Annotated in this window: 114 protein-coding genes, 3 tRNA genes and 2 pseudogenes (1 of these 119 only partly in view); 35 read left to right on the top strand and 84 right to left on the bottom strand. The window is 64.4% G+C overall.

What is annotated here, in order from left to right; translation table 11 throughout:
- A protein-coding gene (locus CP958_RS03410) for a tetratricopeptide repeat protein (protein ID WP_096700597.1) crosses the window boundary here: on the bottom strand, positions 1-476 show its start. The gene continues 1,258 nt to the left of window position 1, outside the view; 476 of the gene's 1,734 nt are visible here — the first part of the coding sequence; its start codon is at positions 474-476; its stop codon lies off the left edge, out of view.
- A 150-nt stretch (positions 477-626) separates the two neighbouring features.
- Between CP958_RS03410 and CP958_RS03405 the strand changes: the two genes are divergently transcribed.
- The 7 genes from CP958_RS03405 to CP958_RS03375 all read left to right on the top strand — a co-directional run bounded on the left by CP958_RS03405 (position 627) and on the right by CP958_RS03375 (position 8,275).
- The gene (locus CP958_RS03405) at positions 627-1,313 is read left to right on the top strand and encodes a TolC family protein (protein WP_242442721.1); all 687 of its coding nucleotides are present in this window, start codon (positions 627-629) and stop codon (positions 1,311-1,313) included.
- 289 nt (positions 1,314-1,602) lie between these two features.
- Positions 1,603-2,949 (top strand): TniQ family protein, encoded by a 1,347-nt coding sequence (locus CP958_RS03400; protein WP_096700596.1) that lies wholly within the window; start codon positions 1,603-1,605, stop codon positions 2,947-2,949.
- Between the two features lie 13 nt (positions 2,950-2,962).
- The gene (locus tag CP958_RS03395) at positions 2,963-3,622 is read left to right on the top strand and encodes a TnsA endonuclease N-terminal domain-containing protein (protein WP_242442720.1); all 660 of its coding nucleotides are present in this window, start codon (positions 2,963-2,965) and stop codon (positions 3,620-3,622) included.
- Entirely contained in the window at positions 3,619-4,857 is a 1,239-nt protein-coding gene (locus CP958_RS03390) for a DDE-type integrase/transposase/recombinase (RefSeq protein ID WP_096700594.1), read from the top strand. Before CP958_RS03395 ends, CP958_RS03390 begins: the two co-directional genes overlap by 4 nt.
- Positions 4,858-4,892: 35 nt before the next feature.
- Positions 4,893-5,564: a Mu transposase C-terminal domain-containing protein gene (locus tag CP958_RS03385; RefSeq protein WP_096700593.1), complete on the top strand. Its 672-nt coding sequence runs from the start codon at positions 4,893-4,895 to the stop codon at positions 5,562-5,564.
- Positions 5,558-6,460 carry a TniB family NTP-binding protein gene (locus CP958_RS03380; RefSeq protein WP_096700592.1) on the top strand — a complete coding sequence of 301 codons (903 nt, stop codon included), beginning with the start codon at positions 5,558-5,560 and terminating at the stop codon, positions 6,458-6,460. The genes CP958_RS03385 and CP958_RS03380 overlap by 7 nt, the downstream gene beginning before the upstream one ends.
- A gap of 126 nt (positions 6,461-6,586) precedes the next feature.
- On the top strand, positions 6,587-8,275 hold the full coding sequence (locus CP958_RS03375; RefSeq protein ID WP_141400400.1) for a DNA cytosine methyltransferase: 1,689 nt from the start codon (positions 6,587-6,589) through the stop codon (positions 8,273-8,275).
- 208 nt (positions 8,276-8,483) lie between these two features.
- Here the strand turns inward: CP958_RS03375 and CP958_RS03370 are convergent, their stop codons facing one another.
- From CP958_RS03370 to CP958_RS03355, 4 genes are all read right to left on the bottom strand, one after another.
- Complete coding sequence (locus tag CP958_RS03370) at positions 8,484-10,139, bottom strand: DEAD/DEAH box helicase family protein (protein WP_141400402.1); 1,656 nt, start codon at positions 10,137-10,139, stop codon at positions 8,484-8,486.
- A gap of 191 nt (positions 10,140-10,330) precedes the next feature.
- Entirely contained in the window at positions 10,331-10,606 is a 276-nt protein-coding gene (locus CP958_RS03365) for a helix-turn-helix domain-containing protein (RefSeq protein WP_096700589.1), read from the bottom strand.
- Between the two features lie 511 nt (positions 10,607-11,117).
- Positions 11,118-11,642 carry a hypothetical protein gene (locus tag CP958_RS26615; RefSeq protein WP_242442719.1) on the bottom strand — a complete coding sequence of 175 codons (525 nt, stop codon included), beginning with the start codon at positions 11,640-11,642 and terminating at the stop codon, positions 11,118-11,120.
- A gap of 967 nt (positions 11,643-12,609) precedes the next feature.
- Positions 12,610-13,284 carry an HNH endonuclease signature motif containing protein gene (locus CP958_RS03355; protein ID WP_141400399.1) on the bottom strand — a complete coding sequence of 225 codons (675 nt, stop codon included), beginning with the start codon at positions 13,282-13,284 and terminating at the stop codon, positions 12,610-12,612.
- A gap of 421 nt (positions 13,285-13,705) precedes the next feature.
- Between CP958_RS03355 and CP958_RS03350 the strand changes: the two genes are divergently transcribed.
- Positions 13,706-14,605, top strand: a complete 900-nt coding sequence (locus tag CP958_RS03350) for a TolC family protein (protein WP_242442718.1) — start codon at positions 13,706-13,708, stop codon at positions 14,603-14,605.
- A 54-nt stretch (positions 14,606-14,659) separates the two neighbouring features.
- Here CP958_RS03350 and CP958_RS03345 read toward each other — a convergent pair whose 3' ends face one another.
- Complete coding sequence (locus tag CP958_RS03345; protein WP_096700587.1) at positions 14,660-17,116, bottom strand: glycogen/starch/alpha-glucan phosphorylase; 2,457 nt, start codon at positions 17,114-17,116, stop codon at positions 14,660-14,662.
- 334 nt (positions 17,117-17,450) lie between these two features.
- Between CP958_RS03345 and CP958_RS03340 the strand changes: the two genes are divergently transcribed.
- Positions 17,451-17,687 (top strand): DUF2798 domain-containing protein, encoded by a 237-nt coding sequence (locus CP958_RS03340; RefSeq protein ID WP_096700625.1) that lies wholly within the window; start codon positions 17,451-17,453, stop codon positions 17,685-17,687.
- Positions 17,688-17,712: 25 nt separating this feature from the next.
- Here the strand turns inward: CP958_RS03340 and malQ are convergent, their stop codons facing one another.
- From malQ to glgB, 5 genes are all read right to left on the bottom strand, one after another.
- On the bottom strand, positions 17,713-19,905 hold the full coding sequence (malQ, locus tag CP958_RS03335; RefSeq protein WP_096700586.1) for a 4-alpha-glucanotransferase: 2,193 nt from the start codon (positions 19,903-19,905) through the stop codon (positions 17,713-17,715).
- On the bottom strand, positions 19,902-22,097 hold the full coding sequence (glgX, locus tag CP958_RS03330; RefSeq protein ID WP_096700585.1) for a glycogen debranching protein GlgX: 2,196 nt from the start codon (positions 22,095-22,097) through the stop codon (positions 19,902-19,904). The genes malQ and glgX overlap by 4 nt, the downstream gene beginning before the upstream one ends.
- Positions 22,098-22,406, bottom strand: a complete 309-nt coding sequence (locus tag CP958_RS03325) for a type II toxin-antitoxin system RelE/ParE family toxin (protein WP_170958820.1) — start codon at positions 22,404-22,406, stop codon at positions 22,098-22,100.
- Positions 22,390-22,677, bottom strand: coding sequence for a type II toxin-antitoxin system Phd/YefM family antitoxin (locus tag CP958_RS03320; RefSeq protein ID WP_096700583.1), 288 nt, complete (start codon positions 22,675-22,677; stop codon positions 22,390-22,392). Before CP958_RS03320 ends, CP958_RS03325 begins: the two co-directional genes overlap by 17 nt.
- A gap of 67 nt (positions 22,678-22,744) precedes the next feature.
- Positions 22,745-24,937: a 1,4-alpha-glucan branching protein GlgB gene (glgB, locus tag CP958_RS03315; protein WP_096700582.1), complete on the bottom strand. Its 2,193-nt coding sequence runs from the start codon at positions 24,935-24,937 to the stop codon at positions 22,745-22,747.
- A 232-nt stretch (positions 24,938-25,169) separates the two neighbouring features.
- Here glgB and CP958_RS03310 point away from each other — a divergent pair, with 232 nt between their 5' ends.
- Both CP958_RS03310 and CP958_RS03305 read left to right on the top strand, forming a co-directional pair.
- Positions 25,170-25,394 carry a hypothetical protein gene (locus CP958_RS03310; RefSeq protein WP_096700581.1) on the top strand — a complete coding sequence of 75 codons (225 nt, stop codon included), beginning with the start codon at positions 25,170-25,172 and terminating at the stop codon, positions 25,392-25,394.
- Between the two features lie 148 nt (positions 25,395-25,542).
- Entirely contained in the window at positions 25,543-26,055 is a 513-nt protein-coding gene (locus tag CP958_RS03305; protein ID WP_096700580.1) for a hypothetical protein, read from the top strand.
- A gap of 250 nt (positions 26,056-26,305) precedes the next feature.
- On the opposite strand, the gene CP958_RS03300 is transcribed toward CP958_RS03305, so the two are convergent.
- The 6 genes from CP958_RS03300 to CP958_RS03275 all read right to left on the bottom strand — a co-directional run bounded on the left by CP958_RS03300 (position 26,306) and on the right by CP958_RS03275 (position 32,621).
- Positions 26,306-27,982: a methyl-accepting chemotaxis protein gene (locus CP958_RS03300; protein ID WP_170958819.1), complete on the bottom strand. Its 1,677-nt coding sequence runs from the start codon at positions 27,980-27,982 to the stop codon at positions 26,306-26,308.
- A gap of 413 nt (positions 27,983-28,395) precedes the next feature.
- Positions 28,396-28,860: a hypothetical protein gene (locus CP958_RS03295; protein WP_096700579.1), complete on the bottom strand. Its 465-nt coding sequence runs from the start codon at positions 28,858-28,860 to the stop codon at positions 28,396-28,398.
- Complete coding sequence (locus CP958_RS03290; protein ID WP_096700578.1) at positions 28,824-29,480, bottom strand: protein-methionine-sulfoxide reductase heme-binding subunit MsrQ; 657 nt, start codon at positions 29,478-29,480, stop codon at positions 28,824-28,826. Before CP958_RS03290 ends, CP958_RS03295 begins: the two co-directional genes overlap by 37 nt.
- Positions 29,480-30,406 (bottom strand): protein-methionine-sulfoxide reductase catalytic subunit MsrP, encoded by a 927-nt coding sequence (gene msrP, locus CP958_RS03285; protein ID WP_096700577.1) that lies wholly within the window; start codon positions 30,404-30,406, stop codon positions 29,480-29,482. The genes CP958_RS03290 and msrP overlap by 1 nt, the downstream gene beginning before the upstream one ends.
- Before the next feature lie 65 nt (positions 30,407-30,471).
- On the bottom strand, positions 30,472-31,548 hold the full coding sequence (locus CP958_RS03280) for a M48 family metallopeptidase (protein ID WP_096700576.1): 1,077 nt from the start codon (positions 31,546-31,548) through the stop codon (positions 30,472-30,474).
- Positions 31,545-32,621 carry a YjgN family protein gene (locus CP958_RS03275; protein ID WP_096700623.1) on the bottom strand — a complete coding sequence of 359 codons (1,077 nt, stop codon included), beginning with the start codon at positions 32,619-32,621 and terminating at the stop codon, positions 31,545-31,547. Before CP958_RS03275 ends, CP958_RS03280 begins: the two co-directional genes overlap by 4 nt.
- A gap of 173 nt (positions 32,622-32,794) precedes the next feature.
- Here CP958_RS03275 and CP958_RS03270 point away from each other — a divergent pair, with 173 nt between their 5' ends.
- A complete protein-coding gene (locus CP958_RS03270) occupies positions 32,795-33,769 on the top strand; it encodes an MDR family oxidoreductase (RefSeq protein ID WP_197706342.1) in 975 nt (324 codons plus the stop codon).
- On the opposite strand, the gene CP958_RS03265 is transcribed toward CP958_RS03270, so the two are convergent.
- From CP958_RS03265 to nosZ, 13 genes are all read right to left on the bottom strand, one after another.
- Positions 33,759-34,619, bottom strand: a complete 861-nt coding sequence (locus tag CP958_RS03265; protein ID WP_096700574.1) for a bile acid:sodium symporter family protein — start codon at positions 34,617-34,619, stop codon at positions 33,759-33,761. The genes CP958_RS03270 and CP958_RS03265 overlap by 11 nt on opposite strands.
- The gene (gene menA, locus CP958_RS03260) at positions 34,616-35,563 is read right to left on the bottom strand and encodes a 1,4-dihydroxy-2-naphthoate octaprenyltransferase (protein WP_096700573.1); all 948 of its coding nucleotides are present in this window, start codon (positions 35,561-35,563) and stop codon (positions 34,616-34,618) included. The genes CP958_RS03265 and menA overlap by 4 nt, the downstream gene beginning before the upstream one ends.
- Positions 35,560-36,291, bottom strand: coding sequence for a bifunctional demethylmenaquinone methyltransferase/2-methoxy-6-polyprenyl-1,4-benzoquinol methylase UbiE (gene ubiE, locus CP958_RS03255; RefSeq protein ID WP_096700572.1), 732 nt, complete (start codon positions 36,289-36,291; stop codon positions 35,560-35,562). Before ubiE ends, menA begins: the two co-directional genes overlap by 4 nt.
- Positions 36,288-37,115, bottom strand: a complete 828-nt coding sequence (locus CP958_RS03250) for an ABC transporter permease subunit (RefSeq protein WP_096700571.1) — start codon at positions 37,113-37,115, stop codon at positions 36,288-36,290. The genes ubiE and CP958_RS03250 overlap by 4 nt, the downstream gene beginning before the upstream one ends.
- Positions 37,115-37,624 (bottom strand): hypothetical protein, encoded by a 510-nt coding sequence (locus CP958_RS03245; RefSeq protein ID WP_096700570.1) that lies wholly within the window; start codon positions 37,622-37,624, stop codon positions 37,115-37,117. Before CP958_RS03245 ends, CP958_RS03250 begins: the two co-directional genes overlap by 1 nt.
- Positions 37,625-37,635: 11 nt before the next feature.
- Complete coding sequence (locus CP958_RS03240) at positions 37,636-38,481, bottom strand: ABC transporter ATP-binding protein (protein ID WP_096700569.1); 846 nt, start codon at positions 38,479-38,481, stop codon at positions 37,636-37,638.
- A 62-nt stretch (positions 38,482-38,543) separates the two neighbouring features.
- The gene (locus CP958_RS03235) at positions 38,544-39,506 is read right to left on the bottom strand and encodes a NapH/MauN family ferredoxin-type protein (RefSeq protein ID WP_096700568.1); all 963 of its coding nucleotides are present in this window, start codon (positions 39,504-39,506) and stop codon (positions 38,544-38,546) included.
- Positions 39,506-40,273: a 4Fe-4S dicluster domain-containing protein gene (locus tag CP958_RS03230; RefSeq protein WP_242442717.1), complete on the bottom strand. Its 768-nt coding sequence runs from the start codon at positions 40,271-40,273 to the stop codon at positions 39,506-39,508. Before CP958_RS03230 ends, CP958_RS03235 begins: the two co-directional genes overlap by 1 nt.
- Positions 40,263-41,735 carry a nitrous oxide reductase family maturation protein NosD gene (gene nosD, locus CP958_RS03225; protein WP_096700566.1) on the bottom strand — a complete coding sequence of 491 codons (1,473 nt, stop codon included), beginning with the start codon at positions 41,733-41,735 and terminating at the stop codon, positions 40,263-40,265. The genes CP958_RS03230 and nosD overlap by 11 nt, the downstream gene beginning before the upstream one ends.
- 37 nt (positions 41,736-41,772) lie before the next feature.
- The gene (locus CP958_RS03220; protein WP_096700565.1) at positions 41,773-42,441 is read right to left on the bottom strand and encodes a hypothetical protein; all 669 of its coding nucleotides are present in this window, start codon (positions 42,439-42,441) and stop codon (positions 41,773-41,775) included.
- Between the two features lie 95 nt (positions 42,442-42,536).
- Complete coding sequence (locus CP958_RS03215) at positions 42,537-43,292, bottom strand: c-type cytochrome (protein ID WP_096700564.1); 756 nt, start codon at positions 43,290-43,292, stop codon at positions 42,537-42,539.
- Positions 43,293-43,351: 59 nt separating this feature from the next.
- Complete coding sequence (locus CP958_RS03210) at positions 43,352-43,969, bottom strand: c-type cytochrome (RefSeq protein WP_096700563.1); 618 nt, start codon at positions 43,967-43,969, stop codon at positions 43,352-43,354.
- A gap of 260 nt (positions 43,970-44,229) precedes the next feature.
- Positions 44,230-46,440 carry a Sec-dependent nitrous-oxide reductase gene (gene nosZ / locus CP958_RS03205; RefSeq protein ID WP_242442716.1) on the bottom strand — a complete coding sequence of 737 codons (2,211 nt, stop codon included), beginning with the start codon at positions 46,438-46,440 and terminating at the stop codon, positions 44,230-44,232.
- A 323-nt stretch (positions 46,441-46,763) separates the two neighbouring features.
- On the opposite strand from nosZ, the gene CP958_RS03200 reads away from it, so the two are divergent.
- Together CP958_RS03200 and CP958_RS03195 are read left to right on the top strand one after the other, a co-directional pair.
- Complete coding sequence (locus CP958_RS03200; protein WP_242442715.1) at positions 46,764-47,324, top strand: SCO family protein; 561 nt, start codon at positions 46,764-46,766, stop codon at positions 47,322-47,324.
- Between the two features lie 2 nt (positions 47,325-47,326).
- A complete protein-coding gene (locus tag CP958_RS03195) occupies positions 47,327-47,902 on the top strand; it encodes a TlpA disulfide reductase family protein (RefSeq protein WP_096700560.1) in 576 nt (191 codons plus the stop codon).
- 53 nt (positions 47,903-47,955) lie between these two features.
- Here the strand turns inward: CP958_RS03195 and CP958_RS03190 are convergent, their stop codons facing one another.
- From CP958_RS03190 to CP958_RS03180, 3 genes are all read right to left on the bottom strand, one after another.
- Entirely contained in the window at positions 47,956-48,468 is a 513-nt protein-coding gene (locus tag CP958_RS03190; protein ID WP_096700559.1) for a copper chaperone PCu(A)C, read from the bottom strand.
- A 98-nt stretch (positions 48,469-48,566) separates the two neighbouring features.
- The gene (locus CP958_RS03185; protein WP_096700558.1) at positions 48,567-49,058 is read right to left on the bottom strand and encodes a hypothetical protein; all 492 of its coding nucleotides are present in this window, start codon (positions 49,056-49,058) and stop codon (positions 48,567-48,569) included.
- A 33-nt stretch (positions 49,059-49,091) separates the two neighbouring features.
- Positions 49,092-49,517 (bottom strand): hemerythrin family protein, encoded by a 426-nt coding sequence (locus CP958_RS03180; protein WP_096700557.1) that lies wholly within the window; start codon positions 49,515-49,517, stop codon positions 49,092-49,094.
- A gap of 158 nt (positions 49,518-49,675) precedes the next feature.
- On the opposite strand from CP958_RS03180, the gene CP958_RS03175 reads away from it, so the two are divergent.
- The 4 genes from CP958_RS03175 (at position 49,676) to CP958_RS03160 (ending at position 54,288) form a co-directional block, all read left to right on the top strand.
- Positions 49,676-50,062, top strand: coding sequence for a hypothetical protein (locus tag CP958_RS03175; RefSeq protein ID WP_096700556.1), 387 nt, complete (start codon positions 49,676-49,678; stop codon positions 50,060-50,062).
- A gap of 84 nt (positions 50,063-50,146) precedes the next feature.
- Positions 50,147-51,301 (top strand): EAL domain-containing protein, encoded by a 1,155-nt coding sequence (locus tag CP958_RS03170; protein ID WP_096700555.1) that lies wholly within the window; start codon positions 50,147-50,149, stop codon positions 51,299-51,301.
- Positions 51,298-52,212, top strand: a complete 915-nt coding sequence (locus tag CP958_RS03165) for a diguanylate cyclase (protein WP_096700554.1) — start codon at positions 51,298-51,300, stop codon at positions 52,210-52,212. Before CP958_RS03170 ends, CP958_RS03165 begins: the two co-directional genes overlap by 4 nt.
- A 105-nt stretch (positions 52,213-52,317) precedes the next feature.
- Entirely contained in the window at positions 52,318-54,288 is a 1,971-nt protein-coding gene (locus tag CP958_RS03160) for a PAS-domain containing protein (RefSeq protein WP_096700553.1), read from the top strand.
- Here the strand turns inward: CP958_RS03160 and CP958_RS03155 are convergent.
- Both CP958_RS03155 and CP958_RS03150 read right to left on the bottom strand, forming a co-directional pair.
- The gene (locus CP958_RS03155; protein ID WP_096700552.1) at positions 54,285-56,306 is read right to left on the bottom strand and encodes a YgiQ family radical SAM protein; all 2,022 of its coding nucleotides are present in this window, start codon (positions 56,304-56,306) and stop codon (positions 54,285-54,287) included. The two genes, CP958_RS03160 and CP958_RS03155, sit on opposite strands and share 4 nt — an antisense overlap.
- Before the next feature lie 11 nt (positions 56,307-56,317).
- The gene (locus tag CP958_RS03150; RefSeq protein WP_096700551.1) at positions 56,318-57,352 is read right to left on the bottom strand and encodes a cache domain-containing protein; all 1,035 of its coding nucleotides are present in this window, start codon (positions 57,350-57,352) and stop codon (positions 56,318-56,320) included.
- A gap of 139 nt (positions 57,353-57,491) precedes the next feature.
- Here CP958_RS03150 and CP958_RS03145 point away from each other — a divergent pair, with 139 nt between their 5' ends.
- Genes CP958_RS03145 through CP958_RS03135 form a run of 3 tightly spaced genes read left to right on the top strand, consistent with a single transcriptional unit; the run spans position 57,492 to position 61,908 of the window.
- Complete coding sequence (locus tag CP958_RS03145) at positions 57,492-60,068, top strand: MMPL family transporter (RefSeq protein ID WP_096700550.1); 2,577 nt, start codon at positions 57,492-57,494, stop codon at positions 60,066-60,068.
- Positions 60,065-60,931 (top strand): hopanoid biosynthesis-associated protein HpnK, encoded by an 867-nt coding sequence (hpnK, locus tag CP958_RS03140; protein WP_096700549.1) that lies wholly within the window; start codon positions 60,065-60,067, stop codon positions 60,929-60,931. The genes CP958_RS03145 and hpnK overlap by 4 nt, the downstream gene beginning before the upstream one ends.
- Positions 60,928-61,908 (top strand): lysylphosphatidylglycerol synthase domain-containing protein, encoded by a 981-nt coding sequence (locus CP958_RS03135; RefSeq protein ID WP_096700548.1) that lies wholly within the window; start codon positions 60,928-60,930, stop codon positions 61,906-61,908. Before hpnK ends, CP958_RS03135 begins: the two co-directional genes overlap by 4 nt.
- Positions 61,909-61,927: 19 nt before the next feature.
- Here the strand turns inward: CP958_RS03135 and CP958_RS03130 are convergent, their stop codons facing one another.
- On the bottom strand, positions 61,928-64,087 hold the full coding sequence (locus CP958_RS03130; protein WP_096700622.1) for a methyl-accepting chemotaxis protein: 2,160 nt from the start codon (positions 64,085-64,087) through the stop codon (positions 61,928-61,930).
- A gap of 212 nt (positions 64,088-64,299) precedes the next feature.
- Here CP958_RS03130 and CP958_RS03125 point away from each other — a divergent pair, with 212 nt between their 5' ends.
- The 4 genes from CP958_RS03125 (at position 64,300) to CP958_RS03110 (ending at position 68,841) form a co-directional block, all read left to right on the top strand.
- A complete protein-coding gene (locus CP958_RS03125; RefSeq protein WP_096700547.1) occupies positions 64,300-65,292 on the top strand; it encodes an RluA family pseudouridine synthase in 993 nt (330 codons plus the stop codon).
- A gap of 97 nt (positions 65,293-65,389) precedes the next feature.
- On the top strand, positions 65,390-66,085 hold the full coding sequence (locus CP958_RS03120) for an HAD family hydrolase (RefSeq protein WP_096700546.1): 696 nt from the start codon (positions 65,390-65,392) through the stop codon (positions 66,083-66,085).
- Positions 66,082-68,097 (top strand): AsmA family protein, encoded by a 2,016-nt coding sequence (locus CP958_RS03115; RefSeq protein WP_096700545.1) that lies wholly within the window; start codon positions 66,082-66,084, stop codon positions 68,095-68,097. Before CP958_RS03120 ends, CP958_RS03115 begins: the two co-directional genes overlap by 4 nt.
- A gap of 33 nt (positions 68,098-68,130) precedes the next feature.
- Positions 68,131-68,841 carry an ATP12 family protein gene (locus tag CP958_RS03110; protein WP_242442714.1) on the top strand — a complete coding sequence of 237 codons (711 nt, stop codon included), beginning with the start codon at positions 68,131-68,133 and terminating at the stop codon, positions 68,839-68,841.
- On the opposite strand, the gene CP958_RS03105 is transcribed toward CP958_RS03110, so the two are convergent.
- The 31 genes from CP958_RS03105 to CP958_RS02955 form a co-directional block, all read right to left on the bottom strand.
- Entirely contained in the window at positions 68,828-69,760 is a 933-nt protein-coding gene (locus CP958_RS03105) for a methyltransferase domain-containing protein (protein ID WP_170958818.1), read from the bottom strand. The genes CP958_RS03110 and CP958_RS03105 overlap by 14 nt on opposite strands.
- Before the next feature lie 204 nt (positions 69,761-69,964).
- Positions 69,965-70,387, bottom strand: a complete 423-nt coding sequence (rplQ, locus tag CP958_RS03100) for a 50S ribosomal protein L17 (RefSeq protein ID WP_096700543.1) — start codon at positions 70,385-70,387, stop codon at positions 69,965-69,967.
- A gap of 161 nt (positions 70,388-70,548) precedes the next feature.
- Complete coding sequence (locus CP958_RS03095; protein ID WP_068433092.1) at positions 70,549-71,565, bottom strand: DNA-directed RNA polymerase subunit alpha; 1,017 nt, start codon at positions 71,563-71,565, stop codon at positions 70,549-70,551.
- Between the two features lie 100 nt (positions 71,566-71,665).
- On the bottom strand, positions 71,666-72,061 hold the full coding sequence (gene rpsK, locus CP958_RS03090) for a 30S ribosomal protein S11 (RefSeq protein ID WP_002725469.1): 396 nt from the start codon (positions 72,059-72,061) through the stop codon (positions 71,666-71,668).
- A gap of 12 nt (positions 72,062-72,073) precedes the next feature.
- Entirely contained in the window at positions 72,074-72,451 is a 378-nt protein-coding gene (gene rpsM / locus CP958_RS03085) for a 30S ribosomal protein S13 (protein ID WP_096700542.1), read from the bottom strand.
- Positions 72,452-72,613: 162 nt separating this feature from the next.
- Positions 72,614-73,267 carry an adenylate kinase gene (locus CP958_RS03080; protein WP_096700541.1) on the bottom strand — a complete coding sequence of 218 codons (654 nt, stop codon included), beginning with the start codon at positions 73,265-73,267 and terminating at the stop codon, positions 72,614-72,616.
- 24 nt (positions 73,268-73,291) lie between these two features.
- A complete protein-coding gene (gene secY / locus CP958_RS03075) occupies positions 73,292-74,635 on the bottom strand; it encodes a preprotein translocase subunit SecY (protein ID WP_096700540.1) in 1,344 nt (447 codons plus the stop codon).
- Between the two features lie 158 nt (positions 74,636-74,793).
- The gene (gene rplO / locus CP958_RS03070) at positions 74,794-75,273 is read right to left on the bottom strand and encodes a 50S ribosomal protein L15 (RefSeq protein ID WP_096700539.1); all 480 of its coding nucleotides are present in this window, start codon (positions 75,271-75,273) and stop codon (positions 74,794-74,796) included.
- 57 nt (positions 75,274-75,330) lie between these two features.
- On the bottom strand, positions 75,331-75,534 hold the full coding sequence (gene rpmD, locus CP958_RS03065) for a 50S ribosomal protein L30 (RefSeq protein WP_096700538.1): 204 nt from the start codon (positions 75,532-75,534) through the stop codon (positions 75,331-75,333).
- A 17-nt stretch (positions 75,535-75,551) separates the two neighbouring features.
- Positions 75,552-76,184 carry a 30S ribosomal protein S5 gene (gene rpsE / locus CP958_RS03060; protein ID WP_096700537.1) on the bottom strand — a complete coding sequence of 211 codons (633 nt, stop codon included), beginning with the start codon at positions 76,182-76,184 and terminating at the stop codon, positions 75,552-75,554.
- 12 nt (positions 76,185-76,196) lie between these two features.
- Positions 76,197-76,559, bottom strand: coding sequence for a 50S ribosomal protein L18 (gene rplR / locus CP958_RS03055; protein ID WP_096700536.1), 363 nt, complete (start codon positions 76,557-76,559; stop codon positions 76,197-76,199).
- Between the two features lie 11 nt (positions 76,560-76,570).
- A complete protein-coding gene (gene rplF, locus CP958_RS03050; RefSeq protein WP_096700535.1) occupies positions 76,571-77,104 on the bottom strand; it encodes a 50S ribosomal protein L6 in 534 nt (177 codons plus the stop codon).
- A gap of 14 nt (positions 77,105-77,118) precedes the next feature.
- A complete protein-coding gene (gene rpsH / locus CP958_RS03045; RefSeq protein WP_096700534.1) occupies positions 77,119-77,517 on the bottom strand; it encodes a 30S ribosomal protein S8 in 399 nt (132 codons plus the stop codon).
- Between the two features lie 13 nt (positions 77,518-77,530).
- Positions 77,531-77,836: a 30S ribosomal protein S14 gene (rpsN, locus tag CP958_RS03040; RefSeq protein ID WP_011385491.1), complete on the bottom strand. Its 306-nt coding sequence runs from the start codon at positions 77,834-77,836 to the stop codon at positions 77,531-77,533.
- Between the two features lie 15 nt (positions 77,837-77,851).
- A complete protein-coding gene (gene rplE, locus CP958_RS03035; protein ID WP_096700533.1) occupies positions 77,852-78,391 on the bottom strand; it encodes a 50S ribosomal protein L5 in 540 nt (179 codons plus the stop codon).
- Positions 78,392-78,408: 17 nt separating this feature from the next.
- Positions 78,409-78,729 (bottom strand): 50S ribosomal protein L24, encoded by a 321-nt coding sequence (gene rplX / locus CP958_RS03030; RefSeq protein ID WP_096700532.1) that lies wholly within the window; start codon positions 78,727-78,729, stop codon positions 78,409-78,411.
- 2 nt (positions 78,730-78,731) lie between these two features.
- On the bottom strand, positions 78,732-79,100 hold the full coding sequence (rplN, locus tag CP958_RS03025; protein ID WP_002725445.1) for a 50S ribosomal protein L14: 369 nt from the start codon (positions 79,098-79,100) through the stop codon (positions 78,732-78,734).
- A gap of 32 nt (positions 79,101-79,132) precedes the next feature.
- Positions 79,133-79,372 carry a 30S ribosomal protein S17 gene (gene rpsQ / locus CP958_RS03020; protein ID WP_008615439.1) on the bottom strand — a complete coding sequence of 80 codons (240 nt, stop codon included), beginning with the start codon at positions 79,370-79,372 and terminating at the stop codon, positions 79,133-79,135.
- A gap of 14 nt (positions 79,373-79,386) precedes the next feature.
- A complete protein-coding gene (gene rpmC, locus CP958_RS03015; protein WP_008615442.1) occupies positions 79,387-79,590 on the bottom strand; it encodes a 50S ribosomal protein L29 in 204 nt (67 codons plus the stop codon).
- 2 nt (positions 79,591-79,592) lie between these two features.
- Complete coding sequence (rplP, locus tag CP958_RS03010; RefSeq protein WP_008615450.1) at positions 79,593-80,009, bottom strand: 50S ribosomal protein L16; 417 nt, start codon at positions 80,007-80,009, stop codon at positions 79,593-79,595.
- 18 nt (positions 80,010-80,027) lie between these two features.
- The gene (rpsC, locus tag CP958_RS03005; RefSeq protein WP_096700531.1) at positions 80,028-80,711 is read right to left on the bottom strand and encodes a 30S ribosomal protein S3; all 684 of its coding nucleotides are present in this window, start codon (positions 80,709-80,711) and stop codon (positions 80,028-80,030) included.
- A gap of 4 nt (positions 80,712-80,715) precedes the next feature.
- Positions 80,716-81,102: a 50S ribosomal protein L22 gene (gene rplV, locus CP958_RS03000; RefSeq protein WP_008615452.1), complete on the bottom strand. Its 387-nt coding sequence runs from the start codon at positions 81,100-81,102 to the stop codon at positions 80,716-80,718.
- Positions 81,103-81,105: 3 nt separating this feature from the next.
- On the bottom strand, positions 81,106-81,384 hold the full coding sequence (gene rpsS / locus CP958_RS02995; protein WP_008615453.1) for a 30S ribosomal protein S19: 279 nt from the start codon (positions 81,382-81,384) through the stop codon (positions 81,106-81,108).
- A 13-nt stretch (positions 81,385-81,397) separates the two neighbouring features.
- Positions 81,398-82,225 carry a 50S ribosomal protein L2 gene (gene rplB, locus CP958_RS02990; RefSeq protein ID WP_008615454.1) on the bottom strand — a complete coding sequence of 276 codons (828 nt, stop codon included), beginning with the start codon at positions 82,223-82,225 and terminating at the stop codon, positions 81,398-81,400.
- Between the two features lie 4 nt (positions 82,226-82,229).
- Positions 82,230-82,538, bottom strand: coding sequence for a 50S ribosomal protein L23 (locus tag CP958_RS02985; protein ID WP_096700530.1), 309 nt, complete (start codon positions 82,536-82,538; stop codon positions 82,230-82,232).
- The gene (rplD, locus tag CP958_RS02980; RefSeq protein WP_096700529.1) at positions 82,535-83,155 is read right to left on the bottom strand and encodes a 50S ribosomal protein L4; all 621 of its coding nucleotides are present in this window, start codon (positions 83,153-83,155) and stop codon (positions 82,535-82,537) included. The genes CP958_RS02985 and rplD overlap by 4 nt, the downstream gene beginning before the upstream one ends.
- A gap of 12 nt (positions 83,156-83,167) precedes the next feature.
- A complete protein-coding gene (gene rplC / locus CP958_RS02975; RefSeq protein WP_096700528.1) occupies positions 83,168-83,857 on the bottom strand; it encodes a 50S ribosomal protein L3 in 690 nt (229 codons plus the stop codon).
- Between the two features lie 11 nt (positions 83,858-83,868).
- Positions 83,869-84,177: a 30S ribosomal protein S10 gene (rpsJ, locus tag CP958_RS02970; protein ID WP_002725423.1), complete on the bottom strand. Its 309-nt coding sequence runs from the start codon at positions 84,175-84,177 to the stop codon at positions 83,869-83,871.
- Between the two features lie 287 nt (positions 84,178-84,464).
- A complete protein-coding gene (tuf, locus tag CP958_RS02965) occupies positions 84,465-85,655 on the bottom strand; it encodes an elongation factor Tu (RefSeq protein ID WP_096700527.1) in 1,191 nt (396 codons plus the stop codon).
- Between the two features lie 74 nt (positions 85,656-85,729).
- Positions 85,730-85,803, bottom strand: a tRNA-Gly gene (locus CP958_RS02960).
- A gap of 119 nt (positions 85,804-85,922) precedes the next feature.
- Positions 85,923-86,008 (bottom strand) — tRNA-Tyr (locus CP958_RS02955).
- 114 nt (positions 86,009-86,122) lie between these two features.
- Here CP958_RS02955 and rlmB point away from each other — a divergent pair.
- The 3 genes from rlmB (at position 86,123) to CP958_RS26220 (ending at position 87,908) form a co-directional block, all read left to right on the top strand.
- Positions 86,123-86,920, top strand: coding sequence for a 23S rRNA (guanosine(2251)-2'-O)-methyltransferase RlmB (gene rlmB, locus CP958_RS02950; RefSeq protein ID WP_096700526.1), 798 nt, complete (start codon positions 86,123-86,125; stop codon positions 86,918-86,920).
- A 95-nt stretch (positions 86,921-87,015) separates the two neighbouring features.
- Positions 87,016-87,091 (top strand) — tRNA-Thr (locus CP958_RS02945).
- Positions 87,092-87,743: 652 nt separating this feature from the next.
- On the top strand, positions 87,744-87,908 hold the full coding sequence (locus tag CP958_RS26220; RefSeq protein ID WP_170958817.1) for a hypothetical protein: 165 nt from the start codon (positions 87,744-87,746) through the stop codon (positions 87,906-87,908).
- A 150-nt stretch (positions 87,909-88,058) separates the two neighbouring features.
- Here CP958_RS26220 and CP958_RS02940 read toward each other — a convergent pair whose 3' ends face one another.
- The 12 genes from CP958_RS02940 to CP958_RS02890 all read right to left on the bottom strand — a co-directional run bounded on the left by CP958_RS02940 (position 88,059) and on the right by CP958_RS02890 (position 101,030).
- Positions 88,059-88,346, bottom strand: a complete 288-nt coding sequence (locus CP958_RS02940) for a hypothetical protein (RefSeq protein WP_141400398.1) — start codon at positions 88,344-88,346, stop codon at positions 88,059-88,061.
- A complete protein-coding gene (locus CP958_RS02935; protein ID WP_096700524.1) occupies positions 88,343-89,503 on the bottom strand; it encodes a phage portal protein in 1,161 nt (386 codons plus the stop codon). The genes CP958_RS02940 and CP958_RS02935 overlap by 4 nt, the downstream gene beginning before the upstream one ends.
- Positions 89,500-90,030, bottom strand: coding sequence for an HK97 family phage prohead protease (locus tag CP958_RS02930; protein WP_096700523.1), 531 nt, complete (start codon positions 90,028-90,030; stop codon positions 89,500-89,502). Before CP958_RS02930 ends, CP958_RS02935 begins: the two co-directional genes overlap by 4 nt.
- Positions 90,030-91,283: a phage major capsid protein gene (locus CP958_RS02925; protein ID WP_096700522.1), complete on the bottom strand. Its 1,254-nt coding sequence runs from the start codon at positions 91,281-91,283 to the stop codon at positions 90,030-90,032. Before CP958_RS02925 ends, CP958_RS02930 begins: the two co-directional genes overlap by 1 nt.
- Before the next feature lie 94 nt (positions 91,284-91,377).
- Positions 91,378-92,973: a terminase TerL endonuclease subunit gene (locus CP958_RS02920; RefSeq protein ID WP_096700521.1), complete on the bottom strand. Its 1,596-nt coding sequence runs from the start codon at positions 92,971-92,973 to the stop codon at positions 91,378-91,380.
- On the bottom strand, positions 92,912-93,169 hold the full coding sequence (locus CP958_RS26805) for a hypothetical protein (protein ID WP_242442713.1): 258 nt from the start codon (positions 93,167-93,169) through the stop codon (positions 92,912-92,914). The genes CP958_RS02920 and CP958_RS26805 overlap by 62 nt, the downstream gene beginning before the upstream one ends.
- A 279-nt stretch (positions 93,170-93,448) precedes the next feature.
- Positions 93,449-95,389, bottom strand: coding sequence for a bifunctional DNA primase/polymerase (locus CP958_RS02910; RefSeq protein ID WP_170958816.1), 1,941 nt, complete (start codon positions 95,387-95,389; stop codon positions 93,449-93,451).
- Between the two features lie 272 nt (positions 95,390-95,661).
- Positions 95,662-95,850: a hypothetical protein gene (locus CP958_RS25715; RefSeq protein ID WP_141400397.1), complete on the bottom strand. Its 189-nt coding sequence runs from the start codon at positions 95,848-95,850 to the stop codon at positions 95,662-95,664.
- Between the two features lie 228 nt (positions 95,851-96,078).
- Positions 96,079-97,317: a site-specific integrase gene (locus tag CP958_RS02905; protein WP_170958815.1), complete on the bottom strand. Its 1,239-nt coding sequence runs from the start codon at positions 97,315-97,317 to the stop codon at positions 96,079-96,081.
- Positions 97,318-97,616: 299 nt separating this feature from the next.
- A complete protein-coding gene (locus CP958_RS02900) occupies positions 97,617-98,546 on the bottom strand; it encodes a VacJ family lipoprotein (RefSeq protein WP_096700517.1) in 930 nt (309 codons plus the stop codon).
- 96 nt (positions 98,547-98,642) lie between these two features.
- Positions 98,643-100,211, bottom strand: coding sequence for an ATP-binding protein (locus CP958_RS02895; protein WP_096700516.1), 1,569 nt, complete (start codon positions 100,209-100,211; stop codon positions 98,643-98,645).
- A gap of 57 nt (positions 100,212-100,268) precedes the next feature.
- Entirely contained in the window at positions 100,269-101,030 is a 762-nt protein-coding gene (locus tag CP958_RS02890; protein ID WP_096700515.1) for an enoyl-CoA hydratase-related protein, read from the bottom strand.
- Positions 101,031-101,308: 278 nt separating this feature from the next.
- Here CP958_RS02890 and CP958_RS02885 point away from each other — a divergent pair, with 278 nt between their 5' ends.
- The 5 genes and pseudogenes from CP958_RS02885 (at position 101,309) to CP958_RS27465 (ending at position 104,629) form a co-directional block, all read left to right on the top strand.
- Entirely contained in the window at positions 101,309-101,914 is a 606-nt protein-coding gene (locus tag CP958_RS02885; RefSeq protein ID WP_096700514.1) for a YceI family protein, read from the top strand.
- Between the two features lie 11 nt (positions 101,915-101,925).
- Positions 101,926-102,477, top strand: coding sequence for a cytochrome b (locus CP958_RS02880; protein WP_096700513.1), 552 nt, complete (start codon positions 101,926-101,928; stop codon positions 102,475-102,477).
- Positions 102,474-103,037 carry a YceI family protein gene (locus CP958_RS02875; RefSeq protein ID WP_242442712.1) on the top strand — a complete coding sequence of 188 codons (564 nt, stop codon included), beginning with the start codon at positions 102,474-102,476 and terminating at the stop codon, positions 103,035-103,037. The genes CP958_RS02880 and CP958_RS02875 overlap by 4 nt, the downstream gene beginning before the upstream one ends.
- 98 nt (positions 103,038-103,135) lie before the next feature.
- Complete coding sequence (locus CP958_RS26215) at positions 103,136-103,297, top strand: hypothetical protein (RefSeq protein WP_170958814.1); 162 nt, start codon at positions 103,136-103,138, stop codon at positions 103,295-103,297.
- 235 nt (positions 103,298-103,532) lie between these two features.
- Positions 103,533-104,629, top strand: a pseudogene (locus CP958_RS27465) (chemotaxis response regulator protein-glutamate methylesterase).
- Positions 104,630-104,632: 3 nt separating this feature from the next.
- Here CP958_RS27465 and CP958_RS02865 read toward each other — a convergent pair.
- From CP958_RS02865 to CP958_RS02850, 4 genes and pseudogenes are all read right to left on the bottom strand, one after another.
- Positions 104,633-106,528 carry a response regulator gene (locus CP958_RS02865; RefSeq protein WP_096700511.1) on the bottom strand — a complete coding sequence of 632 codons (1,896 nt, stop codon included), beginning with the start codon at positions 106,526-106,528 and terminating at the stop codon, positions 104,633-104,635.
- The gene (locus tag CP958_RS02860; RefSeq protein WP_096700510.1) at positions 106,525-106,959 is read right to left on the bottom strand and encodes a response regulator; all 435 of its coding nucleotides are present in this window, start codon (positions 106,957-106,959) and stop codon (positions 106,525-106,527) included. The genes CP958_RS02865 and CP958_RS02860 overlap by 4 nt, the downstream gene beginning before the upstream one ends.
- Positions 106,960-107,034: 75 nt before the next feature.
- Positions 107,035-108,405: a PAS domain-containing sensor histidine kinase gene (locus CP958_RS02855; RefSeq protein WP_242442709.1), complete on the bottom strand. Its 1,371-nt coding sequence runs from the start codon at positions 108,403-108,405 to the stop codon at positions 107,035-107,037.
- Positions 108,406-108,562: 157 nt separating this feature from the next.
- A pseudogene (locus CP958_RS02850) lies at positions 108,563-109,326 on the bottom strand (IS5 family transposase).
- Positions 109,327-109,389: 63 nt separating this feature from the next.
- Here CP958_RS02850 and CP958_RS02845 point away from each other — a divergent pair.
- Entirely contained in the window at positions 109,390-110,229 is an 840-nt protein-coding gene (locus CP958_RS02845; protein ID WP_096700508.1) for a helix-turn-helix transcriptional regulator, read from the top strand.
- 1,314 nt (positions 110,230-111,543) lie between these two features.
- Positions 111,544-112,338 (top strand): phage terminase large subunit, encoded by a 795-nt coding sequence (gene terL, locus CP958_RS02835; protein WP_170958812.1) that lies wholly within the window; start codon positions 111,544-111,546, stop codon positions 112,336-112,338.
- Positions 112,339-112,407: 69 nt separating this feature from the next.
- On the opposite strand, the gene CP958_RS26720 is transcribed toward terL, so the two are convergent.
- Positions 112,408-112,659: hypothetical protein (locus tag CP958_RS26720; protein ID WP_206780789.1), on the bottom strand; the 252-nt coding region annotated here is incomplete at its 5' end.

The raw sequence follows: 112,659 nt of genomic DNA, 5'->3' as shown, positions 1-112,659 counted from the left end.
GGATCGGTCGCGGCCGCCGTGGCGGCGCGATAGACGCCGAGAGCGTCCTCGTATTGCTTGCACGCCATCATCGCCCCGGCCAGGGCGTTCAGGGGGCGGGGGTCGCGCGGCATCAGGCCGCAGGCCCGGCGAAGCGCATCCAGCCCCGCCTGGGGCTGCCCGGGCGCCAGGGACAGCACCTCGCCCAGATACATCCAGGCCAAACCCAGATTGGGGTTGAGCTGGACCGCCCGCTCCAGGCTGGCCCGTGCCTCCGCCACCCTTTGGGTCCGGGCCACCACCAGGCCGAGGGCGGCATGGGCCTCGGCCAGACCCGGCGCCAGTTCCACCGCCCGCTCGGCGGCGGCGGCGGCACCGTCCAGGGCGCCCAGGCGCACCCGCGTCACCGCAAGGCGCGACAGGACTTCCGGATCACCGGGCAGCCGCTCGGCCAGATAAGCAAGAAATCGCTCGTCTTCCATATCCAAGCCAGCCATTTCATCCACCCGAAATTAGAACCTGGGGGCACTTAACCTGATTCACAAAATAGATAATTCAGTGTATATCAGAGCCGTACATTGGGGGCTAGCCGCGTGCAGACGTCGGAAAACACTACCATTAAGCTTTCGAAGCTCAAGCATTGGGCTATGGTCACCACCATCCTAGCCGGCTGCTGGACGCCGGCCATGGCCGGAACCCTGGAGGAGGAGATGCGCGACCTGGTCGCCAACCATCCCCAGATCCAGGCCAAGATGAAGGGGGTGAACTCCGCCGACGAAGGCATCCGCGGCGCCCGCGCCGGATACCTGCCGACCGTCAAGCTCACCGGCGACCAGGGCCACGAATACATCGACAGCCCCGACCGGCGCGGTATCCAGGGCAAGGCCTTCCTGGACAAGCGCAATACCAGCGGCTTGACCGTCACCCAAAAGATCTTCGACGGCTTCGCCACCGATTCCGCCGTGGACTCGGCCAAGACCAGCCGCCGCATTTCCGAATCCGACCTGCGCGGCACCCGGCAGGCGGCCCTGCTGGAAGGCGCCGTCGCCTATCTCGACGTCATGCGCAACACCAAGCTGGTGGCCCTGTCGCGGGAGAACGAACGCAAGCTCGCCGAGCAGCAGAACCTGGAGGATGAGCGCGTCCAGAAGGGTTCGGGCATCGCCTCGGACGTGCTGGCGGCCAAGCAGCGCCTGCAGGTGGCCAAGGAGCGCCGCGTCAAGTACGAGGGCGATTTCCACGCCTCGGTCGCCAAGTACACCCAGGTGTTCGGCCACGCGCCCGACGTGGTTGTCGGTTCTGCCTTTAAGCGGGACTCCATAGGCTTTATTTGAGATAGCCCTAGCTTTATGTGGGGCGGATTCGTATGCCGTTTCCTGTGGAAACATCCGTCGAATCATATGGTTGTTGCTGCACGGGTGTCCTGGATTGCGGCTCCTCCAGGGTGCGGTGACGAATCACGAATGCACACGGACTTTCCGGATTCGTCTCGTCTATAGGCTGCTCCCTTCGATCACGGGAAACGCAAGCCTCTGCGCAGCCCGATGAGTCCTCTGCCCTGCGCCTGGTGGCGGTCGGCAGTGCTATGATCCTCGGCCTCCACTTCGGTTGGAGGCTGGGCCGATGCGCGACGATGACCGCTGGCCAGGGCACCCCAGGCTGTTGCCCGACGAGTCTGTATCTTCATGGTTCACCCGAACCGCCGCTGCCAATGGCCTGCGGCCGAGCGAGCTTTACCGCATCGTCCAGCCCGGCGGAGACCGTAATCCCCGTGATCTCGACCGCCACGCCGACGACTGTTTGCTGGACCTGTTGGCGGGGAAGACGGGGCTGACGGTCGAGGACCTGAAGCACGCCACCTTCCGCCGCTGGTCCGGACGCCTGTTCGAGTACGACGACGGTCTCTGCAAGTTGGCCTGGTTACCGCCGGCCGGGCGCGAGGGTGGGCGGCGCTGCTTCGGCCAGCAGATTTGCCCCATGTGTCTGCGGGGCGATGCGCAGCCCTATCTGCGCCTTAACTGGCGGCTCTCCTTCTTCACCATCTGTCCGATCCATGGACGCCTACTGCTGGACCGCTGTCCGATCTGTGCCGAGCCGTTCAGTATCCTGCGCCAGGATGGGCGGGGCACTATCTGCTGCCCGGGCTGTGGCGCCGACCTCCGCGATTTCAGTGGGGATGAACCTGCACTCGACACCGTCCCCGTGCAGCGCGATCTGCTGGAGCTGATCCGGGAAGGGTGGCGAGGCCTCGGCGAATACGGGCCGGTCTATTCCTTCGCGGTGTTCGAGATGCTGGCCCAGCTGCTCCGTCTGCTGGCCGGCGGCAAGAACGCCCATGCCTTGAGGCTCTGGTTGGCCGAAAGTGCCCCAGGACTGGCGGTTCGGCCGGAAAGTCTCCCTCGGTCTCGGGATGGCGCCCTGCTGACCCCGCGCGCCCGGGGTGTGCTGGTCGCCTTGGCCTATTGGCTGCTGGCCGACTGGCCGCATCGCTTCGTCGAGGCTGCCAAGGCGGTGGGTATGACCAGCACCGATCTGCGCAAGCGTCCGGTGGGCGAGTATCCCTTCGCCTATGCTCACGCGGTGGACTGGCACCTGAAGGAGCCGCACAAGGGTGACGCTACGGAAGAGATCATGGTGGCAGCCCAGGTGCTTCACGACCATGGCCAGGCGGCCAGCCATCGGAACCTGGTGGCCCTGTGCGGAACCAAACTCGGCTCCATGGGCGCTGTGGCCGAGCCCGTGGCCTCCGGTCTGCCCTGGGGTAAGGGGCGTTACTGGAAGTTGGATGGCGTCTCGCCCGAGGTGAAGGCGGCCGCCCGCCGGGCCGCGCACCGTGCCGGCGAGGATGTCGGGCCATGGCTGGATGCCCTGCTTCGCCGGAAACTTGGGCTTGGTGCCATCAAAACACCTTTTGATGGTCATGATCCCGACACAATCACGCCCGACGGTAATGTTGATTGTAAAGAGTGATGGGGGACACTCGATGCCCGTGCGCAAGATCGGCCTTTGCTATCGCAGTGTCAGTGGACGGGTGCCCATGGGACAGGGGCGGCCCGGCGTCCAGGTGGAATCAACCCTGGAGCGGGACTTCGCCTTGCTCTGCCGCTTCGATCCGTCCGTCGCCGGCATCGAGGAACAGCCGGTGCGGATTGAGTACGACGATGCCGATGGCCGTGCCCGCTCCTACGTGCCCGACTTCCTGGTGACTTATCGTAGCGGTCGGCCGGTACCGCGTCTGGTCGAGATCAAATACTCCACCGATCCCATGCTGACCTCCGGACAGTTGGACGGCCGGTTCGCCGCTGCCCGCACCTATGCCCGCCGCCAGGGCTGGCGCTTCCAGGTGATGAGCGAGTTGGAAATCCGCACGCCCCGGCTGGAGAACGCCACCTTCCTGCTGCCGTTCCGAGGCCGCCCCGTTGCGGCCGGTCTGCGTGAGGCTTTGCGCTCGGTCCTGCGGAAAGGTGGCCCGAAAAATGTCGCGTCGCTCGCCGACGAGATGGCCGAGGCGCTGGGCTTGAGCCGGCCGGAGGTGTTGCCCGGCATCTGGACCTTGGTGGCGGAGTTCCAGGTGGCGGCCGACCTGGACTGCCCCCTGACCATGAATACCTTCGTTACACCGGCAAAGGAGAAGCGGCCATGAGCAATGGATTCAGCTTTCAGCCCGGCGCCTCAGTTCTCTGGCGTGGCAAGCGCTGCACCGTCGTCGAGGCGGTGACGGCATCCTCGGTGCTGCTCGACGTCGGGGGCGGGCAGGACAAGGAAGTGGTGCCTGTCTCCAAGTTGCGATCGCTCAAGGATGTGGAGTCCGCTCAGGCGGATCGCAGCTTGGACGCATTGGCTGCCGAAGACCTGGCCGAGGCCAAACGGCGTTTCGCCATCATCAAGCCGCTGGTGCGCTGCGAGCGGCGGAGCGAAGAGGATGTCCAGCGCGTCGCCGAACAGCATGACGTTCCTCGATCCACGCTGTATCGCTGGATCAAGCGGTACGAGGGGCGGAGGCGCATGACTGACCTTGCTCCCTCGCGCCGTGGCCGCAAGATGCCCAAGCGCCTGTCGCCCGAGGTCGAGGCGATCATCGCCAGCGTCATTGATGAGAAATATCTCTCCAAGCAGAAGGCCAGCGGCGAAGAGGTCATCCTGGAGGTCCATCGCCATTGCCGTGCCGCCAGTCTATCGAAGCCCTGCGCAGAGACGGTTCGTGCCAGGCTACGGGCCATCGACCCGAAGGAAAAGGTGCTGAGGCGCGAGGGTAAGAAGGCCGCCCACGACAAGTTCGGGGCGGTGAAGGGCAACTTCCCCGGGGCGGATGCGCCGCTGGCCGTGGTGCAGATCGACCACACCTTGCTCGACATCTTGGTGCTCGACGAGGAGATGCGCCTACCCATCGGCCGTCCGTGGCTGACCCTGGCTATCGATGTCTTCAGCCGCATGGTGGTGGGCTATCACCTCTCGCTCGACAATCCCGGCTCCTTCGCCGTCGGCCTCTGCCTGTGCCATGGGATGTTGGACAAGGCGGCGGAACTGGAGCGGCTTGGCGTTAAGGGCGAATGGCCGGTCTGGGGTAAGCCCCGCATGATCCATTCCGACAACGGCAAGGACTTCCGTAGCTACCTGATCCAGGACACCCTGGACGAGCACGATATCCGCTACGAATTCCGCCCGCCGAAGACGCCACATTACGGCGGTCACATCGAGCGCCTGGCCGGGACTCTGGCGCGGAAGGTTCACGCCCTTCCTGGGGCGACCTTCTCCAATCCCAAGCAGCGCGGCGAGTACAAATCCGAGGCCCAGGCGCGGATGACGCTGCGGGAACTGCGGTCCTGGCTGCTCAACCTCATCGTCGGCGTCTACCACAACAAGGCACACAGGGGATAGGCTGCCCACCCCTGGCCCGGTGGAACGACGGGATCATGGGCAACGACCGGTTTCGGGGTATCGGTCTGCCCGAGCCTATCGCCAACCCTCGGCGGTTGCGCCTGGATTTTCTGCCTTTCAGAACCAGGACAGTTCAGTCGGAAGGTATCGTCTGGGACAAGATCTGGTACCGCGATCCGCTGCTATCCCAGTGGGTCAAGACCGACGAAGGCCGTCGGCGGCGGAAGTTCAAGGTCCGCCGTGACCCTACCGACATCTCCAAACTCTACTTCCTCGATCCGATGCTCAATGATTACGTCGAGATTCCCTACCGCGACACCGGCCGGCCATCGATCTCCCTGTGGGATTACCGGGCGGTTGAGGCATGGCTGCACCGCCAGGGCAAGGCCGCCGAGAACGAGCAGGCGATTTTCGACGCCTACGAGGACATGCACCGCATCACCGCCGAGGCAACCCGCCAGACCAAGCGCGTGCGTCGTGAGCAGGCCAAGAAGCGAGAACTCGGCAAGCATCGAGCCGAACTGACCCTGGACCCGCCGCGCCCACCAGCGGAATCGCAGGCGAAGCCCAAGGCCATGCGACGTCGCGACGGCCATCTGGCCCTGGTGGTCAACAACCAGGAAGCCGATCCGCCGAAGCCCAGGCCGACATCCAACGACTTCGATTTTGATGATGCCGAGATCAAGAGGGGGGTAGAAGAATGGTGACGCCCGATCTGTTCGCGCTGAATCCGGCGCCCATGCTGCCGCTGGATTTCCCTCAGGATGAGCTTGAGGGCCGCATCCGCCGCATTCGCAGCCCGCGCTATGTCGCGTACGAGGCGGGCGAAGCAATCCTCGGCATCGTCTTCGCCTGGCTGTACGACCACCCCAAGGTGGTTCGGCCGCCGTGCAGCCTGATCTATAGCGACACCAACAACGGCAAGACCGCCCTGGCGCAGAAGTTCGTCCGCGACCACAGCCCGGCGGAAGATAGCCCCGATTTTGGCAAGCGCCCGGTGGTCTATGCCCATGCCCCGCCCTATGCCGATATCAGCGGCCTCTACGATGCGATCCTGCGGTCACTGGGCGCCCCCTACCGATCGACGGCCCGGCCCCAGGCCAAATGGGACCAACTGCTCCAACTGCTGACCGCCGTCGGCACCCGGGTGCTGATCCTCGACGAGGTGAGCAACTTCCTGATCGGCAAGGTCGATCAGCGCTCCATGGTGCTGAACAGCCTGAAGAGCCTCAGCAACGAGCTGAAGATCCCTGTGGTGGCCATGGGCACCCAGGATGCGGTTCGGGTCTTCCAGACCGACCAGCAATTGGGCAACCGGTTCGAGCCGATCGGCATCCCGCGCTGGAGCGTCAGCCGGGAGTACGCCCTGTTCGTGGCACGCTACGCCCAGAGCCTGGAACTGCGGCAGGAGAGCGATTTCCGCTCGAAAGAGTTGATCGGCCGCATTCATGCCATGTCGGAGGGGCTGACCGGAGAGACCTGTAAGCTACTCGCGCTCGCCGCTGAAACCGCGATCCATGCCGGTCGAGAGATCATCGATATGGGGACGCTTGATCAGGTGCCGTGGGTGATGCCGAGTGAGAGGAGACGGGCGGCGAGGTGATGCGATAGCCTGATCGACGGGACTAAAATGCCGAAAAGGAGGTGAGACGGCACATCAGATCTTGCCAGACTCGCACTTTTCAGATTCTATGGGCACCAGTAATAGTGATATTGGTGGGTGCTCATTATGCGCAAATTGCGAGCGATCGATCTCTATTCGGGTGTAGGGGGGTGGTCACTTGGCCTGCGCCTCGCTGGCATCGATGTGATCGCCTCCTATGAGTACTGGGGGCCCGCTAACGAGACAAATTTCAAGAACAATTCCCATCAAGCCCAGACGGTCGACATCCGTCGACTTTCATTTGAAGATTTGCCGACGGACATCGACGTTGTCGTGGGCAGCCCGCCATGCACGCAATTCTCTTTCAGCAATCGCGGCGGTGGCGGAGACATTGCGGACGGTCTTGAGGACATCAAGCGGTTCCTGGCCATCGTCGATCATCTTAAGCCGCGCGTCTGGGCAATGGAGAATGTACCGCGCGTAGCGAAGATCATCGAGGCAGAGCTAGAAGAGGGCGGGAAGCTCGATGCATTCCGCCATCTGGGTTGTGTCACGCATATCGTCGATATGGCGGAATATGGGCTGCCACAGCGCCGTCGCCGGTGCATCGCCGGCAACTTCGACATCGATCTGCTCGAAGACTATCGCGCGGCGGCCCAGCCCCGGACTCTCGGCGAGATCGTTGCGGCGCTCTCCTCGGACCCAATCGTAGACCCTCTCTTCGGCCTCTCGATCCCGCGTTCGGACCTCACAGATCATGTCGCAGAGGATGCGCTGAGCGAGGAGGAAGTCAGGATAAACTGCGCCAACAAGACGACGCACACCGTGTACAACGCAATGCCTTTCCCGGACCCGCTCGATCGCTCTGTACGCACGATCACCGCCACATGCACTCGAGTCTCTCGTGAGAGCATCGTCATTCAAGCCGCAGAACCCGAAGGCGCCTTCCGACGGCTTACGCTTCGCGAGCGCGCAAGCCTACAGGGCTTCCCCGTGACATTTCAATTTTATGGGGCGAACTATGGTCAGAAGCTGCGGATGATCGGCAACGCCGTACCGCCAGCCTTTTCCTATCTGATGGGACACGTCCTCCAGGGGCATTGCTCTCGCGCCGTGCCAAGCCTTTCAATGGCGGCTCAAGGCCTCACGCGACCCAAACCTTTGCCTCTCGAAACGCCGCCCGATCGAGTTGGCGCAAGCTATCCAGCGAGTAGAACCTTCAAATTCGCGATCCCAAGCCTGCAGCTTAAAAGCGGTGTCCGCTTCGAGATATGCAATGACACCTCCAGGCCCGTTGTCGAGTGGCGGCTGGCCTTTTTCTTCGGTACCTCAAAAGCGATCAAGAGCTTGCGTCTCGATGCAGCCTTAGCGAAGTGTCTCTCGGCGCAAATGCCGGAGGCACTGGCTATCGCCGTCGAGCCCATCCTCTCCAAGGCGTGCTCCTTTATTGCCAAAGCCGATATCGCCAATATGCAAGCGCTCTGGGCGCACCGAGGTCCTGGCGGCACGCGCGCCTTCATGCTGCTTGATATGCTGGACGAAGTTGGGACCGCCCTCGTCGAGGCGATTAGTGCTCACCAGGGTCAGGCCTGCAAGCTGATTGATTTCGCACTTGTGGCGGAGTACGGAGACGCGACCAGTGGCCTTCCTGGCGTCGCCAAACTGCACCGCAATGCGGCTCTCATTCTGTCCGGTCTATTGCTCGGTTCGGTGGTGAACCCATTGTTGGCGGATCGGGGTCGGGCAGCGGTGCGTACCAAGAGGGACGCCTGTGCGCTGCGGCCGGGTGAGCTTGCATTCTCGTCGTCTATATAGGCGCTATGGCAGATAGGTTAATAACGGAGCAACGCAGCGCCCACATGGCGTGCATTTGGTAGTCGGACACGTGGAAGGGGGGGGCGTGCAAGCCCTCTGATACTTGCCGGTCTCCTCATTGGATCTCTATCCAATGAGGAGCTTAAAAGGCATAAAGTTGAAGTATCGGTACTTGTCCTGACCGGGGCTGCCAGTTGACAATAGGTGTCTATTCCGATTCGCTGAGATACTTCCTTAGGCGCGCCCAACTCTCTTCAGGAAGCTGACTTATAACATTGATAAGTTTTTGGTCTCCGCTTGCCATGACAACCTTCCTGACGCTCTCCGCCATAGCTTCTCCTGCTTGGACGTCTTCTTCTTCGATGTCCATGCCACGGACAATTGCGCCCGTTCTTAGTGCCTCATCCAGGCTCAGGCTAAAATCAGACCCAAATACAGTGCCGCAGTGCTGGCAAGCGGTTGCGCTTAGTTGATTAAGTCCGCTGCACGACGGGCATGGCTTGAACTTAGGGGGCGCTTTGGGGAATTCAAATCCGCAGACATCACAAAATTTTGCTCCGAGCGGCGCTTCGGTTGTGCACGATGGACATTTTTTTGTTTTCGGCTTCTCGTCGTCCTTAAGAGCATGGGGAGGCATCTCCTCTTCCACGCGCCGGGCGAATGTCTCCAATGTATCGAATGAGGGCATAACCACATAAGCCCTGGTATCGTCGTTTGGCCCGTTGGTTCTGACAACTCGCCCAATAGCCTGCCGGAAAGCAAGTTCCGTAAGTGCACTAGGAAGATATATTAAAACGCGCAGCCTATGTATATCTACGCCCTCAGAAATCATGGCGACAGAGACAATCCATTTTTTGTCCGTATGACGAAAGCTGTCTATTCTATTATCAGCGTTAGGCAATTGACTATGAACAAGTGTCGGCGTCTCCCCTTCCATTAACTCAATAAGCTTAACCATGTAGTTGGCCATTTCAATGGAAGGGGCAATAACCAATCCACCCGCGTTGGGCATGCGGTGCCGAAGATCGGCCAACTTAGCGCTGGCCCACTCGACCATTGTTCCCTGGTAGCCATCGAGTCTTGGAGTCGTTTTATCCGCTTCGTATTGAGGGGCGCAGGCCAGCTTGTAGAAATCAAGGGCTCTCTGGAGTCCTGGAATTCGCTTCAAATTTGGAGTGAGCTCCGCAGGATGCTTACTTGATACGAATATCTTTTCACCATCATCAAGATCTACCGTAAACTTTCCTTCGTGGCGGTGAAATGTTGCTGGGCGACAGTACCCAAAATCTACCGCTTCTCCATAAGAGAGCGTGTAAATCCCTCCTTCGGGGTGGTCGATAGCTCCTAGATCGTCATATGCCAACCAGACCGATTTCTTCGAATCGGACCGGATCGGCGTACCTGTCAGGACAAGGACATATTTTGCGTCTGCGAAGGCCGAGTCGGCGCTATTGCCCCAAGCGGCGGAAACAGCCGCGTGATGATGCTCGTCGCAGATCAATAAAGTCCGGTGTGACCGGCAGACAGCCTGGAATGCATCCTGAAGATTTTGAACGGCAGCCCATGTAACGCCAACGTCATACTCAATTTCAATTTCGCTGCCAGCAACTTTTCCCATAAAGCGGGATGTTATGTCGAAAAAATCTTTCGTCCACTGCTTAACTACCTCAACGCGAGGTGCAATAACTATAACGCGATCGATGAGGTTTTTATCAATTAGCGTCTTTGCAATAGAGCATGCTAGCTTTGTCTTTCCAGCACCTGGCGCTGCATTAATGAGGAAATGCTTATCGTCTCCCTGATCAACGAGCCATTTCAAGGCCTTTTCTTGAGCCTTTTCTTGCCATGGGCGTAATTTTACCATCTTGTCGCCTTTCCGGAGATTGCATCTAGGACAAAGCGCCTGCCCATTTAGTAATGTCGTTGTGCCATTGCGTGAAAATGGGATGACGTGGTCTGCATGGTAGCTCTTTTCCAGTCTTTCATTGCAGATTGCACATCGGCCACCACTTATCAGGGCCAATATGAGCCGCTGCCTTAACGTAAATAGTCGCCTCACTTTTCTACCCAATATTCCGTTATTTTAATCTCTCGTATTGGTAGATTGGCGGGTGGCTGCAATACAGCGTACTTATTTACTCTGACCATTGCCGTGGCATATGGAATTGTGCGCGATTTGATAACCCAGCCTGCCTGCCGTAATTCGTAGACAACTTCGGGAAGGTTGGACACGCCGAACAAAATCAGCGCCTCCAAACGTGTCGTTGGCAGACCAGAAAGCAGGTGTTCCTTAGCTGCCTGAATCATCCCGGTGGTGTTCGCCTTTGCCATTCTTCACCTAGAAGGTTGTCAAGATATCGATATATTTGCGCAAGGCTGTCTGGTGTAAAATTATCAATGCTACGGATGCAGCGATTCTCAAAAAAATATATAGCCCATCCACCGTCTCTCATTGCGATATCAACCGGGAGAGATCGTAACGATCTACTCTCGCGTGGAGAATCTGCAATTTCATCATCGACAACATCAATTGAGTAGGCTGCTAAAATATGGTGGGCTAGACGAATCAGATCGCCGGATGATACCTCTGCGCCGACGCATCTCCTCAGTTCTGCATAGATTTCTTTGAGTCGCGCGTGCTTTTGCATCCCCTCCACCAATGGGGGTATAATGCAACGTGTTGTGGAATGTTGCAAGTGCAGCTCTTGGCCAATAGCGCTTCTGACATTGCGCCATCTCCGCATTAAGTGTGGTGTGGGGCGGGCGTAAAATTGCGGTGACGAACTAATAGTGGGCAGGGCAGTCAGGCTTCTGAGCGACCGAACTGCACCCGCAGCACACGTTAAAGCTTGTCGAAGACAGACCCAATCCTCGGCGCAAAGAGACGCTCATATGTCTTCAAAAGGTAGGTGTCCGTCATCCCCGCAACATAGTCGCAGATATCGCGCAGCGGGTCAGAACTACGCTCATATTTGGCAAAAATATCTGACGGAAGAAAGCTCTTTGGGTCGGACCTCAAAACCTCAAACACCGAGATCACCATCATCTGTCCTTTGAATTCCAGATGCTGAACGCTCGGAGATAGTATGACTTCGTCACGAACGAAGTCCTTCACAGCTTCAACGAATTGTGCGACCGGCTTAGGGAGGTAAGCGCGAAAGCGCAGGCGCGGTTCCTCAAATTCTGGAAGTTCCATAATTGCTACGCTGGGGATAACAAAATTCAGAATACGGTTGATCTGGTGCTTTCGCTCGGCACCATCAGCAAAAATGCGCCCGATAAGACCTTCGTAGACGTCGTTTCCATATTTGCCAGCGTAGTTCGAATTGAGATAGTCGAGCAGACCTTCGCACTTCTTGGGAGTCACGTGCCGGCGGAACCCAGCTTCGTCTACCAACCGCAATGCCAGTGCATCTCTCCATGTCATGGATGCCGAAACTTATGTCATCGGCAAGGTCCATAATGCTGCACGCAAAGGACTTGTGCCGCGCCTTAGCGTGCTTCTCCGGTTGCGGGTCACTAGCTTGAAAGAGAGACCTATCCCCTTCAGAAAGCGGCTTAAGCAACCAGGAAACAACGTCCGCCTCGCTATCCATGTAGCATTTGGGCGGCTTGGACGCCTTGCGATCAAGCAGCGGGGTGCCACTAGTATCGGCAAGCATTCTCGGAACGATTCTTGGATTTGCAGCGGCACTATAGGCCACTGGGTATTTCAGTACACCAAGCAACGCCTCGCGGGAAAGGTCCGCACCATCGGCGCCTGAGAATTTTTCTAGTCTTGAGAGAATGCGAAGAGTTTGCCCGTTCCCCTCGAAGCCACCGTTCTCCCGCATGCAGTAATTCAGCGCAACCTCCCCACCGTGACCGAACGGCGGATGGCCAAGATCGTGCGTACAGGCGACGGCCTGTATCATACTTCGGTCTGGAATATAACCAATCGCATCGTGATTAGGGAAACTGTGGAGCAACTGGGCACCAAGACCCGCTGCAATTTGGGCAACCCTCAAGGGAGTGTGTCAGCCTCGTGCGATAGAAGTCGCTGTCACCTAGATTGAGGATCTGGGTCTTGCCTTGTAGCCGCCTGAACGAAGCGGAGTGGATCACACGCCCGTAATCGACATCGCCTGGTGTACGAGCATCCTGGGGGTTTTTTTGCCAGCCGGATCGCCGCTCAAGCCAAACCATTATTATGCCCCCTATACATCTGTGGCCATCATATCATGGAAGGCCGTCTGGGTCCGAAGCGTGAGGATTTTCCCATATCCGCTCTCGTGAAATCGTTGGCAGGCTCGGATGTCAGTTAGAGGCGCAATTTGCCTCCCAGATCGAGGCGATTATTCATATTCTTGGAGGTTTGAATAGGAGCGGTGCCCTTTACTCCTGTTGAGCTTCGCAAGGCCAGTTCTATCGATGCACTCCTGAAGGTACTTGATCAACTCATCGGCCCGCTCGACAGACAGATTTTTCCAATGAGCCCGGAACCGTCTCTCCAAGTTCTTTCGAAACCTAGCGGGGTTAAAGCTGCGGGCCTGGAATGGGTCCTTGCCCGCAAATTCGATGTATCGTCTGATCAGGTAGTCGATGTAGCGGAGCAGTTTCTGGTCCGCGCCGATAGTACCTGGCGCTGGAGCGATCGTCACTTTCTTGGTCGAGGTTCGAATGTTCACGGTTTTGGCGCCGTTGACGATAACGTCGCCCGATACCTGTTCCACGGAGAGGTTCCGGACGTACACCTGCAGGAGCCTTTTGGCGATGGCTGCGTCGCCCGCCTGTACATCGCGCCCAAAGCTGCGTTCATGGGTCCGTTTCATCTCGCGCAGCTTTTCGGTTGAGTGTTTCTCTGGCTGAGCGTCGACCTCCTTATGATGGTCTCCACAGAGAAGGATCAGGTTGTCATAGGCGTTCCGGTCCTTGTCTGTCTGTGTTGGATCAAATCTGGGGCCGCCTGGGCTTCGCGCATTGATGTGGCAGACCTCCACCATGACGGTTCCCGTCGTGCGATCAATCACCTGGCGACCGCATGAGGGGTACGTGCAGAATTCACCAGATTGGGCGAATAGACGTTTGATTGTCGCTTGGGTTGGGTGAGCCACTGTTCCTCCTGCCAGGACCGCAGCGATGCCGATTGACAACAGCTACGCAGAATACGTTAGCTGTTGACCAAAAATGATCAACTACTGATTGCCGCTCTGGCGCGCGCTGCTCCATTCTGGGCGGCTTAAGCCGTAACGGGACGCAAGGGAGGCCCGCCAAGGCGCGTTCACGCAAACGGGCTGCGGAGAATGGGTGATATCGGGCAACAATCGATCCTGCCTAAAGCTGGATTTTTCGGATCGGTCCCATTTATGAATACCGCGCAATCCCGGCTATAGGCTCAAATCACGGCCCGCGACCTTGTCACCGTCCCACCTATGTCCGAATCCGACAGTGGTGGCGCTGTCCGATCCGCCCCTCCCCCTGGACCTGATCCCCGAGACCATCGACCAGTCGCTGGACGTCGCGGAAAAGGACAACCCGATCCTGGAATCGGCGACCAACACCATCGACCTGACCAGCGACAAGCGTAACCTGGCCGAGGCCGGCTACTGGCCGACCCTCGATCTGGTCGGCAAGGCCGATTACGAGCACGGCAAGAACGCCACCGTCGGCGTGCGCCGCGACTGGTCGCTGATGCTGGTGGCCAGTTGGGAACTGTTCTCCGGCTTCAAGACCGACGCCACCGTCGCCCAGGCGTCGTGGGACCACGGGGCCAGCAAGGACAACCGCTTCCACACCAGCCGCAAGATCGCCGAGCAGGCCCGCACCGCCTGGCACAAGCTGCAGACCGCCCGCCAGCGCCTTGATCTTCTGGAAAACGCCGCCGTCCTGGCCGAAGAGGTCTGGGCCGCCACCATGAAGAAGCGCGAGGCCGGAAAGGCCACCGTTACCGAGGTGCTGGACGAGGAAACCCGCATCAACGAGGCCCGCATCAACTACACCGGCGCCTATTACGATATGTATCAGGCGTCCTACGAGCTGCTGACCGCCATGGGCCGCCTGGAGGTGGACAACCTCAGCCGCGCCAAGCCCGCCAATTCCTTGGACGTCTCGCCGCTCAAATCGGTGGAGTACACCTATCCCAGGAATCAGGCGCCCAGGCTCCAGCCCGCCCGCCCGGTCTCTCCGGTCAAGGCAGCGGCTCCGGCCCCCGCCCCGGCACAGCCCGCGGTCACCCAGCCACCGGCCGCCAGGCCCGACGGGCAGACCGCCGACGCCGCCGTCATGGAGCGGGTGCGCGATCTGGTGGCCTCCCAGCAGCCGGCCGACAATTCCTTCTGGACCATCCGCTGATCGCTCTCGGCGACGGATGAAGCGCGGCCGTCCCGGCCGTGCTTCATCCAAGCCCTACAGCGCGCCCCATATCTCGCGGGCGTACTCGGTCACCGTGCGGTCGGACGAGAACTTGCCCATGCGCGCCACGTTGAGGATGGCCTTGCGCGTCCAGTCCTCCGGGTCGCGGTAGGTCTGGTCCACCCGCTCCTGCGCCGCCATGTAGAGGGGGAAATCCGCCGACAGCAGGTAGTGGTCGCCGCCGCTGGTCAGGATGTCCACCAACTGGTGGAAGCGGTCGGGCTGGTCGGGCGAGAAGAAGCCGCCGGCGATCATGTCCAGGGCCCAGGTCAGGTCGGGATCGGCCTTCACCGCCGCCACCGCGTCATAACCGTCCACCCGGCGCCGCGCCACTTCCTGGGCCGAGAGGCCGAACAGGAACATGTTCTCCTCGCCCACCTCTTCGCAGATTTCCACGTTGGCGCCGTCCCAGGTGCCGATGGTCAGCGCCCCGTTCATGCTCATCTTCATGTTGCCGGTGCCCGACGCCTCGGTGCCGGCGGTGGAGATCTGCTCCGACAGGTCGGCGGCGGGCATCACCAGTTCGGCGGTGGAGACGTTGTAGTTGGGCACGAAGACCAGCTTCAGCTTGCCGCCCACCAGGGGGTCGTTGTTGATCACCTCGGCCACGTCGTTGACCAGCTTGATGATCAGCTTGGCGATGTGGTAGCCGGGCGCCGCCTTGCCGCCGATGAGCACGGTACGCGGCACCGGATGGAGCAGCGGGTTGGAGCGGATGCGGCCGTAGCGGGTGATGACGTGCAGCACGTTGAGGAGCTGCCGCTTGTATTCGTGGATACGCTTGACCTGCACGTCGAACAGGGAATCAACGTCCACCTCGACGCCGAGACGCAGCGACAGCATGGAGGCCAGACGCTCCTTGTTGGCGCGCTTGACGGCGGCGAATTCCCGGCGGAACGCCGGATCGTCGGCCAGGGGTTCCAGCTTGTGCAACTGGTCGAGATCGGTGACCCAGCGGTCGCCGATCTTGGAGGTGATCAGGGCGGACAGGGCGGGATTGGCCGCCAGCAGCCAGCGCCGGGGCGTCACGCCGTTGGTCTTGTTGGTGATCTTGCCGGGCGACAGATGCTCGAAATCCGAGAAGATGGTGCTCTTCATCAGGCCGGTATGGATGGCGGCGACGCCATTGACCTTGTGGCTGCCGATCACCGCCAGATGGCCCATGCGCACCCGGCGCTCCGCCCCCTCGGCGATCAGCGAAACGCGGCGCAGCAGTTCGGAATCGCCGGGATGGCGGTAGCGCACGCCCTGCAGGAATTCGTGGTTGAGGGCGTAGACGATCTCCAGATGACGGGGCAGCACCCGCTCGAACAGATCGGTCGACCAGGTTTCCAGCGCCTCGGGCAGCAGGGTGTGATTGGTGTAGGCGCAGCAGCCGCGCACCAGGTCCCAGGCCTTGGACCATTCGATCTGATGCTCGTCCACCAGCACCCGCATCAGCTCGGCCACCACCAAAGCGGGGTGGGTGTCGTTGAGCTGGATGGCCACCTTCTCGGGCAGCAGGGTCCAGTCGGAATGGCTTTTGCGGAAACGGGCCAGGATGTCCTGGATGGAAGCGGCGACGAAGAAGTATTCCTGCTTGAAGCGCAGCTCCTTGCCCCGGTCGGTCATGTCCGAGGGGTAGAGCACCTTGGACAGGGTCTCGGACTCGTTCTTGTCCCGCACCGCCTCGATGTAATTGCCGGCGTTGAAGTACTTCAGGTCGAACTCGCGGGTCGACTTGGCCGACCACAGGCGCAGATTGTTGACCACCTTGCCGCCATAGCCGGGAACCGGCACGTCGAAGGCCATGGCCATCACTTCCTCGGCATCCACCCATTGCGAGCGGGTATGGCCCAGCACGTCGCGGAAATGGATGACGCGACCGCCGAAGCGGACGGGGAAGATGACGCCCGGCCGGGGGAATTCCCACGGATTGCCGTAGCGCAGCCAGTTCTCCGGGCTTTCCACCTGCCAGCCGTTATCCACGTGCTGGGTGAACATGCCGTAATCGTAGCGGATGCCGTAGCCGAAGCCCGCCACCCCGATGGTCGCCATGGAATCCAGCAGACAGGCGGCGAGACGGCCCAGGCCGCCATTGCCCAGCGCCGCCTCCACCTCCCAGGCGGCCAGTTCGTCGAAATCCTGGCCCAGCTCGGCGATGGCCTGACGTACCGTGTCGTAGAGCCCGAGATTGATCAGGCTGTTGACCAGGGTGCGACCGATCAGGAACTCCATGGACAGGTAATAGACCCGCTTGGAATCCTCGCGGTAATAGCGGTTGAGCGTCGGCATCCAGTGCTCGGTCACCCGGTCGCGCACCGTATGGGCGGCGGCCATGAACCAGTCGCGCGCCGTGGCGTTCACCGGTTCCTTGCCGACCGTATAGAGCAGATGGCTGCCGATGGCCTCCTTGATGCTTTCCACATCGTCGGCCAGCAGCCGCACCACGGGGGGCTTCGCCTTCTTCATACCGCTCTTCCCGCCAGTTCCATCCGTTTCTATTCCTCCATGAAAATCCGGGAAGGGCAAGGCCGGTCATACCGGGGCATAGGTACATCCCCGTGAAATTTATCGAAAGGATGAACAACGCCCGCCGGGCGCGGCGGAAAGGCTGACACAGGGCCTCCGCCGATCACCGCCCCATGGGCCGTTCCGGTTGACTCGGCCGGCACCCGGCTGGCAGCATGCGGGCCGCCGTCGAGCTTCATCGACCGGACCGTAAGCGTTTACGTCAATCAACGCGCAACCCGCCTGGCCGGGTCGCGTTGATGCGCCCGACCAAGCCCTGCCGATGGAGCATTCCATGCGAATCAAGAAACTGCCCAAGCGCTTCGCCGGACTGGTGATGCCGCTGATCCTGTCGCTGCTGATGACCTGCGTCGTATCGGCCATCGCCGTGCTGCAGTCGCGCGGCGTCGACAGCCAGTTCCTGGCCGTCTGGCCCTCCACCTGGGCCATGTCCTGGGTGGTGGCCTTTCCCGTCCTGCTGGGTATCCTGCCCCTGGTTCGGCGGATGGTCTCCGCCGTGGTGGAAACCTGACCGCAGGAACCCGGCCGGGCGGGGCTCACCCCCGCCCGTTGCCCCTCAGCCCCTCGGCGGTATCGCTCATCCGCCGGTCGGCCAGGATGGCGGCGGTGTCGGCCTTGTAGCGCAGCCGCCAGTTGGGGTGCTGGGTGGTGGTGCCGGGCAGGTTCATCTGCAGTTCCTGGCCCAGAACATCCTCCATCTGCACCATCATCAGCCTTGATGCCGAACGGCCGAGATAGGCATGCGCCGCCGCCGCCAAGGCCACCGCCTGGGTATCGGTCAATGCCGGGGAGACCGGGAAGCCGGCGGGCAACAGCCCCTGCCCCGCCAGGGCGGCGGCCATGGCGATGCGATCGGCGGCCCGCGCCGCCCGCTCTTCCGCCGCCTGCCCCTCACGCGGATAGAGGTCGAGCTTTTCCCGGCGGTCGATATCCTTGCCCGCCCACCAGCCGCGCAGGGACGGCAGGTCGTGGGTGGCGGCGATGGCCAGGGCCTGGGCGTCGAAATCCTCCGGCGCGCGGAAGGCGCCGTCGGCCAGCTTCTCGAACACCATCACCCGGTAGGCGAAGATGCCCATGCGGTCCATGCGCTCGCGGAAGCCGTCGGGCACGGTGCCTAAGTCCTCGCCGATCACCAGGCAGCGGTTGCGCTGACTTTCCAGCGCCACCAGCCGGAACAGGTCCTCGGCCGGATAGCGCACATAGGCGCCCTGGTCGGCCGGCTGGCCGGGCGGCACCCAGTAGAGCCGCGCCAAACTCATGGCGTGGTCCAGGCGCAGCGCCCCGGCATGGCGCATATTGGCGGCCATTACCTGGGTGAAGGGGGCGTAGAAATGCTCGCGGAGCGTGACGGGATTGAACGGCACCAGCCCCCAGTCCTGCCCTTTGAGGGCCAGCGGATCGGGCGGCGCCCCCACCGAGACGCCCAGCGCCAGGGAATCCTGCTGCGCCCAGGCCTCGGCCCCGTCGCCGGCGATACCCACCGCCAGATCGCGATAGAGGCCGATGGCGGCCCCCGCCGCCTTGCCCCTGGCCTGCGCCTCGGCCAGTTGCCCATCGGCGATGAACTGGAGCCACTGGAAGAACTCCACCTGCTCCACGTGTTCGAGGACGAAATCCTCCACCGCCGGGGAATCCGGCCGGCGATACTCCTCGGGCCACTGGCGCCAGTAGGCCTTGCCGTCGCGCGCGAACCTGTCGTGCAGCGCCTCGAACACCGCGAAGCGCCGCCCGGCCTCGCCCTGCTCGGCCTGGAAGGCGCGGAACGCCTGACCGCGCGGGTTGTCGTCGCCCATGCAGGTACGGCGGAACCAGCGGTTCAGCACCTCCAGCATGGGCCGGGCCAGACGCATGACATCCGGGTATTCGATCTGCGAATAGCCGCGCAGCCGCGCCAGGGTGGCCTGATAGCCGGGCGAGGCGAACATGCGCTTGGCTTCCAGGCATTCCCTGAATTCGGGGATGGCCTCGATATCGATATAGGCGACGTTGAGGAAGCGCCGCGATGACGGCGAATAGGGGCTGAAGCGCTCGGGATCGGCGGGGAACAGGGCGTGCAGCGGATTGATGCCCACGCAGGCCGCCCCCAACTTGGCGGCGCCTTCGGCCAGATCGGCCAGATTGCCGTAATTGCCCACGCCCCAGTCGCGCTCGGAGCGCAGGGAATAGATCTGGGTGGCGATGCCCCAGGCCCCGGCGCCTCGCTCCACCACCTCGGGCACGAAGGCACGGGGCGGCGTGACGATCAGCGCCATCTCGGCCAGGGGCCCCTTGGGACCCGACAGGATCAGGCGGTGATAGCCGCAGGGCGGCAAAGCGGGCAGGTCCAGCCAGCGGCGATGGATCAGCCGGCCGTCCAACTGGTATTCCTCGCCCCAGCGCAGGTCGCCGGGACGGAAAGAGCCGGAATGGCGGATACCCAGTTCCTCTTCCAGCACCCAGGAATGCTCGACCTCGTCGGCCTCGGCCGGCAGGGTGACGGCGATGGAGGGCGGCGCCGAATGCTCGTCGGCCATCAGCACCGGCTCCAGCGCGCGGCGCCAGGGGCGGCTTTCCAGATCCTTGAGGCTGGCCCACACCTGCTCGTCACTGTCGGCGGGCAGGCCCATGGCGGCCAGGAAAACGCGCTTGGTCTCGGGCGGCACCACCCGCCACTCGCCGAAGAAATCCCACCAGCCGTCCTCGATTCCCGCCAGGCGCGCCAAACGGTCCAGCGCGTCGCTTCCACTCATTCCTTGTCCCCTTCACTCTCGTCCCGCCGCATGCCGCTTGGGCTGCTAGAATCATCGCGCGGCACGCCGCGCAGGCCGCCCGAACGACGCAGCACCGCGAGCGATCGCTGCCCCAGCGGATAGGTGATGCCCGCCGCCCAATGGGTGCCGGCCTGCCGCCCGGCGGGATCGAAGGTGTCGAGCACCAGTTCCCACGAACGGCCCAGGCTGGGCGGCGGCAGCACATAGGGCACCGCCTCGTGATAGGCGTTGAGCAGCACCAGAAAAGTATCATCCATCTCTTCGCGGCCGGTCAGGTTGTCCACGGCGCAGGATTCACCGCCCAGCACGAAGCCCAGCGAGCGGGCGAAGGGCGTGGTCCAATCGGCGTGGCCCATCTCGCGGCCCTCGGGCGTGATCCACACGATATCCTTGAGCGGCGAATTGGGCAGGCGCTTGCCTTCGAAGAAGCGCGGGCGGCGGAACACCGGGTGGTCCTTGCGCAGGCGGATCAGGGTCTGGACGAAGGCCAGCAGGTCCTCGTCCACTTGCGACCAGTCCATCCAGCCCAGTTCGTTGTCCTGGCAGTAGGCGTTGTTGTTGCCTTTCTGCGAGCGGCCCATCTCGTCGCCGGCCAGCAGCATGGGAACGCCCTGCGACAGCAGCAGGGTGGCCATCAGATTGCGGCTCTGGCGTGCCCTGAGCGCGGTGACCTCGGGATAGGGCGAAGCCCCCTCGTGGCCGCAATTCCAGGCGTAATTGGCGTCGGTGCCGTCCTTGTTACCCTCCAGATTGGCCTCGTTGTGCTTGCGCTCGAAGGTGACCAGATCCTTGAGGGTGAAACCGTCGTGGCAGGTGACGAAGTTGAGGCTGGCCCACGGCCGCCGCCCGCCCCAGCCGAAGATGTCGGAGGAGCCGGTCAGCCGCGAGGCCAGATCGCCGATCACCCCGCCCTCGCCCGTCCAGAAACGGCGCACCGTATCGCGGTAACGGCCGTTCCACTCGGACCAGCCGGGGGGAAAGCGCCCGACCCGATAGCCGTCGCCGCCCAGATCCCAGGGCTCGGCGATCAGCTTCAGCTTGCTCAAGACCGGGTCCTGGCGCACCGCGTCGAGAAAGGCCGAGGAATGGTCGAAGCCACCCTTGCCGCGCACCAGGGCGGCGGCCAGATCGAAACGGAAGCCGTCCACGTGCATTTCCTCGGCCCAGTAGCGAAGCGAATCCATCACCATCTGCAGCACGCGGGGATGGGCGAGGTTGAGCACGTTGCCGCAGCCGGAATAGTTCTCGTACCAGCGCTTGCCGTCGGGCCCCAGACGGTAATAGCTGAGGTTGTCGATGCCGCGAAACGACAGGGTCGGCCCCAGGTGGTTGCCCTCGGCGGTGTGGTTGTAGACCACGTCGAGAATCACCTCGATGCCGGAATCGTGCAGGCGGCCGATCATGGTCTTGAAGTCGCCGTGCGGGCTGGCCGAGTAATAGCGCGGGTCGGCGGCGAAAAAGCCGATGGAATTATAGCCCCAGTAATTGCGCAAGCCCCGGTCGGCCAGATGCTTCTCGTCGATCATGGCGTGGATGGGCAGCAATTGCAGGGTGGTCACGCCCAGGCGCCGCAGATGGTCGATCACCCCCGGCTGGGTCAGGCCCAGGAAGGTACCGCGCATGCCGTTGGTCACGCCGGGATGCTTCATGGTCATGCCGCGCACATGGGCCTCGTAGACGATGGTCTCGGGCCACGGCACGTTCGGGCGGCGGTCATTGCCCCAGGTGAAGGCGGTGTCCAGCACCCGGCACTTGGGCATGAAGCGGGCGTTGTCGCGCTTGTCGGCCACCAAATCCAGCTTGGGCGTGCCGGGCCTGAAACCGAAATGGCTGTCCGACCACTCGAATCCCCCGACATAAGCCTTGGCATAGGGGTCGAGCAGCAGCTTGTGGGCGTTGAAGCGATGCCCCTCGTTGGGGTCGTAGGGGCCGTGGACGCGATAGCCGTAAAGCTGCCCCGGCCGGCAGTCCGGCAGATAGCCGTGCCAGACCTCGTCGGTGTATTCGGGCAACTCGACACGCTCCACCTCGCGCAGGCCGCGCCGGTCGAACAGACACAGCTCCACCTTCACGCCATGGGCCGAGAACAGAGCGAAATTGACCCCGTTGCCGTCCCAGGTCGCCCCCAGGGGATACGGCAGGCCGGGCAGGATACGGCGGCGGGAGGTCATTCAGCCCTCATCGGCCATGGCGTCGCGGGCGCCATGGCGAATGTGGAGGACATGCACCACGCGGCGAGCGTCGGCGATATCGTAGATTATCCGATAGACGTGCGGCCGCCGTCCGTAGAGCAATTGTCGCAAGCTGGCATCCTCCGGCACCGGCGCCCCCCGCCCGGGATAATGGGCCAGGCCGGCGATCTTCGCTTCAAGTCCATTGAACCACTCCGCCGCCGCCGGAAGGTGGCCGGCGGCAATGGCCCGGTACAGATGCCGCAGGTCGCGGATAGCCCGTTCGGCCACCTCAACGCGGAATGTCATGCTCGGCCCGCAATGCGGCGAACACCTCCGCCGCCGGCACCGTCCGCCCGCCCGCCACATCCTCGCGTCCCTGGCGGACCCCTTCCAGGGTGTTGGCCTCGGCGGCGATATCGAGCAGGCGCTGATACGACTCGGCATCCTGCAAGACAGCGGCCGCCCTGCCATTGACGGTCAGAATCAGGGGCCGCCCGGTCTCGCGGATATGATTGAGGAACTCGGCCGAGTGATTGCGGAAGGTCGTCACCGGCTGGATGTCCTTGACGATGTCCATGGCAGCAGTTCCATCGAATGAAGTTACCTTTAAAGGTACGTTATCACCTCAATCAGGTAAAGCGCTCTCACCTCTCCCGCTTGAAGACGCAGGTGGCCAGTGGCGGCAGGCGCAGGCGGATGGACCAGTCGTGACCGTGCCAGGGCACCTCTTCCGCCTGGACGCCGCCGCCATTATGGATGTTGGAGCCGCCGTACCATTCGGAATCGGTGTTGAGCAGTTCGCGGTACCAGCCGGGCTCGGGCACGCCGACCCGGTAGGAGTCCCGCACCATGGGCGTGTAATTGCCGGCCACCACCAGGAAGTCGCTCGGGTCGAAGCCCAAGCGCCGCCAGGTCAGCACCGAGTTGTCGCGGTCGTTGCAGTCGATCCAGGCGAAGCCGGCCTGCTCGTTGTCCAGTTGGTGGAGCGCCGGCTCGGTGCGATAGAGGCGGTTGAGATCACGGATCAGGCGCCGCACGCCGTCGTGCCGCCCGTCGCCCAGCAGATGCCAGTCCAGGCTGGCATCCACGTTCCACTCATTCTCCTGGGCGAATTCGGAGCCCATGAACAGCAGCTTCTTGCCCGGCTGGGTCCACATGAAGCCGTAATAGGCCCTCAGGTTCGCATAGCGCTGCCAGGGATCGCCCGGCATGCGGCCGAAGATGGAGCCCTTGCCGTGCACCACCTCGTCGTGGGACAGCGGCAACACGAAGTTCTCGTGATAGGCATAGAGCTGGGCGAAGGTCAGGCTGTCGTGGTGATAGCGGCGGTGGATGGGGTCCTTGCTGAAGTAGCGGAGCGTGTCGTGCATCCACCCCATGTTCCATTTGTAGCCGAAGCCCAGCCCGCCCAGATGGACGGGGCGCGACACCATGGGCCAGGCGGTTGATTCCTCGGCGATGGTCATGGCGCCGGGATGCTCGGCATAGACCACCTGATTCATGCGGCGCAGGAACTCGATGGCTTCCAGGTTCTCGTTGCCGCCATGGCGGTTGGCAATCCACTCGCCCGGCTCGCGCGAGTAGTTGAGGTACAGCATGGAGGCCACCGCATCCACCCTGAGGCCGTCCACATGGTACTGCTCCAGCCAGTACAGGGCGTTGGCGTAGAGGTAGTTGACCACCTCGGTGCGGCCGTAATTGTAGATCTGGGTGTTCCAGTCCTTGTGCACGCCGAGGCGCGGGTCCTCGTGCTCGTAGAGATGGGTGCCGTCGAAATAGTGCAGGCCGTGGGGGTCGTTGGGAAAATGTCCGGCCACCCAGTCGACGATCACCCCGATGCCCTTCTGATGCAGCCGCTCCACCAGGGTGCGGAACTCGTCGGGCGTACCGTAGCGCGAGGTCGGCGCGAACAGCCCCACCGGCTGATACCCCCACGAGCCGCCGAAGGGATGCTCGTGAACGGGCAGGAACTCCACATGGGTGAAGCCCAGATCGGCGACGTAATCACCCAGTTGGTCGGCCAGTTCCAGGTAGGAGAGCGAGCGGTTCGAATCCTCCGGCACACGCCGCCACGAGCCCAGATGCACCTCGTAGATGCTGACCGGGGCGTGGCGGTCGTTGCGCGTTCCTTGCGCCGCCATCCACTCGCCGTCCCGCCAGTCGCGGCGGCCCAGCTCCCACACCACCGAGGCGGTCTTGGGCGGAACCTCGGCGAAGTGGCCGTAGGGGTCGGCCTTCAGGGGCAGCAGCCGCCCGTCCGAGGCGACGATCTCGTACTTGTAGAGACACCCCTGCCCCAGCCCGGGGATGAAGATCTCCCACACCCCGGCCTGATGGCGCAGGCGCATGGAGTGGCGCCGCCCGTCCCAGCCGTTGAAATCGCCCACCACCGAGACGCGGCTGGCATTGGGCGCCCACACGGCGAAGTCCACGCCGGCCACCCCGTCCACGCTGCCGACCTGGGCCCCCAGCTTCTCGAAGGTGCGCAGATGGGTGCCCTCGGCCAGCAGGTGCACATCCAGATCGCCCAGTACCGGCGGAAAGCGGTAGGGGTCGTCCAACTCCTCGACGCCACCGTCGTAATACTGGAGCCGCAGCCGGTAGGCCGGAGCGCCACTCAGGCGGACCGCGAACAATCCATCGGGATGGACCCGCCGCATGGGGGTTTCACCGCTGGCGGTGAGGACCGAAACGTCCTGGGCATGGGGCTGGAAGGTGCGGATCACCGTCCCGCCCTTGACCCGATGGGGTCCCAGAACGGCAAAGGGATCGCCGTGGCGTCCCTGGGCGATGGCGTCGGCATCGCCGGGCCGGATCAGTCTTGCCGCTTCGGCCATGAAGCCCCTCCTGCCTGTCGAGGCGACAAGTGTCACCGCCTTTGCCCGGAAAGACAAAGGGCGATTTCACGGGGCACGTTTTCCCGGTCCAGTTTTTAAATAGTCTCATTGGAGCTTTCGCAAAGCCCCTAAATCTGGTAGTACTTCCCGTCGAGGGGATCGGCTCGATCAGGGCCGATAAGACAATTCGTACGGCCCGACGGGGCCGTCACCGCAAATCATGGAGCGTGTTATGGGCGTCCTTCCGAAGGTTCTGGGTCTCACCGTGGCCGGCGTGCTGGTCATCGCTCTGTATCTGGCCGTTTCCGTGTTCGGCGCCCTGTCCGGCGCCGTCGCCGATCCCAGCCCGGCCCACAGCCCGCTGGGCTTCTCGGTCTATCTGGGCCTGCTGCTGACCGCCGTCTTCACCAGCCTGGTGATGTATCTGGCCTCGACCGGTGGCGGCTCGCAGAGCTGATCCGGTCCGTCACGGACTTCGAAGCGCCCCGGCCTTGCGGCCGGGGCGTTTTCGTTTGCACCAGACCTTCGTCAGTATCGACAGCACAAGCACCTCTTAGTAGCATCGCCCCATAAAGCAATATGCCTTTGATTGGGGGAGCTGAGAAATGTGGGGACGCTTCCTGGCCGCATTCGGCCTGTTGTTTCTGGTTGGCGCGTGCAGCACCACGGTCGCCCCGCCCCACCGCTACCCCATGGTGGAAATCCCCGATGCCAAAACGGCGGATGTCGCGCTTTACTTCGCCAACTCGTTCCGGGCCATGATCGCCTCGGAGCAGATCAAGCCCTGGGAGCAGCGTAACCGCACCCACACCCTCCTGTCGGCCGACAATGCCAAGGTGGTGATCAAGAGTGAGAACCCGGATGCATTCCGGCGAACCGGCTACCTCAAGCTCTTGATCGAACCAACCCAGGCCGGATCATCCGTCGTGGTCGACAGCCGGGTCAGCTATATCCAAAATCCCGACAGCTCGTTCGAGCATGAAACGGACATCTACACCGCGGCACAGGTTCCCTCGCCGGAAGGCTTCGTCATGGCCTACCAGCAGATTTTCGACATCATCGCCGCCAATTTCAACGCGGTCCGCCGCCGTGCCGCCCAGATGCCGCCGGCCGGGTAAATGGTCCACCCTCCGGCCTTCGAGTGGGAAGGCCCCCACGGGCGAGTGGCCTCTGTCATGCGCCAACGGCCTGACCGCCGCCGGCACCCATACCGCCAATGCCGGCGAAGCCATCAAGACGGCTGGCCCCATCCCGGCCCCCAAGGACAAATCTACCAAAACGAGAACTACTATGCTCGCTTTCGGCTATAACATTAACGCGTGTGCCTTCACGCCCCGGCCTTGCGGCCGGGGCGCTTTCGTTTGGTGATCAGGCGGCCCGCACGTTGGCCAGGAATTCCCGGACCTCGCGTTCCAGGGCGGTGCTTTCGTCCAGCAGGCCGTTGGCCGACTGGAACACCGCCTGGGCCATGCGTCCGGTTTCAGACGCCGCCTGGGCCACGCCCGAGATGTTGCTGGCCACCTCGCGAGTGCCTTCGTTGGCCTGATCCACGTTGCGGGCGATTTCCGCCGTGGCGGCACCCTGCTCCTCGACGGCGCCGGCGATGATGGTCGCCAGTTCGTTGATGCGCGAGATGGTTCCCGAAATGCCGGCGATGGATTCCACCGCCGACTGGGTCTCGGACTGCACCGTGGCGATCTGCTGGGTGATCTCGTCGGTGGCCTTGGCGGTCTGGCCGGCCAGATTCTTGACCTCGTGGGCCACCACGGCGAAGCCCTTGCCCGCCTCGCCGGCCCGCGCGCTTTCGATGGTGGCGTTCAGCGCCAGCAGGTTGGTCTGGCTGGCGATGTCGCTGATCAGGCTGACCACGTGGCCGATGCGCTGGGCGGCTTCCACCAGACCGGAAATCTTGCGGGTCGCCTCGACCGCCTCGAGTTCGGCGGCCTTGGCGATATCCGACGACTGGCGGACCTGGCGGGAGATCTCGTGGATGGAGCTGGACAATTCGGCGCTGGCCGACGCCACCGTCCCCACGTTGGCGGTGGCCTCGTCGGTGGCCGACGAGACGGCGCCGCTCTGGCGCTGGGTCTGTTCGGCATTGGCCGACAAGGTGTCGGCCGAGCCGTGCAACTGCTCCACCGCCGTCTTGACGCGGGACAGGGTGGCCTCGATGGATTCGTCGAAGCGCTGGGTGGCGGTCTCGATGGCGCGCTGGCGGGTTTCGCGCAGGGCCAACTGCCGCTGCTCCTCGGCCTTGTGGGCGGCGGCGTCGATCATGCCGACCCGCCAGCCGTCCAGGGCCTTGGCCAGCGGCCCGAACTCGTCCAGCCGCTCCGCACCGGGCACCGTCAGGGCGGTATCGCCGCCGGCCAGACGGCGCACCGCCTCCACCAGCCCGTTCAGCGGATGGGTGATGCTGCGGCCGATGGTCACCGCGAAGAGCAGCCCGACGATGACGGCGACGCCGCCGATGATGGCCGACAGGGTGCCGAATCCGCTGATCCGGTCCCGCACCTCGGCCGCCCGCTCGTCGGCGGTGGAGCGATAGCCCTGGGACAGGGACCCGCCGATCTTGTCGATGGTGGCGCTGATCTTGGCGGCGCTGACCCGCGACTCCACGTATTCCGGATCTTCGAACGGCGCCTTGCGGGCCTTCAGTTCGCTGATTTTCTCCACCCGGACCTTGTAGGCGGCGATCTGCTCGGCCAGCTCCTTCACCTGGGACTGGCGCTCGGTAACTATGGTGGTGGAGGACAGCAGGCCGTCCACTTCCTTGATCAGGTCGCCGACCAGGGCGTTGGCCCGCTGATAGCGGCTGAGATCGTCGGTGGCGAAGTACACCCACATATTGAAGCGGGCTTCATAGATGTGGCGCTCGATGCTTTCCAGCTTCAGGGCGTTGTCGCTGGCCCGCCGGCTGGTGGTGACGATCTCGGCGATGTCGCGGGCCGAAAGGACGGCGAAGGCGGCCAGCCCGGCGATCAGAACGATCAGGACGGCAAAGCCGGCCAGGAGACGCGTGGCGATACCCAATCTTGTCAGCATGGCTTCCTCTTTGACTCGGCTGACGCAATGGGATGGTCAACGCCGTGAAGGTGGTCGGGACGTTTAAAAGGTGTTTACAAAAATTTTTAACAATATACCGTATGAATTACCGCTACTACCTAGAGTGACAGCAAAGCATTACGCTAAGAAATATATGTCTATTGACGGATAAATTTAGCACCTATATCATAAGCATAATTACGTATTACGGTTTTAATTGAGAGCAAACCTCAATTGATGATGCCTGCTACCACACTTTCACTGTGGTTGAGGAGTCACAAAATATGATTGCGCGTATACGGTTTTGGAATACTCCGAATAATAACAATTAAAACCCGAACAGCCGCCCCCATCCCGGTCCCGGCGGGGGAAAAACCAGCGGAGGGTGTGGAGATACCGGAAACCGGGGGCCTTCAGGGACAGACCTTGTAGTCGTCGGTCACCTGATTGCGGACCACCTTCGACAGCTTGCTGAAGGCGGCGAAGCCCCGCTTCTCGATGGTCTGCAGCAGATCATCGATGTTGTCGCAAAATCCCTCGGTCAGCGAGATGTTGCGGGCATAGGTGACCAGCCGGCCGTCGGCATAGTTGATCTGATACTTCCAATCATCGGGGAATTCGCGCTGCCAGGCCTTTTGCCGGCGGTCAACCGCCGAGCGGAATTTGGCGCCGTTGGCGCCTTCGATTTTCTGCCAGCGGTCGCGGGCGCCGGGCAGCAGCCGCTCGTTGCAGCGATTGGCGGCCTCGCGCAGGAAGATGCCCTGGCGCACCTCCTGCTCCGATTTGATCTCGGCCTGGGAGAAGCACTTCTTGGGCGCGGCGGCCAAGGCAGCAGCGGGGATCAGGACAGCGGCGACGAGGATTGCGGCGCGGAGCATGCGGCGGCCTTGCGGTTGGACGTCGCCCCATTATGCCGCAGCCGTGCCGCCAGCCGCCAGCCAAGAAGCACGGCCAGGATAAAGGCATGGACGGCCGGCTCGGTGACGTCCTTCTTGACCATCATCCAGTGGTGGGTCACCCCCAGCGGCGCGATGACGTAGACCAGCCGGTGCAATGCCCGCCAGCGCCGCCCCCCTAAGCGGCGCACCATGCCGTCGGTGGAGGTAACGGCCAGGGGGATCAGCAGCAGCACGGCCAGCATGCCGAGCGTGATGTAGCGGCGCTTGACGATCTCGCGACCGATGGCCCGCCAGTCGAAGAACTGGTCGAGACCGACATAGGAGCTGAAGTGCAGCACCACATAGGCGAAGGCGAACAGGCCCAGCATGCGCCGCCAGCGGGCCAGAGCGTTCCATCCGCTCAGTTCCCGCATCGGCGTCACCGCCAGGGCGATCAGCAGGAAGCGCAGCGCCCAGTCGCCGAGAAAGCGGTTGCAGGCCTCGATGGGATTAGCCCCCAGCCCGCCGCTCGCCGCCCGGAACGCCAGCAGACCCAGGGGAATCAGGCAAAGGCCGAACAACAGCGGCTTGACCCAGGATCGCCGCAGCAGCTTGTCCATCAGTAGTTCGCCGCCAGATCCATGCCGGCATACAGTGACGCCACCTGATCGGCGTAGCCGTTGAAGGGCAGCGTCTTGCGCCGCAGGAACTCGCCGATGCGCCGCTCGCTGGCCTGGCTCCAGCGCGGATGGTCCACCGCCGGATTGACGTTGGCGTAAAAGCCGTATTCCCGCGGCGCCGCCTTCATCCAGGCGGTTTTCGGCGGAGTCTCGGCAAAACGGATGCGGACGATGGATTTGATGGATTTGAAGCCGTACTTCCACGGCACCACCAGACGGATGGGCGCGCCGTTCTGCGGCAGCAATTCCTCGCCATAGAGGCCCACCGCCAGCAAGGTCAAGGGGTGCATGGCCTCGTCCATGCGCAATCCCTCCACATAGGGCCAGTCGATGACGGCGCGGCGCTGGCCGGGCAGGCGCTCGGGGTCCTGCAGGGTGGTGAACTCCACGTACTTGGCCCGCGAATTGGGCTCGAAGCGCTTCAGCACCTCGGCCAGGGGAATGCCCACCCAGGGAATGACCATGGACCACGCCTCGACGCAGCGCAGGCGGTAGATGCGCTCCTCCAGCTTATGGGGCCTGATCAGATCCTCGTAGCCCAGGGTGCCGGGCCTGGCGCATTCCCCGGCGATGGTGACGCTCCACGGCCTGGTCTTGCCGAAATAGCTGGGGGCCAGTTGGGCGGGATCGGACTTGTCCACCCCCAGTTCATAGAAGTTGTTGTAGGTGGTGACGTCCTTCTGCGGCGTCGGCGGCTCGTCGGTGGAAAACGGCCCCTTGACGGTGGACAGCGCCGCCTCGGCTCCCGTGCCCGACAGCGCCAGGGCGCCCGCCGCCCCCAGCGCCAGAAAGCGGCGGCGGTCCAGCCACAGCGCCTTGTCGGTCACCTCGGACTCGCGCGGGAAGGACCCGGATCTGATCAACATGCTCGTCACTCCACCAGCCTCTTGAAGACGGGTTCGCCGCCCGGCCCCGGGAGGTTACATGGGGATCACGGCTTGGGTTTGGAACAGACCCGCTTCACCGCCTGCCAGTCGGCGTCGGACAGGGCCGGCAGGTGAGGCTCTGGCCGCCGCCGCGCCTCGACCGCCGCCGCACGGCTGCCGGATTCGGGATGGGTGCCCAGCCAGGCCAGGAGCTGGCCCTGCTGTCCCTCCATGATCTCCAGGCGGCGGAAGAACTGGGCGAGCCCCTCCGAGCCGATGCCCGCCGCCTCCAGCAGGCTCAGCGCCCCCATGTCGGCGGCGCTCTCGTCCTCGCGGGAATAGGCGCCGGCCAGGGCGGCCCCCAGGCCGCTGGCCACCAGCCCCGAGGCGTCGCCGGTGATCATGGTGGCGAACACGCCGACGCCCAGCGCGCGGATCATGGCGGCGGTCACATGGCGCTGGCCGATATGGGTGAGTTCGTGGGCCAGCACTCCGGCCAACTCGTCCGGTCCCTCGGCCTTGGCGAGCAGGCCGGAGAACAAGATGATCTCGCCACCCGGCAAGGCCAGGGCGTTGATGTCCTTGGACCGCAGCACGTGGATGCTGACCTGCCGCCGCTCGGCCGGCAGGGGCTCGGCCAGACGGCGGGCCAGGGCGTCCAGCACCCGCAAACCGTCCCTCCCCTCGCAGGCCTTCATCTGGCCTTCCAGCCCGGTGGCGATGGACTGGCCCCACTGGCGTTCCAGCCCGACCGGCACCAGATGGGCCAGCAGCCTGGACCCCGGCGCCAGTCCCAGCATCAGACCGGCCAGCACCCCCGCCCCCAGCAGGCAGGCCAGGACCAGGGCGTGACGCTTGCGCCGGGGCGCCGCCGGTGGTTGCGGCAGCACGTCGCGGATCACGTAGGCATCCTCGATCGCCAGCCGGGCGTCGGGCTCGGAGGCGCAGCGCAGCCTTACACCGCGCTTTTCCGCCCAGGTCCCGTCGGCGATCAGGTCGCCGGTCTTCCATACCGCGATGAGGAAGCCGTCGGCTCCCCGGATTTCCAGGCCGGTGGCCAGAACGCGCACAACCACCTTGCGTACGGCGGCGCTGCGTCCGTCGCTGAACCGTCCGGGGCGGTCGGCGGCGATGCCGTTCAAAATTCCCCGGCTCCGTCCAGCACGGCGATCAGCCCCTCGCCCGTCTTGGGGCCGGTATCGGCCGAGCGGTGCACGGCGGCGAAATCGGGCTCGCCCTCCACCCCGATGATGGCGCAGGCATAGCGGAAGGTGCGCAGGGACGCCCAGGGGCGCAGGGTGCCCAACGAGAACAGCGAGATCACCATATTGCCGGCCACCAGCCGCATCAGCCGCCACGCCCCGGCATCGGCGGCGAAACGGCTGCCCTCGAACCGGATTCCGGCGGCCAGGTTGCGGTAGAAGCCGGCCCGGTACCACGCCCAGGGCAGGACCAGGATGATCACCGCCAGCACGGCCAGGGCCATGGTGAAGAGAAAACCGACCCTGGCCTCGGACAGACCGCTTCCCCGGGCGACCTCCGCCGCCCCCCAGGCGAGGAAGGCGGCGACCAGGGCGAACAGCAGCCCGCTGATCCACACCAGGAGGAACCGGCCGTAAAGGCCCGAGGCGGTGGCGTCGCAGGTGAAGCGCCGGTCCCCGAAGGTGGTGTTGTTGAAGCGGTAGCGGGCCAGCCACATCTCGCCCCACGGCCAGGCCCAGCCCAGACTGAGGGGCACGGCGATCCACACCAGCAGCGAGCGCAGGGCATAGCCCCAGCCCGACCCGGTCTGACCGCCCCTGATACCGCGCCAGCGGGTGCGGCTCATCTGGTAGCGCCGTGCCCGGTACAGTCCCACCGCCACCAGCAGCACGGTAAGCAGATAAAGCACCGACATCACCAGCCCGCCCAGCGGATCGCCGGCGGCGACCAGCACCTGCGCCCAGGCGAGGCCGCCGACGATGGGCAGATAGATGACGAACAGCACCAGCAGAAAGCCGATGAACAGCTCCTTGCCGGTGCCGATATACTCCACCGGATCGGCCCAGGCGGTGGTGCCGCCCCACAACTGGCGGCGCACCCTGGTCTTGCCCCAGAACCGCCACAGCGACAGGGTAACCACCGACAGGACCAGATTGACCAGGGCCAGCCGGATCATGGCTCCCGTGCCGCCGGAATGAACGAAGGGGCGCTGCAGGGGCGCGGAAATGGACATGAAATTCTCCCCGGACCGGAACATCCCAGGGTAACCCGGTCCGGGACGCAAGGAAACCTCGGCCGGCGCCGTTCCCGTTCACGAGGCACGGTGCGGCAGGGCGCGCTGGCTGCTACACTGGCGGACAGTTTCCATCCGCCCAGGAGGCAACCGTGAGCGACTTCCCCGCACTGATGCTTGACGAGACCGACGGCAAGGTGACCGCCTCCATCCGCCGGCTGGCCGATTCCGACCTGCCCGAGGGCGAGGTGCTGGTCAAGGTCGAGTACAGCACGCTCAACTACAAGGACGGCATGATCCTCAACGGGCTGGGCCGTCTGGTGCGCAAGTACCCGCACGTGCCCGGCGTCGATTTCGCCGGCACGGTCGAAACCAGCGCATCGCCCGAATTCAAGCCGGGCGACAAGGTGATCCTGACCGGCTGGCGGGTGGGCGAGACCCATTGGGGCGGCTATGGGGCCAAGGCCCGCGTCAAGGCCGAGTGGCTGGTTCCCCTGCCCGCCGGCCTGTCCACCCGGCAGGCCATGGCGGTGGGCACCGCCGGCTTCACCGCCATGCTGGCGGTGATGGCGCTGGAGGATCACGGCCTGCGCACCACCGACGAGGGCGAGGTGCTGGTCACCGGCGCCGCCGGCGGCCTGGGCAGCGTCGCCGTGCTGCTGCTGTCCCGGCTGGGCTACCGGGTCGCCGCCTCGACCGGCCGCGAAAGCCTGGGCGACTACCTGCGCTCGCTGGGCGCCGCCTCCATCATCGACCGCGCCGAGGTCGGCACCCCGCCGGCCAAGCCGCTGCTTTCCGAGCGTTGGGCGGCGGTGGTGGACAGCGTCGGCGGCGCCACCCTGGCCAATACCGTCGCCAGCCTGCGCATGCGCGGCGCCGTGGCGTCGTGCGGCAATGCCGGCGGCATCGAGTTCACCATGACGGTCCTGCCCTTCCTGCTGCGCGGCGCCAGCATCCTGGGCATCGATTCGGTGATGTGTCCCAAGCCCAAGCGCCTGGTGGCGTGGAAGCGCCTCGCCGAGCTGCTGCCCCTGGACAAGCTGGATTCCCTGACCACCGAGGTGCGTCTGGTGGACCTGCCCGAGATGGGGGCCAAGATCCTGAAGGGCGACGTCAAGGGCCGGGTGGTGGTCGACCCTAACCGCTGACCACCCGCCGCCGCCGCTTGACCGCCCAGATGAAGGCCACGGCGGTGAGGTTCATGACGAAGGCGTAGACGATGCTGGGCACCATCATGGCCGGGTTGCCCAGCAGCGTCACCGCCACGAAGATGCCCAGCGCCCCGTTCTGCAGGCCGTTCTCCATGACGATGGCGATGCGGTCGGCCAGCTCCAGCCGGGCGAAGGCGCCCAGCGTCCAGGCGGCGGTCATGGCGGCCAGATTGAGCGCCAGGGCGGCGGGCACCACATCGCCCACATGGTCGATCAGCGACTGACGCTGGCTGACGAAGGCTCCCACCACGATCAGGGCGAACAGCAGGGTGGCCACCGGCCGGGCGATGCGCCCCAGGCGCTCGGCCGCTTTGGGCCGGAAGCGCTGAATGCCCAGCCCCAGGGCCAGCGGCACCGTATCCACCAGGAAGATGCCCAGGGTCATCTTGCCCACCGGAATCTCGACCGACCGGTCATAGCCCGCAAACAGGGCGAGACCCACATTGACCAGCAACGGCACCGTGACGGTGGCGGCCAGACTGGTGAGCGCGGTAATGGTGGCGGCCAGGGCGATACGTCCGCCGGCATGGTGGGTGAGCAGCGCCGAGGTCACTCCGGCGGGACAGGCGGCCAGCAGGATCATGCCCACGGCGAAGTCGGCCGGCGGCTTCCAGACCAGCACCAGGGCCAGCCCCAGGGCGGGCAGCAGCAGGAGCTTGGCCGCCAGACCTACCGCCATGGCCTTGGGATGGCCGAACACCACCTTGAAATCGCGCCCGTCCATGGTCAAGCCCATGGCGAACATGATGAAGGCCAGCGCCAGCGGCAGGGCAGCCTGGGTGATCACAGCGTCACCCCCAGGGCCAGAAGGAAAGCCAGCAGCAGTTGGAAGCGCGCCGTCGAGGCCAGAATGGCGTTGAAGGCCGGCCCCCGCGCCTGGGTGGCGAAACGCAGGATCAGCCGCAGCGCGACGGGTAGCGCCCCCAGGCAGAGCCAGCCGCCCTTAGGCCCCAGCGGCGAGGCCAGCAGGGCGATGGGCAACAGCAGCAGCGCGCCGTAGATGGCCTTGGACGCCTCGACCCCGGCGCGGATGGCCAGGGTCCGGCGCCCGGCCAGACGGTCGGGCTCCATATCGCGATAATTGTTGGCCAGCAACACCGCCGCCGCCACCGCGCCGATGGCCGCCCCGACGATGATCGACTGACCGGTCAGGGATAGGGTCTGCAGGTAATAGGTCCCGCCCACCGCGCCGATGCCGAAGAAGGCGATGACGAAGGCTTCGCCGGTGGGCGTATAGGCGATGGGCTTGGGGCCGCCGGAATAGGCCCAGCCGGCCACCAGCGAGGCCAGGCCCAGGGCGACGATGGGCCAGCCGCCCAGCCAGACGAGATAGAGGCCCACCAGGGCGGCCAGGGCGAAACAGGACAGCGCGGCGCGCTTGACCCGCTCCGGCGTCGCCCAGCCGAGCGCGGTGATGCGCGGCGGCCCCTGGCGCAGCGGCTGGTCGCCGCCCCTGAGCGCATCGCCCACGTCGTTGTAGAGATTGGTTCCCGCCTGGATGGCCAGGGCGCCGAACAGCGAGGCGGCGAAGGGACGCGGGTCCAGGCTGTGGGCATCGGCCCAGGCCAGGGCGCTGCCGGCCACCACCGGGGCGATGGAAATGGTCAGGGTCTTGGGACGGATGGCCAGAAGCCACAACCGCCAGCCGTCCGGCGGCTGGTCGGCCCGGCTGGAACGCTGCCCATCGATGATCAGCGACGGCGGCTCGGGCTGGCCGGGATCGAGCTTCATGACGCGGGCTTCACACCGGAATGCAGACAGGCGATACCGGCCGACAGGTTGCGCCAATGGATGCGCTCGAAGCCGGCCGTACGCATCAGCCCGGCCATCTCGCGCTGGTCGGGGAAGCGGCGGATGGATTCCACCAGATAGGCATAGGCGGCGGGCTCGCGGGCGATCCAGGCGCCCAGGCGCGGAATCACGTGGAAGGAATAGGCGTCGTAGAACGGCCGGATCAGCGCCCAGGGCTTGGAGAATTCAAGGCAGACGAACCAGCCGCCGGGCTTGAGCACCCGATGGATCTCGGCCAGCGCCGCCTCCGGGCTGGTGGCGTTCCTCAGGCCGAAGGCGATGGTCAGGGTGTCCACCGAATTGGTGTCGAACGGCATGGCCTCGGCCTTGCCCTCCACGAACTCGATGCCCAGCCCCTGGCAACGCGTTTCCCCCACCGCCATCATCTCGGGCGAGGGGTCGCAGACCATCACCCGGCGGTCGCGACCGGCCAGCAGACGGGCCACATCGCCGGTGCCGCCGGCCAGATCGACGATCACCTGCCCGGCCGCCGGACGGGCGGCCTTGACCATCGCCCGCTTCCACAGACGATGGATGCCGAAGCTCATCACGTCGTTCATCAGGTCGTAGCGCGGCGCCACGGCGTTGAACACGGCGCGGATGCGCTGCTCGCGCTCCTCGGGGCTAACCGACTGGAAGCCGAAAGTACCGGACAGCGAAGAGGTCAAGGAAGGTCACCTCGACGGAACAGGAAATAGCCGATCCCGGCGCTGACGGTGCCCAGCGCCACTGGATAAGCAAGTGCGAATGTAAGATAGCCGCTGCGGCCCAGCGCGTCGAGGATCACATAGGAGCTTGGCCCCAGAACCACCATCTGCGGGTCGAACAGCAGGATGGCGGCGGTGCGGAAGCTCTGCAGCGGATTGGCCACGGCGATGCCGACGATCAGTTCCAGTGGCAGACGCTCGCGGATCATCAGGCCCAGCAGAATGAGGTCGAGGAACAGCAGCAGCACCAGCCAGGTGAGGAAGGCGCCGGTCTGGGCCACGTCGGGGGTGCGCGCCAGGGTGGAGATCAGCATGCCGATCCCCAGGAACGCCCAGGCCAGAGCCACCAGCAGGGCGGTATAGAGCACGAACAGGCTCCAATCCACCTCGATGCCGCGCAGGGCGGCATAGACCGCGGCCACCGCCATGGCACCGAAAACCGGCAGGAACACCACCACGAAGCGGCCGACCATCTTGCCCCAGAACCAGGCATAGAGCGGCACCGGCAGGGACAGCATGTATTCGAACACCCCGGCGTCGCGGTCGCCCGCCACCGACCGGACCGTGGTGATCAGGATGAATACCGGCAAAATGGCGACGCACAACTGGATATAGGTCACCAGCAGGCGCGACAGGCCGGTGAAGCCCAGGATGCGCGATTCGGTCAGGCCGAACACGAACAGCAGCACCACGATGCCGCCGAACACGATGGAGTAGAACATGAACCAGCGGGACCGCAGGGATTCCGCGATGTCCAGCCGGGCGGTAAGATAAAGCGCATTCATCAGCCGTCTCGCGTCGTGGTGTCCGAGGGAGTCTCCGAGGGCTCGCAGCGGCTGGTGGAGCCCCGGGCCAGCACCGCGGTCTTCATGGCGGTATAGTCGACGGTGCCGCTCCGCCCCGTATCGAGGGCGCCGTAGCCGTGGGCCATGGGGGTATGCTGGCCGTCGATGTAGAAGGCCTTGCGGCCGTCCAGCCACTGGCCGGTCTCGACGCCGCCCACCCAGAATTCCACGGCCACGTCGTCGGCCCAGCCCTGCTTGGCCATCCACAGCACGGCGTCGCCCAGATCGTCGAACTTGTGCACCTTGTGGTCGGCGCCGCGCACCTGGGCGGCGAAATGGGGGTCGTCGATGATCATGCCGCAATACTCGCAGGTCTCGCGCCCCCACTTGATCTCGGCCGGCCCGGTGGTCGACTGGCCGCAGGCCGAGACGGCGAGGACCATGCCCGGCACCAGGGCCAGGAAGCGGCGGCGGCTGACATCATGAGTCTGGCCGTGATGCTGGCACATGGCATCGGCTCCTATTTCATCTCGATACCGGCCACCAGACCGGCATAGCGGGCGAGAACGCCCAGAAAGCGCAACCGGTCTGGGCCGTTGACCACGCCCCGCCATGCCACGCCGCCGTCTTCGGCGACGAACTGCCAGTCGCCCATGGCGCGCGCGAAGGCGGGCTCGGCCCGGGTCAGGCGCACCAGGCAATCGAGACGCGCCGTCATGTCGACGTCGTCGGCCACCCGGTCGTCCAGCGCCACCTTGCCCTGATCCATCTCCACCACGCGGTTGACCAGCGCCGCCACCTCGTCCAGGCGGTGGCTGGTGATCAGCATGACGGCGTTGTCCTTCCGCTCGTGCAGCAGGTGGAAGAAGATGTGCCGGGCCTCGGGGTCCAGATTGGCGGCGGGCTCGTCCATGATCAGCAGGTCGGAATCGCGGCCCAGCGCGATGCCGATCAGCATCTTCTGCTTCATGCCGCCCGACAGCTTCACGAAGGGCCGCCCGCGCACCATGTCCCAATCCAGGCCCAGCTCACGCACCATGGTGATGATGCGCTCGGGGTCCGAGCCGCAGACGGCGGCCGAGAAGTTGACCAGTTCCCCCACCGGCATCTTGAGCGGCGGCGGAATCTGCGGCACGAAGCCCACATGGGACAACACGGTCTTGCGGTTGCCGCGCGGCGGCACGCCGTTGACGGTGACCGAGCCCTCGTGCAGGTACTCGCCCAGCAGGCAACGGATCAGGGTGGTCTTGCCCGCGCCGTTGGAGCCCACCAGCGCGATCCGCTCGCCCTTGTCGATGGACAGGCTGACGCCGTCCAGCACCCGGTGGCGCTTGAAGGTCTTGGAGACGTTGTCGAAAACGATCATTCCTGCCGCATATCCTCTTTGCCCTCGCCCGCTCCGGCCCAACTCCGGAGCAAGGCATCAACCTACAACAGCTTGCTCAGTCCCTTGATCTCGTATTTCAGAGACCCGGTGGGACAGGCGTCGATGCACAGGCCGCAGCGGGTGCAATCGGCGCCGATGGCGATGTTGACGTCATCGGCATAGGTCTTCTTGGTGCATTCCAGCACATGGGGCACCAGGCAGACCTTGCGGCAGTCCCCCTCGTGCAGGCAGTTCTCCATATTGTAGGTCACCCTGGTGGGCGACACCGCTCCGACGAAGCCGTAGGTCAGGCCGATCGGGCAGATGTAGCGGCACCACATACGGCGGATGAAGATGATCTCGTAGGCCAGCAGACCCAGCACCCAGATCATGGCGAGGCCCGGCCCGTAGATCAGGGCGCGCGACACGATGCCGGTGGGCGAGATGGACTCGAACACCGTATAGCCGCTGACGAAGGCCAGAAGGGCGAAGACCACATAAAGCACGGTCCGCGAGCCGCGATGCAGCGGGTAATCCACCACCATCTTGCGCTTGGCCAGCGCCAGATGGATCTTTTCCGCGATCTCGGCCAGCAGGTGGTAGGGGCAGGTCCACGAGCAGAAGGTACGCCCGCCCAGCAGCCACCACATGAACAGCACCGTGCCGGTGCCGATCACCAGATTGATCAAAATGACCTTGTAGGCCAGCATCACCTGGATGGCCGAGTTCAGGTCGGCGAAGTGAAAGCCGATGACCCGAGACGCGGTCAGCGCCCCTTCCACCAGTTGCACGTCGAAGCGGAACGACAGCACGAAGATCATGTTGACCATGATCAGCGTCGCCCAGCGGATGTTGCGCCACTTGTGGCTGGAGTGCTCGGCGTGGGCGGCCTTGATTTCCTTGGCCCGCTCCGGTCCCTTGACCAGCCGCTTGGCCTCCTGCATGGCCAGGGCCTCGGGAGTGTAGCTGGTGGGCCGCTGGGGCGCGGCGCCCAGCATGATCTTCAGCGAGGTGAGGAGTTTCATCACGCGTCTCCCCACTTGCGCCGGATGTCGACGACGATGGAGGCCGCCTCGGTCGGGCAGATCATCTCGCACATGCCGCAGCCGACGCAGGCCTGATGCACCACGGGAGTGCGGCGCTTGTCGGCGGGGTCATTGCTCACGGGCTCCATGCTGATGGCGTTGGGAACCGGGCATTCGCGGACGCACAGGTCGCAAACCTCCAGGTCGTATTTGTACTCGGCCAGCTTGACCGGCTTCCAGCGGTCGATCTCGGCATAGCGGTGAACGCCCTTGAAGGGAGCCGGTCGGGCCGCCCCCTTGTACCCCTCGCCCTTGCGGGCCAGGCAGGCATTGGGGCGGTCCAGGCGGGCGAGGCCCATGCGGACCTCCTCGCGCTTGCTGATAGTGTGGCTGAGCGCCCCGGTGGGGCAGGCCAGCACGCACTGCACCGCGTCGCACGAGAAATCGCAGGCCTGCTCGCGGGCCGGAATGTAGGGCACGCCCACTCCGAAGCCCTCGTCCAGGTCGCCCAGGCGGATGGCCCTCACCGGGCAAACCTGCACGCACTGGCCGCATTTGATGCAGGCGGCGAGAAACTCGGTCTCGTCGATGGCGCCCGGCGGGCGCAGCCGTGGCGTCCACTTGCGGAGCACGGGAAAGAATCCGAACAGCGACGCCCCGATCACCGCGCCGCCCATGGCGATGGAGCGCATGATCTGACGGCGGGTCTTGTTGTTGGGAAGCGGCGCCGGACCGGCCTTGGGCGGCGCGTTTTGCTCAGTCATCATCCTTGCTCCCGATAGGGCCGCGCTGGGGCTCGAGCGAGCCCCGCCGGCCGGTAGTGGCCCCGCCCGGCCCGCTCACCTTGTCATGGGCGATGGGGGCCTCGCCCGCCGGCTTGGGGCGGTCGGGGTTCTTGCGCAGATCCTCGGTGGCGTCGAGGGTCGATCCGGCCTTGACCTTGGCGTCGGAGGCGACCAGCGGATGCTTGTCCTCCAGCATCAGCACCGGCTCGGAGAACGGCGCCAGACGGTCGAGGAAGTCCAGAACCTCCAGCAGCGGCGTGCCCTTGAAGAAGCGGGTATTGGGCTTGTCCATCCACACCCGGCCGGCGTAGTTGTACAGCCGGTGGGGCTTGTCGCCGATGCCGTCGCCATCGCGGTCGAAGCCCTGGTAATCCTCCCAGCGGTTGGAATCCCAGAGGTTGCGCTTGGCGCTGCCGCCGCCATAGACCGCCACTTCGGTGATGTTGCCGGTGAACAGGTTGCCGGTGAACTCGTTGCCCTTCCAGTCGTTGAGGAAGGCCACGCCCATGTCGTTATAGGCGATGCGATTGGCGCGGATGACATTCTTGGTATCCGGCTCATAGGGCGCCACGTCGATGGAAATACCCTGCGAGCAATAGAGAATGTCGTTGTTCTCGATCACCACGTCGCTGCTTTCCTTCATGGAAATGCAGACGCCGGCCGCCCCGATGGCCTTGGCGATGACGTTGTTCCGCAATTCGTCGCCGGTATCGTACATCATCGATATGCCGGTGGAATTGTCGAAGAAATAGTTGTTCTCCGCGATGTTGTACTGGGCCTGCATCAGGTGCAGGCCATAACGCCCACCGCTCTGCCGGTTGCCGACGAAGCGGTTGTGGGTTGCGTACCAGAAGACGATGTCGCGGCCGCTGGTGAATTCGTTGTCTTCGATCAGGTTATGGTGCGAGTACCACAGCTTGATGCCGTCGCCGCGCCGGCCCAGGCTGATCCTCTTGCCCTCGACCTTGTTGCGCCGGACGGTATTGTACTCGGACTGTTCGAGGCTGAACCCGAACAGCACGTTGTCCATCCGGTTGTCCTCGACCACGTTGTTCTTGCCGCGCACCTGGATGCCGGCATCCTGCTGGGCGTGGTTGGGACCGCTGTTAGTGATGCGGAAGTTGCGCACGATGGCGCCGTCGGTCTTGATCCACAGCACCGAGCCGGTGCCCTCGCCGTCCAGGATCACCTGATTCTTGCCGTCGAAGATGATCGGCTTGCTGATCACCAGATGGGATCGGTAGCGCCCCGGCGGCGGAGTGATGACTTGGCCGGGCTGCGCGATGTCGATCAGCGCCTGCAGCAGGGTGGAATCCAGCAGCGGCTCGCCATCCAACCCCTGGGGTCCCTGAGGGGCGGCCCCGGCGGGGGACAGCCCGGCGGCGAAGACGAGGGCCAATATCGCCAGTTTAGACTTTGAAAAGGTCTTGAACCACACGACCATCAACCTCGTCTCCGCTCCCGCCGGATTGCGAACGGGACTATTCCGACTTGAGCGCCTTGCGCTGCAGCAGCAACGCCAGGATCAGGCACAGCGACCCGGCCATCAGCAGACCGAAGCCGTAATGGGGATACGAGTAGGTGGAGAACTGCGCCACCTTGCCGTCACCGAACACGGTGGGCATGAACGGCTTGACCGAGAAGGCCGCCCAGGCGCGCAGATTATGGCCGAACCACCACAGCCAGGCCGAGTAGTCGACGACGAAGGCCACGGGAATGACGATGCCCGAGAAGGGCAGCACCCACCAGAACGGCCCGGCATAGAACAGGAAGGCCAGAAGCATCACGCCGACCAGGGAAAACAGGTAGGGAGCGGCCTTGATCTCGTACTTGGCGCCGACCTCGATGGGCTCCATGCCGATGAAGTGGTTGATCACATTCATCTCGTGGACGCAGTCCAGGCCGCCTTCCTCGTCGCCCCAGGCGGCTTCCTTGGCGTCCTTGGGCTTCTCCTGGCTGGAGCAGCCGTTGAAGACGCCGTTGACGTGGAAGTGAATACGGATACCGTCGGGGAAGGTCTCGGCCGGATAGTTGGGAGCCTTCAGCGCCACCCACCAGATGGGTGAGAAATACGCGCCGCCGATGAAAAGCATGGCGATCACGGTAAGAATTCGCACGAGCGTCGGCTTGCTCTTGCTGTTATTGGCCATGGAAGTTACCCCGTTGGCTGGTCAGGTGGATCGGAGGGAGGGCGGCGACCGGAAGTTCGGACGCCGCCCCATTATCCACCTTATATCAGAAAAATCTACTGGAAGTCAGGATTTTTCCAGCCCTTGGGCGCAACCTTTTCCTTGGGCGGAACCAGCCGGGAGACGTAGTCGAGAACGGCACGGGTCTCCTGATCGGTGAAGTCGTGAATCTGCTTGACCATATCCGGATTGGCATTGCGGCGCTTGCCGGCCTTGATCTCATTGAACTGGCGCAGCAAATAGGCGTAGTGCTGTGCCTCGATGCGCGGATAGAACTTCTCGTTGTCGCCCTCGCCGGCGGCACCGTGGCAGCGGGTGCAATTGTCGGCGTAAAGCTTCTTGCCCAGCGCCGGGTCCTTGCCATCGCCCTTACCGTTTTCCGGGCTCATTTTCAGGGTCTGGATGTAACCGGCGACATCGGCGACCGCCTGCGGGCCACCGATCTGGCTCGGCAGGGCGAAGGGATACATGGTCGGGTTTTCGCGGTTCAGAGCGCGAATGTCGGCCAGCTGCTTGATGATGACTTTGTAGTGCTGGCCGGCCAGCTGCGGGAAGGTGCCGTCAGGCAGACCCCAGCCTTCCGGCTGATGGCAGGCCGAGCAAACTTCATACACTTCACGGCCGTTCTTGAGGTCGGGCTTAAGGCCGAGAGCCTCGTCCTCTTCGCCACCGCCGGCGTTCCACACATAGCCCTCCTCACCGACCGACTTGCCCTTCTTGGGGGCAGCATGATCGGCCGCATACACCGCTCCGCCAGCGAGCAGGGCAGAAACCGCGGCCAGAGCGGCTAGGCTGTGTTTGAGCTTCAACATCGTTCTATCTCCAGGGTCTAACGTATTTGGTCGGAACCTTAAACGAGGCGTCCGGGCGATCACTTGACTGTGGACAAGTATTCCGCAACCAGAGCCAGTTCGTCGGCGTTCACGAGGTGCATGACCGGCTGCATGGCGCTGGACTTGCCGTTAGTGCGCTTGCCGGCCTGGATGTCACTGGCCTGAGCAATGATATAGGCCTTATCCTGGCCGGCGATGGCGGGATAGCCGGGCAGCGGCTTCTTGCCTTCCTTGCCGTGGCAGGCCACGCAGGTCTTGGTCAGGAACAGGGTCTTGCCCGGATGGGGAGCGCCGGCGGCGGCGGCGGCGGCGGCCGGAGCCTCCTTCAGGCTGGCCAGGTAATCGGCGATGGCCTTGGCGTCGGCCTCGGACAGGTCTTCCACGATGGGCTTCATGGAATCAACGCTCTGGCCGTTGGTGCGGGCACCGGCCTTGATGTCCTTGATCTGGTTGACGATGTAGTCGGAGGCCAGTCCGGCCAGCTTGGGGAAGCCTTCCTGCAGCGGGGTCTTGGCGTCCTCGCCATGGCAGGCGACGCAGCCCTTGTCGGCGTAGAGCGCCTTGCCATCGGCGGCAAGGGCCGGCGCCAGGGAAACGGCGCCGAAGGCCGCGGTCAGGGCCATGACGGGGAGTTGCCGCTTGATGGTCTTGAACATGTCTGATCCTCTCCAGGCTCGCTTAAGACCGAGAGCAAGGCCGGGCCAGCCCTCGTGTCCGGATAATTTCGACGGAAACTACCCGTGGGGTACAGACGCCCCCATGACTTTGGTTAAGTCTTGGATTTTTCCAAGGGCCGAGCCGACTAAAGTCAGGCCGCCCCCTCAAAAAGAACCGGCGGAGCGGGCAAGCCCACCCCGCCGGGTTTCTGGCGGAACCGGGGTGGGAATAATCCCACCCCGATCTTACCGTGTACGCCTTACTTGGCCGGAGCGGCCTCCACCTTCTTGGCGCCGTTCTGCTCCAGGAAGGTCTTGGCACGCAGGCCGATATCGGCGGCCTTGACCTGATACTGGAACCACTGCTCGGCCCACAGGAAGGCGCTGTTGTAGTCGCCCTTGGCGGCGAACTCTTCAGACTTCTTCTTGTTCTGCTCGGCGTAGCCCAGCTGCTCGGTGGCGTCTTCGACCATGGCGACCACCTGCGGGAAGTCCTTGAAGTTCACGCTGGTGATGTAGCCGACGACGCTGTTGATGACGGCCTGGGTATCGACATTGGCCTTCACGCGGGCGTCGTAGTCCTTCTGGCCGTAAACCTGGCCTTCCTTGCCCTTGGCACCCGAAGCCTTGTAGTTGGCGGGCTGAACCAGCAGGTAGCCTTCCATCTCAAGGTGCAGCGCCGAGCAGAACTCGGTGCAGTAGTACGGGAACACGCCGGCCTTGTTGGCCTTGACGGTCAGCGAGGCGGTCTTGCCCGGCTCGATGGACAGGTTGCCGTTGTGCTTGGAGATGGCGAAACCATGGGTCTCGTCCTGGGCACGCTCGAGGTTGGTCAGGTGGACGGTGATTTCGTCACCCTCGTTCGCCTCGATGATTTCCGGCGTGATGTGCGAGCGGATCACGGTGCCGAACACTTCGACCTTACCCGGCTTCTTCTCGATACGCTCCTGGCCGGGGCGGACCGCGAACGGCGACTTCTTCTCGGTGCGAGAGTCGGTGCCGAACGGATAGCGGACGTTGGTCTTCAGCTTGTCGAGCGAGATCGACACGGCATAGTGGGGCTCGCCCAACGGCAGCGGCATATCGTACAGCAGCTGCATCTTGTCGCCGGAGATATCGATCAGCTGGTGGTTCTGCGGATGCAGCGGACCCACCGGAGCGAAACGATCGATGGCCAGCTTGTTCAGGGCGATCAGGTACTTGCCCTTCGGCTTGGCGGTATCGCCTTCCATGGCCATCAGATGGCCGATGTTGTAGTGCACCGACAGCTTGTCGAGCACCTTGCCCTCACAGTAGTCCCACTTGGCGACCATGGAGTCCACGTACAGCGAGGTGTACGCGACGCAGGGCTTGGAGTCGTACTGGGTGTGGAGCGGGCCGAGGCCCAGCGCCACCTGATTGTGGGCAACGGTCTCCAGCGCGATGATCGGAATGCCGTACTCGTCCTTGCCGGCGAAGGTCTTGGCGGCAATGGCGGCTTCGATCTTGGCGATGTCGTAGACGGTGGTGTGGCTGTCCAGCTTGCCGGACACGATCACGAACTTGCCGTCCGGGCTGACGTCGACGCCGTGCGGGCTCTTGGGCTCGGGGACGAGCACCAGGATGCCTTCCTTGACCGCGGTATCGATGCTCAGGACGTTGTGGCCGTTGATCTTCTTGGCCTTGCCGGCCTTGACCAGCTCGGCGGCCTTCTTCCAGTTGATCACGTGCAGGTAGTCGTGATCCTTGGCCGAGCAGCCCGCTTCGAAGGGCGGACGGCCGCGCTCGATGCCGCCGACATAACGCTCGGTGCAGAAGGAGTTGACGAACGACCAGCCATCCGACGGACCCTTGCCGAAATCGGACAGATCCTGGCTGTAGGGCGGCAGTTCGAGGGAGAACGAGTTCTCGGGCTCGATGCGGCCGGCTTCGCGGTTGAACTTCCAGTAGGTCAGCGCGCCACGATACTTCTCGTTGAACTGCTCCAGGGGAGCGAATTCACCGCCGAGGGGAGCCGCGTACTGGGCCGCTTCCTGGATGTAGTCGGTGTTCGGGCTGACGAAGGCGCCACCGTGCTCGGACTGCAGGATCGGGTTCTGAACGATCTGCTTGGTCTCGAAGTCGCGCAGATCGATCACCGCGATACGGGGCGTGTTCTTGTCGTTGATGAACAGCCACTGACCGTCGCTCTCGCCGTTGGTCTCGGACAGCGCCGGGTGGTGGGTATCGCCCCACAGCACCTGACGGCCCTGAACCTCGGAGCCCTGCTTCAGCACGTTCTTCGACTCGTCGTCGTAGCCATAGCCCTGCCAGGGCTCGGGGGTGAACACGCCGATGTACTTCAGGATGCGCATGGAGGGCACGCCGTACGTGATCACCTGACCACTCTGGCCGCCCGAGCTGAACACCATGAACTCGTCAAGCTTACCGGTCGGATTGTAGGTCTTGGCCGCGGCCATCAGGTCATTTTCGGTCAGACCACGGCGCTTCATCACATCCTGCAGCGACTCAGCCGAAGCTGCGCTGGCCACAAGGGCGCCAAAGCTGACAGTAGCGAGCAGAGTCGCCAATTTGCGGCTTCTGTGCATCTTCCCCACCTTTTGAATTGTTGAAACTAAACAAATGATACCCAACCTTCGCCGGAGACGATGGGACCGGGCCGATGCAAAAGCCTTAACTTTCGTCAAGAAAGCCTGTGTAAATTCCGTGCGCCTACCGCATGGCCGCCGGGCTATGATCACGCTTCCCAAATGCCGCGATGAGCGTCATCAAGGGTCGTCACGAGGATAAGGAATCGACGGAAATGCGGCGGTTTTTGCTGATACTTCTCATGTGCATGGCGGTGGTTCCGGCGGCGCACGCCCAGGACGACACCACGGTCTCGGGACGCTTTCTGCTCACCGACATGCATGGCCGGCCAGTCACCGACGAGACATATCGGGGCAAGATCCGCCTGGTCACCTTCGGCTACACCTTCTGCCCGGACATCTGCCCCACCATCCTCAACACCCTGTCGGTGGCGCTGGAGCAACTGGGACCCGACCGGGCCAAGGTGGCGACGCTGTTCATCTCGGTGGACCCCGAGCGCGACACGCCGGCCCACCTCAAGGAATACCTGAACGCCTTTCCGGACATCACCGGCCTGACGGGAACCCCCGAGCAGGTGGCCGCCGCCGCCCGCAACTTCAAGGTCCGCTACGAGCGCCAGCAGCCCGATGGCGACGACCCCAAGGTCTATGCCGTCGACCACACCGCCGCCCTGTTCATCATGGATCGCGAGGGCAATTTCCTGGCGCGCATGCCGCATATGTCGGCTCCCGACCGGGTGGCCGACCGGGTGCGCTCCTATCTCGCCCCCCGCAAGGCGGAGGACTAGGCATGAAGCGCCGCGCCTTCATCCTGAGCGCCGCCGCCCTGGCCGCCTTTCCCGCCGCCGCCGCCAAGGGGCAGCGCGGCCTGATCATTCACGACCAGCCCCGGCCGGTGGCCGCCATCGACATCCGCGACGCCGAGTCCAGGGCCGCCGGGCTGGACACCTTGAAGGGCAAGCCGGTCCTGCTCAATCTGTGGGCCAGCTGGTGCATGCCCTGCGTCGCCGAACTGCCCGCCCTGGACAGGCTCAAACCCGCTCTCGACGCCAAGGGCGTGGTCCTGGTCGCCCTGTCGCTCGACCGCAGCGGCAAGGTGGCGGTCGCCAACACCTTCGCCCGCTTGGGCATCAAGAATCTGGATATCCGCACCGACGAGAATCGCGTGGCGGCGGAGAAGCTGGACGCCCCCGCCTTGCCGGTGACCTTGCTGATCGACCGCGAGGGCCGCGAAATCGCCCGCTTCATCGGGGCCGCCGAGTGGGACGGCCCGCCGGCCGCCCGCCTGCTGGACGCCCTGGCGGCGGGAAACCCGCTCACCCCGGACATGGCGCCGCCCCCGGTCAGAATGGGCGCGGCCCCGTAAGGCAAACGCGGAATTCTGGCGGCTCGACGCGTCGAGCCGCCTGGGGGAAGTCCCTATTTGTGGCCGTGGTGCATCATGCCGCCCGGCATGGCGGCACCGGGAGCCCCTCCACCGGGAACCATGGCACCAGGAGCCATGGCGCCGGGCGCCAGGACCGGCACCTGAACCACCACCGCGCCGGCCTTCTCGAACTTGAGAGTGAGCTGCACCGTGGCGCCTTCCTTCATGGGAGCGTTGAGGCCGATGAACATGATGTGGTCGCCGCCCGGCTTCATCTCGGCCGTGCCGTGCTCGGGCACCACCAGGGACTCGACCTTGCGCATGCGGTAGATGTCGCCGTCCTTCACATGGGTGTGCAGCTCGACGCTCTTGGAAATGCCGGCTTCCGCCGCCAACAGGCGGTCGGCGGCACCATGATTGTTGATGGTCATGAAGGCGGCTCCGGTGCCGCCGGCCATGGGAGCGGCCCGCATGAACGGGTTGGCCACCTCGATATCGGCGGCGGCCGCCTGACCGGCGACGGACAGACCCAGCAGCAGGGCGGCGGCAATGGCAAAGGACTTCATGGACGAAACTCCGGACAGTAATCGAGCGTAGCCGCCCCCGGATGCCGGGGTGGCGAAAAATGAACATAGGACATTGCTGGAGCGGAGGAAAGGCGGCGTCAGGCCGCGACGGCCGGGGGACCGCGGGCGAAATGGTGGTGGGATGCCTGCCCGTCGATGTGTGACGACGCGGTCGCGGCGATGCGAAGCCCTGCCGTACCTGCGGTGGGTACTTTGAAGGTTGGGGACGGCAATGCCCCTTTCGCCGACGACGCGGCCTGGCACACCAGACAGCATCCGTGGCTTTCCGACTGCTCGTCGTCACTCAGGGGAGATGGAACCGCCGTACGCTCGGTTCCGCCCGCGAGTGACGCGTGGCAGATGCCGGTCCGCGCGGCCAGCGTCACCAGAAGGGTATCCCCCCTGAACGCCAGATCGAGACCGGGAAGCAGACCCTGGAAGACGAAGCCCGCCGCCACCAACGCCACCGCCAGCAGCCGCGCCATGGGGCGACGGCCGATACGGCGGATGGATAGGGCGGCGCGGGCAGAGCGCAAAGCGATCCTCCTTGGGGTCCGATACAGGAACGCACGCCCGGCGGCGGCGAACATTGACGCAGATCAAGTGTGGAGAAAAGGTAAGGATCAGTGGCGGGCCGCCATGGCGGGACGGTGCCCGCCAAGCCGGGCCTGGGCCGCCCGGACATAGGGGGCCAGCCTGGAATCCTCGCCCAGGATGTGGGCCATCACCCACTTGTCCATCAGGGCGCGCATGGCCAGGATGAAGCCCTCGTGCCCACCCTTGCCCAACAGCGGCAACAACAGTACATGACGGAGCGCCGCCCCCATTTCCGCATGCAGCCTCTTATGCCGAGCCAGATCAGGATAGCCGCACAGGGCCATGAACTGTTCCTCGCGATCGAAATGCCCGCTGGCCTCGGCCATCAGCCGGGAGGCCGCCGCCTTGGCCGCCTCCAGGGTCCGGCTGGCTTCCAGTTCACGCCACGCGGCGATCATGCGATCATGGTCGTCGTCGAGGACCGGATGTCCGATGCTGTAACTGGCGGCCATACCCACCTCCACGGAAGTACAAGAGAATCATCTTGCAAATACCGCGAGCGAACAAACGCCAGTCTGTAACGCTTTCCTGTCGTTTCATGACGGTTTGGCGTCAAACGCGAACCGAACGGCGTAGAAGAATTCGTCAAACACACCGAAAGTTATAGCCCATGTCTTCATATGCCTTCTTTTCCTCCATGCTCCGCTTCGTCGCGGCCAAGACCGAGGCCGCCGCGCCCGCCGCCTTGGACGCGCGAACCGTGGACATGATGGCCGTACTGCGCCGCATCGCCGATACGGTGGAGAGGGAACCGGATTTCCAGGTGCCCGGCGATGGCCTGGAACTGAGCGCACGCGCCTTGGCCGGCTTTGCCGCCTTCTTGCAGAAAAGCATCCTTCCCGAGGCGGTGGCCCATGGCAATCAGGCGGGCGAGACCCAGGTGCGCTGGGCGGTGGACTCCGCCATGGATGCCGTCAACACCCTGCTGTCGCGGGCGGCGCTGCAGGAAGGCCAGCCGGTGCGCGTCACCCTGCCCCCGCCTCCGCCGAATACGTAATTTACCTTACACTTGCCCACCGGGCACCGGGCGTGGTTCACTACCTATTCATATAATCGGACGTTTCGCGGAGCGGATGAAGGCATGCTGACCAGGGATGTTGCGGCGGGCGAGGAGATCTTCCGCCAGGGCGATGCCGCCGACATGGCCTATCTGATCGAGTCGGGCACCATCGAAATCCGGCACGATGCCGACGGCCAGTGTGAAAGCCGCCGTCTTGCCCGGCTGGGACCGGGCGAGGTGTTCGGTGAATTGGGCGTCATCGACGGCGAGCCGCGCTCGACCACCGCCATGGCCGAGACGCCGGCCCGGCTGGTAATGGTGCGGGCCGAGAAGATCCAGCAATCCATCGCCCGTTCCGATCCCTTCTTCGCCGAGTTGATGCGCAAGCTGGTCGGCCGCCTGCGGAAGACGCGCGCCATGGCCGATTCCGAGGTGATGGCCGCCCTGCAAAGTTCGGATTTCGGCCCCGGCTTCGAGGAGGTACTGCGCGAGCGCGACATCGCCGAAGGCATCATCCGCGGCGAGATCGAGCCGTTCCTCCAACCCATCGTCGACCTGCGGACCGGCGCCATCAAGGGGTACGAATCCCTGGCGCGCTGGCGGTCCGAGAAATTCGGTCTGCTGACGCCCTGCGACTTCCTGCCGCTGGCCCGCCGCACCGGCCTGATCCGCCGCATCGATCTGACCATGGCCGACCGGGCGCTGAACATCTGCGCCGGCTTCGGACGCGACGAGAATGCGCCCTTCGTGGCCATCAACATCTCGGCCTGGCACCTGCGCGACCGCACCCTGGTGGACACCCTGAAGCGCATGCTGGCCCAGCACCGGCTGCCGCCGCGCCGCATCTGCGTCGAGATCACCGAGACCATGCTGATCGACGAGACCTCGGACGCCGATTCCATGCTGGCCGAACTGCGCGATTGCGGCATCCGCATCGCGCTGGATGATTTCGGCACCGGCTTCTCGCCACTGGCCTTCCTTTACCGCCTGCCCATCGACATCCTGAAGATCGACGGCAGCATGGTGGAAGGCGTCGAGTCCTCGGCCCGCCAGCGCGGCGTGCTGGAGGGCTTGCGGGAATTATGCGGCCGCCTGGGCATCGAGATCATCGTCGAGGGCATCGAGACCGGGGAGACCACCGGCATCCTGCTGGAACTGGGCTTCACCCTGGGGCAAGGCACCCGCTTCGCCGCTCCCCGGGCGGTGGACGAAGCCCTGAGAAAGAGCGCCTCATGAGCGGTCAGTCCGACGCCGCCACCCAGGCCCATGTCCAGACCGAGCGGGTCTTCGCCAGTCTGGCCGCCTATCAGCACGCGCTGACCAGCCACGTGGACTGGCTGCAGGCCTGGTACAGTTCGGTCCTCAACTGGGACGACCATGCCCGGCCCAACCCGGCCGCCGACCATTGCCGCTTCACCGCATGGTACGACGGCGCCGGCCAGTCGGTGCTGGCCGCCTATCCCGCCTTCGCCGAACTGGGCCAGCTTCACCGCGACATCCATTTCAAGGCGGAACAGGTCACCGAGCGGGCGGCGGGCGGCCACACCGTCACCACCTCGGATTACGAGTCCATGATGGCCCTGGTCCTGGCCTTCAGCACCACCGCCCAGGGGCTGGAGCGCGACGCATGGCGCACCCTGGCCACGGTGGACGCCCTGACCGGCCTGGGCAACCGCCAGACCATGATGGGCCACCTGATCGCCGAGCGCGACCGCTCCATCCGCCTCAAGCAGCCCTGCTGCGTCGGCATGGCCGATATCGACCATTTCAAGCGGGTCAACGACACCTTCGGGCACTCGGTGGGCGACCGGGTGCTCCGCGCGGTGGCGGAAGTCCTGCGCAATACCGTGCGGCCCTACGACGTGCTGTACCGCTATGGCGGCGAGGAATTCCTGGTCTGCCTGCCGGCCGCCACCCAGGAAGCGGGGGTCCAGGTGCTCGAGCGCATGCGCGTCGCCATCGCCGCTCTGCGCCTGACCACCGCCTCGGGCCAGTCCATTCCCGTCACCGCCACTTTCGGCCTGGCGGAACTGTCCGCCGACCTGTCGGTAGAGGAATCCCTCGACCGCGCCGATACCGCGCTTTACGACGGCAAGCGCGGCGGCCGCAACCGGGTTACAACCTGGAGCGGTGGCGGCGAGGACTGAAACCTTCCGCGGCCGCCGGTCCAAAGACCTATTAGGGGCTGGTACGGAAGCCGAAATCGATTATCATTTCCCCAAAAAAGATAATCGCCCCGGGAGGCAGACGGAATGAAGGCAGAGGGCCACCAGGGCGCTCCGTCCGGTCATGGCATCGACATGACGATGATGCAGGGTGTGCTCGATCACCTCGATCAGGGCATCTCGGTGTTTTCCGTCGACCTGCGCCTGATGCTGTGGAACCGCCGGTTCACGGAGTTGCACGAATTCCCCGACGGTTTTCTCCACAACGGCCTGGAATTCGCCGACATCATCCGCTTCAACGCCCGGCGCGGCGAATACGGCGATTGCGACGTCGAGGCCTATGTCCGCGCCCGGGTGGATTCGGCGCTGGAATTCCAGCCCCACCGCCTGGAGCGCATGCGGCCCAACGGCACCATCCTGGAGATCATCGGCAACCCGCTGCCCGGCGGCGGCTTCGTCACCACCTACAGCGACGTCACGGTCAGCCGTCAGATCGCCGAGAATTTGCGCGATTCCAACGACCGTCTCGACCAGATGGTCGAGCGCCGCACCCAGGCGCTGCGCGAGAGCGAGGAGCGCCACCGCGCCTATGGCGAATTCCTGGAAGCCACCGTCCAGCACATGCCGCAGGGCGTCTGCCTGTTCGACAGCAACCTGGATCTGGTGGTGGCCAACAAGGTGTTCTTCGAGCTGACCCAGGTTCCCATCAGCCTCAACGTCAAGGGCATCAATTTCCACGAGTTCATGCTCTATAACGCCCAGCGTGGCGAATATGGCCCCGGCGACCCCGCCGAACTGGCCCGCCAGCGGGTCGAGAAGGCCCGCAAGATGGAACCCCACGCCTTCGACCGCACCCGGCCCGACGGCACGGTCATCGAGGTGCGCGGCAATCCCATCCCCGGCCGCGGCTTCATCAGCACCTTCACCGACATCACGGCGCGCGCCAAGGCGGAGGAATCGCTCCGTGAAGCCGCCACCATGGCCCGCGCCATGCTGGATGCTCCGGGGCTGCTCGTGCTGCTGATCGGCATGGACGGCGCCATCGTCGACCTGAACGAAGAAGCGGCGCGCGGTCTGGGGGCCACCAAGGACGAGATGATCGGCACCAACATCTTCGCGGCCATGCCGCCCCAGGTGGCCGAGCGCCGCTTCGCCCACGCCCAGCAGGCGGTATTCGAGGGACATGCCGTCTATTTCGAGGACGAACGCGACGGCCGCTGGTTCGAGACCACCATGACCCCCTACCCCATCGACCAGGACGGCATCGCCCGGGTGATGGTGATCTCCCACGACGTCACCCATCGCCATCAGGCAGAGCAGCGGCTGCGCGAGGCCACCGCCATGGCCCAGGCCGCCAACCGGACCAAGACCGACTTCCTGGCCGCCATGAGCCACGAGTTGCGCACCCCCCTCAACGCCATCCTGGGGTTCTCGGAAATCATCTCGCGCGAGATGTTCGGGCCGGTGGGCGAGCGCTACCGCGCCTACGGCCAGGACATCAACTCGGCCGGGCAGCACCTGCTGGCCATGATCAACGACATCCTGGACATCTCGCGCATCGAAATCGGCGCCTTCACCTTGTGCATCGAGCAAACCAGTCCGCACGAACTGGCGGATTCCTGCCTGCGCCTGGTGAGCACCCGCGCCGAGGCGGGAGGTATCCGGCTGGCCGAGGAGGTTCCCGAGTCCCTGCCCGCCATGCTGATCGATTCCCGGCGCACCAAGCAGATTCTCATCAACCTGCTGGGCAACGCCGTGAAGTTCACGCCGCCGGGCGGCAGCGTCACCCTGCGGGGCGAGCGCCAGTCTGCGGGCGGCATCGCCTTCCACGTGATCGACAGCGGCATCGGCATGAGCGAGGCGGACATCGCCATAGCGCTGTCGCCCTTCGGTCAGGTGGATACCGGGCTGGACCGCCGCTTCGAAGGCGCCGGGCTGGGCCTGCCGCTGGCCAAGTCCCTGGCCGAGTTGCACGGCGGCAGTCTGGATATCCACTCCAGGCCCGGCAAGGGCACCACGGTCAGCGTCTATTTCCCCGCATCGTGCATCGCGCCTTAGGTTTGCCCCTCGCCGGGCCCGGCCCTTCGGCCGCTTGGCCGCCGCCTCAATGGCGGCGGGTCGCGGCGCGCGCCGGACTTGGCGCATGCCGCTCCGGGTTTTGACGAGGAAGCCGGCGCGACTCCGCCGCGCGGCACCAGCTGGTGCTGGCCCGGTCCGATCAGGTCGGCCCGGCCCATCTTCTGAAGGGCTTCCCGCAAAATCGGCCAGTTCTCTGGATCGTGCCAGCGCAGGAAGGCCTTGTGCAGGCGCCGCTGACGCAGGCCCTTGGCGGTGAACACCTCCTCGCCCGCCCGGCGTACCGGCCGGATGGGGTCGCGCCCGCTGTGGTACATGGCGGTGGCGAGCGACATGGGGGTGGGCAGGAAGGTCTGCACCTGATCCAGGCGGAAGCCGTTCTTTTTCAGCCACAGGGCCAGGTTCAGCATATCCCGGTCGGTGGTGCCGGGATGGGCGGCGATGAAATAGGGAATGAGGTAGAGCTTCTTGCCCGCCTTGGCCGCCGCCTTCTCGAACATCTCCTTGAAGCGCTCGTAGCTGCCGATGCCCGGCTTCATCATCTTGGCGAGCGGCCCGTCCTCGGTGTGCTCGGGGGCGATTTTCAGGTAGCCGCCCACATGATGGCGCACCAGTTCGTCCACATAGGCCGGGCTGGTCACCGCCAGATCGTAGCGCACGCCCGAGCCGATGCTGACCCGCTTCACACCCTTGACCCCGCGCGCCGCACGGTAAAGGCGGATCAGCGGATCATGGTCGGTTCCCAAGGTCTTGCAGATATCGGGATAGACGCAGGACAGCCGTCGGCAGACCTTCTGCACCTCGGGCTCGCGGCAGCCCAGGCGCCACATATTGGCGGTAGGGCCGCCCAAATCCGAAATAGTGCCGGTGAAGCCCTTGGTCTTGTCGCGGATTTCCTCGATCTCGTGGATGATCGAGGCCTCCGAGCGGCTTTGGATGATACGGCCCTCGTGCTCGGTGATGGAGCAGAAGGAACAGCCGCCGAAACAGCCGCGCACGATGTTGATGGAAAAGCGGATCATCTCCCAGGCGGGAATCTTGGCGTCGCCGTAGGAAGGATGCGGCCCCCGCGCATAGGGAAGGTCGTAGACCCCGTCCAGTTCGGGGGTGGACAGCGGCACCGGCGGCTGGGAGACCCACAATTCCTTGTCGCCGTGGCGCTGGACCAGGGGGCGGGCGTTGAGCGGGTTGCTTTCCTGATGCAGCACCCGCGAGGCCTGGGCGTAGAGCACCTGATCGTCCCGAACCTGCTCGAAGGACGGCAGGCGCACCACCACCCGCTCGCCCTTGACCACCGGCTGGGCAGCATCGATGTCGGAGGCGTCCACCACCTGCCAGTCCGCGGGGACCGTGTCGCGCACCAAGACGGTCCCCCGGATGTCGTGCATGGATTTGGGCGCCTCGCCCGCCGCCGCCCGCCGGGCGATATCGACGATGGCCCGCTCGGCGTTACCGAACACCAGAAGGTCGGCCTTGGCGTCCATCAGCACCGAGCGGCGCAGCTTTTCCGACCAGATATCGAAATGGGCGATGCGGCGAAGGCTGGCCTCGATGCCGCCGATCACCACGGGAACGTCCTTGAAGGCCTCGCGGCAGCGTTGGGCGTAGACGATGACGGCGCGGTCGGGCCGCCTGCCTCCCTCACCGCCCGGCGTGTAGTTGTCGTCGCTGCGCAGCCGGCGGTCCGAGGTATAGCGGTTGACCATGGAATCCATGTTGCCCGCCGTCACCCCGAAGAACAGGCGGGGACGGCCCAGCGCCCGGAACGGCTCCGGCCCGCTCCAGTCCGGCTGGGAGATGATACCGACCCGGAAGCCCTGGGATTCCAGCAGCCGGCCGACGATGGCCATGCCGAAGCTGGGGTGGTCCACATAGGCGTCGCCGGTGACCAGCACCACGTCACAGCAATCCCAGCCGAGCACATCCATCTCGGCCCGGCTCATGGGCAGGAAAGGCGCCGCCGGGCGGCGGGGAAAGGAAAGGGGGGTCGGCTGGTCCATGACTCTTCCGCTCAAATGCCGTCGCCGTCGGCGAATCCCTTCTCTTCCTCCCCTTTGCCGTTCAGATGCAACACCCATTTCGCCAGCGGCCGCCGCGCGGCCAGACTGGAAGCGGCGATGAAAGCCACGGCACTCAGCAGCAGGATGGCCAATTCCCGCCACCATTCCACCAGGGCCAGATCCTCGGACAACCCGACCGAGACCAGGACGGGATAGCCGTCGACGGCACGAAAGACGCCGATTTCCGGCGTGCCGTCGGTGGGATCGGGAATGCGTCCGGCCAGTTCCCGTCCCTCGACGCCCCAGCGACGGAATAGCCTGCTGTCCAGGAAGGTCTTTCCGGCCAGGGAATAGTCGCGCGGGTGATTGACCAGCAACCGGCCGGCATCGTCGAAGATGCGCACCGCCACTCCGGGACCGGGGCTCATCCCGGCGACCTGTGAAAAGATGTACTCGGTATCCAGCTGCACCAGCAGCATTCCCAGGAAGCGGCCGTCCAGATCCTGCAGCCGGCGGCTGATCATCAGCCGCCAGCGGCCCGGTCCGGTCTCGCCCACGGTCAGGCCGGCATCGCCGACGAAGATCGCGCCGTCCCGACCGTGGTCGCGGTGTCGCTGGAAGAAGAAGCCGCCCGAGATGTCGGGAGCGGGATGGGGCGCCGGCACCGACGCGGCCGCCAGCCGCCCCGAGGCGTCGAACACCAGCACCGCCGCCACCTGGGGCAGACGCTGGGTGGTCAGCTGGAAGACCCGCTGCAATTGCGGCTGGGACGCCTGGGCGGCGACGAAGCGCGTCGCCACCGGCCGCAGATGATCGGTGATATGGACCTCGACCGGCTGGAGGGTGGCGGTCAGGGTGCGCGACACCTCGCGGGACAAGGCGTGGACCTGCACCTGGGCCTCCTCGAAGGCCTGGTCGTGCTCGATCCACAGGCTGCCGAATTCCCAGGCGTTGAACAGCAGCGCCACCAGGGCGGGCGGTGCCAGCAGCAGCGGCAGCCACCGCCGCGCCCAGCCTTTCACCGTCCTGTGGACCTGCTTCACCATTGCCGCCCTCGGTCAATGCTGCAATGCAACATGGACGGTAGCGCGTTTGCCGTCACAAAGCCAATGACTCTTGCTATGCAAGGGCCGAGGGGGCACATTCCCCCCTTTGCTCCCGGTCGTACGGGAAAGCCGAGGAACGATGGTAAGGATACTGGCGGTTGGACTCGTTGACTGGTGCTGGCGCCGCGCCTGGGCGGTGGTCATCGCCTCGCTGGCCGTCACCGTGCTGCTGGGTTGGTTCGCCGCCACCCACCTGTCGCTGGACACCGACGAGAGCAAGCTGATCTCGTCCGACCTGCCGTTCCGCAAGGTGGAAAAGACCATCGATCAGGCCTTTCCCCACTCCACCGACCGGCTGGCGGTGATCATCGACGGCCCCACCGCCGAACTGGCCGAGGACGCGGTCGAAAGGCTGGCCCAGGCTCTGCCCGCCGCCCACAAGGGCGTCGTCCACGACGCCGCGCGGCCGGCCGAGGAGGTGTTCTTCCGCAAGAACGGCCTGCTGTTCCTATCCACCGCCGAGCTGAGCGACATCGTCGAGCGTCTGGTCCAGGCCCAGCCCCTGCTGGGCTCCATCGCCAAGGACCCCTCCTTGCGCGGCCTGCTGGCCTCGGTGGATCTGGTGCTGCAGGGCATCAGTCATGGGCAGGCCCAGCCCAAGGATATCGAGCCGCTGCTGGCCCAATTGGACAAGCCGGCCGCCGCCCTCGCCGCCGGCCAGACGGCCAAGCCGGTGGACTGGCAGGGCCTGATGTCGGGCGGCCCGGCCAAGGATGCGCCACGCCGCTTCCTGATGGTGCGAGGCGCCCTCGATTACAGCGAGCTGGAGCCGGCCTCCGACCTGATCAAGGCGGTGCGCGCCACCGCCCGCGACCTGGGGCTGGTGCCGGAAAAGGGCTATCGCGTGCGCGTCACCGGCAGTCTGGCCCTGGCCGACGCCAATTTCGCCACCGTGGCCGAGGGCGTCGAGATTTCGGCACCGCTGTCCTTCCTGGCGGTGCTGCTGCTGCTGTTCTGGGGCGTACGCTCCGGCCGGGTGGTGGCGGCCATCGTCATCAGCCTGATCGTCGGCCTGGTGGGAACCGCCGCCTTCGCCAGCGCCACGGTGGGCAGCCTCAACCCCATTTCCGTGGCCTTCGCGGTGATGTTCGTCGGCATCGCCGTGGATTTCGGCATCCAGTTCGTCACCGCCTATCGCAACGAACGCTATCTCAAGGGCGACGCGCACGCCGCGGTGCAGGGCGCGGCGGCCGCCATGGCGGCGCCCCTGACCCTGGCGGCCATCGCCACCGCCGTGGGCTTCCTGTCGTTCATGCCCACCGATTATACCGGGGTGTCCCAGTTGGGGCTGATCGCCGGCGGCGGCATGATCATCGCCCTGATCATCGACTTCACCCTGCTGCCCGCTTTGCTGGCCCTGCTGAAGCCCCTGCCCGAGGAAGAGCCGGTCGGCCTGAAGCTCCAGGCCGCCGACGCCTTCCTGCGCCGCCATGCCAAACCCATCGTGGTGATGGGATGTGTCGTCGGGCTGACCGGCGCCGCGCTGCTGCCCGTCATGCCCATGGATTTCGATCCGCTGCACCTGCAGGACCCCAAGGCCGAGGCGGTCTCCACCTTCCTCGATCTGGCCCGCGATCCCGACAACGGCGTCTACAACATGGAGACCCTGGCCCCGTCGGTGGAAGCGGCCACCGCCCTGGCCGAGAAGTTCTCGGCCCTGCCCGAAGTGCACCGGGCCATGACGGTGACCACCTTCATCCCCGACGGGCAGGACGAAAAGCTGGCGATGATCGGCGACGTGGCCATGGTGCTGGGGCCGACCCTCAGCCCGGCCAAGGTGCTGCCCGCCCCGTCGCCCGAGGAATTGCTGGCCGCCGTCACCCGGCTGGCCGGGCAGTTGGAGACCATCGCCCCCGACCACCCGCCGTCCAAGCGGCTGGCCGAGCACCTCAAGGCCATCGCCGCCAAGGGCCCCAAGGCCGCCGAGGACTATCAGAAGGCCGCCGCCGCCGGCCTTCCCGCCCTGCTGTCGGGCATCCGGCGCTCGCTGGACGCCGAGGCGGTCAGCCTCGACACCCTGCCCGCCGAGATGAAGAACGGATGGATCGCCTCCGACGGCCGGCGGACCCGCGTCCAGATCCTGCCCAAGTTCGACGTTCAGGACGAGGAGCAGCGCCGCCGCTTCATCGCCGCCGTTTCGGCGGTCACTCCCGACGTGATCGGCGCCCCCGTCTCCATGGAGGAATCCGGGCGGGTGGTGATCCGGGCCTTCGCCATCGCCGCCATCGGCGCCATCCTCGCCATCGGCCTGCTGCTGGGCCTGATGGTCCGGCGGGTGCTGGATTCCGTGCTGGTGCTGGCGCCGCTGGTGCTGGGAGCCCTGGCCACGGTCATCGTCGCCCGGCTGGCCGGCATCGCGCTGAACTTCGCCAACGTCATCGCCCTGCCGCTGCTGCTGGGCATCGGCGTGGCCTTCAACATCTATTTCGTGGTCAACTGGCGCAACGGCGTCACCGATCACCTGTCGTCGCCCACCACCCGGGCGGTGCTGTTCTCGGCGCTGACCACCGGCTCGGCCTTTGGCAGTCTGGCGGTATCGCCCCACCTGGGCACCGCCTCCATGGGTGTCCTGCTGTTCCTGTCGCTGGGCATCACGGTGGTATCCACCTTCGTGGTGCTGCCAGCCATCTTCCACCTGATCGGTAAGCCCAAGTGAGCAAGCGCCTGATCGTCACCGCCGATGATTTCGGCCGCTCCCTCCAGGTCAATCAGGCGGTGGAGGAGGGCCATGTCGACGGCATCCTGACCGCCGCCAGCCTGATGGTCACCGAAGGCGCGGTGGACGACGCGGTGGAGCGCGCCCGGCGGCTGCCCAATCTGGGCGTCGGACTGCACGTCACCCTGGTGGACGGCATCCCCGCCCTGGCGCCGTCGCGGATTCCCGATCTGGTCAACGAGCAGGGCCTGTTCACCCGCGATCTGGTGCGGCTCGGCACCCGCATCTTTCTGTCCAAGGACGCGCAGCGTCAGGTCACCGCCGAGATGCGCGCCCAGTTCGAGCTGTTCAAGGCCACCGGCCTGCCTCTGGCCCATGTGGACTTCCATCACCACTACCACCAGCACCCCACCGTATTCGATCTGGTGCTCGAACTGGCGGTGGAGTACGGCGCGCCGGGCATCCGCATTCCGTGGGAACCGCCGCTGCGCTCATACCGGGCGCGGGGCGACAGGCTGGGCACCCGCCTGCTCAACGGCATCTTCCACTGGCGGCGCAACCGCGCCATGGCGGCCAAGGCCAGGGCCAGGGGGCTGGTGGTCAACGAACGGGCCTTCGGCATCAACGATTCGGGCCAGATGGACGCCGCCAAGGTGAACTCGTTCCTGGACGTGCTGCCCGACGGCCTGTCGGAAATCTACAGCCATCCCGCCACCGGACATTGGACGGCACCGCGGCCCATGCCGCCCCATTACCGCATCGACGAGGAGTACAAGGCGCTGATCGCTCCGGAAAACCGCCGCAAGGTCGCCGCGTTGGGCATCACGCTGACCACCTTCGCGCAGGAGGCGGCACGCCGATGAAAGGCAACCTGCTGCGCCTGGGCGTCATCGTCCTGATCGTCATCGCCGCCTGGTACATGCGCGATGGCTTCGGCGACGTGGGCGGGGCGCTCGATACCGCCGGCTGGAGCGGCGTGGCGCTGATGGCGCTGACCCACGCTTTGCCGGTGGCGCTGTGCGGCATCGCCTGGGGCCTGCTGCAAGACGACGTCCCCACCCTGAAATTCTCGGTGGCCCGCTGGATCAAGGACGGAGTGGGCGAACTGGCCGGCATCCTGCCGCTGTCGGGCGAGATGGCCGCCATCCGCCTGATGACCCGCTACGGCTTCCGCGTCGCCGATGCCAGCGCCATCGTCATGGTGGACGTCACCGCCGAGGCCATCGCCCAGTTCTTCTTCAGCCTGCTGGGCGTCGGCCTGTGGCTGCATCTCTATCCCGACGCGGCGGTCACCCGCTGGGCGCTGATCGCCCTGGGCGTCAGCATCCCCGGTCTGGCCGTCTTCGTGGCGCTGCAGCGCTCGGTGGTGATGCGGTTCCTCGAGACCCTGCCGTCCAGGATCATGCCCCATGCCTGGGACGCCCCCGATGCCGATTCGGGGGTGCATGCCGCCGTCAACGCCCTCTATGCCAACCACCGCCGCTTCGCCCGCTCGGTCTTCTGGCACGTCCTGGCCTGGGCGGCGGGCGCGCTGGAGGCCTGGGTGGCGCTGCGCCTGCTGGGCTATCCCATGGGGCTGGCCGAGGTGCTGGCCCTGGAAAGCATCATCTACGCTATCCGCTCGGTGGCCTTCGTGGTGCCCGGCGCCATCGGCCTGCAGGAAGGCGGCTACATGCTGGTGGGCGCCGTGCTGGGCCTGCCCACCGAGATCGCCCTGGCGGTATCGCTGCTCAAGCGCGGGCGTGAATTGCTGATGGGCCTGCCGGCCCTGTTCGCCTGGCACTACATCGAGCACTCCACCGCCAAGGCAAAGGCCTCGGCCGAGAAGACCGAGGCCTGAGTCTCCGAACCGGCGCCCTCTACGCGCAGCGGATCTCGCGGATAAAGCCCGCCACCTCCAGGGCCAACTGGTCGGAGGCGCCCTTGAGGCCGTTGGCGGCGTCGTAGACCTGATCCGACATCATCTTGGTTTCCTCGGCGGCGCCCGAGACCACCTCGACGTTCTCGGCGGCCGAGGCGGTGCCGTGGGCCGCCTGCTCCACCGAACGGGCGATCTCGGCGGTGGCGGCGCCCTGCTCCTCCACCGCCGCCGCGATGGCCGAGGACAACTCGCTGATATTCTCGATGGTGCCCGAGATGGAGCGGATGGCGTCCACCGCCGACCGGGTCTCGGACTGGATGGCATTGACCTGCTGGCCGATCTCCTCGGTGGCCCTGGCGGTCTGGTTGGCCAGATGCTTGACCTCGTTGGCGACCACGGCGAAGCCCTTGCCAGCGTCGCCGGCCCTGGCCGCCTCGATGGTGGCGTTGAGTGCCAAAAGGTTGGTCTGGGCCGCGATATCGTTGATCAGGCTGACCACGTCGCCGATCTTCTGGGCCGCCTCGGCCAGACCGCGCACCATGCGGTCGGTCTCGCCCGCCTGACGCACCGCATCCCCCGAGATGGTGGCGGCATGGGCTACCTGACGGGAAATCTCGGTGACCGAGGACGACAGTTCCTGGGTCGCCGCCGACACCGACTGGACATTGGCGGTAACCTGTCCGGTCATGGCGGTGACGTTGCTCGCCTGGGCCATGGTCTGCTGGGCATTGGCAGACAGGGTCTGGGCGTTGCCCAGCAGCGAGCCCGACGATACGTCGATCAGGTCGACCACCCCCTTGACGCGATCTTCCAGGGATTTGGCGACGCGGTTGAGCTCGGCCTTGCGGTTTTCCTCGGCCTGACGGTCCAGCTCGGCCTTTTCCAGGGCGGAATAGCCGAGCCGGGCCTTGAGGGCGCGCAACAGCGAGTGCAGTTGCCCGAACTCATGCACGTCGGCCGCCGGAATCTCATGGGCCTGATTGCCGGCGGCGATGGCGTCGAAATGGCGCTCCATGGCCTTCAAGGGGTTGCGGATGCCGGCCAGTATCCAGACGGCCAGGACGAAGCCCAGGATGATGGCGACGACCAGGGCGCCGACCACCAGCATGGCCTTCGACGACAGGTTCTGTTCGGCCCTGGCATAGGTCTTGCCGGCATCCCGGCTCTGATAGGTGATCAGGTCCTTGAGCGCGACATGGTTGGCGTTATAGAGCGGCCGCATGGTTTCGCCGAAATGCTTGGCCAGGGCGGGACCATCGGCCTTGCGGGTAAGGTCCAGGGCGGGCAGCAGTCCCTGGTCGCGAAAGGCTGTCCGCGCCTTGGCGAATTTTTCGATCAGGGCCACCTCCTCGGCCGGATGGCTGCCCTGGGCATAGTGTTCCCACTTGTGGTTGATGGCCTGCGAATTGGCCTCGATGGCGGCCAGCCGCTCGCTGACCGGCACCCAATGCTGGTTGGTCTGTAACTGGAGCGCGATGCTGGCGATCTGGCGATAGTTTTCCTGCGCCAGATCGGCGATCTCGGCCAGATCGATGGCCGGCAGGGTGTTCTCCTGATAGACCTCGCGCACATCGTTGCCGATGCCGCGCATGCCGGAAATGCCCAGCCAGCCCACCACCAGCATCAGTACGCCCAGCGTCGCCAGCACTCCGCACAGACGTCCGGCGATGGAATTCTTCAACTCGGCAAGCTTGCCGGCCAATCCGGTGGACACCACCCGCCCGTCACGGATGGTCAGTCCCTGGGCCTTGCCGTCGCGGAACAGCTGATAAGCCTGCTCGGCGGCATTGATCTGGGCGCGGGTCGGCTTGGAGCGGATGGAGATGAAGCCGGCGATCCGTCCCTCTTCCATAAACGGCGTGACGTTGGCCAGCACCCAGTAATGGTCGCCGGTCTTGGTGCGGTTCTTGACATAGCCTTCCCACGGCCGCCCGGACTTGATGGCCACCCACAGATCGGTGAACGCCTCCTTGGGCATATGGGGATGGCGCACCACGTTGTGGGGGGCGCCCAGCAGCTCTTGCTCGGTGAAGCCGCTGATATCGATGAACGCCTTATTGACGAAGGTGATGCGGCCGCCGGCATCAGTGCGCGACACCAGCATGTCGCCGTCCCGCAATTCCACTTCACGGTTGGTAATCGGTCCATTATCACGCATCGACACTCTCCATTCCGGCTCGATCACCCCGTCCGGTTGATTTTTCCGCACAACTAAATCTACCTTTGGATATACGGGAGTGCACACCTTTAGAATGGTATGAGTTTTTACGTATTCAAGAGTACTAATGAGAATCTCCGACCCCCTAACTATGATATTTCGAGAAAAGTTTCTGTTGTGCCCTGCCCCGTCCCGCCGTTAGGGTCCGCCCCATGAGTGAAGTCCAGACCCTGACCATCGCCGAGGAAGAGGCCGAGATTCGCCTCGACCGCTGGTTCAAGCGCCATTTCCCCACCGTCAGCCATGGGCTGCTGGAAAAGTGGCTGCGCGCCGGCAACGTCCGGGTGGACGGCAAGCGCGCCAAATCCAACCAGCGGCTGGAAGCCGGGCAAAGCGTGCGCATCCCGCCGCTGCCCGCCGCCGAGGCGCCCCCCCGCGAGGTCAAGCCCGCGCCGGTGGACGAGAAGACCGCCCGCATGCTGCGCGACGCGGTCATCTACATGGACGACGACATCATTGCCCTCAACAAGCCGCCGGGTCTGGCGGTACAGGGCGGCACCGGCATGGCCGACAAGCATCTGGACGCCTGGCTGGACGCGCTGTCCTTCGATGGCGGCCGCCCCAAGCTGGTCCATCGTCTGGACAAGGACACCTCGGGGGTGCTGCTGCTGGGCCGCACCGCCAATGCCGCCGCCAAGCTGGCCGCCGCCTTCAAAAGCCGCGCCGCCCGCAAGTGCTATTGGGCGCTGGTGGCCGGCGTGCCGCGCTATCCCCAGGGCCGCATCGATGCTCCCCTCGCCAAGCTGCCCGGCAAGGCCGGCGAGAAGGTGGCGGTGGACAAGGAGGACGGCAAGCACGCCGTCACCTATTACCGCGTGGTGGATTCCACCCTGAAGCGGGCCGCCTGGCTGGAACTGGAGCCGCGAACCGGGCGCACCCACCAGTTGCGCGCCCATTGCCTGCTGCTGGGCACTCCCATCATGGGCGACGGCAAGTATGGCGGGGCGGCCGCCCTGATCGAGGGCACCGGCGTATCGCGCAAGCTGCACCTGCACGCCCGCGCCGTGCGCCTGCCCCATCCGCGCACCGGCAAGCCGCTGGAGATTTCGGCGCCGCTGCCGCCCCATATCAAGGCCAGCTTCGACTTCTTCGGCTTCACCGAGGGCGAATCCGGCCCGCCCTTCGTGTCCTTCGAGGAAGATTAGAAGACGTCATCATTCCGCCGCATTCCGGCGGTTGGTTGTGGGGCCCCGATGGGGTAAGATAACCCTACGAAAAATACGAGCAGCGCGCCGGAGCCCGATGTCCCATCTGCGCCTTGCCGTCTTCGATGTGGACGGCACCCTGGTGGACAGCCAGCATAATATCGTTTCGGCCATGACCGAGGCGTGGAGCAACCTGAATCTGGGCATTCCCCGGCCCGAACAGGTGCGCCGCATCATCGGCCTGTCGCTGGTGGATGCCTGCGCCGTGCTGCTGCCCTGGGCCAATCCCACCGTTCACCGCGCCGTGGCCGACGCCTACAAGGAAGCCTTCCGCGCCATGCGCCTGCTGCCCGACACCATGGAGCCGCTGTTTCCCGGCGTGAAGGAAGCCCTCGACCGCCTGGAGGGCGAGGGCTGGCTGCTGGGAATCGCCACCGGCAAGTCGCGGCGCGGCGTCGATTCCCTGCTGGAGGCCCACGACCTCCAGGGCCGCTTCGTCACCATCCAGACCGCCGACGACAATCCCAGCAAGCCCAACCCGGCCATGCTGCGCCGGGCCGCCGCCGATTGCGGGCTGGAGCCGGGCGAGATCGTCATGATCGGCGACACCGCCTATGACATGGCCATGGCTTCCGCCGCCCGCACCGCCGCCGTCGGCGTGTCGTGGGGCTATCACTCCCTGGATGAACTGCAGCGCGCCGGCGCCCAGGTGGTGCTCGACACCTTCGACAACCTGACCGAGGTGCTGGACGCCATCACCGGAGATAAGGCCAACACCGGAGATACCGAATGAGGTTGAGCACGATTGCCAAGATCGTTGCCGCCCTGGTCCTGGTTCTGGTGGTTGCGCTGATCGGAGCCGGCAAGGCCCTGAAATCCGAGATCTACAACGCCTTCCTGGCCGACCGGATCAAGGCCGCCACCGGCCTCGATCTCAGCTTCGCCGGTCCCACCAAGCTGAAGCTGGGGCCGTCGCCGGTGCTCAGCTTTACCGGCGTGACCTTGTCGGCCGGCAAGGGCGCCGACATCGTCTATGTCGACCGCATCGAAGCCCGCGTCGCCCTGGTGCCGCTGGCGCTGCGCCAATTCCGGCTGGAATCGCTTACCCTGATCCGTCCGGTCATACATTCGCGGAATCTGGCCCGCCTTGCGGCGTTCAAGCCGGTCGACATCACCGACACCCCGTCGGGCGCCCCCCTCACCCGCCTGGCTTTGTCCGAGGTGCGGATCGAGGACGCCGCCATCCGCTGGGACGGCGGCACCATCCAGGTGGCCAAGGCCCTGATGCGACCGGAGAGCGAGGCCGGTGGACCGGTGGCGCTGCAACTGGATGGACGCTGGCAAGACAGCCGCTTCGACCTTACCGGGGTGATCGGACCGCTGGCCGCCCTGGGCGGCACCAAACCCTATCCCATCCAGATCAAGGGCGCCGTCGGAGGCGCCAACCTCACCCTGCGCGGCACCATGACGGCGCCGCTGGCCGGCAAGGGTCTCGACCTGGAAATCCGCGCCCAGGGCGAGGAACTGACCGATCTGCTGCGCCTGCGCCCCGGCAAGGCCGCCCCCCAGGCCTTCGGCCCCTTCAAGCTGGTAGCCCACGTCAATGATGCCGCCGGCCCGCTCGCCCTGTCCGATATCGACGCCGTCATCGGCCGCCGCGAGTCCCAGTTGATCACCGCCAAGGGGCAAGTGGCCGATGCCCTGGGGCTGGGGGGAGTGGATCTGGCCTTCGGCCTGGAAGCCGAATCCCTGAGCGGCGCCATGCGCATGCTGGGCCTCGACCTGCCCAATGCCGGACCGGTCAAGCTGTCGGCCCGGCTGGCCGACATCGAGAACGGCTGGCGCCTCACCGGCCTGAAGAGCAACCTGGGCAAGAGCGATCTGGCCGGGGAGCTGTCCCTGGTGCTGGCGCCGCGCCCGCGTCTGTATGGCCGTCTGGCCGCCGCCCAGTTGAATCTGGGGGATTTCGCCCTGCCGCCCCCCCGGGCCGGCGCCCCGTCCCAGTCCTCGCAGCCGCAGCGCCCGGCCATTCCCATCGATGACGGCCGCATCCTCGGTGTCGAGCCCCTGGCGCTTGATCTGATCAAGGACATGGATGCCGCTCTGTCCCTGACCGCCGCCCGCCTGCAGGTGGGGCAGACCACCCTGGCCGACGCCGTGGGCGAATTACGCATGACGGCGGGGCGGCTGGCGCTGGAGGCCTTCGCCGCCCGCGCCGGAGAGGGAAGGCTGACCGGCGAGGTCAGGCTGGACGCCGCGGCCAAGGTTCCCACCCTGGCGCTGCGCCTGAGCGGCGGCGGCGTCGACCCCGCCCTCCTGACCGGCGGCGCCCTGAAGGGAGCCAAGGCCGACTTCGTCCTCGACCTCAAGGCCCAGGGCGCCAATATCCGGACCATGGCCGGCACCGCCGAGGGCAGCCTCGCGGTTACCCTGGGCGAGGTGGTGCTGGCCCAGAACAGTTGGGGCGATCTTCCCGCCCGCCTGGCCCGCGACGTGGATGCCGGCGCCCGGGAAGCCGACGGCCTGCATCTGCGCTGTCTGGCGGCCCGCCTTCCGGTCAAGGCCGGGTTGGTCAGCCTCGACCGCGGCCTTGGCGTGGAGACCGCCGGCTCCGGCGCCATGGCCTTCGGCAGCATCGATCTGCGGACCGAAGCCCTGGATGTCACCGTCGCCAGCCGCAGCGCTCCGCCCCAGAAGATCAAGGGCATTCTCGGCGCGCCGATCGTCACTGCGGAAGGAGCCGGCCGAGCCCAGGCCGATGCCACTCCCTGCCGCACCGCCCAGGCTCGCCGCCTCGCCCGCTGAACAACACTCCCGTTTCGTGAAGGCTTCGTTCCCGTGCTCAAGTCCATCAAGCGTTTCTACAAGGATGCCGCCACCCAGGCCGGCGACCATGGGTTCTCCATCCTGTTGGACGGCAAGGCCATCAAGACCCCCGGTGCCCGCGCTCTTGCCGTCACCTCCCGGACGCTGGCCGAGGCCATCGCCGAGGAATGGCGCAGCCAGGGCGAGCAGGTTCTGCCCTCCTCCATGCCCATGACCCAGTTGGCCAGCACCGCGCTCGACCGGGTCGGCCCCGAGCGCCCCCACATCACCGAGCAGTTGATGAACTATGCCGGCACTGATCTGCTGTGCTATCGCGCCGAGATTCCGGCCGATCTGGCGGCACGCCAGACCGCCGCCTGGCAGCCTTTGCTGGATTGGGCCGCCCAGACCCTGGACGCGCCGCTGGTCACCACCACCGGCCTGACCGCCGTGGCCCAGCCCGCCGGGGCGCTGGCCGCCCTGCGGCGCCATGTGGAGTCCTACGACGACTGGCGGCTGACCGCCATTCAGTCGGCCACCGCCGCCATGGGCTCGTTGATTTTGGGCCTTGCCCTGGCCGAGGGCCGCCTGGACGCCGAAGCGGCGTTCCAGGCCTCCCAGACCGACGAGACCTACCAGATCGAGCTGTGGGGCGAGGATTGGGAAGCCGCCGACCGCCGCGCCGAGCTCAGGGGCGATATAGAGGCGGCGGCCCGCTTCCTGGGGCTGCTCAGCCCTTCTTGAAGGCGCACCAGAAGCCGGGGGCTCCCCGGTGCACATCGATTTCCATGGCCACCGTGCGAAAGCCGCTGGCCTCCGCCACCCGTCGCAGATAGGGCCGGCTGTGGGCGTATTCCCCCGGGCCGGTAACCCCGATCTCGCCCGCGTCGTCCAGGGGGTCGACCGAGAAGAGGAAGGCACCGTCGGCGGTCAGAAGCCTGGCCGCATGACGGAAGAACGGCTCCAGATCGGCGAAGTAACACATCACGCAGGATGACAGGATGGATTCGAACGGTCCGTCCAGCGTCTCCAGGACGCCGGGAAGACGGCCTTCGACCAGCTGATCGTAAATCTTGCGCTCCCGCGCCTTGGCGATCATGGCCGGCGACAGTTCGATGCCGGTCACCGTGGTGGCGGAGGCGGGCAGCCGGGTCCCCAGCAGGCCGGTTCCGACGCCGAGTTCCAGCACGCGGCGCAAGCGACGGCCCGGAAAAGCCCCCTGATAAAGGCTCAGCAGACGCTGGCTGAAATACTGATGCAGGGGGTTGCCGTCGTAGTCCTCGGAAATGGCATCCAATGTTGGGACCGGCAGGCTGTCCTCCGCCCTGCCGTCCCAGGGGGCCGCGCGGGTAGCGAACATGGCCACCGCCTCTTCCGCCCGGCCGCTGCGGACCAGCGCGACGGACAGGTTGTGGCGGATCTGGCGGTCCTCCGGCGCGGCGTCCAGCGCCCTCCGAAACAGCTCGGCCGCCGCCCCAATGCGCTCAAGGTGAAAGCACGCCATGCCCCAGAGGGACAGGATGCCGGCATCGGCGGCAATGGTGTCCTGGAGACCGCTGCACAGGTCCACCACCTCCTGATGGGCTCCGCCCCGCGTCAATTCCAGGACCCGATTGAAAATCGCCTCGCGGTCGGCAGGTGGCATACCCATCACAACGGCCATTTCGTCCTCCAGCACCCGACGGGCAAAATCGTTCCCGATACAGATATCATTTCCTGGCCCTTCAACCACGATCATCTGTCACGGAAGGGCCGGCATCTGTCACGGAAGGGCCGGCATCTGTCACGGAAAAGCCGGCCGCCGAAACGAAAGGGGCCGCCCCTCGCGGGACGGCCCCTTCGTCAGTTCCCGGATACCGGAAGAGATTTACTCTTCGTCGGCATCGGCCTTCTTGTCGGCGGTCGGACCGGAGTCGGTGCCCTTGGCGGTGGGGTCGCGATCAACCAGCTCGATGATGGCCATGGGGGCGCAATCGCCGTAGCGGAAGCCGGCCTTCAGCACGCGGCAATAGCCGCCGTTGCGGGTCTTGTAGCGCTCGCCGATCACGGCGAACAGCTTGGCGACCACCTTGTCGTCGCGCAGGAAGGCATAGGCCTGGCGGCGGGCGTGCAGGTCGCCGCGCTTGCCCAGCGTGATCAGCTTCTCGACCACCGGACGCAGGTCCTTGGCCTTGGGCAGGGTGGTCTTGATCTGCTCGTGCTTCAACAGCGCATTGGACAAGCTGACGAACAGGGCCTTACGGGCCGACTTGTCGCGGTTCAGCTTACGGCCGGACATACCATGACGCATAACAACTCTCCTCGTCGCTTGGCCTCGCCGGGCGAGACCGATTGTCGTACCGCATCGCCACCATCATGGGAGAACGAGCGGGTGGACCGGACTGGTCCTCAAAAAAGCTTACGGCGCGACATTGGGGCTGGTGGGGCGGTCAATGTCGCGCCGGAAACAAGTCAGTAGGGCTCTTCCAGCTTCTTGGCCAGCTCTTCGATATTCTCGGGCGGCCAATTGGCAATTTCCATGCCCAGATGCAGACCCATCTGAGCCAGCACTTCCTTGATCTCGTTCAGCGACTTGCGACCGAAATTGGGAGTACGCAGCATCTCGGCCTCGGTCTTCTGGACCAGGTCGCCGATGTAGATGATGTTGTCGTTCTTCAGGCAGTTGGCCGAGCGGACCGAAAGCTCCAGCTCGTCGACCTTGCGCAGCAGGTTCTTATTGAAGGGCAGTTCGTCCTTCTTCTCTTCCTCGACGACCGCGGTGGGCTCCTCGAAGTTGATGAACAGCTGCAGCTGATCCTGCAGGATGCGGGCGGCCAGGGCCACGGCGTCATCCGGAGTGACCGCGCCGTTGGTCTCGACGGTCATGGACAGCTTGTCGTAGTCGGTGACCTGGCCCACGCGGGTGTTTTCCACCTTGTAGGCGACCTTGCGCACCGGCGAGAAGATGGCGTCGATCGGAATGAGACCGATCGGCGAATCCTCGGGACGGTTCTGCGAGGCGGGGACATAACCCTTGCCGGTCTCGACCGTGAACTCGATGTTCAGCTTGGCGCCCTCGTCCAGGGTGCACAGCACCAGTTCGGGGTCCATGATCTCGATATCGTGACCGACTTCGATCAGGCCGGCGGTGACTTCGCCGGGGCCGACGGCCCGCAGGTGCATCCGCTTGGGCCCTTCGCCATGCATGCGCAGGCCGAGGGTCTTGATATTGAGGATGATGTCGGTGACGTCCTCGCGCACGCCGGGGATCGACGAGAATTCATGCAGAACTCCGTCAATCTGGATGGCGGTGACGGCGGCGCCCTGCAGCGACGACAGCAGCACACGGCGCAGGGAATTGCCGAGAGTCATACCGAAGCCGCGTTCCAGCGGTTCGGCGACCACGGTGGCGGTGCGCTGGGCATCGGCCCCAGGCTCCACATGGAGCTTGTTGGGCTTAATCAGTTCCTGCCAGTTCTTCTGAATCACGAGCGTGACCTCATGCTGAACAAAGGAAAACGGAAACGGGCGTGCCGCCGAACCTCCTCATACGAGGAAGCCGGCGGCATCCCATTCCAAGGAAACCCGATCAGACGCGACGGCGCTTGCGCGGCCGGCACCCGTTGTGCGGGATCGGCGTGACGTCGCGGATCGAAGTGATCTGGAAGCCCACGGCCTGCAGAGCGCGCAGAGCCGATTCGCGGCCAGCACCCGGACCCTTCACCTCGACCTCCAGGGTGCGCATGCCGTGCTCGGACGCCTTGCGGCCCGCGTCTTCGGCAGCCACCTGGGCGGCATACGGGGTCGACTTGCGCGAGCCCTTGAAGCCCTGCATGCCGGCCGACGACCAGGAGATGGTATTGCCCTGGGCATCGGTGATGGTGATCATGGTGTTGTTGAACGTGGCATTCACATGCGCCACGCCCGAGGTGATGTTCTTGCGCTCGCGGCGACGGGGACGCGCGGCAGCAGCGGGCTTAGCCATCGGAGGTGTTCCTTACTTGGTAACTTTCTTCTTGCCGGCAATCGGCTTGGCCGGACCCTTGCGGGTACGGGCATTCGTGTGGGTCCGCTGACCGTGGACCGGCAGGCCACGGCGATGGCGCAGGCCGCGATAGCAGCCCAGATCCATCAGACGCTTGATGTTCATGGCCACCGAACGACGCAGGTCGCCTTCGACCTGGAAGTCGCGATCGATGAGCTCACGAATCTTGAGCACTTCGTCGTCGGTCAGCTGATTGACACGACGCTCGGCGGGGATGCCCAGCGAGGTGGTGATCTCCGCCGCCTTGGCGCGACCGATGCCATGAATGTAGGTCAGCGCGATCAGAACGCGCTTATTCGTCGGAATATTGACGCCAGCGATACGAGCCAAAGCTGGTTACTCCTTCACTAGATAAAAGACCGCGCCACGAGATGACCCGGAGCCGTTAACCAAAAACGCGCCCCTGGCCTCGCCCATGACGGGGGAAACCGAAGGTGCGGGATTATAGGGCGATTCGATCAAGAGTCAACCGTCTCGCCCTATGGAAACACATTACTTCGCCGCGTCCAGAATCCCTTCGAGGGCCTTGGTCACGTCGGCAATGTCCTGGGTGCCGTCAACCAGCTTCAAAGAGCCCTTCTTGTCGTAATAGGGCAGCAGCGGAGCGGTCTGGGCGTGGTAGGCGTCGAGACGCTTGGTCACGGTGTCGACATTGTCGTCCGGACGGCGAGCGAACTCGGTGCCGCCACAAGAATCGCACTTGCCGGCGACCTTGGGCAGCTGAAACTTGTCGTGATAGCCGGCGCCGCACTTGGCGCAGGTATAGCGGCCGGTGATCCGCTCGACGATATAGGCGTCGGGAACACGGATCTCGATGGCGAAATCCAGCTTCTTGCCCTTCTTCGCCATCATGGCGTCCAGAGCCTCGGCCTGCGCCACGGTACGGGGGAAACCGTCGAAGATGGCGCCCTTGGCCACGTCAGGCTGGTCCAGGCGCTCATCGATGATGGCGATGACGATCTCGTCGGACACCAGCTGGCCGGCATCCATCACGGCCTTGGCCTTCTTGCCCACTTCCGAGCCGGAGGCCACGGCGGCGCGCAGCATGTCGCCGGTGGAGAGCTGGACCAGGCCGTACTTGTCCTGAAGACGCTTGGCCTGGGTTCCCTTGCCGCCGCCCGGCGGGCCCAACAAAACGAGATTCATCGGATGTCCCCTCATTCTTGGCAGTTAACGCCGCCCGCGCAGCCGGGACTTCTTGATGAGTCCCTCGTACTGGTGCGCAAGCAGATGCGACTGGACCTGAGCCACGGTATCCATGGTCACCGACACCACGATCAGCAGCGAGGTGCCGCCGAAGTAGAACGGCACCGAGAACTTGCTGATCAGCAGTTCCGGCAGGATGGACAGAGCCGACAGATAGGCCGCGCCCACCACGGTCAACCGGGTCAGAACGTAGTCGAGATAATCGGAGGTGTTCTTGCCCGGACGGATGCCCGGCACGAAGCCGCCATACTTCTTCAGATTCTCGGCGGTATCCACCGGGTTGAAGACCACGGCGGTGTAGAAGAACGAGAAGAAGACGATCAGGCTGAGATACAGCACGATGTAAGCTGGCTGCCCACGGCCCATCAGGGCGGTGAAGGTGGTCAGCCACTCCGGCCCGCCGGCCGCCGCGAACTGGGCGATGGTCACCGGCATCAGCAGGATCGAGCTGGCGAAGATCGGCGGAATCACGCCCGAGGTGTTGACCTTGAGCGGCAGGTGCGAGGACTCGCCGCCGAACATCTTGTTGCCCACCTGGCGCTTCGGATACTGGACGATGATCCGGCGCTGGGCGCGCTCCATGAAGACGATGAAGGCGATGACCGCCACGCTCATGATCAGGATGCCGATGATCACCAGCACGGGAAGCGCGCCGGTGCGGCCCAGCTCCAGGGTGTTGCTGATGGCGGCGGGCAGTTCGGCCACGATGCCGGCCATGATGATCAGCGAGGTGCCCTGGCCGATGCCGCGCGCGGTGATCTGCTCGCCCAGCCACATCAGGAACAAGGTGCCGCCGGTCAGCGTCACGACGGTCGAGAAGCGGAACAGCAGATGGCTATCCATCATTACCGCGCTGCCGCGCGAGCTGGTCATGCCCTCGAGACCGACGGCGATGCCGTAGGCCTGCATCACCGCGATGACCACGGTGAGATAGCGGGTGTACTGGTTGATCTTCTTGCGGCCGGCCTCGCCTTCCTTCTTCACCGCTTCCAGCGACGGGATGACCGTGGTCATCAGCTGGAGGATGATGGAGGCCGAGATGTACGGCATGATGTTCAGCGCGAAGATGGTCATACGGTGCAGCGCACCGCCGGCCAGCATGTCGAACATGCCGAGCATGCCGCCACCCGACTGCTTGAACAGATCGCCGAGCACATGCGGATCGACACCCGGCATGGGGATCCAGGTGCCCAGACGGTAGACGACCAGCGCCCACAGGGTGAACCAGATGCGCTTCTTGAGATCGGTGGCCTTGGCGAGAACGCCAAAGTTCAGATTCGCGGCGAGCTGCTCGGCAGCGGAGGCCATGCCTTACTCCGGGGTTCGGTGGCGGGGGCGGGACGCCCTGTTCCAGGGCATGGCACCGCACCACAAATCCTTGATCCAGCCCTTGACCCGGGTCAACCGACCCGGGTCTGGGATTCGACGCGTGAAGGGTTGAAGGAGCCTTGCGGCCCCCCACCGCTTCAGCCTTCGGCGGAAGCCTTGGGCGCAGCCACGGTTACCGAACCGCCGGCCTTCTCGACGGCGGCGATGGCCGCGGCCGAGGCGCCGGTCACTTCGATGGTGACCTTGGCCTTGATCTCGCCATGACCCAGCAGGCGAACGCCGTCCAGGACCTTGCCGATCAGACCGGCGGCCGCCAGGGCCTCGGCGTTGATGGGCTTCTTGGCATCGATGCGCTTCTCGTCGATCGCCTTCTGCAGGCGGCCGAGATTGATCACGGCGAAGTGCTTGGCGTTCGGGTTGTGGAACCCGCGCTTGGGCAGACGACGGTAGATGGGCATCTGACCGCCTTCGAAGCCGTTGATCGCCACGCCGGTGCGCGAGGTCTGACCCTTCACGCCCTTGCCCGAAGTCTTGCCCTTGCCGGAGCCGATGCCACGGCCGAGGCGCTTCGACTGATAGCGCGCGCCCTCGTTGTCGCGAAGTTCGTTGAGCTTCATTTCTTTTCGTCCTCGTCACGGTCGGCCGGAGCTTTCAAGCTCCGGCCTCCGGATGTTCTATTCTTCCACGCGCACCAGGTGGCGGACCTTGGTGATCATGCCGCGCACCGCCGGAGTATCCTCCAGCTCACGGGTGCGATGCATCTTGCCCAGGCCCAGGCCGATCAGAGTGGCACCCTGGTCGGCCGGACGGCCGATCGGGCTGCCGATCTGAGTGACCTTGACGGTCGACTTGGCGGCGGTCTTCTGCTTGGCGGCCATATTCAATGTCCTCCCGATCAAGCGCCGGCGGCGGCCGCGGCGGCGGCACCGTCGCGACGACCGATGATCTCGCCCACCTTCTTGCCGCGCTTGGCGGCAACATGGCGGGGAGAAGCCAGGTTGATCAGGGCGTCGAAGGTCGCCTTGATCATGTTGTGCGGGTTGGAGGTGCCGAGGCACTTGGCCACGACGTCCTGGACACCCATGGTCTCGAACACGGCGCGCATCGGGCCGCCGGCGATGATGCCGGTACCGGCCGGGGCGGCCCGCAGGATGACGCGGCCGGCACCGAAGTGGCCGAAGGCGTCATGATGCAGGGTGCGACCCTCGCGCAGTGCGATCTTGATCATGTTGCGCTTGGCCTGTTCAGTGGCCTTGCGGATGGCTTCCGGAACCTCGCGGGCCTTGCCCGAGCCGCAGCCGACGCGGCCCTTGGCATCACCCACCACGACCAGAGCGGCGAAGGCGAAGCGACGGCCACCCTTCACCACCTTGGCGACGCGGTTGATGTGAACCAGCTTGTCGACGAATTCAGATTCCTCGCGCTCACGCGGGGTCTGTTCGGCGCCGCCGCGACCACGGTTGGGCCGATCGCCGCGTTCACCGCCGCGGCCGCGCTCGGGACGATCAGAAGAGGGAGTACGTGCCATTGCTCATCATCCTCAGAAAGACAGGCCGCCTTCGCGGGCCGCATCGGCCAGGGCCTTGACCCGGCCGTGGAACATGTAGCCGCCGCGGTCGAACACCACCTCGGTGATGCCGGCCGCCTTGGCCCGCTCGGCGATCAGCTTGCCGACGGCGGCCGCAGCCCCCTTGTCGGCGCCGGTCTTCAAATTGCCCTTCAGCTCCTTGTCGAGCGTCGAGGCGGCGGCCAGGGTGACGCCATTGAGGTCGTCGATCACCTGGACGTAGATATTCTTGCCGGAGCGGAAGACGGACAGACGGATACGACCGTTGCCCTTCTGCTTGATGCTCTGGCGGGCGCGCCGCTTGCGGCGCTCGAAAAGATTCTTCGGCGTCATCATGGCGGAGCCCCTTACTTCTTCTTACCTTCCTTGCGGAGGATAGTCTCGGTTTCATACTTGATACCCTTGCCCTTGTAGGGCTCGGGACCACGGAAAGCGCGGATTTCCGCCGCGATCTGGCCGACCTGACGCTTATCGCGGCCGGAGATCGAGATAGCGGTAGGCTTCTCGCACTTCATAGTGACATCGGCCGGGATCGGATATTCGATGTCGTGCGAATAGCCGAGCTGCAGCTTCAGCGACTTGCCCTCGACCGCGGCGCGGTAACCGACGCCGTTGATCTCGAGATTGACGGTGAAACCCTCGGACACACCCTTGACCATGTTGTTCAGGTGCGCACGGGTGGTTCCCCACATCATGCGGGCATGCTTGGTTTCGTTCTTGGGCTTCACCCAGATCAGGTTGCCGTCGAGGGTGACCTCGATGTTGTCCCTGAGGGTGAGCTTCGACTCACCCAGCTTGCCCTTGACGGTGACTTCGGGTCCGGTGATCTGAACGGTAACGCCCGACGGCACCGAGACGGGATATTTGCCGACTCGCGACATGTTGCGGCCCTCCGTTAGAACACTTCGCAGAGGACTTCGCCGCCGACGTTCTGAGTACGAGCCTCAGAGTCGGACATGACGCCGCGCGGGGTCGAGAGGATGGTGATCCCCAGCCCGTTGGCGACGCGGCGAAGGTCGGCGATCTTGGAATACACGCGGCGGCCGGGAGTGGACACGCGCGAGATTTCCCGGATAACCGGCTGGCCCTCGTGATACTTCAGTTCGATGCTGAGCTGGGCAATGCCCGGACGCAGCTCACTCCGCGAATAACCGCGGATGTAGCCTTCACGCTTCAGCACCTCGAGAACGTTGGCGCGCAGGCTGGACGCCGGCGAAACAACGGTGGACTTGTTGGCCCGCTGCCCGTTGCGAATACGGGTGAGCAGATCGCCGAGAGGATCGGTCATGGACATGGATCGTCCTCCCTTACCAGCTGGACTTGACCATGCCGGGAATCTGGCCCTGCGAGGCGAGCTCGCGAAGCTTATTCCGGCACAGCTTGAACTTGCGATAGTTGCCGCGCGAACGGCCGGTGACTTCGCAGCGCAGACGCACGCGAATCTTGGCCGAGTTGCGGGGCAGCTCCGCCAGCTTCAGGGAGGCTTCGAAGCGCTCCTCCGGGCTGGCTTCACGGTTGTTGGCGATCGCCTTCAACTTGGCGCGGCGGGCGGCGAACTGGGCCGCCATACGCTCACGCTTCTTGTTGCGCTCGACCGAGCTGATCTTAGCCATTGCCTAAATCTCCAATCAGGCCACGAACGGCATGTCGAAGCCCTTGAGGAGAGCCTTGGCCTCCTCGTTGGACTTGGCCGTGGTGACGAAGATGATGTCCATGCCCCGAATGGTCTCGACCTTGTCGTAGTCGATTTCGGGGAAGACGATCTGCTCTTTCAGGCCCAGCGAGTAATTGCCGCGGCCATCGAAGCTCTTGCCCGGAACGCCGCGGAAGTCGCGAACGCGCGGCAAGGCGATGTTGATCAGGCGGTCGAGGAATTCGTACATCCGTTCGGCCCGCAGGGTGACCTTGCAGCCCACGACCTGACCTTCGCGCAGCTTGAACTGGGCGATGGACATCTTGGCCTTGGTGCTGACCGGCTTCTGGCCGGAGATCAGGGTCATTTCGGCGAGGGCCGACTCGATCTTCTTGGAATCCTGGGCGGCTTCACCGACGCCCATGTTGATCACGATCTTCTCGAGCTTCGGCACCTGCATGGGGTTCGCGTAGTTGAACTCCTTCTGCAGGGCGGGCTTGACGACCGTATCATAGTGCTTACGCAGACGTGCCATCTGTCTGTTCCTTCGGCTTACCGGTCGATGACTTCGCCGGAACGACGCGCGACGCGCACCTTCCGACCGTCTTCGAGGATCTTGTGACCGATGCGGGTCGCCTTGCCGTCCTTGGGGTCTTCGTGGGCGACGTTGGAGACGTGGATCGACGCCTCCTTCTCCACGATGCCGCCCTGCTGGGTGGCGGACGGACGGGTGTGGCGCTTCACCAGGTTCACGCCCTGGACGATGACGCGCTGCTCGGACGGCATGGCGGCGATGACTTCGCCCTTCTTGCCCTTGTCCTTGCCGGCGAGGACGACGACCCGGTCACCCTTCTTAACGTTCATGGAAGCCATGATTAGAGGACCTCCGGAGCCAGAGAGATGATCTTCATGAACTTCTTACCGCGAAGCTCACGAGTGACGGGCCCAAAAATACGGGTGCCGATCGGTTCGCCCTGCTTGTTGATCAGGACGGCTGCATTGGTGTCGAACCGGATCGCGGAACCGTCGGCGCGACGGATTTCCTTGGCGGTACGAACGATGACGGCGCGATGCACGTCACCCTTCTTCACGCGGCCACGCGGAATCGCCTCCTTGATGGAAACGACGATGACGTCGCCCACCGTGGCGATGGTCCGGTGCGAGCCGCCCAACACCTTGATGCACTGCACCCGGCGGGCACCCGAATTATCGGCGACGTCCAGGTTGGTTTGCATCTGGATCATGATGTCTCTTCCTTATTTCCAGTTCGCGACCGTCAAGCCTGGGGCTCGACGATCACTTCCCAGCACTTGGTCTTCGAGATCGGCGCGCATTCGCGGATGCGGATGGTGTCGCCGGCCTTGAAAACGTTGTTCTCGTCGTGGGCGTGGTACTTCTTGGAACGACGGATGAACTTCTTGTAGATCGGGTGCATCACGCGCCGCTCGACGCTGACCACCACGGTCTTTTCCATCTTGTCGCTCACCACGACGCCCTGAAGAATGCGCTTCGGCATTTGAATGGGCCTCCTTAGGACGCGCTTTTGGCGCGCTCGCCGAGCAGCGTCTTGATGGTCGCGATCTCGCGACGCACGGCACGCACCCGGGCGGTGTTCTCCAACTGGCCGGAGGCCCGCTGGAAGCGAAGATTGAACTGCTCCTTCTTGAGCGCAATGACCTGCTCCTTGAGCTGGTCAACACTCTTCTGGCGCAGATCGGCAGCCTTGGTCGCCATGGCTAGATATCCCCGATCCGAGAAATGAACTTGGTCTTGATCGGCAGCTTGGCAGCGGCCAGGGCAAAACCGTGACGGGCGATTTCCTCGGCGACGCCATCCACTTCGAAGAGGATACGGCCGGGAGCCACGCGGGCGGTCCAGAACTCGGGCGCGCCCTTACCGGAGCCCATGCGGACTTCGGCAGGCTTGGACGAGACCGGCAGATCCGGGAAAATGCGGATCCACACGCGGCCCTGACGCTTCATGTGACGGGTCAGGGCACGACGGGCGGCCTCGATCTGGCGGGCGGTGATCCGCTCGGGCTCCAGAGCCTTGAGGCCATAGGCGCCGAAATTCAAGGCGGAGCCACCCTTGGTCACTCCCTTGATCCGACCCTTGTGGGCCTTGCGGAATTTAGTGCGCTTGGGCGAAAGCATCTCTCAAACCCTTCTCGATCAACGGCCGGCCGGGGCGGTTTCGCCCGCAGCCCGCTTGTCCTGGGCCATGGGGTCATGAGCGAGGATCTCGCCCTTGAACACCCAAACCTTGACGCCGCAGGTGCCGTAGGTGGTGCGGGCGGTGCCCACGCCATAATCCACATCGGCACGCAGCGTGTGCAGCGGAACGCGGCCTTCGCGGTACCACTCCATGCGGGCGATTTCAGCGCCACCCAGACGGCCGGAGCAGTTGATACGAATGCCCTGGGCGCCCAGACGCATGGCCGACTGCACGGCGCGCTTCATGGCGCGACGGAAGGCGACACGGCGCTCGAGCTGCTGGGCGATGGACTCGGCCACCAGCTGGGCATCCAGTTCCGGCTTGCGGATCTCGACGATGTTGAGGTGAACCTCGCCACCGGTCATCTTCGAGAGTTCCTTGCGCAGCACCTCGATGTCCGCGCCCTTCTTGCCGATCACCACGCCCGGACGGGCGGTATGGATGGTGATGCGGGCCTTCTTGGCCGGACGCTCGATGACCACGCGCGACACACCGGCCTGGGCCAGCTTCTCGCGCAGGTACTTACGGAGCTTCAGGTCTTCATGAAGCAGCTTGGCGTAGGTCTCGTCCGCGAACCACCGGGAGTCCCAGGTGCGGTTGATGCCGACGCGCAGGCCGATCGGATTGACTTTCTGACCCATCTGCTTACTCCCCCGCCGCTTCGGCGCGTTCGCGCACGATGACGGTCAGATTGCTGAACGGCTTCTCGATCCGGCCGACGCGGCCACGGGCACGCGCCTTCCAACGCTTCATCACCATGGCCTTGCCCACGTGGGCTTCGGCGACATAGAGACGGTCAACGTCGAGCTGGTGGTTGTTCTCGGCGTTGGCGATGGCGGACTGCAGCACCGACCGCACGATGACAGCGATGCGCCGCTTCGAGAAGGTCAGGGCGTTCAGCGCCACGTCAGCCTTAAGACCACGGATGCTTTCGGCAACCAGGTTGAGCTTGCGCGGGCTGGTGCGGATGGTGGCCAGGAAAGCCTTGGCCTCGGTCTCCGCCAGGACCCTGTCTGCGGGTTTCTTGCCCATGGCTTACTTCCTCTTCGCCTTCTTGTCGACCGCGTGGCCGTAGAACGTGCGGGTGGGCGAGAACTCACCGAACTTATGTCCGATCATGTTCTCGGTCACCAGCACCGGGATGAACTTCTGGCCGTTGTAGACGCCAAAGGTCAGTCCCACGAACTGCGGCAGGATGGTCGAACGACGCGACCAGATCTTGATGACCTCGTTGCGGCCGCTGGCGCGGGCCTTGTCGGCCTTTCCCAGCATGTAGCCGTCGAGGAAGGGGCCTTTCCAAACGGAACGAGCCATTTTTCAGCCCCTCCTACTGAGTCTGACGGCGGCGCATGATGAGCCGGTCCGTCTTCTTGTTGCTGCGAGTCTTCTTGCCCTTGGTCGGCTTGCCCCACGGAGTGACCGGGTGACGGCCGCCCGAGGTACGGCCTTCGCCGCCGCCGTGCGGGTGATCGATCGGGTTCATGGCGACACCGCGGACGGAGGGGCGACGGCCCATCCACACGGCGCGGCCGGCCTTGCCGAGCGACACGTTCTGCTGGTCCGGGTTGGACACGGCACCGATGGTGGCCATGCACTCACCGCGAACCATGCGCAGCTCGCCCGAGGACAGACGGAGCTGGGCGTAGCCCTGATCCTTGCCCACCAGCTGGACGTAGGTACCGGCCGAACGGGCCAGCTGACCACCCTTGCCCACCTTGAGCTCCACGTTGTGCACGATGGTGCCAACGGGGATGTTCTTCAGCGGCATGGCGTTGCCCGGCTTGATGTCGGCCTTCTCGGAGGCGATCACCTGATCACCGACCGCCAGACGCTGCGGAGCGATGATGTAGGCCTTCTCGCCGTCGGCATAGCTGACCAGGGCGATGAAGGCGGTACGGTTGGGATCGTACTCCAGACGCTCGACCGTGGCGGCAACGTCGAACTTGTTGCGCTTGAAGTCGATGATGCGATACCGGCGCTTGTGCCCGCCGCCACGCCACCGGACGGTAATCCGACCGGTGTTGTTGCGGCCGCCCTTGGAGCGCAGGCCTTCGGTCAGGCCCTTCTCGGGCTTGCCCTTCCAGAGTTCGGAACGATCGACCAGGACCAACTGGCGGCGGCCCGGCGTCGTCGGCTTGAATGTCTTCAGTGCCATGGCGTCAGACTCCCGTGGTCACGTCGATGGAGTGGCCCTCGGCCAGCGTCACGACCGCCTTCTTGACGTCGGAACGCACGCCGGGACGGCCGCGGAAGCGCTTGACCTTGCCCTTGGTGATCAGGGTGTTCACGGCGGTGACCTTCACCCCGAAAATACCCTCGACAGCGGCCTTGATCTCCGGCTTGGTCGCATCCAGCGGCACCTTGAAGGTGACCTGGCGGAACTCGGAGCCCATGGTCGCCTTTTCGGTGATCACGGGGGCGCGGACGACGTCGTACATCCGCTCCTTGCTGATGACGAGCTTGCTCATTTCAGGCGAGCCTCCAGGGCGGCGACCGCATCCTTGGTCAGAACCAAGGTTTCACGGCGCAGGATGTCGTAGACGTTGGCGCCCTGCTGCGGCAGCACATCCACATAGGGGATGTTGCGGCTGGCCAGAGCGAAGTTGCCGTCCACGGCAGCGCCGTCGATGAACAGCACCGAGCTCAGGCCCAGCTTCGCGATGCGAGCGGCCAGGTCCTTGGTCTTGGGCGAGCCGGCCGTGGCATTGTCCACCACGATCAGCTTGCCGTCGGCGGCCTTGGCCGACAGAGCGGTCTTGAGAGCCAGCTTGCGGACCTTCTTGGGCAGGTCGTGGGCGTGGGAGCGCACAACCGGGCCGAAGATGGTGGCGCCGCCACGGAACTGCGCGGAACGCAGCGAGCCCTGACGGGCACGGCCACCGCCCTTTTGGGCGAACGGCTTCTTGGTGGTGCCGGAGATCTCGCTGATCCCCTTGGTCTTGTGATTGCCGGACTGGCGCTTCGCCAGCTGCCAGTTGACGGCACGGAACAGAATGTCCCCACGCACCGGCAGAGCGAAGATCTCGTCGGCCAGTTCGATCTCGCCGACGGTCTGGTTGTCCAGGCTGATTACGTTCGTCTTCATCGCCTTGATCCTTTACTCGGCCGAGGCCGCGGCCTTGACGCCGGCCGGGAACGGCACGCCATCAGGCAGCTTGCGCTTCACCGCGTCGCGGACGAGCACCCAGGACCCCTCGTGACCGGGAACCGAACCCTTAACCAGGATCAGGCCGCGATCGGCGTCGGTGGACACCACGGTGAGGTTCTGAGTAGTCACCTGCTCATCGCCCATGTGACCGGCCATCTTCTTGCCCTTGAACACCTTGCCGGGGTCCTGGCGCTGGCCGGTGGAGCCGTGCGAGCGGTGCGACACCGAAACGCCGTGCGTGGCTTCGAGGCCACGGAAGTTCCAGCGCTTCATACCGCCGGCAAAGCCCTTGCCGATGGTGGTGCCGGTCACGTCGACGTACTGACCGGGGATGAAATGGGCGGCGGAGAGTTCGGTGCCGACATCGAGAACGTTCTCGGCGGTCACGCGGAATTCCACCAGCTTCTTCTTGGGCTCGACCTTGGCCTTGGCGAAGTTGGCGCGAGCAGGCTTGCTCACATTCTTCACCTTGGCGGTACCGGCACCAAGCTGAACGGCAACATAGCCGTCCTTTTCCACAGAGCGGGTCGAGACCACCTGACAGGTGTCGACCTTCAGCACGGTGACGGGCACATGGGTGCCATCCTCGGTGAAGATCCTCGTCATGCCGACCTTCTGGGCGATGAGACCAGAGCGCATTGTTAGGTTCCTTAGAGCTTGATCTCGACGTCGACACCAGCGGCCAGGTCGAGCTTCATCAGCGCGTCCACGGTCTGCGGGGTCGGGTCGACGATATCCAGAAGCCGCTTGTGAGTCCGAATTTCGAACTGCTCGCGCGACTTCTTGTCGATGTGCGGGCTACGGTTCACGGTGAACTTCTCGATCCGGCTGGGAAGCGGGATCGGACCGCGCACCTGCGCCCCGGTCCTCTTGGCGGTGTTGACGATCTCGCGGGTGGACTGATCCAGCACGCGATGATCGAACGCCTTGAGGCGGATGCGGATGTTCTGGCTTTCCATGTTCAAGTCATCCGTCAAATCGGAAAGGCGCCCCGTCGGGGCGCCGATCGGTGAAAACAGTAAATTCAAAGAGCCTCCCGCAGTCAGCCGCTAAGCCTGTGGCAAAGCCGCTCTTACGGAATGAGGCCGAAGCCGAAGGCAGCCTTATACAGAGAGTCGCCTGGGGTGGCAAGGCTGATTCGACTCGTTTGGCGGGGCAGCCCGAGATTCATCTCCGCCCGACGCCGAATGCAGAAAGGGCGCCCGGTTCAGGCCCGGACGCCCCTTCCCAAAACAGACGCCGAAGACTACTCGACGATCTTGGCGACCACGCCGGCGCCGACGGTACGGCCGCCTTCGCGGATGGCGAAGCGCAGGCCCTGGTCCATGGCGATCGGGGCGATCAGGGTCACGTGCATCTTCACGTTATCGCCCGGCATCACCATCTCGGTGCCTTCCGGCAGCTCGACCACACCGGTGACGTCGGTGGTGCGGAAGTAGAACTGCGGACGATAGTTGGTGAAGAACGGAGTATGACGGCCGCCCTCTTCCTTGTTCAGGATGTAGGCCTCGGCCTCGAACTTGGTGTGCGGCGTGATGGAGCCCGGAGCCGCCAGAACCTGGCCGCGCTCCACGTCCTCGCGCTTGGTGCCGCGCAGCAGGGCGCCGATGTTGTCGCCGGCCTCACCCTGATCGAGCAGCTTGCGGAACATTTCAACGCCGGTGCAGGTGGTCTTGACCGTCGCCTTGATGCCGACGATCTCGACTTCCTCGCCCACCTTGACCACGCCACGCTCGACGCGGCCGGTCACCACGGTGCCGCGGCCCGAGATCGAGAACACGTCTTCGATCGGCATCAGGAACGGCTTGTCCTTCGGACGCTCCGGCTGCGGGATGTAGGCGTCGACCTCGGCCATCAGCTTCAGGATGGCCTCGCGGCCGATCTCCGGCTGCTTGTCTTCCAGGGCGCACAGAGCCGAACCGCGCACGATCGGAATGTCGTCGCCGGGGAAGTCATACGAGCTCAGCAGCTCGCGCACTTCCAGCTCGACCAGATCCAGCAGCTCGGGATCGTCGACCATGTCGCACTTGTTCATGAACACCACCAGGGCCGGCACGCCGACCTGACGGGCCAGCAGGATGTGCTCGCGGGTCTGGGGCATGGGGCCGTCGGCCGCCGACACCACCAGGATGGCGCCGTCCATCTGCGCCGCGCCGGTGATCATGTTCTTCACATAGTCGGCGTGGCCGGGGCAGTCCACGTGGGCGTAGTGGCGGTTGGCGGTCTCGTACTCGACGTGGGCGGTCGAGATGGTGATGCCGCGGGCCTTCTCTTCCGGCGCCTTGTCGATCTGGTCGTAGGCGGTGAAGGTCGCGCCGCCGGTCTCGGCCAGCACCTTGGTGATCGCCGCGGTCAGCGAGGTCTTGCCATGGTCAACGTGACCGATGGTCCCGATGTTGCAGTGAGGCTTGTTGCGCTCGAATTTAGCCTTGGCCATTTTTCAACCCGTCCGATCGCGGCACACTGCCGCATGTGTCAAACCATGGTCCCGGTCGATACGGCGGCGGGGAGTGGAGCGGGTGAGGGGAATCGAACCCCCGTCATCAGCTTGGAAGGCTGTTGCTCTACCATTGAGCTACACCCGCCAGTTCGTCCCGCACGGCCGCACCGCCTGGTGCTCGACCTGAAGAAACCGTTCCCCCGTCATCCGGCCCGACCTGGGGCACCCGGCCCAACCGGGACATCCGGCCTGACTGGGGGATAATGGTGGAGGGGGCAGGATTTGAACCTACGTAGACTTTCGTCGGCAGATTTACAGTCTGCTGCCATTAACCGCTCGGCCACCCCTCCACACCGTCATCCGGCTTTTGGCCGGGGCGACGGGAGGGCTGTACTTATGGGAATTTCACGGGGCTTGTCAATCCGAAAAGAGAGGGTTAAATGCCGAGACAACAGGAGAGCCCCATGAAAAAGAGAGATGAGCGTCGCGCCCCCCATCCGAACCGCCGGGAATCCCCCGCCAAGGGCCCGCGAGGCGGCGGCGGTGGCGGCGGCTCGTCCATCTGGCTCTACGGCATTCATGCGGTGAACGCCGCCCTGGCCAATCCCGAGCGGCGGGTCCGCCGGCTGGTGGCCACCGCCGAAGCCGCCAAGGCCCTGCCCCCCACCAAGGTGCCGGTCGAGGCCATGGAACGGGCCGAGATCGACCGGCTTCTGGCTCCCGGATCGGTTCATCAGGGCGTGGCCCTGCTGGTCGAGCCGCTGCCCGCCACCACCATCGAGGACATCATCCGCACCGCCGACATGGCCTCATCCGCCCTGGTGCTGGTGCTGGACCAGGTCACCGACCCCCACAATGTCGGCGCCATCCTGCGCTCGGCGGCGGCGTTCGGCGCCCTGGCGGTGGTGGCCCCCGACCGCCACGCTCCCGACGAGACCGGCACCCTGGCCAAGTCGGCCTCGGGGGCCCTGGAACGCATGCCGCTGGTCCGCGTCACCAACGTGGTCCGCGCCCTGGAAGACCTGAAGAAGGCCGGCTTCTGGACCGCCGGGCTGGCCGCCGACGCCCCCAAGACCCTGGCCGAGATCAAGCTGTCCGGCAAGGTGGTGCTGGTGCTGGGCGCCGAGGGCGAGGGCATGCGCCGCCTGACCCGCGAGCATTGCGACCATCTGGTCCGCCTGCCCATGTGCGGCGAGATGGAAAGCCTCAACGTCTCCAACGCCGCCGCCGTGGCCCTTTACGAAATGCGGCGAGAGGGATGATCGCCACCTGCGCCGAGGAGCCGTTCCGCACGAACGCCGGCTGATCCGATCCCCCCTTGCGGCAAGCCGCATTCGCCTCTAATTTTCCCTCCAGCGCCGGTTTAGCTCAGCTGGTAGAGCACCTGATTTGTAATCAGGGGGTCGCGGGTTCGAGCCCTGCAACCGGCACCAATGATTTCAAGGGGTTGCGGGTCATTCCGTGACCCCTTATTCATTCCTGATTTCCAATAGGCACCACTGTAGGCACCAAATGCGGACCATGGCGAAACGCCCTGTGACCGTGGCATCATGGTGCAATGCGCACCCTCATAATCATCCTGCTATTGATATCCCCCGCCGCGCTTGCCCAACAAGCCGCACCGCCACCCATGCCAGCACCGGGGCAACGCCTCGAACCTTGGACGAACGGACGCTATATCATCCGTGACAGCACCGGGCGGCAGGTGGGCACGGTGGAGCCATATGTGAACGGCTGGATTATCCGCGATACCACAGGGCGCGAAACGGGCCGGGTGCGGCAGTAAGATCCTAGCGACACCGATCCAATGCAGCCTTCCCTTCCGGGCTAAGCTCGACGTATTCGCCATGCGTATATCCCGGCTTCTCGGTATAGATCAGGTAGCCCCTGTCAATTAGCCCCTGGATCGTCTTTTTACCGGCTCCCGGAAAAGCATCAAGCGATTCAGGCGAATCCCAGCAGCAGTGGTTTAATGCCTTAATTTCCCGATTGTTCAGATCACACATGTCGCACCTGTCACCCTTTTTGCGCGCTTGGTTGAGTATGGTACACTGAGTTCTGGTTGATGACAAAAGGGGAAGCGAAATGACTGGCGATCTCAAAAGGGCGCTTGCTACGTACAAGAGCCAGCGCGGCAAGCTTCTAATTGAACTGACGAACGGCAAAAAGATCATTAGCAAGGAAATGCTTCAAGAGATTGCAACGCTCCAAGGGGTGATTGCTGCGATTGAGGCCGAATTAGCGGAATAAATAAAGCGGGCAGCCCCGTAAAGGACTGCCCGCTTGTTTTGCCCGCCACGCCCCCCTAGGTATAAAAGGGTGCTGCGGGCTGTCGGTGTTGCTTTCGATGCGCGGGGGACTATCCGACTAAGCCCCGCCCATGCTCGACGGCATGGAAGCTCAATAGACCATTTTTCCGCAGCCATAATGCGCCAGCACCGCCGAAGCGATGGGCCGGTGCAGTTCTTCAGGGAGCGTCATCGAAGGTGCCCAGCGTCCCGCTGGATCGCGGGTGGTGGGCAACTCGACGCCCAAGCGGCCACCACGCAGGCGCGAAACCTTCAGATTGCGGATAATGATCTCGACGCCTGCGATCAGAAGCGACACGTCGGCATGGGCGAGTGTGGTGCCACCCGTTACGGCGACCATGTTTAAGACGGTTACTTCTACGGAAGCCGTCTCGCTCATGGCGCGGCCACCGGGCGCGGGTTGAAGCCTTCCATTTCGCGGATTTCGTTGGCGTCCAAAATCCCGCCATCGGTGGCGATCTTCCAGGCTTGCCACCGTGTGGCCCAGTCGCCTCGGGTCAAGCCGCTCAGGTCGATTTCCAGCCGGTGGGTATCATCCACGAACACAGAGCGCGCAAATTCCGCTTCAATCTTCGTTGCCCAGGTCGCCAAGCTGAACTGTGCGAACCACAGGGCTGCTTGGGCGCTATTGGTGAATGTGTTGTGGGTGTAGTCCTGAACAATCGGCGGCGGCACCTGGAACAAGCGGCACAGTTCCTCGACGCTGAACCGGCGAGAGGCCAACACTTCCGCGTCTTCAGGAGAGACGGACATTGGTTGCCAGTCTGCCCCGTTGTCGAGGATCATGGTTTTCTTGGCGTTGCCGGTGCCTGCATACTTCTGGTTAAAACGCGCTGCCAAGGTGGTGTATTGCGCCTGATCCAAGCGGCTGGCGATTTTCACCACGCCACCGGGCGTTGCTTGGTTCGCCCACATCGACCCGACATATTCCTGAAGACCCAGGGCATTGCCCAGCACTTCCGGGGCACGGGACAGCCGGGAGCGGCCAAGCAAGCCATCGTCGCTCCGGTCCTTGAGGTGGAACACCTCGCTATCCAGATAGCGGCGCGGCTGACCGGTGCCGCCGAATGGTCCAACAATGTGGATCACATCGAACGCCAAGCGGCCCGAAGGCAGCAAGATCACCTGGACATTCTGCCACGGGACGGGACGAAGCGCGGTCGGCTGCCCGGTCCCGTCTGTCTCGATAACCGACAAGGCGTTGCCAAATCGCAGCACCTCGGACACGGTGAACTCCACCCAGTCGGGCCACGTCATATTATGGTTCGGGCGCCGAGTCAGTTTGGCGACGGGGTGTCCCCTGTCCTCTTCACGGCCAGTAGGGAGCACTCGATAACAATAAGCGGGCAGCGAGGCCAGGGCAGAGGAAATAGCCCCCACGCAGGCGAGAACCGTGCTCAGGTTCTCCGAGGTGCGGGCGTTCACCAAGGCACCGGAAGATGCCAAGGTGCCACCGCCAGAGAGCGCGGACCATGAAGGATCAGCCGCGCGACGTTCATAGCCGATGGCACCGGCCAAACGGTCGAGAATGCTCATCGCACGGTCTCCATATAACGCTGTGCCCGTGACAGCGAGGCACCCACAGCGGCGGCGGAACGGGCGTTGATCTCAGTCGCGGAATAGGCGGGAAACGCCTGCACAACGGAAATTTCGATCAGGTCCACCGCCCGCAGTTCCCGCATGTCGCCTTTGGGCCAAGCCTCATCGGTCACGCGGAAACCGAACGACATGCCGCCCAAGTTGCGGGATTCGGCAAGTGCAAGAATGTCGTTGCCCAACGTGGTTGCCGGAACGTCGATTTCAAATTTCAGCCCCTTGGCATCCTCGGACAGCCGAAGCGTGCCCGCACTGGTACGGGCGAGAAGTTGGCCCGGCTGGTGGTCCACCAGGGCGAGAACATCCTTGCCCGCCAGCAGGGACGAACGGAAGGCACCGGGCTTGATGATTTCCTTGAAGCGCCCGATTTGGGCGGGGCTGTTGAAGGTGGCGGCATAGCCCTCAAGCCTGCGGCCACCGGCGGCGCGAAGCTCGAAAGCCCCGCGCCGCTCGATGGTCGCGGCCATTACAGCGTGGCCGCGCTGAAGGATTTGGCGTGGCGAACCGCCGTATCGCAGGTAAGCATGGCCCGGACCTGAACGCCGCCCCTCTTGTAGGCGTCCCCGTAGGGGTTGACCAGAATCGAGAAGGTATCCCAATACCCGATGATCATGTCAGACCACTTGCCGAAAATAAGCGCCGAATCGCTGCCACCGCCAAGGGTGGTGGGAACCAGGGTCGAGGCGATCAGGGGGTAATCCGCCAGCATGTTGCGGCCCTCCATGATCATTTTGGCATCCAGCGCATTGCCGCTGCCGTCCTTAGCCTTTGGCGTCGAACGGAGCGTCTTGCGGACGGACGGATGGGTCAGGAAGGCCGTGCCGTCGCTGTCGGCAACTTCCAGGTCTTCGATGAACTCCAGCACCTTGGCCCAAGTCACGGAAGACAGGTCAACGGAGCCAATGCCCTCGGTCTGAAGGATGCCCAGCGGCTTGCCGACGCCATTTCCGTTGATCGCGGCAAGGTCAACGGCTTCGGCCAACTGAGCGGCCATGTCGGCACGGGTCAGTTGTTCGATGTCGTTCGAGGTCTGCAAGAGCAACTGGCGGGAAATCTCGGTCAGAATGCCAACGTGCTTGGGGGCCATGCTCAGTTGGCCAAACGACTGGTCCGAGTCGTCCAGATCCTGATTTTCACCAACCCACTGGGCCGTGGTGCTCGTGCTGCGCTTGGGAATCGCCACCGGGCCAGTCAGGCCGGAAATGACGGTAGCGCCCAGGCGGGAAGTGACCAGGGACGAACGCAAACGGTCAATGAACAGATCATCACGATGATCGGTGCCCACCAGGAAGCCGCCAGCGGTGCCATTTCCGGCAGTCTGAGCGCGGGTCTCGAACACCTGCATGGGAATAAGGATGCCGTCCCCGGTGTCCCCGGTGCGGCGGCGAAGCTCGGCGGAGATTTCCCGCTCACGCCCACCGTCAATGCCCGGCAGGCCAGCGGCGGCGCCGATGGCACGGACAAGCGAGAAGTTGCGAAGCTCGGCGTCAAGGTGGCGATCAGCATTGCCGGTGATGGCCTGCCCAGCGGCGCGGCGTTCGGCCTCGTCCAAGAGCGTCTGGCGACCCATGCGGGTCTCGACGCCTTCAAGCTCGGTTTTCAGCGTGTCGAACCGGGCTTCCTGCTCGGGCGACAAGTTGGCAGCGCCAGAAGCGTCGGCAAGCGAGCGCATTTCCTTGATGATCTTGGCCCGCTGGTCCTGAAGAGAGCGAATAGACATAGTTAGTTCCTTGCGATGACACGGTTAGTCTCTGGCATACGCCTACAGCAACCGTTTCGCAAGCACTTTCTACTATTAGCTTACTTGATCAATACTAGACAGCGAGGCCAGTGAAAGACCAATCTGCGACAGCTGGCGCACGAGATGCAGCAGAAACAGCCTGAATTGCAGCAACCGCCGGATCAATTCTTCCCCTGGATCGGTTCTTCGCAGGCTTCCTGTTACCCGAAGGGTCCGTATCAACCACCACGTTTGCCACAGCCCAGCGAAGTAGCGGATTCCCGCCGTGCTTTATTTTCGTGTCGAGAACGGCCACCTCGAAAGCCTGAAGGGCAGGACTAGAATCTTTAAATCCTGTTCCCATCGGAGTGAGAGGCAAATACAGCCCTTCGCGTTCCCACGCCGTTTCCAGATCAGCAAGGCCCCAGCGGTCAGACGCGATAGATTGGAGGTCAAGCGCGTTGGTTTTACTGGCAATCCAGGCACCAAGCCATGCGCGATCAATCGCCTTTCCCGGCATTTTCACTATGTGTTTTTGGTTATGCCACAGCCCATAATCTGCCCGGTCTTCGTGGCTCTTTTGGGTCAGCACTTCGCCAGGGATAAAACCCCACACGTCGAGGCGTCCCGTTTCCGGCCAATAAAGACTGAAGGCCGTGAGGTCATTCGCGCCGCTGGAAAGGTCTAACCCGCCATAGCATGGCCCCGATGCCTCAGCCGTGCCGCTGCACGCATCCCATTCATTGGGGCCAATAAATCTATCATCCACGGCAATTTGCTGATTAAGCACGTAGCTTCTAAACGCGCTTTCGAGCGAAGGAATCGCTTGGGCTTGCTTGGCCTGAATGCGAACGTCGTCCAGGTCGCGGAAATCACCCAATGCCGGGTTTGCCATTGCCCAAGTCTTTTCGTCCCAGGGATCGGCATCAATCGGTGCGGAATAAATGACGGAAAAGAATGTCGGATCGTCAACTTGGTTGCCGTATTCAATCAGTTCTTCCAGCGGATTGGCCGGATCAGGCGAGCGGGTGGAAATGCAGACCAACAGCGGCTCACTATGCGCACCTTGCCCGGTGCGCAAAGCGTCGAGAAGATCGCGGCCAAGCCATTGCGCAAGCTCGTCAGCAATAGCGAACGTCGGTGAAAGACCGTGAGCCTTGCGGGCATCAGAAGACAGCGCCGCATAGGTGCTGCCGGTCAGTTCATCTTCAATTGTTTTGTTGTGCGAGCGGAAAACGAGGCGTTCGCTGATTTCCTCGTGAGCATCGGAAAATGCCTTTACTTCATTGAAGATCAAGGCCGCTTGCCCCCGATCAGCAGCAGCAGAGACGACCTGTCCACGAGGAACAGACTCGGGGCCAACCAGATGCACCAGGGCGAGCGCGGCGCAGATTGCAGATTTTCCGTTTTTTCGGCCAAGGGAAATCACGCCCTGCCGAATTTTGCGCTTACCGTTGGCATCGGTCGCGTAAATTTCCTGGATAATTTCCTTTTGCCATGGACGAAGAATGAACGGTTGCCCGGCATTTTTACCGGCTGTAATCGTCAATCCTTCAATGAAACGAATTACCCGTTCAGCACGGCTCAATTTTTCGGCTCGCCAATCTGGCCGCACTGTTATATTTTCGTCAGTAATTTGGGGCGCAGGCGATAATTTTCGCTTTTTTGCACCAGGGCCACGAAGTCCCATTATTCGCCCTCCCCATCAAAAATTCCGAAACTAACTTTTTCTGTGACCCCACATCGGTTTCCGCTCCCAGCCCCGAGCGATTTCCCACTGTTCCACCAATGGCGTGGATCACGCGGACTTCCATCAGCATGGCAACCACGAGCACGAGGCTCAGCACCACGGGAGCGTTGCCCATGACAGTGATGGCATAGGCCACGAAGGTTGCTCATCGCGTCAGAGCCACCACGGCGGCGTTCAACAATGTGGTCAACCTCGGTTGCCTTGGCGCCACAGCCCGGTGTCCTGCACAGGGAATCACGAACCAGCACGGCAGCACGTAGGCGCTTCCAGGTGGCGGATTGATAGAAGGGATCAGCGCTCATCGTTCATTCTCCATATTTCCCCGAAATCCCCGAAATCCCCGAATTCGGGGTGCCCGTTCCCCGAAATCACCGAAGCACCCTATGGGTGCGGGGAATTCGGGGTGCATCCGGGGTCAGGGCAGCCACAACCAGTCCTCGCGCATCACTACGCACTCTCGGTTAATCAAGCCCGTGAGTACTTCCTTGGTTCGGCCCCAAACGCGATCAGGTTCACAGGGGAGGCGTCCCTTTAATGCCTCATGCAAACTGCTCATCGTCACGCAAGGAGTATTGGCAGGTGCGCCACCCTGCCCGGTGTGCGGCGAGGTCTTCAGAATTTCCCGAAGGCAATCGAAGGCAATACGCTGATTACCCCCCTGCGGTCCCTTTGGCTTTGTCTTTGCCGGTGTTCCATCGGGGTGGGGATCAACACAGCAACTGGTAATGACCGTGCCCTCTTCATCCGCCCCAACGATCTTAGGGCGCAAGACAAATGCATGGGTAGCGTCGTCGGCGTCATCCTTGGCTTTGGCGATCTTCCAGCACCGCCGGTCTGAGCCATCGCGCTCGACGACGATTGCCGCATCCAGCGCGGCCAGTAGGGACGAATGCCCCCGCAACCCTTTGCCGGGGTCTTTCCCGGTGTGGTGGACCAGCACCACCAGACCACCCAATGCGTTTTGGATCGTCTTCGCACCGCCGATCATCGCGCCCATATCTGTGCTCGAATTTTCATCGGCACCGGGGGCTGCGTTATTCAGCGTGTCGATGCACACGATACCGCCGCCGCCGTTCACGGCCTGTACGGCTTCAATCAGGGATGCCCGATCAGAAGCGTTGCGTATGTCGAACCCGCCGGACAGCATGAAGCGAAAGGATTCGGGGAGGGTATTATATTTCCCCTCCAGTGCGATCTTGCGCCGACGAATACCGCCCTGTCCTTCCAGGGCGACATAGGTGACAGGGACAGCGCGGCGAACCCGATGCCCGAACCAATCCAGCCCCAGCGCCACGGATGCCAGCATGTCGAGTAGCAAGAAGGACTTGCCCGACATGCTTGGTCCGTACATCGCTGCAATGCCTTGGGCGGGCAAGACGCCCCGGACCAGATCAGGCACGGCGGGCAGATCGTCCACTTGTCGAGAGGTCAGAAGCCGGAAGCGCGGCGGAACCGGAGGCCTGGGGATCAATGTGGACGGGTCGGACTCGGAAAATCCCTCCCAAATCGGCGCTTGCGGTTCATACCTCGCCACGGATCGGACAATCCCCACCACCTCTTCGTCATCTAACGCCGGGTTGCATCTGGTGGCGTTGATGATGCGGATTGCGTCAAGGATGTGCCCGGCAGACATACCGACCTTGCGCAACGCACCGGCCTGCCGGGTCAAGGCGTCATTGCGCCCGCCTTCTTCAATCTTGCCATCTACTGGCAGTGGACGGGATGGTTGCCCCCGGCTACTCGTCGTCAGGTTCAGCAACCACTCGGGCGCAGCGACAGGCGCACAATCCTGCACCACGGTGTATTCGGCACCATCCTCTCGAATGGAACCCGGCATGATCACATACCCACCATCACCGCGCACGTCGAGGCCGGGGCCGATAGCGTTCGCCGAACACCGCACCTCCTGCCCCACAGGCATGGAAAAGATGTAGTGACGCCCGCCACTCGGGGTGCGGTGAATGCGCGTTGACGGCAGTGGGCTATGCGCATTCACCAGGGCAGCGAGCGAAGCTTCGCCGTCCTTGCCCTTGGTCGGATCAACATCCACGTCGAACACCCAAATGCCGCTCTTGGCGCCTGTCGGGCATCCGATCATGGCGCCAAGGTATTGGAGCCACCATGCCTGAATGATTGCCGGGTCGGTCGTGGCATCGTGGAAGCCGTTGGGCGTCAAGGGCCGCTTGGTGGCCGGGTCGCACGGAAAAACCGGCATACCAGCGGCGGCATAGCGAAGCGCGATTTCAACTTGATCCTGGGGGGCGTTTTCGTTATTGTCTGCGCTGGTCAAGTATTTTTTTAGGAGGGGGGCGATTGCAGTCGCCCCTTTTCCATTTTCAGGGCCGATGGCGTTCATTACGCCCCCCTTTATCCTTGTGGCAACCGCACCAGCTATTCCGGTAGACCTTCGGCCATCCTGTGTTCGCCGGTAGTTGCTCATAGGATTTTGGCGGTGCCGCGCGGCACTCGCCAACGCCGCTTATCCCTATGACTGCCGTTTCGTTGTAGTTGCGGCATGTCCCGCAGTTGTCGGCGCGGTCCATCACGCACCCCCAATCGGTCTCGGGATCGGCGCGGGGGTCGGGCGCAGCGGAAGCATGGGCGGGACGGTGGGAAGCATGGGGGCGGTCATTGCGCCAGCACCGACAACTTGGCGATGGCTTCGGTGATGGCGCTGTCACACCAATAGTTCCGCTTGTTGATCTTGATTGGCTGCGGCAACTTGCCGTCTTTCACCCAGCGCCAGAGGGTCATGTCTGAAACGTCACCAAACCTATGCTTAACGGTCTTAGATGTGACCAGGGAATCTGTTTGCATTTGCTTATCCTCATCGGACGTTAACGATGAGGTGAAGATGATCCACGAGGCATATCAAGTCAAAACAAAGTAATTGACGGACCAAGAGAATAGAGTTATAGAGTTATTGTCACGCCCAAACAATAAGCGAAAACAACAGCCAGAAAGCCCAATGAATACTGGCGATCTGGCTCTTACCCCTCCCTTAGTGTGCGGCTTGTTGCATATCAGCCATGCGCGACACGCATATCAGCGGGCCAACGACATGACGTATTCCGACCATGCCTCAAGTGCCCGGCGCTTCTCTGGGAGGTAGGTGGCGCGGTTGTAGATACCAGCCACACCGGCCTTGTGGCCCGAAATATGGTTCAGCACCGCCTCAACAATGTGCGGCTGAACCCCAAGGTCTTCGATCATGCGAGTCGCTGCGGTGCGGCGCAAATCGTGGAACGTCCAGCCTTCCATTGGATCTGCGCGGCCAGCCTCTTCTCGTTTCTCAGCAATCGCCGTGTCCAGCCGCGCTTTCACCTTGCTGTACCCGGTCACATAGGTTTTGCCGGTCGTGGTGAACACAAAGGGGCATAAATCAACCGGGTTTACCGACTTCAGCAGTTTGACGGCTTGAGGGGAGAGGGGGATAAGGTTCGGCAGGCCGTTCTTGGTCCTCTCGGCTGGCAGGCTCCACACAGGGTCTTCACCCTCTAGCGTGATTTCGGACCATCGCATACCCGCCACCTCGTCGCGCCGTTGCGCGGTCAGCAGCAGCAGTTTGACCATCGGCGCGAACACCCCGCCTTCCTTGTCCAGCGCGGCCCAAACCTCGGAGATTTCGCCAACGGAAAGGACGCGCTCCCGCCTAGTGCTTTCGGACGGCGGCTTAACATGGTCAGTCGGCGCGTTGTCGAGAATCCCCCGTTCGACGCACCATCCAAAAAATCGCTTCAGGTAAGCCAGACTACGGTTTGCCTGGATCGGGAATCCCTGAGCAATAATGTCGTCAATCAAAGCATGTACGTCGCGCCGCGAAATGCTTGTAATTGGCCGCTCTGCCCACGCTCTGGTCCACTTGCCTTGCAGGGTTCCTACATATGCTTCAGCCGTTTTCGCTGCCAGTCCTTTTCGTTGGACGTATTTCGCCAGGAAGTCAGCCGCTATCGCCGCGAAACTATTACGGCTATCCTCTTCCAGCTTCTCGCGCTCGACCTTCGCGGCGTTCTTGGGGTCTTCACCAGCGGCAGCCAGCGCCAGCGCATCCCGTGCCGCCGCGCGGGCATCAGCAAGGGACATATCGGGGTAACGGCCCACCACGCGCCGCGTCTGGGTCCACTTGCCCACCTTCAGGACGCGGGCTTGAACCATCCACGTTTTGGTTCCGCCGAAACTGACACGCAGGCCAAAGCCCGGAGTCAGCGCATCCCAGTAATCCACCTGCCGTTGCTCAGGGGAGGGGAGTTTGATACGCTGCACGGCGGCATCGGTCAGTTTCATTTTCGGCATCGTGCGCTCCGTCTGTAGGCACCCATAGGCACCAATAGGCACCAAAAACTAGTGGTTATGGGGTGGTGCCTATTGTTAGCAACAATGCCTAACATTAGCCTTCAAAGCGGCAGGCCGCAAGGCATTCATGGGGATGGGAGCACATGACTTGTTATAACAAGATATGGCGGTTTTTATGATTTGTAATCAGGGGGTCGCGGGTTCGAATCCTGCAACCGGCACCAGAACGCGAGAAAGGAGGGCAGGCCGTCGGGCCTGCCCTCTTTTTTCAGTCCACTGAAAATCCGGATTTATTTCCTCGGATGATCGATGAATTCGACGGCGCTGGGCTTGACCTCGTCGTCCTTGGGCGTGGCTGTCCCGTGCCCCTCCACCTCCTGCGGCTTGGTCGCCGGGGTTTCCGAAGCAGTGGACGATGCCGGGGCGGGCGGTGTCGGGGTGGATGCCGCTCCGCCGGCCGCCGGTCCCGGCTGGGACGCGCGGGTATCCCTCTGCCCGTTCTCCGAGGCCTGGATCGAGGCGGCGCGGAACTGGCGGTACAGACTGCGGATCGCCGCATATTCATCGATGGAGGTGCGCCGGATCTCCTTCAGGGCATCCAGGTGCTCGGTCCGGGTATCGAGGGTATCCAGACCCATATTGACGTTGTTGATCACCCCCAGCCCCTGGGAGGCGAATATGGCGCCCGAGGGTTCGGCGAAGTAGTCGGCGACCCGCGCCGCGCCGTCGCGCAGGCTGGACGGGCCGAAGAACGGCAGCATCAGATAGGGACCCTCGTCCACTCCCCACACGGCGAAAGTGACGCCCATGTCGGTCTTGTGGCGCTTGGCCCCGCCGCTCTCGGCGACCACGTCCCGGGTTCCCAGGGCGCCGAAGGTGGAATTGATGAAGAAGCGGCCCAGCGCGTCGGCGGCGGCGGCGGGATTGCCCTGCAGCAGGTCGTGGCCGGCGGTGTAGGGCTCCTGCAGATTGGCCAGCAGGTTGTGGATGGCCAGACGCAGCCAGTCGGGCATGGTATCGTGATATGCCTGGGCGACGGGCTCGGCCACGTTGCTGTCCAGGAACATGTTGACGTCGTAGATGGCCCGGTTGGTAGGCTCCAGCGGATCGTTGACGGCCTCGGCCTCGGCGCGGTCCTCGGGGTCCTCGGGCAGGGTGGCACAGGCCGCCACCATCGAGACCGCCATGGCCGCCGCCACGGAAAGCAGACGACGCCTCATATCGCAAAACCTCCAACCCATGAAACCCCCGGCCGGTGTGATCAGGCCGTCCCGGCGCGCATAATATCCACTGTTGCGGGGAGGTCAAACGTCATATCAAGACGGCAGATCCACCGCAAAGACAGAGCCGCGCCCAAAGACCGAATGGACGGAAACCGAGATTCCCAGGATTCGGGCGATTCTATCGACAATGGCCAAACCCAGTCCCAGTCCTTCATCGGCACGGCGCGTCGGATTGTTCAACTGGTAGAGCTCTTCGAAAATAAATGGCAGGTTCTCTTCGGCGATACCGATGCCGCTGTCCCAGACTTCGATACGGATGCGTCCGTTGCGGCGGCGGCATCCCACCACCACCCCGCCCCGCTCCGTATAGCGCACGGCGTTGGACACCAGATTGCCCAGCAGCCGCTCCATCAAGGTGGCGTCGCTTTCGCAGACCAGGCTGGTCTTGACCACCCGCAGGCGCAGCCCCTTCTGCTCGGCGGTGGGGCGGCTGGCCGCCGCCACCTGATCGAGCAGGTCCCCCAGGGCGATGGAACCGCGGGTCACCGTCATGCCGCCGGCATCCAGACGCGACATGCTGAGCAGCGCCTTGAGCTGGCGCGACAGCTGATTGGCGCATTGCTTGGCCTTGATGCCGGGCTCCGGCTGGCGTTCGGCCAGAATGGCGCAGTAAATCTGCAACGCCTGCATGGGCTGGCTGAGGTCGTGGCTGGCGGCGGCCAGGAAGCGCGACTTGGAGGCGTAGGCCCGCTCGGCCGCCTCCTTGGCCAGACGCAGTTCCAGTTCGGTCTGCTTGCGATCGGTGATATCGATGGCGGCGCAGATCAGGCCGATGGTCTCGCCCCGCGCGTCATAGAGCCGCCGGGCGATCAGGTCGAAGTATTGCGGCCGGCTCATGATCAGGCTTTGGACCTGCACGTCGCGCCGCACCGAGATGCCGGTCTCGATCACGCCGCGATAGATGGCGCACAGCATGTCGGCGGTCTCGCGGGTGAAGATATCGTACTCGGTCTTGCCGATCAGGTCGGCATCGCCAAAGCCCACGTGGCAGGAATGGGCCCAGGTATAGCGCAGGTCCATGTCCAGGGTGAAGGCCACCGAGGTGCCCAGTTCCATGGCCAGACGGAAGCGCTGTTCGCTCTCGGCCAGGGTTTCCAGCGAGACGTCCAACTGGCGCCCCAGGAACTCGGCCAGACGCTCGGTCAGGGATTGCTTGGCGGCGTGGGCCTGTTCCAGGCGCGACGTGGCCTCGCGCAGGCGGACCTTGGAATCCACCAGATCGGAGATCTCGGCGAAGGTGACCAGCACCGCCTCGGATCGGCCGGCATCCACGGCGATGGGCTGGGCCCGCATGCGCAGCCACACCCGGTCCCGTCCCCGGCGGATTCCCATTATCATGGGGCCGGCCGGCCGGCGGGTCCTCAGGGCGATGGCGGCGGGATGGTCGGCATTGCCCAGCGGCGCGCCGTCCAGATCGGTGACGTCCCAGTCCTCCACGCAGCAGGTCCGGCCGATCAGGTCGTCGGGGCTGTGGCCGAGGATGTCCGACGCGGCGGCGTTGGCGTAGATGATGCTGCGCGTGGAATCCTGCACCACCACCCCCTCGGCCATGGTGGCGAGCAAGGTCTGGTGAAAATCGGCGGTAACGGGAGACGGCTGCACGTTTGCCTCTTAAGGCGAAAGACCGGCCGGAATTAGGCCGCCTCGCGACAAGATGCGTCAAGCCCCGATGAAGCGGGCCGGGCGGCGTTCGACAAAGGCGGCCATGCCCTCCCGCCGGTCATGGGTGGCGAAGGTGCGGTGGAACTGGCGCCGCTCGAAGGCCAGCCCCTCCTTCAGCCCCGGCTCGAAGGCCCGCAGCACCGATTGCTTGACCATGGCGAGAATGGCGGGCGACAGCCCGGCCAGCCTTCGCGCCACACCCAGGGCCTCGTCCATCAGGCGTTCGGCGGGCACCACCCGCGAGACCAGACCGCACCGCTCGGCCTCGGCGGCATCCATGCGCCGGCCGGTGAGCAGCAGGTCCATGGCCTTGTGCTTGCCGACGGTACGCGGCAGACGCTGGCTGCCTCCCGCCCCCGGCATGGTGCCCACGGTGATTTCCGGGTGGCCGAACCAGGCATTGTCGGCGGCGATGACGATATCGCACATCTCCACCAGTTCACAGCCACCCCCCAGGGCGTAGCCGTCCACCGCCACCACCACCGGCTTGGTCATCCGGCCCAGGCGGGGACAGCAGCCGGAGAAATCGGTCGCCCTCACCTCGGCCTCGGTCAGCGGCAGCATTTCCTTCAGGTCGGCTCCGGCGGCGAAATCGCCGCCCGCCCCGCGCAGCAGCACCACCCGCGTGGCGTCGTCCACCTCGGCATCATCCAACACTCCCTCCAGCGCCAGGGTCAGCGCCAGGGACAGGGCGTTGCGCGCCTCCGGCCGGTCGAGGGTGAGAATGGTCACCGCCCCATCTTGCTCAACCCGGATCATGACGTTTCCTCCGCTCCCATGACGACGGATCAGCCTACCACCCGCCACGGACCGGTTCAGGCGCAACCTGTTCATCCAAGCCGGCACGGCGTTCACCCGAGCGAAACAATATGTTGAGAAAGGGGGTGATTGTCGCCGAACGCCCAGGAGCCCAGAGTGAAGGCCACCGAACGCCGCGACCGTACGCTGCCGTCTGGCAGCCGGCCGGCGGTTGCACCATATGCAAGCGGCATCGTCCCGCATCCGTGTCATCCGCCACTCCATCCACGAGGCATCCTATGAAGCTCGCAACCACCGTCCTGTTGGCCGCCGCCATCGCCGTCGCCGCCCCCGCCGCCCGGGCGGAACTCAGTCCCGACCCGGCCAAGCTCGAGGGCGGCCAGTTCGCAGTGGACAAGACCCACGCCAGGATCATCTTCTCGTTTTCCCATTTCGGCGTGTCCACGTCGTACGGCCAGTTCACCGATTTCGACGCCAAGCTGAATTTCGACGCCAAGGCCCCCGCCAAGAGCGCCGTCGAGGTCGCCATCAACATGGACGGCATCTCCACCAACGTTCCCAAGCTGGACGCCCACCTGAAGACGGGTGATTTCTTCGATGTCGCCGCCTTCCCCACCGCCAGCTTCAAGAGCACCTCGGTCGAGGTCACCGGCCCCGACACCGGCAAGATCACCGGCAACCTGACCGTGCACGGCGTCACCCGGCCGGTGGTCCTGGACGCCACCTTCAACGCCGGCGGCGTGCATCCCATGACCCAGAAATACGTGGTCGGCTTCAACGCCAAGGGCCAGATCAAGCGCAGTGAATTCGGCGTCGGCCGCTATGCTCCCAATGTGGGCGACGACGTGACGCTGACCATCAGCGCCGAATTCGTCCGGCAATAAGTCGGTCCGGCATGACCGCGCGGAACCGCTACGATGCCGTCGCCGTGGGCCTGCACTGGCTCATGGCGGCGGCCATCCTCGCCCTGCTGGGCCTGGGCTTCGTCATGACCGGGCTCAAGCCGGGCTCGCCCCTGCAATTCAAGCTGTACCAGTTGCACAAATCGGTGGGGGTGCTGGTGTTCGGGCTGGCGGTGCTGCGTCTGGGCTGGCGCCTCGGCCATCAGCCCCCGCCGCTGCCCGCCGCCATGGGACCGGGCGAGCGCCTGCTGGCCCATGCCGGGCACTGGGCGCTCTACGGCCTGATGCTGGGCCTGCCGCTGGCCGGCTGGGCGGTGGTCTCCACCTCGCCCTACAACATTCCGACCATCCTGTTCGGCGTGGTCGACCTGCCCCATCTGCCCCTGCCCCGCGATCTCAACGCCCTGGCCAAGGGTACCCACATGATCGGCGCCTGGCTGCTGATCGCCACCCTGATGGGTCACGTGACCGCCGCCCTTCGCCACCATTTCGTCCTCCGGGACGACGTGCTGGTCCGCATGCTGCCCCGTTTCGGGAGAGAATGATGAAAGCCTTTGCCTGCATCCCCCTGATCGCCGCCCTGCTGTGGGGTGGTACCGCCAGCGCCGCCGAATGGAATGTCGATGCCGCCAGGAGCCGCCTCGGCTTCGTCGGCAGCCAGGGCGGCAGTCCGTTCGAGGGCAAGTTCACCCGCTGGAGCGCCAGGATCGACTACGACCCGGCCAAGCCCGAAGCCGCCAAGGTGACGGTGGACATCGACATGGCCAGCGCCCAGACCGGCGACGCCCAGAAGGACCAGTCGCTGCCCGGCGCCGAATGGTTCGACACCAAGGCCTTCCCCAAGGCCCGTTTCGAGGCCGCCGGCTTCAAGACCAAGGGCGCCAACGCCTTCGAGACGCCCGGCACCCTGACCATCCGCGGCATGGGCAAAAGTGTCGTCCTGCCCTTCACCCTGGACCTCACCAGCGGCCAGGCCCACGCCAAGGGCCGCCTGGACATCGTCCGCACCGATTTCGGTGTTGGCCAGGGCGAGTGGAAGTCAGGCGACATGGTGGCGCTGCAAGTAGCGGTGACCTTCGATCTTGAGGCAGTCGCCAAACCGTAATCGCTGCGATATCCCGACCCGAAACAGTCATCCCGCCGTCACGGAACCGTCGCACTCCGCCGCTATTCTCCGCCCGCCAACAGAGCATGGAGAACAGAGTGTCGGGTGAGAAGGCCATGCGGCGGGAATGCCGGGATTGCACCTACTGGACCGGATGGAGCTGCTCCATCGGCGACGTCTGCCAGGAGAAAAAAGAAGGTCGCGGATGCGATTTCTTCATCCGCGACAGTCTGCGATACGCCTTCTTCGCGAAGGTCTGATACTGGAGATCGGCCACCCGTTGACGGTGGGCGGGAAATTCTCGTCCTCTGCCGATCGGCGCCACCGGATACGCATCAGCGTCGCCATTGGTCTCCCTGGTGATAATACTTACATACTAACGGAGTATAGTCAAGAGCCAGGGAGGTAGGTTTCTGCGCCGTTGTGCCCATGGACAAGCCCACCGAAGCGTGCCTACCATTGAATATGAGTGAAATGTACATCTAAAGGGGCCGCATGCTTCCTGGCTCCTCCAAACCGCCCATATCCGGCTCCGTTCCCGCCTCCGGCTCCATCAAGGTCATGCTGGTCGACGATTCCGCCATCGTCCGCAGCCTGGTGGGCCGCATCCTGGCCGAGGAGCCGGCGATCACGGTGGCGGCCCAGGCCTCCAACGGCGAACAGGCCATCGCCGCCCTGGCCCGCACGCCGGTGGACGTGGTGGTGCTGGACATCGAGATGCCGGTCATGGATGGGCTGACCGCCCTGCCCGGCATCCTGAAGGCGGTACCGGGCGTCAAGGTGATCATGCTGTCGTCGCTGACCCAGCGGGGCGCCACCGTCACCTTTCAGGCGCTGCGGGCCGGCGCCGCCGACTATATCCCCAAGCCCTCGGCCGGCGCCGATGCCGGCTTCAAGCGCGAACTGATCGACAAGATCAAGAGCCTCGCCGCCCGCAAGCTGCGCCCCGCCACCCCCGCCGCCACCACCCGGCCGGCCGCCGCCATCCCCCCCGTCCCGCCACCATCCCGCCATCCGGCCCGGTGGAAGTGCTGGCCATCGGCTCGTCGACCGGCGGGCCGCAGGCGCTGTTCGATATCTTCGCCAAGCTGCGCACCATCAAGCCCCGGATACCGATCCTGATCACCCAACACATGCCGCCCACCTTCACCGGCATCCTGGCCGAGCATATCGCCCAGACCAGCGGCCTGCCCTCGGCCGAGGGCAAGGATGGCGAAAAGATCGTCGCCGGCCGGGTCTATGTCGCTCCCGGCGGCAAGCACATGCTGGCCGAGCGCAAGGGCGGCGAATTGCTGATCAAGCTGTCGGACGCCCCGCCCGAGAATTTCTGCAAGCCGGCGGTGGACCCCATGTTCCGCAGCATCTCCGCCATCTGGGGCAACCGGGCCGCGGCGGTGGTACTGACCGGCATGGGCACCGACGGGGCCAAGGGCGGCCGGGTGCTGGCCGAGGCCGGCGGCCAGCTCTATGCCCAGGACGAGGCGACCTGCGTGGTCTACGGCATGCCGGCCGCCGTCGCCCAGACCGGGCTGTGCAAGGCCATCCTGCCGCTGGGCGAGATGGGCGACCTGATCCGCAAGCTGGTGAGCTGACCCCTACAGGTCCAACACCCGCCCCACCGCCGCCAGGGAGCGTTCCCACAGACCGGCCAGTTCCTCCGCCTGGGCGGGGGTGTCCGGGTCTTCGGCCCGCGCCGCGTCCTCCACCGCGCGGCATTTGGCGGCCAACGGCATCAGATGGAGGCTGGAGGCGGCGCTGGCCATGCGATGGGCCAGTTGCCCGGCCTCGGCCAGCCGCCCGGCCTGGGCGTGGCTGCGCAGGGCGGCGAGGTCGGCCGAGGACGACGAGCGGAACAGTTCCACCAGCCCGATCAAACGGTCGCGGCCGAGATCGCCCATATCCGACAGCAGACCGGCCACCTCCACCAGTTTGGGCTCGGGCTCGCTCGGCGGCGGCGCGCCGCCCAGGCCGGCCAGCAGGCGCCCGATATCGTCGAACCGGAACGGCTTGGCGAGACAGTCGAGAATACCCGCCTCGCGCCAGCGCGCCTCGTCCTCCTTCACCGGATTGGCGGTCAGCAGGTAGAGAGGCACCTTGCCGTCGTCGCCGGGCAGGGCGCGAATGGCCCTGGCGGTCGCGATGCCGTCCATGCCGGGCATGCGCATGTCGAGCAGCACCAGATCGAAGCCGCCCCGCGCCGCCGCCTCGACGGCCTCGTAGCCGTCACGGACGCACACCACCTGATGGCCGCGCCGCTCCAGCAGCCCGGCGGCCACCTCGCGGTTGACCTCGTTGTCGTCCACCAGCAGGACGCGACAGGGCCGCTCCGCCGCCGCCGCTCGGTCGGCGGACGGGGCTTCGGCCGGCGCCAGCGGCAGGTCGACGCGGAAGGTGGTGCCCTGGCCCGGCAGACTGTCATAGCCGATGACGCCCCCCATCAGGTCGACCAGGCGCTTGCAGATGGACAGCCCCAGACCGGCGCCGGCGAAGCGCCGGGCGGCACCGCTGTCGCCCTGCCAGAATTCGGTGAACAGTTGCGCCCCGATCTCGGGCTCGATGCCGATGCCGGAATCCTTGACCAGGAAGCGCAGCACCTGCCCCTCCTGGGTAGCCAGGGGTTCGACGCCGATCTCCACGCCGCCGCGATCGGTGAACTTGATGGCGTTACCCACCAGATTGAACAGAATCTGCCGCAAGCGCAGGCGGTCGCCCGCCACCTGCCGGCGCACCCCCGCGCCAAAGCGGCAGGACAGCGCCAGATCCTTTTCGGCGGCGCGCGACGCCAGTACCAGCCGCACCTCCTCGATGGTGTCGAGCACGTCGAAGGGCTCGATCGCCAAGGTCATGCCCTCGGCGTCGAGGCGGGCGAAATCCAGGATGTCGTTGACCAGCCCCAGCAGCAATTCCCCCGACGAGACCAGGGTCTCGGCGAAGGCCTTCTGCCGCTGGTCGAGGCCGCTTTCCAGCAGCAGGCGCGCCATGCCCAGCACGCCGTTGAGCGGGGTGCGGATCTCGTGGCCCATCATGGCCAGAAACACCGATTTGGCCCGCGCCGCCTGTTCGGCGCTGTCGCGGGCCTCGCGCAGCACTTCCTCGCCGATCTTGCGCTCGATGGCGTAGCGCACCACGCGCGACAGGATGAAGGCGTCACCCAGACCCTTGACCAGATAGTCCTGGGCACCGCGCTTCAACGCCTCCAGGGCGATGGCGTCGTCGTCGTTGCCGGTCAGCACCACCACCGGCAGACGGGGCGCCGCCTGGGTCAGGGCGTCCAGGGTGGCGATGCCCGCCGAATCCGGCACCCCCAAATCGGCCAGCACCACGTCGAAGGCGATGCTGGGGTCGGACAGACGCTCCACCGCCTGGGCAAGACGGCCCACCACGGTGACCTCGAACGGCGGCGTCTTGACCCGGCGCAGCATCTGGCCCACCAGCCGGGCGTCGGCGGGATCGTCCTCCAGCAGCAGGACCCGGATGGGAGGAGCGCTCATGTGGGCAATTGGGCGGTGCCGAACCAGAAATCCTCGATGGAATGGATGGCCGCGGTGAAGGCCTCCACATCCATGGGCTTGGACACGTAGCTGCTGGCCCCCAGGGCATAGGCCTTCTTGATGTCACGTTCGGCCCCCGAGGTGGAGAGGATCACCACCGGAATGGAGGCAAGCGTGGTGTCGGCCCGGATTTCCTCGAGGATTTCATGGCCGTTGCGGCCCGGCAGGTTGAGGTCGAGCAGGATCAGATCGGGGCGCGGCGCCTGGCCGTGCACGGCGCTCTGGCGCAGGAACTCCATGGCCTCGCCACCGTCCTTGACGTGATGGAGGCGGCAGACATGGCGCGACCGCCGGAGCGCGATGCGAACCAGACCGGCATCACCCGGGTCGTCCTCGACCAGCAGGATGTCGTGAATATCCTTGGAAGCCACGTCGCCGCCTTGATGTTTCGGTCCTGACATAGACCCTGTATCAATTCACCGGCCGGCGCAAGACCCCGCAGCCTTTCAACCTTCCGGTTCGGTCTGTCGGGGACCCTTGGGCCAATTGAAGGCCAGCACCGCCCCCGGCCCCTCCTGGGGCTCGACCCGGATGGTGCCGCCGTGACGGTCGACGATCTTCTTGACGATGGCCAGCCCGACGCCGGTGCCTTCGTACTCGTCGCGGGCGTGGAGGCGCTGAAAGATGCCGAAGACCCGCTCGGCATGCTCGGGGGGAATGCCGATGCCGTTGTCGCGAACCCGGAACAACCACTCGCCGCCCGCGTCCTCGCACTCCACCGACACCAGGGCCGGCTGGTCGGGACGGCGGTATTTCAGCGCGTTGCCGATAAGATTGAGGAACAGACGCTCCATCTCGCCGCGATCCCCGTAAAGGGTGGGCAGCCCCGGAGCCACCACCACGCGGGCGTCGGCATCCTCGATCTCGATCTGCAGGTCGAGCAGGGCGGATTCCACCGCCTCGGCCACCGCGAACGGCGCATCGCCGATGACCCGGCCCACCCGCGAATAGGCCAGCAGGTCGGTGATCAGCCGATCCATGCGCCGAACGCCGTCGCGGACGAAGCCCATGTATTCCAGGGACTCGCCGCCCAGACTGCCCATCAGTTCCTCTTCCAGCAGCGAGACGTAACTGCCCACCACCCGGAGCGGCTGGCGCAGATCGTGGGAAGCCACATAGGCGAACTGCTCCAGTTCCTCGTTGGAACGCCACAATTCGCGGATCAGGCCATCCAGTTCGTTTTCCAGACGCTTGCGTTCGGTGATGTCCTGAAGAGTGCCCTCCAGGCGCACCGGCCGACCGGCCGCGTCGCACGACACCTCGATCCGGCCGTGCAGCATCCGTACCTCGCCATCGGGACGGATGATGCGGAAGTCATCCTCGCGCCGGCCGCCCTCGGCGCAAAGCTGGCGCAGAATCCCGGCGACCTCGACACGATCACCGGGATGGACCACCTCGAGAAACACCTCATGCGAGGGAACGCAGCTACCCGGTACCAACCCGAGAATGGCGTGGAATTCGTCGGACCAGATGCCCACCCCGGTCAGCAGGTCGCGCTCGGCACTGCCCAGTTGCGCGCCCCGTTCGGCATTGGCCACCAGGGTGCGACCGCGCTGCTCCACCTCGCGCAGGGAAAGACTGAATTGCCGGGCCAGACCGGCCAGGGCCGCATCAAGCCCCAGGGGGTCGCTCCACCACTCGGTGGCGGCGGATGGCGGCGGGCTGTCCAGGGCGGCCAGACGGCGGTCGACCCGCTGGCCGATGACCAGCCCGGCCAGGAACGACAGCCCCACCAGCAGCGGCACCAGCCCGGCCAGCAGCCAACCCAGGCTGCGGTCGGCCTCGTCCGGCCACAGGCTCCATACCGCGAGGGCCATGATTCCAACCAGGAATGCGGCAAGCGCGGCAAAAAGCAACCCCAGCCGCGCGGCGATACGCTCGCGCGGTCTCGGCATCGTACCGGCCGTGACGTCCGGTGCCCGCAAGACGGCCAACCCCATGAGAACCCCGTCGGCCCACTAGGCCGTAGACTCATTACGCGGCGCACCAAATGCGCAGGGCGACGAGCTTTACGGCGGCGAGGAAATTCCGTGGGTCTTTGTCATAGCGGGTGGCGATCCCCCGGAAGTGTTTGATCTTGTTGAAGAAGCGTTCGACCAGATTGCGCTGGCGATAGACCCAGGCGGAAAAGGCGAAGGTGCCCTTGCGGTTGGACCTGACCGGGATGTTGGCCCAGGTCTTGTTCTTCTCGGCCAAGGCCCGAATGGCGTTGCTGTCATAGCCCTTGTCGGCCAGCAGGGTTGAGCCGTCGCCCAAGGCTCCATCGAGCAAGGCTTCGGCCTCGACGCTGTCGTGGACCTGCCCGGCGGTCAGGCGCAGGGTGACGGGACGGCCTTCCGCATCGACGAGCGCGTGGATTTTGCTGGTGAGCCCCCCACGGGAACGTCCCATGCTGCCATCGTCGAGAGCCCCTTTTTTCCCGTGGCCCCGTGTTGGTGAACGCGGACACAGGTCGAGTCGATCATGATGATGTCGCCATCGTAAGCCTTGGAGATTTCCTCCAGAAGCCGGTCCCAGACGCCCGCCTTGCGCCAGCGGACGAACCGGTTGTAGCAGGTGGTCGATGGGCCGTAGCGCTCGGGAACTTCCGCCCAAGGCGAGCCCGTGCGGAACCGCCACAGGATACCGTTCAGGACCCGACGGTCATCAACCCGAGGCACGCCGCGAGGCTTGTTCGGAAGCAAGGGCTCGATGATCGACCATTCGTGATCCGTCAACTCGTACCGCCGCCGTGCCATCAATGCCCTCCGTGCCAGAGGGAATCGTTGAATCACGACGCGCGACGAAGGGGAAGCCTGTTTATGAGTTTACGGCCTAACCTCGATCTGTTTACTGATGAGGAGTTTCTCGCCGACCCGATGATGACGGAGTGGGGAGGGCCGGCAGGACTGCATCATGGTGCTGCTACGGCTATTCGAGTGCCTTGTGGTGACTTTGTGGTCGTGCAGGTCCAGCGCCGCGAGGGAATGCCCGGATTGGACGACACAGATGTGGCGCGCCTTGACGCCTTTCGACCCCACCTGGCGCGGGCGGGGCTGTTGGCCGTCCGCTGGCGCATGGAGCGGCTCAGGGCGGCGGCGGAAGCCCTGGCCCTAGTCGGTCTACCCGCCGCCGTGTTGGACGCCGGTGGGCGGGTGTTGGCGGCCAACGCCCTGATCGAGGCGCTGTCGAGTCATATGGTTTGGCTGGCCCAAGATCGGGTGGCTTTCATCGACCCGGCGGCTACCAAGCTATTGCGGCAGGCAACAGCTGAACTGAAAAGCCCCGCGACGACGACGGTGCGCTCATTTCCAGCTGGCGGGGTGGATGAACCACCGGTGGTCGCCCATCTGGTGCCGACGACTGGCCAGGCCCGAGACCTCTTTGGCGGTGGTTACGGTATTCTGGTGGTGACGCCGATCTCGATGCCGGTGTCTCCCGACGCCGCTCTCATCCAGGGGCTATTCGACCTTACTCCTGCCGAGGCAAGGGTGGCTGGTGGCATCACGGAAGGCTTGAGCCTCGATCAGATTGCTTCTCGCCATGCGGTTTCTACCGAAACTGTGCGCGCCCAGGCCAAGGCTGTCTATGCGAAGACAGGCACCAGCCGTCAGTCGCAGGTTGCGGCGCTACTGGCAGGTTTGCCGAAAATACAGCGCTGACATCAAGGCGGGTTGGGGTGCCCAGAAGGATGGTCTAGGGCCACGAAAAGAGTGATCAAGCTATCCAAATATTCCACACGGTACGAAATGCTTCGTCCGCACAGATAGCCGATGGAGATGGCTGCTGATTGATCCGCCGGAGATATAACCCGCCGGACCGCTCTCGGCCCTTTCCTGTCGAATGTGGGGCGAGCGCATCCAATATCGGCCCGCCAATCTATTTGGCATATTGGTCGTCCATTTACGGGAATAATGGCGACATCTATCCCCGGTAATGAAGCATGTGCCCAACCACAGGGAACGCCACGTCGATACCGAAGGCAAGGCGTTCTCCATCAGTAATCTCGGTGCATTCGGTGGCGGGGCTGCATCACTACGCCAAAATCTTGGCGCTTCTGTTTAGGGGGTTGATAGCCCATTGGAATTATTTCTTGAGACTCGAATCTCTGATAGCGGAGCGGCCCCGTAAAAATCGGAAGAGTTCGATGCAATTAGCCCGTTCACCGTTGACGCCTCGCATGATCACATTGTTCTGCGAGCGCCGTCTCGCTTCTGTTTTGCCTTCTGATGTCACGTCAGCGCTTCAGAGCTATCTGGTGGCTTTGCTTGCGCGACGGGAGTATCCGCCATACCGAGGCACCCAGATAGATCTGGAAGCTGTTGCTGCCGCCCTTTCAATCGAAGCCATGCCGCTTCGATCCGCAAGGGCACAGTTGGGGCCGATCTTTGATGCCGTATCCCGCTCCGTCGCCGAAGCCGAACTGAGACCTGAAGCGGCCGCTCAGGGTAAAGGGAAGAGGGGCGTCTTACCTCGGAAGTCAGTGGGGAAGCCTCCCAAGGCGGTCGTGGAATTTCCCGAGCCGCTGGAAGGCACTTGGGATGAACCCGATAACTTTGGCGCCGCGTTGCGACTGCATGCAGCTCGGCACGGGGAGACGATCTATCACCTCCATAAGGCTGTCGTCCGGCCGGAGGACGGCATACACCACAGCACGCTGGTTTCCTGGGCGCGAGGGGCGAAGGCGCCCCGCTCGGTGGTCAGTCTCGAGGTTCTTCGCCGGATCGAAAGGCGTTACCGGCTGCCGGAAGGGTATTTTACCGAGAAGGCAGCCAATCCGGTCCGCGCGGCAACCGGCTTTGATCTGGACGATATCCCTGCGTCGGAACGCCGCCGCCTGGCGTGGCATCTTCCTCATGATTTCAACGGTCGGCCGCGTCATGAGCGGGCGGAAATTCTTGACTGGGTTCGTACCGTCGTTATCAGCGGCTCCACGGATTACCGGCGATATCAGGCCGCCGCCATGCGTCAGCACTTTGCGGTTCGCTTCGCCTGCGCCTCCGGCCATCGAGACCGAAGACCGCACCTATCGCATCGGTCCCGGCCGGGACGACGTCTTCCTGCGCCGGGCGGGCGAGGTCATCCTGCCCGAACGCGAGGATCGGGCCTTGCTCGCCCAGGTGCGCCGCACGCTGGGCAGCATGAACTTCGCCGCCCAGTACCAGCAGGATCCGGTGCCGCCCGATGGCAACGCCGTCAAACGGGACTGGATCCGCTATTACGAAAGCGCCCCGGCCGATTTCGACCTGGTCTTGGTCAGTTGGGATACCGCCTCGACCCTGGGCGAGGATAGCGATTACTCCGTCGGCACCGTATGGGGGCTGAAAGGCTCCGATATCTACCTGCTGGATGTCGTGCGGGGCAAACTGGAGGTGCCCGATCTGCGTCGTTGCATTCAGCAGACCAGCCTTCGCCATGACGCTCAGGCCACCTTGGTGGAAGAGACCGATATCGGCCGCGCCCTGGTTCAGGACATGCGGCGGAGCGGCCCGGTGCGGCCGATCCTCACCCGGCCGAGATTCGACAAGGAAGCCCGCCTGCTGGCCCAGGCGGCGAAATTCGAGGCCGGACAGGTGCTGCTGCCGCGCGAGGCCCCCTGGCTGGCCGAGTATCTGGGTGAGTTGTTGGCCTTTCCCAACGGCGCCCACGACGATCAGGTGGATAGCACGTCGCAGGCGCTCAACTGGCTATCGGCCAAGATCGCCGCGGGTCAGCCGCCGACGCGGCGGGTGCCGAAGCGGGCGGTACGGCGTCGTTCCGAAAGCGGCTAACCGGCTTCCCTCTTTGGGGGCTTGCCCCCAATCCCCCATCGGGAGGCGAGGCCTCCCGAACCCGCCCCTTTATTCGGCTCGCAAAACTGGAGGTTTGGAGGCTGTGCCTTCAAACGGGTTCGGGCAGTCGCCCGACCGCGCAGCGGAATCCTGCCAACGCCGCTCCCATGGCCCCGGCAGACCGGCCGGATAAATCCGATCGAACGGCATTGTCTGGCTGGCCGGGTCCGTGGTCAGGAGCGTGAACCAGCGGCCTGGAGCGGCATGGCGATCCAGCACCGCCCGCCAGCGGTCCGGGGCACGGAACCGGGCATGCAGGGC

The organism is Magnetospirillum sp. 15-1, from assembly GCF_900184795.1.
GTDB lineage: Bacteria > Pseudomonadota > Alphaproteobacteria > Rhodospirillales > Magnetospirillaceae > Phaeospirillum.
The sequence above is the reverse complement of the archived record's forward strand: the minus strand, read 5'-3'. Positions and strand labels throughout refer to the sequence as shown.

Bases quoted from the DNA above. Each gene is read 5' to 3' on its own strand.
- CP958_RS03310 (WP_096700581.1), top strand. From the start codon at position 25,170: ATGGGCGTCCTTCCGAAGGTTCTGGGTCTCACCGTGGCCGGCGTGCTG.
- glgX (WP_096700585.1), bottom strand. From the start codon at position 22,097: ATGACCTCCCGCCGCCGTATCCTGCCCGGCCTGCCGTATCCCCTGGGG.
- CP958_RS03235 (WP_096700568.1), bottom strand. From the start codon at position 39,506: ATGAAACTCCTCACCTCGCTGAAGATCATGCTGGGCGCCGCGCCCCAG.
- malQ (WP_096700586.1), bottom strand. From the start codon at position 19,905: ATGAGTGGAAGCGACGCGCTGGACCGTTTGGCGCGCCTGGCGGGAATC.
- CP958_RS02985 (WP_096700530.1), bottom strand. From the start codon at position 82,538: ATGAGCAAGCTCGTCATCAGCAAGGAGCGGATGTACGACGTCGTCCGC.
- rplN (WP_002725445.1), bottom strand. From the start codon at position 79,100: ATGATCCAGATGCAAACCAACCTGGACGTCGCCGATAATTCGGGTGCC.
- CP958_RS03105 (WP_170958818.1), bottom strand. From the start codon at position 69,760: ATGGCCGTTGTGATGGGTATGCCACCTGCCGACCGCGAGGCGATTTTC.
- CP958_RS03295 (WP_096700579.1), bottom strand. From the start codon at position 28,860: ATGCTCCGCGCCGCAATCCTCGTCGCCGCTGTCCTGATCCCCGCTGCT.
- rpsN (WP_011385491.1), bottom strand. From the start codon at position 77,836: ATGGCTAAGATCAGCTCGGTCGAGCGCAACAAGAAGCGTGAGCGTATG.
- CP958_RS03125 (WP_096700547.1), top strand. From the start codon at position 64,300: ATGAGTGAAGTCCAGACCCTGACCATCGCCGAGGAAGAGGCCGAGATT.
- rpsK (WP_002725469.1), bottom strand. From the start codon at position 72,061: ATGGCTAAGCCCGCTGCTGCCGCGCGTCCCCGTCGCCGCGAGCGCAAG.
- CP958_RS03135 (WP_096700548.1), top strand. From the start codon at position 60,928: ATGAAAGGCAACCTGCTGCGCCTGGGCGTCATCGTCCTGATCGTCATC.
- rplP (WP_008615450.1), bottom strand. From the start codon at position 80,009: ATGCTTTCGCCCAAGCGCACTAAATTCCGCAAGGCCCACAAGGGTCGG.
- rpsC (WP_096700531.1), bottom strand. From the start codon at position 80,711: ATGGGTCAGAAAGTCAATCCGATCGGCCTGCGCGTCGGCATCAACCGC.
- CP958_RS02925 (WP_096700522.1), bottom strand. From the start codon at position 91,283: ATGTCTATTCGCTCTCTTCAGGACCAGCGGGCCAAGATCATCAAGGAA.
- rplR (WP_096700536.1), bottom strand. From the start codon at position 76,559: ATGATGACGCCGAAGAATCTTTTCGAGCGCCGCAAGCGGCGCGCCCGC.
- CP958_RS26220 (WP_170958817.1), top strand. From the start codon at position 87,744: ATGACTGGCGATCTCAAAAGGGCGCTTGCTACGTACAAGAGCCAGCGC.
- CP958_RS02920 (WP_096700521.1), bottom strand. From the start codon at position 92,973: ATGGGACTTCGTGGCCCTGGTGCAAAAAAGCGAAAATTATCGCCTGCG.
- CP958_RS03245 (WP_096700570.1), bottom strand. From the start codon at position 37,624: ATGTGCCAGCATCACGGCCAGACTCATGATGTCAGCCGCCGCCGCTTC.
- CP958_RS03150 (WP_096700551.1), bottom strand. From the start codon at position 57,352: ATGGTGAAGCAGGTCCACAGGACGGTGAAAGGCTGGGCGCGGCGGTGG.
- CP958_RS03175 (WP_096700556.1), top strand. From the start codon at position 49,676: ATGTCTTCATATGCCTTCTTTTCCTCCATGCTCCGCTTCGTCGCGGCC.
- rplE (WP_096700533.1), bottom strand. From the start codon at position 78,391: ATGGCACGTCTGCGTAAGCACTATGATACGGTCGTCAAGCCCGCCCTG.
- CP958_RS02880 (WP_096700513.1), top strand. From the start codon at position 101,926: ATGACCGCGCGGAACCGCTACGATGCCGTCGCCGTGGGCCTGCACTGG.
- CP958_RS03115 (WP_096700545.1), top strand. From the start codon at position 66,082: ATGAGGTTGAGCACGATTGCCAAGATCGTTGCCGCCCTGGTCCTGGTT.
- CP958_RS03250 (WP_096700571.1), bottom strand. From the start codon at position 37,115: ATGAATGCGCTTTATCTTACCGCCCGGCTGGACATCGCGGAATCCCTG.
- menA (WP_096700573.1), bottom strand. From the start codon at position 35,563: ATGAAGCTCGATCCCGGCCAGCCCGAGCCGCCGTCGCTGATCATCGAT.
- CP958_RS02900 (WP_096700517.1), bottom strand. From the start codon at position 98,546: ATGAGGCGTCGTCTGCTTTCCGTGGCGGCGGCCATGGCGGTCTCGATG.
- CP958_RS03130 (WP_096700622.1), bottom strand. From the start codon at position 64,087: ATGCGTGATAATGGACCGATTACCAACCGTGAAGTGGAATTGCGGGAC.
- CP958_RS03375 (WP_141400400.1), top strand. From the start codon at position 6,587: ATGCGCAAATTGCGAGCGATCGATCTCTATTCGGGTGTAGGGGGGTGG.
- CP958_RS03190 (WP_096700559.1), bottom strand. From the start codon at position 48,468: ATGAAGTCCTTTGCCATTGCCGCCGCCCTGCTGCTGGGTCTGTCCGTC.
- CP958_RS03080 (WP_096700541.1), bottom strand. From the start codon at position 73,267: ATGAATCTCGTTTTGTTGGGCCCGCCGGGCGGCGGCAAGGGAACCCAG.
- CP958_RS03215 (WP_096700564.1), bottom strand. From the start codon at position 43,292: ATGTTGAAGCTCAAACACAGCCTAGCCGCTCTGGCCGCGGTTTCTGCC.
- CP958_RS03305 (WP_096700580.1), top strand. From the start codon at position 25,543: ATGTGGGGACGCTTCCTGGCCGCATTCGGCCTGTTGTTTCTGGTTGGC.
- rlmB (WP_096700526.1), top strand. From the start codon at position 86,123: ATGAAAAAGAGAGATGAGCGTCGCGCCCCCCATCCGAACCGCCGGGAA.
- CP958_RS02935 (WP_096700524.1), bottom strand. From the start codon at position 89,503: ATGAGCATTCTCGACCGTTTGGCCGGTGCCATCGGCTATGAACGTCGC.
- rplO (WP_096700539.1), bottom strand. From the start codon at position 75,273: ATGAAGCTCAACGAACTTCGCGACAACGAGGGCGCGCGCTATCAGTCG.
- CP958_RS03400 (WP_096700596.1), top strand. From the start codon at position 1,603: ATGCGCGACGATGACCGCTGGCCAGGGCACCCCAGGCTGTTGCCCGAC.
- msrP (WP_096700577.1), bottom strand. From the start codon at position 30,406: ATGTTGATCAGATCCGGGTCCTTCCCGCGCGAGTCCGAGGTGACCGAC.
- CP958_RS02890 (WP_096700515.1), bottom strand. From the start codon at position 101,030: ATGATCCGGGTTGAGCAAGATGGGGCGGTGACCATTCTCACCCTCGAC.
- CP958_RS03370 (WP_141400402.1), bottom strand. From the start codon at position 10,139: ATGGTAAAATTACGCCCATGGCAAGAAAAGGCTCAAGAAAAGGCCTTG.
- CP958_RS02855 (WP_242442709.1), bottom strand. From the start codon at position 108,405: ATGGCCCTCGCGGTATGGAGCCTGTGGCCGGACGAGGCCGACCGCAGC.
- rpsE (WP_096700537.1), bottom strand. From the start codon at position 76,184: ATGGCACGTACTCCCTCTTCTGATCGTCCCGAGCGCGGCCGCGGCGGT.
- CP958_RS03405 (WP_242442721.1), top strand. From the start codon at position 627: ATGGTCACCACCATCCTAGCCGGCTGCTGGACGCCGGCCATGGCCGGA.
- rplX (WP_096700532.1), bottom strand. From the start codon at position 78,729: ATGGCTTCCATGAACGTTAAGAAGGGTGACCGGGTCGTCGTCCTCGCC.
- CP958_RS02910 (WP_170958816.1), bottom strand. From the start codon at position 95,389: ATGAACGCCATCGGCCCTGAAAATGGAAAAGGGGCGACTGCAATCGCC.
- rplQ (WP_096700543.1), bottom strand. From the start codon at position 70,387: ATGCGTCATGGTATGTCCGGCCGTAAGCTGAACCGCGACAAGTCGGCC.
- rpsH (WP_096700534.1), bottom strand. From the start codon at position 77,517: ATGTCCATGACCGATCCTCTCGGCGATCTGCTCACCCGTATTCGCAAC.
- CP958_RS02875 (WP_242442712.1), top strand. From the start codon at position 102,474: ATGATGAAAGCCTTTGCCTGCATCCCCCTGATCGCCGCCCTGCTGTGG.
- CP958_RS02845 (WP_096700508.1), top strand. From the start codon at position 109,390: ATGAGTTTACGGCCTAACCTCGATCTGTTTACTGATGAGGAGTTTCTC.
- CP958_RS03160 (WP_096700553.1), top strand. From the start codon at position 52,318: ATGAAGGCAGAGGGCCACCAGGGCGCTCCGTCCGGTCATGGCATCGAC.
- CP958_RS02905 (WP_170958815.1), bottom strand. From the start codon at position 97,317: ATGAAACTGACCGATGCCGCCGTGCAGCGTATCAAACTCCCCTCCCCT.
- rpsJ (WP_002725423.1), bottom strand. From the start codon at position 84,177: ATGGAAAGCCAGAACATCCGCATCCGCCTCAAGGCGTTCGATCATCGC.
- CP958_RS03275 (WP_096700623.1), bottom strand. From the start codon at position 32,621: ATGTCCATTTCCGCGCCCCTGCAGCGCCCCTTCGTTCATTCCGGCGGC.
- CP958_RS03345 (WP_096700587.1), bottom strand. From the start codon at position 17,116: ATGAAGAAGGCGAAGCCCCCCGTGGTGCGGCTGCTGGCCGACGATGTG.
- rpsQ (WP_008615439.1), bottom strand. From the start codon at position 79,372: ATGCCGAAGCGCATTCTTCAGGGCGTCGTGGTGAGCGACAAGATGGAA.
- CP958_RS03145 (WP_096700550.1), top strand. From the start codon at position 57,492: ATGGTAAGGATACTGGCGGTTGGACTCGTTGACTGGTGCTGGCGCCGC.
- CP958_RS02885 (WP_096700514.1), top strand. From the start codon at position 101,309: ATGAAGCTCGCAACCACCGTCCTGTTGGCCGCCGCCATCGCCGTCGCC.
- CP958_RS03320 (WP_096700583.1), bottom strand. From the start codon at position 22,677: ATGGACATCGTCAAGGACATCCAGCCGGTGACGACCTTCCGCAATCAC.
- nosD (WP_096700566.1), bottom strand. From the start codon at position 41,735: ATGGTCGTGTGGTTCAAGACCTTTTCAAAGTCTAAACTGGCGATATTG.
- CP958_RS03230 (WP_242442717.1), bottom strand. From the start codon at position 40,273: ATGATGACTGAGCAAAACGCGCCGCCCAAGGCCGGTCCGGCGCCGCTT.
- CP958_RS03220 (WP_096700565.1), bottom strand. From the start codon at position 42,441: ATGGCCAATAACAGCAAGAGCAAGCCGACGCTCGTGCGAATTCTTACC.
- CP958_RS03340 (WP_096700625.1), top strand. From the start codon at position 17,451: ATGCGAATCAAGAAACTGCCCAAGCGCTTCGCCGGACTGGTGATGCCG.
- CP958_RS03240 (WP_096700569.1), bottom strand. From the start codon at position 38,481: ATGATCGTTTTCGACAACGTCTCCAAGACCTTCAAGCGCCACCGGGTG.
- rpsS (WP_008615453.1), bottom strand. From the start codon at position 81,384: ATGGCTCGTTCCGTTTGGAAAGGCCCCTTCCTCGACGGCTACATGCTG.
- CP958_RS02940 (WP_141400398.1), bottom strand. From the start codon at position 88,346: ATGAGCGAGACGGCTTCCGTAGAAGTAACCGTCTTAAACATGGTCGCC.
- CP958_RS03180 (WP_096700557.1), bottom strand. From the start codon at position 49,517: ATGGCCGCCAGTTACAGCATCGGACATCCGGTCCTCGACGACGACCAT.
- tuf (WP_096700527.1), bottom strand. From the start codon at position 85,655: ATGGCCAAGGCTAAATTCGAGCGCAACAAGCCTCACTGCAACATCGGG.
- rplF (WP_096700535.1), bottom strand. From the start codon at position 77,104: ATGTCGCGAGTCGGCAAATATCCCGTCTCGGTGCCGTCGGGCGTTACC.
- CP958_RS03170 (WP_096700555.1), top strand. From the start codon at position 50,147: ATGCTGACCAGGGATGTTGCGGCGGGCGAGGAGATCTTCCGCCAGGGC.
- rplV (WP_008615452.1), bottom strand. From the start codon at position 81,102: ATGGGCAAGAAACCCGCAGACAGGGTCCTGGCGGAGACCGAGGCCAAG.
- CP958_RS03120 (WP_096700546.1), top strand. From the start codon at position 65,390: ATGTCCCATCTGCGCCTTGCCGTCTTCGATGTGGACGGCACCCTGGTG.
- CP958_RS03365 (WP_096700589.1), bottom strand. From the start codon at position 10,606: ATGGCAAAGGCGAACACCACCGGGATGATTCAGGCAGCTAAGGAACAC.
- rpmC (WP_008615442.1), bottom strand. From the start codon at position 79,590: ATGGCGACCAAGGCTGCCGATCTGCGCCAGAAGAGTGTTGACCAGCTC.
- CP958_RS03325 (WP_170958820.1), bottom strand. From the start codon at position 22,406: ATGACATTCCGCGTTGAGGTGGCCGAACGGGCTATCCGCGACCTGCGG.
- CP958_RS03210 (WP_096700563.1), bottom strand. From the start codon at position 43,969: ATGTTCAAGACCATCAAGCGGCAACTCCCCGTCATGGCCCTGACCGCG.
- CP958_RS03380 (WP_096700592.1), top strand. From the start codon at position 5,558: ATGGTGACGCCCGATCTGTTCGCGCTGAATCCGGCGCCCATGCTGCCG.
- CP958_RS03300 (WP_170958819.1), bottom strand. From the start codon at position 27,982: ATGCTGACAAGATTGGGTATCGCCACGCGTCTCCTGGCCGGCTTTGCC.
- CP958_RS03165 (WP_096700554.1), top strand. From the start codon at position 51,298: ATGAGCGGTCAGTCCGACGCCGCCACCCAGGCCCATGTCCAGACCGAG.
- nosZ (WP_242442716.1), bottom strand. From the start codon at position 46,440: ATGAAGCGCCGTGGTCTGACCGAAAATGACCTGATGGCCGCGGCCAAG.
- rpmD (WP_096700538.1), bottom strand. From the start codon at position 75,534: ATGGCCGCCAAGCAGAAGACCGCCGCCAAGTCGACCGTCAAGGTCACT.
- CP958_RS25715 (WP_141400397.1), bottom strand. From the start codon at position 95,850: ATGCAAACAGATTCCCTGGTCACATCTAAGACCGTTAAGCATAGGTTT.
- CP958_RS03155 (WP_096700552.1), bottom strand. From the start codon at position 56,306: ATGGACCAGCCGACCCCCCTTTCCTTTCCCCGCCGCCCGGCGGCGCCT.
- rplC (WP_096700528.1), bottom strand. From the start codon at position 83,857: ATGCGCTCTGGTCTCATCGCCCAGAAGGTCGGCATGACGAGGATCTTC.
- CP958_RS03290 (WP_096700578.1), bottom strand. From the start codon at position 29,480: ATGGACAAGCTGCTGCGGCGATCCTGGGTCAAGCCGCTGTTGTTCGGC.
- CP958_RS03185 (WP_096700558.1), bottom strand. From the start codon at position 49,058: ATGTTCGCCGCCGCCGGGCGTGCGTTCCTGTATCGGACCCCAAGGAGG.
- CP958_RS03195 (WP_096700560.1), top strand. From the start codon at position 47,327: ATGAAGCGCCGCGCCTTCATCCTGAGCGCCGCCGCCCTGGCCGCCTTT.
- CP958_RS02930 (WP_096700523.1), bottom strand. From the start codon at position 90,030: ATGGCCGCGACCATCGAGCGGCGCGGGGCTTTCGAGCTTCGCGCCGCC.
- secY (WP_096700540.1), bottom strand. From the start codon at position 74,635: ATGGCCTCCGCTGCCGAGCAGCTCGCCGCGAATCTGAACTTTGGCGTT.
- CP958_RS03390 (WP_096700594.1), top strand. From the start codon at position 3,619: ATGAGCAATGGATTCAGCTTTCAGCCCGGCGCCTCAGTTCTCTGGCGT.
- CP958_RS03385 (WP_096700593.1), top strand. From the start codon at position 4,893: ATGGGCAACGACCGGTTTCGGGGTATCGGTCTGCCCGAGCCTATCGCC.
- rplB (WP_008615454.1), bottom strand. From the start codon at position 82,225: ATGGCACTGAAGACATTCAAGCCGACGACGCCGGGCCGCCGCCAGTTG.
- CP958_RS03395 (WP_242442720.1), top strand. From the start codon at position 2,963: ATGCCCGTGCGCAAGATCGGCCTTTGCTATCGCAGTGTCAGTGGACGG.
- rplD (WP_096700529.1), bottom strand. From the start codon at position 83,155: ATGAAGACGAACGTAATCAGCCTGGACAACCAGACCGTCGGCGAGATC.
- CP958_RS03270 (WP_197706342.1), top strand. From the start codon at position 32,795: ATGCTTGACGAGACCGACGGCAAGGTGACCGCCTCCATCCGCCGGCTG.
- glgB (WP_096700582.1), bottom strand. From the start codon at position 24,937: ATGGCCGAAGCGGCAAGACTGATCCGGCCCGGCGATGCCGACGCCATC.
- CP958_RS02865 (WP_096700511.1), bottom strand. From the start codon at position 106,528: ATGAGCGCTCCTCCCATCCGGGTCCTGCTGCTGGAGGACGATCCCGCC.